103 protein-coding genes and 4 pseudogenes are annotated in these 96,779 nt (G+C 70.9%); 70 read left to right on the top strand and 37 right to left on the bottom strand.

The genetic code is table 11. The features are described 5' to 3' along the window. A partial coding sequence (locus ACFQO7_RS24255; protein WP_376808508.1) for a helix-turn-helix domain-containing protein occupies nucleotides 1–598 on the bottom strand: 598 nt, incomplete at its 3' end. A gap of 177 nt (nucleotides 599–775) precedes the next feature. Between ACFQO7_RS24255 and ACFQO7_RS24250 the strand changes: the two genes are divergently transcribed. Both ACFQO7_RS24250 and ACFQO7_RS24245 read left to right on the top strand, forming a co-directional pair. Beyond that, on the top strand, nucleotides 776–1,360 hold the full coding sequence (locus ACFQO7_RS24250; protein ID WP_376808507.1) for a sugar O-acetyltransferase: 585 nt from the start codon (nucleotides 776–778) through the stop codon (nucleotides 1,358–1,360). A 10-nt stretch (nucleotides 1,361–1,370) separates the two neighbouring features. Continuing rightward, nucleotides 1,371–2,429 carry a hypothetical protein gene (locus tag ACFQO7_RS24245; protein WP_376808506.1) on the top strand — a complete coding sequence of 353 codons (1,059 nt, stop codon included), beginning with the start codon at nucleotides 1,371–1,373 and terminating at the stop codon, nucleotides 2,427–2,429. 43 nt (nucleotides 2,430–2,472) lie between these two features. On the opposite strand, the gene ACFQO7_RS24240 is transcribed toward ACFQO7_RS24245, so the two are convergent. Together ACFQO7_RS24240 and ACFQO7_RS24235 are read right to left on the bottom strand one after the other, a co-directional pair. Continuing rightward, nucleotides 2,473–3,192: a hypothetical protein gene (locus ACFQO7_RS24240; RefSeq protein ID WP_376808505.1), complete on the bottom strand. Its 720-nt coding sequence runs from the start codon at nucleotides 3,190–3,192 to the stop codon at nucleotides 2,473–2,475. An 81-nt stretch (nucleotides 3,193–3,273) separates the two neighbouring features. Further along, the gene (locus ACFQO7_RS24235; RefSeq protein WP_376808504.1) at nucleotides 3,274–3,897 is read right to left on the bottom strand and encodes a GOLPH3/VPS74 family protein; all 624 of its coding nucleotides are present in this window, start codon (nucleotides 3,895–3,897) and stop codon (nucleotides 3,274–3,276) included. Between the two features lie 184 nt (nucleotides 3,898–4,081). Between ACFQO7_RS24235 and ACFQO7_RS24230 the strand changes: the two genes are divergently transcribed. From ACFQO7_RS24230 to ACFQO7_RS24200, 7 genes are read left to right on the top strand one after another with little or no spacing between them, the layout of a single operon-like run. Next, on the top strand, nucleotides 4,082–5,026 hold the full coding sequence (locus ACFQO7_RS24230) for a 3-oxoacyl-[acyl-carrier-protein] synthase III C-terminal domain-containing protein (protein ID WP_376808503.1): 945 nt from the start codon (nucleotides 4,082–4,084) through the stop codon (nucleotides 5,024–5,026). Further along, nucleotides 5,023–5,904 (top strand): diiron oxygenase, encoded by an 882-nt coding sequence (locus ACFQO7_RS24225; RefSeq protein ID WP_376808502.1) that lies wholly within the window; start codon nucleotides 5,023–5,025, stop codon nucleotides 5,902–5,904. Before ACFQO7_RS24230 ends, ACFQO7_RS24225 begins: the two co-directional genes overlap by 4 nt. Continuing rightward, nucleotides 5,894–6,136 carry a hypothetical protein gene (locus ACFQO7_RS24220; protein WP_376808501.1) on the top strand — a complete coding sequence of 81 codons (243 nt, stop codon included), beginning with the start codon at nucleotides 5,894–5,896 and terminating at the stop codon, nucleotides 6,134–6,136. Before ACFQO7_RS24225 ends, ACFQO7_RS24220 begins: the two co-directional genes overlap by 11 nt. Continuing rightward, nucleotides 6,133–7,014, top strand: coding sequence for a class-II aminoacyl-tRNA synthetase family protein (locus ACFQO7_RS24215; protein ID WP_376808500.1), 882 nt, complete (start codon nucleotides 6,133–6,135; stop codon nucleotides 7,012–7,014). The genes ACFQO7_RS24220 and ACFQO7_RS24215 overlap by 4 nt, the downstream gene beginning before the upstream one ends. Next, nucleotides 7,011–8,054, top strand: coding sequence for an SDR family oxidoreductase (locus ACFQO7_RS24210; protein ID WP_376808499.1), 1,044 nt, complete (start codon nucleotides 7,011–7,013; stop codon nucleotides 8,052–8,054). The genes ACFQO7_RS24215 and ACFQO7_RS24210 overlap by 4 nt, the downstream gene beginning before the upstream one ends. Further along, entirely contained in the window at nucleotides 8,038–9,168 is a 1,131-nt protein-coding gene (locus ACFQO7_RS24205; RefSeq protein ID WP_376808498.1) for a DUF3419 family protein, read from the top strand. The genes ACFQO7_RS24210 and ACFQO7_RS24205 overlap by 17 nt, the downstream gene beginning before the upstream one ends. Beyond that, nucleotides 9,165–10,205: a GNAT family N-acetyltransferase gene (locus ACFQO7_RS24200; protein WP_376808497.1), complete on the top strand. Its 1,041-nt coding sequence runs from the start codon at nucleotides 9,165–9,167 to the stop codon at nucleotides 10,203–10,205. The genes ACFQO7_RS24205 and ACFQO7_RS24200 overlap by 4 nt, the downstream gene beginning before the upstream one ends. Nucleotides 10,206–10,214: 9 nt before the next feature. Here the strand turns inward: ACFQO7_RS24200 and ACFQO7_RS24195 are convergent, their stop codons facing one another. After that, entirely contained in the window at nucleotides 10,215–10,775 is a 561-nt protein-coding gene (locus tag ACFQO7_RS24195) for a dihydrofolate reductase family protein (protein WP_376808496.1), read from the bottom strand. Between the two features lie 115 nt (nucleotides 10,776–10,890). On the opposite strand from ACFQO7_RS24195, the gene ACFQO7_RS24190 reads away from it, so the two are divergent. Both ACFQO7_RS24190 and ACFQO7_RS24185 read left to right on the top strand, forming a co-directional pair. Then, the gene (locus ACFQO7_RS24190; protein ID WP_376808495.1) at nucleotides 10,891–11,676 is read left to right on the top strand and encodes a methyltransferase domain-containing protein; all 786 of its coding nucleotides are present in this window, start codon (nucleotides 10,891–10,893) and stop codon (nucleotides 11,674–11,676) included. 654 nt (nucleotides 11,677–12,330) lie between these two features. Further along, the gene (locus tag ACFQO7_RS24185) at nucleotides 12,331–15,765 is read left to right on the top strand and encodes a discoidin domain-containing protein (RefSeq protein ID WP_376808494.1); all 3,435 of its coding nucleotides are present in this window, start codon (nucleotides 12,331–12,333) and stop codon (nucleotides 15,763–15,765) included. 55 nt (nucleotides 15,766–15,820) lie between these two features. On the opposite strand, the gene ACFQO7_RS24180 is transcribed toward ACFQO7_RS24185, so the two are convergent. Further along, nucleotides 15,821–18,628, bottom strand: coding sequence for a helix-turn-helix transcriptional regulator (locus tag ACFQO7_RS24180; RefSeq protein WP_376808493.1), 2,808 nt, complete (start codon nucleotides 18,626–18,628; stop codon nucleotides 15,821–15,823). A gap of 411 nt (nucleotides 18,629–19,039) precedes the next feature. On the opposite strand from ACFQO7_RS24180, the gene ACFQO7_RS24175 reads away from it, so the two are divergent. The 5 genes from ACFQO7_RS24175 (at nucleotide 19,040) to map (ending at nucleotide 23,712) form a co-directional block, all read left to right on the top strand. Continuing rightward, nucleotides 19,040–20,254: an epoxide hydrolase family protein gene (locus tag ACFQO7_RS24175; RefSeq protein ID WP_376808492.1), complete on the top strand. Its 1,215-nt coding sequence runs from the start codon at nucleotides 19,040–19,042 to the stop codon at nucleotides 20,252–20,254. Between the two features lie 95 nt (nucleotides 20,255–20,349). Beyond that, on the top strand, nucleotides 20,350–21,564 hold the full coding sequence (locus tag ACFQO7_RS24170; RefSeq protein ID WP_376808491.1) for an epoxide hydrolase family protein: 1,215 nt from the start codon (nucleotides 20,350–20,352) through the stop codon (nucleotides 21,562–21,564). Nucleotides 21,565–21,742: 178 nt separating this feature from the next. Beyond that, a complete protein-coding gene (locus tag ACFQO7_RS24165) occupies nucleotides 21,743–22,372 on the top strand; it encodes a hypothetical protein (protein WP_376808490.1) in 630 nt (209 codons plus the stop codon). Nucleotides 22,373–22,375: 3 nt separating this feature from the next. After that, a complete protein-coding gene (locus ACFQO7_RS24160) occupies nucleotides 22,376–22,855 on the top strand; it encodes a hypothetical protein (RefSeq protein ID WP_376808489.1) in 480 nt (159 codons plus the stop codon). A gap of 77 nt (nucleotides 22,856–22,932) precedes the next feature. After that, nucleotides 22,933–23,712, top strand: coding sequence for a type I methionyl aminopeptidase (map, locus tag ACFQO7_RS24155; RefSeq protein ID WP_376808488.1), 780 nt, complete (start codon nucleotides 22,933–22,935; stop codon nucleotides 23,710–23,712). Between the two features lie 214 nt (nucleotides 23,713–23,926). Here map and ACFQO7_RS24150 read toward each other — a convergent pair whose 3' ends face one another. Then, nucleotides 23,927–24,622, bottom strand: a complete 696-nt coding sequence (locus ACFQO7_RS24150) for an ArsR/SmtB family transcription factor (protein ID WP_376808487.1) — start codon at nucleotides 24,620–24,622, stop codon at nucleotides 23,927–23,929. Nucleotides 24,623–24,687: 65 nt separating this feature from the next. Here ACFQO7_RS24150 and ACFQO7_RS24145 point away from each other — a divergent pair, with 65 nt between their 5' ends. From ACFQO7_RS24145 to ACFQO7_RS24135, 3 genes are all read left to right on the top strand, one after another. Then, nucleotides 24,688–25,626 carry a cytochrome P450 family protein gene (locus ACFQO7_RS24145; RefSeq protein WP_376808486.1) on the top strand — a complete coding sequence of 313 codons (939 nt, stop codon included), beginning with the start codon at nucleotides 24,688–24,690 and terminating at the stop codon, nucleotides 25,624–25,626. Continuing rightward, a complete protein-coding gene (locus ACFQO7_RS24140; RefSeq protein ID WP_376808485.1) occupies nucleotides 25,623–26,432 on the top strand; it encodes an isocitrate lyase/PEP mutase family protein in 810 nt (269 codons plus the stop codon). The genes ACFQO7_RS24145 and ACFQO7_RS24140 overlap by 4 nt, the downstream gene beginning before the upstream one ends. Nucleotides 26,433–26,551: 119 nt before the next feature. After that, nucleotides 26,552–27,052, top strand: a complete 501-nt coding sequence (locus ACFQO7_RS24135) for a COG4315 family predicted lipoprotein (protein WP_376808484.1) — start codon at nucleotides 26,552–26,554, stop codon at nucleotides 27,050–27,052. Nucleotides 27,053–27,082: 30 nt separating this feature from the next. Here the strand turns inward: ACFQO7_RS24135 and ACFQO7_RS24130 are convergent, their stop codons facing one another. Continuing rightward, the gene (locus ACFQO7_RS24130) at nucleotides 27,083–28,075 is read right to left on the bottom strand and encodes an ArsR/SmtB family transcription factor (RefSeq protein ID WP_376808513.1); all 993 of its coding nucleotides are present in this window, start codon (nucleotides 28,073–28,075) and stop codon (nucleotides 27,083–27,085) included. A gap of 62 nt (nucleotides 28,076–28,137) precedes the next feature. On the opposite strand from ACFQO7_RS24130, the gene ACFQO7_RS24125 reads away from it, so the two are divergent. From ACFQO7_RS24125 to ACFQO7_RS24115, 3 genes are all read left to right on the top strand, one after another. Beyond that, complete coding sequence (locus ACFQO7_RS24125) at nucleotides 28,138–28,263, top strand: hypothetical protein (protein WP_376808483.1); 126 nt, start codon at nucleotides 28,138–28,140, stop codon at nucleotides 28,261–28,263. 148 nt (nucleotides 28,264–28,411) lie between these two features. Then, nucleotides 28,412–29,050, top strand: a complete 639-nt coding sequence (locus ACFQO7_RS24120; RefSeq protein ID WP_360528077.1) for a GNAT family N-acetyltransferase — start codon at nucleotides 28,412–28,414, stop codon at nucleotides 29,048–29,050. Further along, entirely contained in the window at nucleotides 29,047–30,261 is a 1,215-nt protein-coding gene (locus tag ACFQO7_RS24115) for a ThiF family adenylyltransferase (protein ID WP_376808482.1), read from the top strand. Before ACFQO7_RS24120 ends, ACFQO7_RS24115 begins: the two co-directional genes overlap by 4 nt. On the opposite strand, the gene ACFQO7_RS24110 is transcribed toward ACFQO7_RS24115, so the two are convergent. Further along, nucleotides 30,205–30,477, bottom strand: a complete 273-nt coding sequence (locus tag ACFQO7_RS24110) for a GNAT family N-acetyltransferase (protein ID WP_376808481.1) — start codon at nucleotides 30,475–30,477, stop codon at nucleotides 30,205–30,207. The genes ACFQO7_RS24115 and ACFQO7_RS24110 overlap by 57 nt on opposite strands. A gap of 236 nt (nucleotides 30,478–30,713) precedes the next feature. Between ACFQO7_RS24110 and ACFQO7_RS24105 the strand changes: the two genes are divergently transcribed. Further along, nucleotides 30,714–32,063 (top strand): efflux RND transporter periplasmic adaptor subunit, encoded by a 1,350-nt coding sequence (locus tag ACFQO7_RS24105; protein WP_376808480.1) that lies wholly within the window; start codon nucleotides 30,714–30,716, stop codon nucleotides 32,061–32,063. 68 nt (nucleotides 32,064–32,131) lie between these two features. Here the strand turns inward: ACFQO7_RS24105 and ACFQO7_RS24100 are convergent, their stop codons facing one another. Further along, nucleotides 32,132–32,683 (bottom strand): hypothetical protein, encoded by a 552-nt coding sequence (locus tag ACFQO7_RS24100; RefSeq protein WP_376808479.1) that lies wholly within the window; start codon nucleotides 32,681–32,683, stop codon nucleotides 32,132–32,134. 110 nt (nucleotides 32,684–32,793) lie between these two features. Here ACFQO7_RS24100 and ACFQO7_RS24095 point away from each other — a divergent pair, with 110 nt between their 5' ends. After that, complete coding sequence (locus ACFQO7_RS24095; RefSeq protein ID WP_376808478.1) at nucleotides 32,794–33,468, top strand: cytidylate kinase family protein; 675 nt, start codon at nucleotides 32,794–32,796, stop codon at nucleotides 33,466–33,468. Nucleotides 33,469–33,484: 16 nt separating this feature from the next. On the opposite strand, the gene ACFQO7_RS24090 is transcribed toward ACFQO7_RS24095, so the two are convergent. After that, nucleotides 33,485–33,952 (bottom strand): hypothetical protein, encoded by a 468-nt coding sequence (locus tag ACFQO7_RS24090; RefSeq protein ID WP_376808477.1) that lies wholly within the window; start codon nucleotides 33,950–33,952, stop codon nucleotides 33,485–33,487. Between the two features lie 101 nt (nucleotides 33,953–34,053). Here ACFQO7_RS24090 and ACFQO7_RS24085 point away from each other — a divergent pair. Then, nucleotides 34,054–34,434 (top strand): annotated as a pseudogene (locus ACFQO7_RS24085) (response regulator transcription factor); the annotation flags it as partial. 14 nt (nucleotides 34,435–34,448) lie between these two features. On the opposite strand, the gene ACFQO7_RS24080 reads toward ACFQO7_RS24085, so the two are convergent. The 3 genes and pseudogenes from ACFQO7_RS24080 to ACFQO7_RS24070 all read right to left on the bottom strand — a co-directional run. Further along, nucleotides 34,449–34,796 (bottom strand): hypothetical protein, encoded by a 348-nt coding sequence (locus tag ACFQO7_RS24080; protein WP_376808476.1) that lies wholly within the window; start codon nucleotides 34,794–34,796, stop codon nucleotides 34,449–34,451. 26 nt (nucleotides 34,797–34,822) lie between these two features. After that, the gene (gene coaD / locus ACFQO7_RS24075) at nucleotides 34,823–35,260 is read right to left on the bottom strand and encodes a pantetheine-phosphate adenylyltransferase (protein WP_376808475.1); all 438 of its coding nucleotides are present in this window, start codon (nucleotides 35,258–35,260) and stop codon (nucleotides 34,823–34,825) included. 30 nt (nucleotides 35,261–35,290) lie between these two features. Next, nucleotides 35,291–35,395 (bottom strand): annotated as a pseudogene (locus ACFQO7_RS24070) (SRPBCC family protein); the annotation flags it as partial. Nucleotides 35,396–35,569: 174 nt separating this feature from the next. Here ACFQO7_RS24070 and ACFQO7_RS24065 point away from each other — a divergent pair. Next, nucleotides 35,570–36,457: an aminoglycoside phosphotransferase family protein gene (locus tag ACFQO7_RS24065; RefSeq protein WP_376808474.1), complete on the top strand. Its 888-nt coding sequence runs from the start codon at nucleotides 35,570–35,572 to the stop codon at nucleotides 36,455–36,457. Nucleotides 36,458–36,558: 101 nt separating this feature from the next. Here ACFQO7_RS24065 and ACFQO7_RS24060 read toward each other — a convergent pair whose 3' ends face one another. Together ACFQO7_RS24060 and ACFQO7_RS24055 are read right to left on the bottom strand one after the other, a co-directional pair. Next, nucleotides 36,559–36,909 (bottom strand): DUF1062 domain-containing protein, encoded by a 351-nt coding sequence (locus ACFQO7_RS24060; RefSeq protein ID WP_376808473.1) that lies wholly within the window; start codon nucleotides 36,907–36,909, stop codon nucleotides 36,559–36,561. A 185-nt stretch (nucleotides 36,910–37,094) separates the two neighbouring features. Next, a complete protein-coding gene (locus ACFQO7_RS24055; protein WP_376808472.1) occupies nucleotides 37,095–38,303 on the bottom strand; it encodes a vanadium-dependent haloperoxidase in 1,209 nt (402 codons plus the stop codon). 271 nt (nucleotides 38,304–38,574) lie between these two features. Between ACFQO7_RS24055 and ACFQO7_RS24050 the strand changes: the two genes are divergently transcribed. Beyond that, nucleotides 38,575–40,128: an alpha-galactosidase gene (locus tag ACFQO7_RS24050; protein ID WP_376808471.1), complete on the top strand. Its 1,554-nt coding sequence runs from the start codon at nucleotides 38,575–38,577 to the stop codon at nucleotides 40,126–40,128. A 91-nt stretch (nucleotides 40,129–40,219) separates the two neighbouring features. Here the strand turns inward: ACFQO7_RS24050 and ACFQO7_RS24045 are convergent, their stop codons facing one another. Beyond that, entirely contained in the window at nucleotides 40,220–40,525 is a 306-nt protein-coding gene (locus ACFQO7_RS24045) for a thiamine-binding protein (protein ID WP_376808470.1), read from the bottom strand. A 99-nt stretch (nucleotides 40,526–40,624) separates the two neighbouring features. Between ACFQO7_RS24045 and ACFQO7_RS37795 the strand changes: the two are divergent. Then, nucleotides 40,625–40,870: pseudogene (locus ACFQO7_RS37795) on the top strand (helix-turn-helix domain-containing protein); the annotation flags it as partial. Nucleotides 40,871–41,004: 134 nt separating this feature from the next. On the opposite strand, the gene ACFQO7_RS24035 reads toward ACFQO7_RS37795, so the two are convergent. Then, nucleotides 41,005–41,628, bottom strand: coding sequence for an ATP-dependent Clp protease proteolytic subunit (locus tag ACFQO7_RS24035; RefSeq protein ID WP_360528116.1), 624 nt, complete (start codon nucleotides 41,626–41,628; stop codon nucleotides 41,005–41,007). 4 nt (nucleotides 41,629–41,632) lie between these two features. Then, nucleotides 41,633–42,229, bottom strand: a complete 597-nt coding sequence (locus tag ACFQO7_RS24030; protein WP_376808469.1) for a ClpP family protease — start codon at nucleotides 42,227–42,229, stop codon at nucleotides 41,633–41,635. A gap of 367 nt (nucleotides 42,230–42,596) precedes the next feature. Here ACFQO7_RS24030 and ACFQO7_RS24025 point away from each other — a divergent pair, with 367 nt between their 5' ends. From ACFQO7_RS24025 to ACFQO7_RS24010, 4 genes are all read left to right on the top strand, one after another. Further along, on the top strand, nucleotides 42,597–43,031 hold the full coding sequence (locus ACFQO7_RS24025) for a HEAT repeat domain-containing protein (protein WP_376808468.1): 435 nt from the start codon (nucleotides 42,597–42,599) through the stop codon (nucleotides 43,029–43,031). A 124-nt stretch (nucleotides 43,032–43,155) separates the two neighbouring features. After that, nucleotides 43,156–44,259, top strand: a complete 1,104-nt coding sequence (locus tag ACFQO7_RS24020) for a hypothetical protein (protein WP_376808467.1) — start codon at nucleotides 43,156–43,158, stop codon at nucleotides 44,257–44,259. Then, complete coding sequence (locus tag ACFQO7_RS24015; RefSeq protein ID WP_376808466.1) at nucleotides 44,256–44,570, top strand: hypothetical protein; 315 nt, start codon at nucleotides 44,256–44,258, stop codon at nucleotides 44,568–44,570. The genes ACFQO7_RS24020 and ACFQO7_RS24015 overlap by 4 nt, the downstream gene beginning before the upstream one ends. Beyond that, nucleotides 44,567–45,073: a hypothetical protein gene (locus ACFQO7_RS24010; RefSeq protein ID WP_376808465.1), complete on the top strand. Its 507-nt coding sequence runs from the start codon at nucleotides 44,567–44,569 to the stop codon at nucleotides 45,071–45,073. The genes ACFQO7_RS24015 and ACFQO7_RS24010 overlap by 4 nt, the downstream gene beginning before the upstream one ends. Before the next feature lie 148 nt (nucleotides 45,074–45,221). Here the strand turns inward: ACFQO7_RS24010 and ACFQO7_RS24005 are convergent, their stop codons facing one another. Then, nucleotides 45,222–47,354, bottom strand: coding sequence for an MMPL family transporter (locus tag ACFQO7_RS24005; protein ID WP_376808464.1), 2,133 nt, complete (start codon nucleotides 47,352–47,354; stop codon nucleotides 45,222–45,224). A gap of 90 nt (nucleotides 47,355–47,444) precedes the next feature. Here ACFQO7_RS24005 and ACFQO7_RS24000 point away from each other — a divergent pair, with 90 nt between their 5' ends. The 3 genes from ACFQO7_RS24000 (at nucleotide 47,445) to ACFQO7_RS23990 (ending at nucleotide 48,925) form a co-directional block, all read left to right on the top strand. Next, nucleotides 47,445–47,948, top strand: a complete 504-nt coding sequence (locus tag ACFQO7_RS24000; protein WP_376808463.1) for a MarR family winged helix-turn-helix transcriptional regulator — start codon at nucleotides 47,445–47,447, stop codon at nucleotides 47,946–47,948. 93 nt (nucleotides 47,949–48,041) lie between these two features. After that, nucleotides 48,042–48,422: a hypothetical protein gene (locus ACFQO7_RS23995; RefSeq protein WP_376808462.1), complete on the top strand. Its 381-nt coding sequence runs from the start codon at nucleotides 48,042–48,044 to the stop codon at nucleotides 48,420–48,422. Then, nucleotides 48,419–48,925 (top strand): DUF427 domain-containing protein, encoded by a 507-nt coding sequence (locus ACFQO7_RS23990; RefSeq protein WP_376808461.1) that lies wholly within the window; start codon nucleotides 48,419–48,421, stop codon nucleotides 48,923–48,925. Before ACFQO7_RS23995 ends, ACFQO7_RS23990 begins: the two co-directional genes overlap by 4 nt. A gap of 217 nt (nucleotides 48,926–49,142) precedes the next feature. Here the strand turns inward: ACFQO7_RS23990 and ACFQO7_RS23985 are convergent, their stop codons facing one another. Both ACFQO7_RS23985 and ACFQO7_RS23980 read right to left on the bottom strand, forming a co-directional pair. Beyond that, entirely contained in the window at nucleotides 49,143–49,940 is a 798-nt protein-coding gene (locus tag ACFQO7_RS23985) for an anti-sigma factor (RefSeq protein WP_376808460.1), read from the bottom strand. After that, the gene (locus tag ACFQO7_RS23980; protein WP_376808459.1) at nucleotides 49,897–50,496 is read right to left on the bottom strand and encodes an RNA polymerase sigma factor; all 600 of its coding nucleotides are present in this window, start codon (nucleotides 50,494–50,496) and stop codon (nucleotides 49,897–49,899) included. The genes ACFQO7_RS23985 and ACFQO7_RS23980 overlap by 44 nt, the downstream gene beginning before the upstream one ends. A 229-nt stretch (nucleotides 50,497–50,725) precedes the next feature. On the opposite strand from ACFQO7_RS23980, the gene ACFQO7_RS23975 reads away from it, so the two are divergent. Together ACFQO7_RS23975 and ACFQO7_RS23970 are read left to right on the top strand one after the other, a co-directional pair. Then, complete coding sequence (locus tag ACFQO7_RS23975) at nucleotides 50,726–51,556, top strand: DUF4397 domain-containing protein (RefSeq protein ID WP_376808458.1); 831 nt, start codon at nucleotides 50,726–50,728, stop codon at nucleotides 51,554–51,556. Nucleotides 51,557–51,648: 92 nt separating this feature from the next. Next, entirely contained in the window at nucleotides 51,649–52,251 is a 603-nt protein-coding gene (locus tag ACFQO7_RS23970; RefSeq protein ID WP_376808512.1) for a class F sortase, read from the top strand. Between the two features lie 21 nt (nucleotides 52,252–52,272). On the opposite strand, the gene ACFQO7_RS23965 is transcribed toward ACFQO7_RS23970, so the two are convergent. The 4 genes from ACFQO7_RS23965 to ACFQO7_RS23950 form a co-directional block, all read right to left on the bottom strand. Continuing rightward, the gene (locus ACFQO7_RS23965; RefSeq protein WP_376808457.1) at nucleotides 52,273–52,455 is read right to left on the bottom strand and encodes a hypothetical protein; all 183 of its coding nucleotides are present in this window, start codon (nucleotides 52,453–52,455) and stop codon (nucleotides 52,273–52,275) included. A gap of 43 nt (nucleotides 52,456–52,498) precedes the next feature. After that, entirely contained in the window at nucleotides 52,499–52,888 is a 390-nt protein-coding gene (locus ACFQO7_RS23960) for a hypothetical protein (RefSeq protein ID WP_376808456.1), read from the bottom strand. Then, entirely contained in the window at nucleotides 52,860–53,078 is a 219-nt protein-coding gene (locus ACFQO7_RS23955; protein ID WP_376808455.1) for a hypothetical protein, read from the bottom strand. The genes ACFQO7_RS23960 and ACFQO7_RS23955 overlap by 29 nt, the downstream gene beginning before the upstream one ends. A 120-nt stretch (nucleotides 53,079–53,198) precedes the next feature. Continuing rightward, nucleotides 53,199–53,855, bottom strand: a complete 657-nt coding sequence (locus tag ACFQO7_RS23950) for an acetylxylan esterase (RefSeq protein WP_376808454.1) — start codon at nucleotides 53,853–53,855, stop codon at nucleotides 53,199–53,201. Between ACFQO7_RS23950 and ACFQO7_RS23945 the strand changes: the two genes are divergently transcribed. Continuing rightward, nucleotides 53,792–54,037: a hypothetical protein gene (locus ACFQO7_RS23945; protein WP_376808514.1), complete on the top strand. Its 246-nt coding sequence runs from the start codon at nucleotides 53,792–53,794 to the stop codon at nucleotides 54,035–54,037. The genes ACFQO7_RS23950 and ACFQO7_RS23945 overlap by 64 nt on opposite strands. Here ACFQO7_RS23945 and ACFQO7_RS23940 read toward each other — a convergent pair. Next, complete coding sequence (locus ACFQO7_RS23940; protein WP_376808511.1) at nucleotides 54,007–54,081, bottom strand: TetR family transcriptional regulator; 75 nt, start codon at nucleotides 54,079–54,081, stop codon at nucleotides 54,007–54,009. The genes ACFQO7_RS23945 and ACFQO7_RS23940 overlap by 31 nt on opposite strands. 50 nt (nucleotides 54,082–54,131) lie before the next feature. Here ACFQO7_RS23940 and ACFQO7_RS23935 point away from each other — a divergent pair. Continuing rightward, nucleotides 54,132–54,281, top strand: a pseudogene (locus tag ACFQO7_RS23935) (NAD(P)-dependent alcohol dehydrogenase); the annotation flags it as partial. 162 nt (nucleotides 54,282–54,443) lie between these two features. On the opposite strand, the gene ACFQO7_RS23930 reads toward ACFQO7_RS23935, so the two are convergent. Then, nucleotides 54,444–55,643 (bottom strand): cyanophycinase, encoded by a 1,200-nt coding sequence (locus ACFQO7_RS23930; RefSeq protein ID WP_376808453.1) that lies wholly within the window; start codon nucleotides 55,641–55,643, stop codon nucleotides 54,444–54,446. Nucleotides 55,644–55,904: 261 nt separating this feature from the next. On the opposite strand from ACFQO7_RS23930, the gene ACFQO7_RS23925 reads away from it, so the two are divergent. The 6 genes from ACFQO7_RS23925 (at nucleotide 55,905) to ACFQO7_RS23900 (ending at nucleotide 62,137) form a co-directional block, all read left to right on the top strand. Then, entirely contained in the window at nucleotides 55,905–57,323 is a 1,419-nt protein-coding gene (locus ACFQO7_RS23925) for a pre-peptidase C-terminal domain-containing protein (RefSeq protein WP_376808452.1), read from the top strand. Nucleotides 57,324–57,399: 76 nt separating this feature from the next. Beyond that, entirely contained in the window at nucleotides 57,400–58,260 is an 861-nt protein-coding gene (locus tag ACFQO7_RS23920) for a MurR/RpiR family transcriptional regulator (RefSeq protein WP_376808451.1), read from the top strand. An 86-nt stretch (nucleotides 58,261–58,346) separates the two neighbouring features. Then, nucleotides 58,347–59,297 carry an ABC transporter substrate-binding protein gene (locus tag ACFQO7_RS23915; protein ID WP_376808450.1) on the top strand — a complete coding sequence of 317 codons (951 nt, stop codon included), beginning with the start codon at nucleotides 58,347–58,349 and terminating at the stop codon, nucleotides 59,295–59,297. Between the two features lie 67 nt (nucleotides 59,298–59,364). After that, nucleotides 59,365–60,234: an amino acid ABC transporter permease gene (locus ACFQO7_RS23910; protein ID WP_376808449.1), complete on the top strand. Its 870-nt coding sequence runs from the start codon at nucleotides 59,365–59,367 to the stop codon at nucleotides 60,232–60,234. A 5-nt stretch (nucleotides 60,235–60,239) separates the two neighbouring features. Next, on the top strand, nucleotides 60,240–60,992 hold the full coding sequence (locus tag ACFQO7_RS23905; protein WP_376808510.1) for an amino acid ABC transporter ATP-binding protein: 753 nt from the start codon (nucleotides 60,240–60,242) through the stop codon (nucleotides 60,990–60,992). Further along, nucleotides 60,989–62,137 (top strand): M20/M25/M40 family metallo-hydrolase, encoded by a 1,149-nt coding sequence (locus ACFQO7_RS23900; RefSeq protein WP_376808448.1) that lies wholly within the window; start codon nucleotides 60,989–60,991, stop codon nucleotides 62,135–62,137. The genes ACFQO7_RS23905 and ACFQO7_RS23900 overlap by 4 nt, the downstream gene beginning before the upstream one ends. A 62-nt stretch (nucleotides 62,138–62,199) precedes the next feature. Here the strand turns inward: ACFQO7_RS23900 and ACFQO7_RS23895 are convergent, their stop codons facing one another. Continuing rightward, on the bottom strand, nucleotides 62,200–62,784 hold the full coding sequence (locus ACFQO7_RS23895; protein ID WP_376808447.1) for an NIPSNAP family protein: 585 nt from the start codon (nucleotides 62,782–62,784) through the stop codon (nucleotides 62,200–62,202). Continuing rightward, nucleotides 62,781–63,224: an Rrf2 family transcriptional regulator gene (locus tag ACFQO7_RS23890; protein ID WP_376808446.1), complete on the bottom strand. Its 444-nt coding sequence runs from the start codon at nucleotides 63,222–63,224 to the stop codon at nucleotides 62,781–62,783. The genes ACFQO7_RS23895 and ACFQO7_RS23890 overlap by 4 nt, the downstream gene beginning before the upstream one ends. A 188-nt stretch (nucleotides 63,225–63,412) precedes the next feature. On the opposite strand from ACFQO7_RS23890, the gene ACFQO7_RS23885 reads away from it, so the two are divergent. Further along, a complete protein-coding gene (locus ACFQO7_RS23885) occupies nucleotides 63,413–64,903 on the top strand; it encodes a methyltransferase domain-containing protein (RefSeq protein WP_376808445.1) in 1,491 nt (496 codons plus the stop codon). Then, a complete protein-coding gene (locus ACFQO7_RS23880; RefSeq protein WP_376808444.1) occupies nucleotides 64,900–66,645 on the top strand; it encodes an AfsR/SARP family transcriptional regulator in 1,746 nt (581 codons plus the stop codon). Before ACFQO7_RS23885 ends, ACFQO7_RS23880 begins: the two co-directional genes overlap by 4 nt. A 49-nt stretch (nucleotides 66,646–66,694) precedes the next feature. Here ACFQO7_RS23880 and ACFQO7_RS23875 read toward each other — a convergent pair whose 3' ends face one another. The 6 genes from ACFQO7_RS23875 to ACFQO7_RS23850 form a co-directional block, all read right to left on the bottom strand. Beyond that, nucleotides 66,695–67,201, bottom strand: coding sequence for an FBP domain-containing protein (locus ACFQO7_RS23875; RefSeq protein ID WP_376808443.1), 507 nt, complete (start codon nucleotides 67,199–67,201; stop codon nucleotides 66,695–66,697). A gap of 66 nt (nucleotides 67,202–67,267) precedes the next feature. After that, complete coding sequence (locus ACFQO7_RS23870) at nucleotides 67,268–69,139, bottom strand: hypothetical protein (RefSeq protein WP_376808442.1); 1,872 nt, start codon at nucleotides 69,137–69,139, stop codon at nucleotides 67,268–67,270. Further along, a complete protein-coding gene (locus ACFQO7_RS23865) occupies nucleotides 69,124–69,882 on the bottom strand; it encodes an ABC transporter ATP-binding protein (protein WP_376808441.1) in 759 nt (252 codons plus the stop codon). Before ACFQO7_RS23865 ends, ACFQO7_RS23870 begins: the two co-directional genes overlap by 16 nt. 234 nt (nucleotides 69,883–70,116) lie before the next feature. Then, nucleotides 70,117–70,491: a hypothetical protein gene (locus tag ACFQO7_RS23860; RefSeq protein ID WP_376808440.1), complete on the bottom strand. Its 375-nt coding sequence runs from the start codon at nucleotides 70,489–70,491 to the stop codon at nucleotides 70,117–70,119. After that, nucleotides 70,484–70,912 carry a YbaB/EbfC family nucleoid-associated protein gene (locus ACFQO7_RS23855; protein WP_376808439.1) on the bottom strand — a complete coding sequence of 143 codons (429 nt, stop codon included), beginning with the start codon at nucleotides 70,910–70,912 and terminating at the stop codon, nucleotides 70,484–70,486. The genes ACFQO7_RS23860 and ACFQO7_RS23855 overlap by 8 nt, the downstream gene beginning before the upstream one ends. A 5-nt stretch (nucleotides 70,913–70,917) precedes the next feature. Continuing rightward, nucleotides 70,918–72,177, bottom strand: a complete 1,260-nt coding sequence (locus tag ACFQO7_RS23850; protein ID WP_376808438.1) for an SUKH-3 domain-containing protein — start codon at nucleotides 72,175–72,177, stop codon at nucleotides 70,918–70,920. Between the two features lie 227 nt (nucleotides 72,178–72,404). Between ACFQO7_RS23850 and ACFQO7_RS23845 the strand changes: the two genes are divergently transcribed. The 6 genes from ACFQO7_RS23845 (at nucleotide 72,405) to ACFQO7_RS23820 (ending at nucleotide 78,404) form a co-directional block, all read left to right on the top strand. Continuing rightward, entirely contained in the window at nucleotides 72,405–76,316 is a 3,912-nt protein-coding gene (locus ACFQO7_RS23845; protein WP_376808437.1) for a WXG100-like domain-containing protein, read from the top strand. Next, the gene (locus tag ACFQO7_RS23840; protein ID WP_376808436.1) at nucleotides 76,313–76,807 is read left to right on the top strand and encodes a DUF6301 family protein; all 495 of its coding nucleotides are present in this window, start codon (nucleotides 76,313–76,315) and stop codon (nucleotides 76,805–76,807) included. The genes ACFQO7_RS23845 and ACFQO7_RS23840 overlap by 4 nt, the downstream gene beginning before the upstream one ends. Beyond that, the gene (locus ACFQO7_RS23835; protein ID WP_376808435.1) at nucleotides 76,804–77,211 is read left to right on the top strand and encodes a TY-Chap domain-containing protein; all 408 of its coding nucleotides are present in this window, start codon (nucleotides 76,804–76,806) and stop codon (nucleotides 77,209–77,211) included. The genes ACFQO7_RS23840 and ACFQO7_RS23835 overlap by 4 nt, the downstream gene beginning before the upstream one ends. Before the next feature lie 185 nt (nucleotides 77,212–77,396). Then, nucleotides 77,397–77,723, top strand: a complete 327-nt coding sequence (locus ACFQO7_RS23830) for a PadR family transcriptional regulator (protein WP_376808434.1) — start codon at nucleotides 77,397–77,399, stop codon at nucleotides 77,721–77,723. Further along, nucleotides 77,720–78,076, top strand: a complete 357-nt coding sequence (locus tag ACFQO7_RS23825; RefSeq protein ID WP_376808433.1) for a DUF1048 domain-containing protein — start codon at nucleotides 77,720–77,722, stop codon at nucleotides 78,074–78,076. Before ACFQO7_RS23830 ends, ACFQO7_RS23825 begins: the two co-directional genes overlap by 4 nt. Nucleotide 78,077: 1 nt before the next feature. Further along, on the top strand, nucleotides 78,078–78,404 hold the full coding sequence (locus ACFQO7_RS23820; RefSeq protein WP_376808432.1) for a DUF1048 domain-containing protein: 327 nt from the start codon (nucleotides 78,078–78,080) through the stop codon (nucleotides 78,402–78,404). Nucleotides 78,405–78,435: 31 nt separating this feature from the next. On the opposite strand, the gene ACFQO7_RS23815 is transcribed toward ACFQO7_RS23820, so the two are convergent. Further along, complete coding sequence (locus tag ACFQO7_RS23815) at nucleotides 78,436–78,666, bottom strand: hypothetical protein (RefSeq protein ID WP_376808431.1); 231 nt, start codon at nucleotides 78,664–78,666, stop codon at nucleotides 78,436–78,438. Nucleotides 78,667–78,794: 128 nt separating this feature from the next. On the opposite strand from ACFQO7_RS23815, the gene ACFQO7_RS23810 reads away from it, so the two are divergent. The 6 genes from ACFQO7_RS23810 (at nucleotide 78,795) to ACFQO7_RS23785 (ending at nucleotide 82,892) form a co-directional block, all read left to right on the top strand. After that, nucleotides 78,795–79,124 (top strand): PadR family transcriptional regulator, encoded by a 330-nt coding sequence (locus tag ACFQO7_RS23810; RefSeq protein WP_360540461.1) that lies wholly within the window; start codon nucleotides 78,795–78,797, stop codon nucleotides 79,122–79,124. 12 nt (nucleotides 79,125–79,136) lie between these two features. After that, on the top strand, nucleotides 79,137–79,997 hold the full coding sequence (locus ACFQO7_RS23805) for a pentapeptide repeat-containing protein (RefSeq protein ID WP_376808430.1): 861 nt from the start codon (nucleotides 79,137–79,139) through the stop codon (nucleotides 79,995–79,997). Nucleotides 79,998–80,012: 15 nt separating this feature from the next. Next, nucleotides 80,013–80,780, top strand: a complete 768-nt coding sequence (locus ACFQO7_RS23800) for an ABC transporter ATP-binding protein (protein WP_376808429.1) — start codon at nucleotides 80,013–80,015, stop codon at nucleotides 80,778–80,780. A gap of 29 nt (nucleotides 80,781–80,809) precedes the next feature. Next, entirely contained in the window at nucleotides 80,810–81,538 is a 729-nt protein-coding gene (locus ACFQO7_RS23795; protein WP_376808509.1) for an ABC transporter permease, read from the top strand. Nucleotides 81,539–81,605: 67 nt separating this feature from the next. Beyond that, nucleotides 81,606–82,400: an alpha/beta fold hydrolase gene (locus tag ACFQO7_RS23790; RefSeq protein ID WP_376808428.1), complete on the top strand. Its 795-nt coding sequence runs from the start codon at nucleotides 81,606–81,608 to the stop codon at nucleotides 82,398–82,400. A 69-nt stretch (nucleotides 82,401–82,469) separates the two neighbouring features. Continuing rightward, entirely contained in the window at nucleotides 82,470–82,892 is a 423-nt protein-coding gene (locus tag ACFQO7_RS23785; RefSeq protein ID WP_376808427.1) for a hypothetical protein, read from the top strand. An 11-nt stretch (nucleotides 82,893–82,903) separates the two neighbouring features. Here ACFQO7_RS23785 and ACFQO7_RS23780 read toward each other — a convergent pair whose 3' ends face one another. Next, the gene (locus ACFQO7_RS23780) at nucleotides 82,904–84,838 is read right to left on the bottom strand and encodes a potassium transporter Kup (RefSeq protein WP_376808426.1); all 1,935 of its coding nucleotides are present in this window, start codon (nucleotides 84,836–84,838) and stop codon (nucleotides 82,904–82,906) included. 174 nt (nucleotides 84,839–85,012) lie between these two features. Between ACFQO7_RS23780 and ACFQO7_RS23775 the strand changes: the two genes are divergently transcribed. The 11 genes from ACFQO7_RS23775 to ACFQO7_RS23725 all read left to right on the top strand — a co-directional run bounded on the left by ACFQO7_RS23775 (nucleotide 85,013) and on the right by ACFQO7_RS23725 (nucleotide 96,457). Beyond that, nucleotides 85,013–85,171, top strand: coding sequence for a hypothetical protein (locus ACFQO7_RS23775; protein WP_376808425.1), 159 nt, complete (start codon nucleotides 85,013–85,015; stop codon nucleotides 85,169–85,171). Nucleotides 85,172–85,505: 334 nt separating this feature from the next. After that, nucleotides 85,506–86,030: a hypothetical protein gene (locus ACFQO7_RS23770; protein ID WP_376808424.1), complete on the top strand. Its 525-nt coding sequence runs from the start codon at nucleotides 85,506–85,508 to the stop codon at nucleotides 86,028–86,030. A gap of 926 nt (nucleotides 86,031–86,956) precedes the next feature. Beyond that, on the top strand, nucleotides 86,957–87,139 hold the full coding sequence (gene kdpF / locus ACFQO7_RS23765; protein ID WP_376808423.1) for a K(+)-transporting ATPase subunit F: 183 nt from the start codon (nucleotides 86,957–86,959) through the stop codon (nucleotides 87,137–87,139). A 22-nt stretch (nucleotides 87,140–87,161) separates the two neighbouring features. After that, nucleotides 87,162–88,832, top strand: a complete 1,671-nt coding sequence (kdpA, locus tag ACFQO7_RS23760) for a potassium-transporting ATPase subunit KdpA (RefSeq protein ID WP_376808422.1) — start codon at nucleotides 87,162–87,164, stop codon at nucleotides 88,830–88,832. 33 nt (nucleotides 88,833–88,865) lie between these two features. Next, on the top strand, nucleotides 88,866–91,025 hold the full coding sequence (gene kdpB / locus ACFQO7_RS23755) for a potassium-transporting ATPase subunit KdpB (protein ID WP_376808421.1): 2,160 nt from the start codon (nucleotides 88,866–88,868) through the stop codon (nucleotides 91,023–91,025). Between the two features lies 1 nt (nucleotide 91,026). Next, nucleotides 91,027–91,908: a potassium-transporting ATPase subunit C gene (locus ACFQO7_RS23750; protein ID WP_376808420.1), complete on the top strand. Its 882-nt coding sequence runs from the start codon at nucleotides 91,027–91,029 to the stop codon at nucleotides 91,906–91,908. An 81-nt stretch (nucleotides 91,909–91,989) separates the two neighbouring features. After that, nucleotides 91,990–94,566 (top strand): sensor histidine kinase, encoded by a 2,577-nt coding sequence (locus tag ACFQO7_RS23745; protein WP_376808419.1) that lies wholly within the window; start codon nucleotides 91,990–91,992, stop codon nucleotides 94,564–94,566. Continuing rightward, the gene (locus tag ACFQO7_RS23740) at nucleotides 94,563–95,267 is read left to right on the top strand and encodes a response regulator (RefSeq protein WP_376808418.1); all 705 of its coding nucleotides are present in this window, start codon (nucleotides 94,563–94,565) and stop codon (nucleotides 95,265–95,267) included. The genes ACFQO7_RS23745 and ACFQO7_RS23740 overlap by 4 nt, the downstream gene beginning before the upstream one ends. A gap of 61 nt (nucleotides 95,268–95,328) precedes the next feature. Further along, entirely contained in the window at nucleotides 95,329–95,466 is a 138-nt protein-coding gene (locus ACFQO7_RS23735) for a hypothetical protein (RefSeq protein ID WP_376808417.1), read from the top strand. A 132-nt stretch (nucleotides 95,467–95,598) separates the two neighbouring features. After that, nucleotides 95,599–95,754 carry a hypothetical protein gene (locus tag ACFQO7_RS23730; protein ID WP_376808416.1) on the top strand — a complete coding sequence of 52 codons (156 nt, stop codon included), beginning with the start codon at nucleotides 95,599–95,601 and terminating at the stop codon, nucleotides 95,752–95,754. Between the two features lie 145 nt (nucleotides 95,755–95,899). Beyond that, nucleotides 95,900–96,457, top strand: a complete 558-nt coding sequence (locus ACFQO7_RS23725) for a hypothetical protein (protein ID WP_376808415.1) — start codon at nucleotides 95,900–95,902, stop codon at nucleotides 96,455–96,457. Nucleotides 96,458–96,779: the final 322 nt, after the last annotated feature.

Genomic DNA, 96,779 nt, shown 5'->3' with positions numbered 1-96,779 from the left:
ACAGCACCTTCGCCCTGCCTTTGGCCAGCATCCGCCGCAGCCGACGGGTGTCCTCGAGCACGGCCATCGTGCCGATACCGGGCAGGGTCACCGTCCGCGGCCCATGATCGCCGACCCGGATACCCACCCGGCCCGTGGCAGAGGTCCTGCTGCGGAGCCGAAAAGACAGCGGTGCGCGCTTCTTCGACTTGAACCTGGGGAACCCGACCCGGCGACCTCTGCGGTCGCCGGTGCGCGATGCCTTGTACGCGGCCAGCCCGCGGCCCAGATCGACCGCGGCCTCCTCGAACACCTGCTGGCACACCTCAGCCCGCCACGCCAGCCCCGTGGTCTGCACCGTGGTGGTGCCATCGGCGGCGGCCACCAGCACCCGGCCCGCCGCAGCCGAAGCCTTCCACGCGTTGAACGCGTTGATCAGGTCGAAACCCGACCACGGCACCTTGCCGACCGCCCCACGGCGCTTGCGATCCAGGGCCTGCTTGACCAGCCGAAGGCACTGGTTGAACCCGAACCGGGCCGCACCCGCATGCCGACGCAGCACCAACTCCTGCTCGACCGTCGGGTCCAGACAGAACCGGAACGTGGTGAAACGGGCCACGGCAGCACACCCTGCCACACCCCACCGACAAACACTGATGACCAAGAAAGACCGAACACAGCCGGACCGGAAACGCCCGACGACCAACACCGCCGATCACTTATGAAACACGCGGTAGTGCCGGGCCCGATCCGCGGTGGTCCCGTGCTCACGCCCGGACCGCCGGTCAGGTCGGCCGTGCCAGAATCGCTTGTGCGCAACGAGCAACGCCTGCCGACGAGGACGCCCGAATCGCGGGCCTTCGCCGAGCGCGTACAGCTGGTCATGGGTCTGACCGCGCGCCTGAACCTGCTGCCGTTCGACGACCTGGACGCGCGCAGGGCGGTGCTCACCGAGATCTTCGGCGGGCCCGTGCCGGACTCGCTGTCGATCCTGCCGCCGTTCTACTGCGACTACGGGCTCGGGGCGTCGTTCGGGGAACGCGTCTTCATCAACCAGGGCTGCTACTTCCTCGATTTCGGGGGCATCAGCATCGGCGACCGTGTCCTGATCGGTCCGGGGGTCACGCTGAGCACGGCCGGGCACCCGGTCGAGGTCGACGAGCGCTTCGACTACATCACGCACGCGCCGATCGTCATCGAGGACGACGTGTGGATCGGGGCCGCGGCCACGATCACGCCCGGGGTGACGATCGGGTACGGCTCGGTCGTCGGCGCGGGCGCGGTCGTCGCGAAGGACGTGCCGCCGCTGAGCGTCGTGACCGCGACGAGCATCGTCGAGCGCAAACGTCTGCGGACACCGTCGGCGGGCCCGCCCCGGTAGCATTCGCGCCGTGCGAACCCTGGTGCAGTACACCGACGCCCTGTCCACAGCGGCCGAGACGCTGGATCTCAAGGCGTACGACGAAGCGCTGAACGGCATCATCAACGTCGGGGCGTCCGCGCCGCGGGAGCAGGTCGACGCCGCGCTGGAACGCATCCGGCCGCTGGTCGAGACGGTGCCGTTGAGCCTCGGGGCGATGCTCGCCCGGGTCGCGGCCAACCTGTGCCTGCACGGCAGCGACGTCACCGTGCTGCTGCCGGTGTTCGTCGAACGGGCCTGCCAGGCGATGGACAACACGTTCGTGTTCAACATGTCCTGGGACCAGCTCATCGGCCGGCCGGTGCCGAGGCCCGCGCGCGAGCACGAGGCCGTCCCGGACATGCAGCGCTTCGTCGAGGTGGCGTGCCGCCGCGGCGTGGCCAAGGAACAGGCGATCGAGCTGGCCGAGGCCTGGGCGTTCGTGGGCGCCTGGGTGCAGCCGGTGCTGTTCCTGGCGCAGTACCGGCCGGTCCGGGCGGCGCTCCCGCAGCGCGAGCGCCTCACCGAGCTGGTCGGGATAGCCCGGCGCTTCGTCGAGCAGGCGCACTTCCTGCACGGGTTACTGCACGTGCTCGACGACGAGCCGGTGATCGTGCTGCACCGGGAGACCGGGCGTGGTTTCCGGCTGCGGCTGACCGGTGTCGGCGACCACCGGCAGCTGCACACCCTGCTGGCCGGGCTGCTGATCGGGCCGGAGTCACCGGGTCGGCTGCCCGGTCGGCGGCCCTCCGACAGTGAACTCCTCGCGGCTTCCTTCGGCGAGACGATCGAGCTGGACGAACCCGTGACGGGCACGATCATCCTGAACGACGCCGCCGGCGAGTGGGTGTGGAACGGCATTCCCGCCGACATCGCCGCCGTGGACGGGGTGCGGGTGGTAGTCATCGATCCGCCGACCGTGGAACGCAGCTGGAAGACCGCCCGCGTCTACCCGTACCTGGAACCCGGGATCGAGTTCGAGGGCGAGCTGCCCGCACCGGAAGCCGCTGCCTGGCTGAGCCGCTGCGCTCTGCCCGCGCGGGTCGGCTGAGGGTGAAGGCACCGGCCGCCGGGCGAGCCGGCGGCCGGTGTGCTCATGCCGGCAGTTGGGCGAGCTGGAGCTCGACAGCCGACTTGACGTCGTTTGCCAGGGCCTCGGTCGACTTCTGGTCCAGACCATAGATGTTGATGACGACAGCCACACTCCCGCGCCCGAAGTACATGGAGCAATGCACCTTCTTGTCCGCGCCGTTGATGAAGCAGGCGGCTGTGGCGCGGTGGGCGATCGACTTCATGTCGAGGTCCCGGATCGCGGTCTTGGTGTGGGTGACTTTGTCCTCACGGTATGACTTGCAATTCGCCAGTAGGGATTCGGCCTTGGCGACGACGTCCTCGGCCTTCTCCTTCGGCAGCACGAGAACTTCCTGACCGACGACCCAGAAGTTCTCGGCGGACGGATCCGCGGCGAGGATCCAGGACCGGACGTGGGTCAGGGCATCGTCCGCATCGGCCTTGGAAGAGGCGGGACGCTCGCCGCAGGCGGTCACGATCCCGGCGGGAAAGCCCTTCCACCAGTGGTCGTCGACCGCGCGTTCTTGCCGGCCGGGCTGCTTCACCACCGAGAGCAGGAGCTCATCGGTGATCATGGCCGTTTCCATGAGCTGGTAGGGGCTTAAGGAAGGCGTGGGCGACGGGGCGGCGGCCGTGGGGGAGGCCGACGGCGCCGAGGATCCGGCTGGTGCGTCCGGTGCGGCCGCACTGCAGCCGCCTGCGAACATGACGGCGGCGACGGCCAGTGGTACGAGGCGTTTCAAGGTTCTTGCTCCTGTGATCACTAAGGGGATGCCGCACCTTATCCGTTGCGCAGTCCCTGGAGGGTCCCAGGCCGAACCTGTTCAGCCTGCCGACGACTCGGTGGCGGCGTGGTGGTCGCGGATCACCTTGCGCAGCGCGGGCAGCGCGGGGCCTGCCTGCCGGGTGAGGGACTCCAGGCGCTTGGCGTGCTGGCACACCTGGGCACGGCTGATGGCGATGCGGATCTCACCGGTCGCGGCCAGCGCGGTCAGTGCCGCGTCGACCGGGTCGGCGGTGCCCCCGTGGAGGGCGTGACTGACGGTGGAGCGCAGCCGGGCCACCGTGCGGTGCTCGTGGAGCTTGACCCTGGTGGCGGGGAAGATGCCGAGGATGCGGTAGCGCTCGGTGGTGATGACGCGGTCGTCGGCCAGCCGCTGCTGGACGGCACGGAACATGGGAGTCTGGCCGCGGTGCACCCACCAGGACCACTTCTTCGGCTTGGCCGCGGATGCGATCTCGTGCAGCACCTCGGCCAGTATCGGGTCGGTGACCTTGGTGTTCGTCGCACGCGGCTTTCCGTCGGCATCGGACAGTGCGCCGAGTTGGCACAGTTCGGTGAGCGCGGCGGCGCGCAGCACGTAACCGAGGTAGCCGTTGCAGGTCAGCTTGCCTTTGTCGGTGTTGTAAGCCAGTAGGTAGACCTGTGAGGTGAGGGGCATTTCCATGGCCAGCACTCCATCTGACGTGGTTACGGTGGTCGGCCGCCATGACGGTATCATAGTGATATCACTTTCCGGATGCCGTCGTCATGGGGTGTCCCGCGACTCAGGCGCATCGGGTGATCGACCTAGCGGGATCTGAGTACGTGCGCTCATGCGCGGCCGACCTGGCGCTACCAGCATGGGATCCATGGACGGGCTCTATATCGGATCCTTCGCCCACGCACTCGGTGCGCGGAAACGACATCTACGTGAGTCGGCCGAGGCAGGACTGCTCCGGTCGGCTCCGGAGGACCTGGAAGCGGCCGGTTTCCGGTGGCACCACACCTGCGAACCGGACGACACCGCGTACGACCTGGCCCGTGCGGCGGTCGCGCAGATCGCGGCGGGCGGCGGCCTGGCCGACGTCGACGCGATCGTCTACGCCACCTGCCTGCCCGGCGACACCGGCATCGGGCCGGTCCGCGACGTCAAGGAGCTGATGGACTTCCCGGCCGGCCGCCTGCAGGCCGAGTTCGGCCTGTCCCGGGCGATCGTGGTCGGGCTGCACCAGCAGGCCTGCACCGGTGCGCTCGGGGCGCTGCGAGTGGCGGGCGCGCTGCTGACGACCGAACCGACCTGGCGGCGGGTGCTGTGCGTGACCGCCGACCGGTTCCCCGCCGGGGCGTGGTACGAGCAGGCGTACAACCTCATCTCGGACGGAGCCGCGGCCTGCGTGGTCGGGCGGGAGCCGGACGTGTGCCGCCTGCTGACCGTGCACCAGATCACCAACGGCGGCCTGGGCCGGGCCGGCGACGACGAGACCGTCGGCACCTACTTCGCCTACACCCACCGGCTGGTCCGGGAGGCCGCCGCGCGGGTCGGGCTGGCCCCGGCCGACCTGGACTGGGTCGTCACCCAGAACACCAACGACAAGGCCTGGCAGATCCTCGCCCGGCTGCTCGGCATCGACCACGCCCGGGTCTGGGCGCCGACCCTGCCCGACGTCGGCCACGTCATCTCGGCCGACCCGTTCGTCAACCTGTCGGCGCTGCTCGACTCGGGCCGGGCCTGGCCGGGGCAGCGGATCGCCCTGCCGATGGCCGGCTTCGGGCTCAACTGGCAGTGCGCGGTGCTGGAGGTGGTCGGGCGATGAGCGCCCTGGCGACCGCGCTGGCGCAGGTGTCGGAGACCGCGGACCGGCTCAGCCGGCTGTCGGCCCGGACGCACCAGAACCCGTACACCCTGGTCGACTGGCCTGCGACGGTGGATCCCGAACGCGACTGGTTCGGCACGCCGGAGTACGTGAGCCTGCACGGCACACCCGTGTGGGACGCGCTGGACGACACGGCCCGCCGCCGGGTCGCGTTCCACGAGGCGGCCGGCTTCTTCAGCCTCAACATCCACGGCGAGAAGGCGCTGATCCAGGGCCTGGCCGCGCGGCTCTACCGCAGCGACCTGGCCGGCTCCGCCGGCTACCTGCACCACTTCCTGGACGAGGAGAACAAGCACAGCGTCTACTTCGGCGGCTTCTGCACCCGATACGCGCGGGTCCACCGCAGCCGACAGGCCCCGTTCGGCACCGACCGGCCGCGCGACGTCGACGACCTGCTGTTCTTCGCCAAGACGCTGATCTTCGAGGAGATCGTGGACCACTACAACCGGGTCCAGGCCCGCGACGGGCGGCTGCATCCGCTGGCCCGGTTCATCAACGACCAGCACCACCGCGAGGAGGCCCGGCACCTGGTGTTCGGCCGCCGGCTGGTGACGGCGCTGTGGCAGGCGGGGCAGTGGGATGCGCGGACCGTCGCCGAGATCCGCGACGACCTCGGCCGGTTCGTGACCGCGACCTGGCGCGGGTACTACCACCCGGACGTGTACGCCGACGCCGGGCTCGACGACCCGTGGGAGCTGGCCGAGACGGCCTGGTCCGCGCCCGCCCAGCGGGCCCACCGGCGGCGGGTGTCGACCGACTGCCTGCGCTTCCTGGCGACCGCGGGCCTGCTCACCGAGGAGCCGGCCGATGCGTTCTGAGACCGAGATCCGCGCGGAACTGCGGACGTTCGTTCGACGGCACGCGGGCCAGGTCGCCGTCACCGACGACATGCCGCTGTTCACGCTGCGTGTGCTGCGCTCGGTGCACCTGCCCGAGCTGATCATCCTGCTGGAGCGGCTGCGCGGCGCGCCCATCGACGTGGAGCAGCTGCGGATGGGCGACTTCGACGGCATCGACGCCATGATGGCGAGATTCGGGGGCAGACCGTGAACACCCTTACCGACCTGACCGGGCTCGGGCTGCGCTGGGACCCCAGCGGCCAGGCCGGGCTCACCGGGCCGCTGCTCGCGCTCGCCGACGACTGCGACCGCGCCTTCCAGCGCCTCGCGAGCCGGTGGCGCTGCCGCGAGGAGGCGTACCCGGCGACGCTGCCCGCCACGGCCCTGCACGGGCACCTGCGGTCGTTCCCGCACCAGGTCACCTTCGCGACCGCGCTCGACTCCACCGACGACAACCTCGCCGCGTTCGCCGACGGCCCGGTGCTGGACCGGGACGGCGCGGTCGCACTGACCCGCACGGCCCCGGTGACCGCGGTGCTCACCCCGGCGGCCTGCCACCACGTCTATTCCGCGCACCAGGGCGAGCAACTGCTTACGGCCGTGCACGTCACCACCCGCAACACCTGCTTCCGGCGTGAGTCGAGCTACGAGCCGCTGCGCCGGCAGTGGACCTTCGCCATGCGGGAGATCGTCTGCCTGGGCACGGCCGAGGAGACAGCGTCTTTCCTGGCCGAGGCCCGCGCGGCCGTGGACCGCTTCGCCGTGCTGATCGACCTGCCGGTGGACTGGACATCGGCGACGGACCCGTTCTTCCGCCCCGAACGGCACCCCGGCCACCTGCTGCAGCGCATCCAGCCGGTCAAACACGAGGCGACGTACGGCGGTTCGCTGGCCCTCGCCTCGGCCAACCTGCACCACGACCACTTCGGGTCGGCGTGCGCCATCACCCGCGACGGGGCCCCGGCCACCACCGCCTGCCTCGCCTTCGGGGTCGAGCGATGGCTGTATGCCCTGGTCGACCGGCACGGCACCGAGCCGGGCGGCTGGCCGGACCTGCTCGCCGCGGCCGGGCAGGCGGCGGCCCGATGACCACGCTGATCACCGGAGCCGACGGCTACCTGGGCCGACGCATCGTGGCCGCGCTCGGCGGCGAGGACCTGATCCTGGCGGTGCGGTGCGCCGACCAGGCCGAACTCGAGCGCAAACGCGCGCGGCTGGCCCGGGTCACCGACGCCCCGGTCGTGTCGGTCGACCTGCGCGACGCCGACCCGTTCGCGCTCGTGGACCCCCGGTCCGTCACGCGGATCGTGCACGCCGCCGCCGTCATCCGCTTCGACGTCAGCCGGGACACCGCCGACGGGGTCAACGCGTCCGGGACGGCCCGCGTACGCGAGTTCGCGCAGCGCTGCGACCGGCTCGACCGGCTGATGCTGCTGTCCACCCTGTACAGCGCGGGTAGGCGGCGGGGTGAGGTCCACGAGACCCGCCACGACGACGCCGGGTTCGTCAACCACTACGAGTGGTCGAAGTGGGCGGCCGAGGAGTGCCTGCTCGACCCGCCGGGCCTGCCGGTGACGGTGGTACGCCTGCCGACGGTGATCGCCGAGGACGCCGGCGGCGAGGTCGCGCAGTACAACGCGTTCCACCACACGATGCGGCTCTACCACTCCGGGCTGCTGACGCTGCTGCCCGGCGACCCCGCGACGCCGCTGAGCCTGGCCACGGCCGAGTTCACCGTCGCCGGCGTGACGGCCCTGCTCACCGCGCCACCGGGCATCTACCAGCTCTGCGGCGGCCCGGTCTCCCTCGGCACCGCGATCGACACCGCCTTCGGGGTGTTCGAGCAGGACCCGGGCTTCCGCCGGCGCATGCTGCCCCGCCCGATCCCGTGCGACCGGGCGAGTTTCCACGACATGGCTCAGGCCGCCCTGCGGTTGCGCGGCGGCTCGCTGCAACCCGCACTCAGTTCGGTAGCACCCTTCGCCGAACAGCTCTACCTGCCCAAACACTTCCGGACCGACCGCCTGCGGGCGGCGTGGCCCGGCTACCAGGCCCAGGACGCCACGGCCGTGGTCGAGGCGGCGTGCGCCGACCTGATCGAGAGGAGCTTCCGTGTCGCAGCACACTGACCTGCCACAGCAGACACAGCCGCACGTACGGCGCACCGAACTGCCCGGCGCCGTCGACGACCGGCTGTATTTCGCCCAGGTCCGGGAGGACCCGCGACTGGAGATCGCCGCCTTCGCCGGGCGGTGGAACGGGCCGATCGCCGTGGTCAGCTCGGCCGGCTGCACGGCCCTGTCGCTGCTGGCCGCCGGTGCCGCCGAGGTCGTCGGCGTCGACCTCAACCGCACCCAGAACCACCTCGTGGAACTGAAAGCGGCCGCGGTCGCGGCACTGGAACCCGGCCCGGCGCTCGGCCTGCTCGGCGGCGCGCCCATGGCCGCGGCCGCCCGGCGCCAGGCGTACGCCCAGGTCCGGGGCGTGCTCACGCCAGGGGCACGCGACCACTGGGACACCCACCCGCAGGCGATCGACGCCGGAGTGCTGCAGGCCGGGGTCACCGAACGGCTGATGCGCCTGATCGCCCGGTCCCTGCGTGTCATCCACCCCCGCCGGCGGATCGAAACGCTGCTCGCCCTGCGGACCCTCGACGAGCAGCGGGAGTTCTACCGCCGTGAGTGGGACACCGCCGGTTGGCGGCTGCTGTTCCAGACGCTGTGCAACCGGCTGGTGCTGCGGCGCACCTACGACGAGCGGTTCTTCGCCCACGTCGAGGACCCCAGCTACGCCCGGCACTTCCGCCAGGTCGCCGAGCACACGCTGACCGACCTCGACATCGGCGGCAACTACTTCCTGCACCACCTGCTCACCGGCCGCTACCCGGCGAACTGCCTGCCGCCGTACCTGAGCGCGAAGGTGCCGGTCGACGGCCTCAGCCTGGTCGACGGCGCGTTCACCGACTACCTGCGCACGCAGGCGGATGCCAGCATGACGGGCTTCGCCCTGTCCAACATCTGCGAGTGGCTGAGCCCTGACCAGATCGACGAGCTGTTCGCCGAGATCGTCCGCACCGCCCGGCCGGGCGCCCGGCTGGTCTTCCGCAACTTCGCCGGCTGGACCGAGGTGCCGCCGCGCTGGCGTGACGCCGTACGGGAGGACCGGGCGCGGGGCGAGCAGCTGATGCGCACCGACCGCAGCCTGTGCCAGCGGCGCTTCGCGCTCTGCGAGGTGATGCCGTGAAGGTCCGCGACGCCCGGCCGGGGGACAACGCGGCGCTGGTCGACCTGGCGAGCCGCTGCGCGATGGACGGCGACCTGTCGCTGTGTGTCGACCGGCGGCCCGACTTCTTCGCGCTCAACGGGATCGGCGGCGACGGCTGGCGGGTCGGGGTCGTGGACGGCGACGACGGTCCGATCGCGTGCGTGGCGGCCGCCCGGCGGCCCGCCTTCGTCGACGGCCGCCCGGCCCTGCTCGGTTACGTCGGCGATCTCAAGGTGCATCCCGCTCACCGGCGGCGCGGGGCCGCCCGCGTCCTGGCGCAGTGGGCGCAGGCGGCGGCCCGGGAGCTGGCCGGCCCGGACGCGCCGCTGATCGGCACGGTCCTGTCCGGCAACGACGCCGTCGAGATGCTGCGCCGGCGGGTCGAACCCGGGGTGCGCCGGCGGGCCACCATCAGGTCGCACAGCATCGACCTGCTGACCCGCCGCCGCATCCCGCCGAGCGAGCTGACCGTCGCGGTGGCCGAACCGGCGGACGAGCCCGACATGGTCGAGCTGTGGCGGCGGCTGGCGGCTTCCCGCCAGTTCGCGCCGGTCTGCGACTCCTTCCCGATGGCGCGGCCGGGACTGGAGTACCTGCTGGCCCGGCGGCCGGGTGGCGAGCTCGCCGGGTTCGTCGGCCTGTGGGACCAGCACGGCATCAAGCAGATGCGGGTCACCGGATACTCGCCCCGGATGGCGGCGGTGCGGGTCGCGTTCAACGTCGCGGCCCCGCTGCTGCGCGCGCCCCGCCTGCCGCGTACGGGTGGGGAACTGAGCTACCGCACCGTGGCCAACCCGTGCGCGCCGGACGCGGCGACGCTGGGCTTCCTGCTCAGGCACGCCTGCAACCGGCTGCACGGGCTGCACTCCTTCCTCACCGTCGGCCTGGACGTCCGCGATCCGCTGAGCCGGGCGCTGACCGGCCTGCGGGCCCAGCCCACCGACGTCGAACTGCTGGTGCTGGGCGGGCCGGCCGACCGGGGCACGCCGGTGCACTTCGAGATCGCCACGGTGTAGGCCGTCGGGTCAGCGCCGGCGGCGGTAACGCAGTTCGACGATGCCGCCGGCGCTGGCGGTGCTGGAGATCAGTTCGAGCCCGTAGGACCGGGGTGTGCCGTCGAACAGACGGGTGCCCTCACCCGCGAGGTAGGGATACAGCGACACCCACAGCTCGTCGACGAGGTCGAGTTCCAGCAGGGAGCGCCAGAGGCGTACGCCGCCCCAGACCACCACGTAGCCGTCGCCGTCCCGGAGCTTGTCCACCTCGGCTGCCGTGTCGCCGGAGGCGATGGTGGTGTTGGTCCAGTCGGCCGTCTGCAGCGTCCGCGAGAAGACGATCTTGCGGCCGTCGGTCAGGATGGGGGAGAACGGGTGGTCGGTGGCCGTGGTCATGCCGGCCTTGATGCCCTCGTAGGCGCTGCGGCCCATGACGTGCGCGTACGCCCCCCGGAGGAAGTCCAGGTGGGCCGGGTCGTCGGGCCGGCTGTTCTCCGGTATGCCGAAGCAGAAGTCCCAGAAGTCGGTGCCCTCGTCGGCGAGCAGGCCGTCGAGGGAGTAGTTGAAAACCGTCGCTATCAGCTTGCGCATCTCACCGCTCCTTGATCTCCGAAACGAACGCGGTCCAGTTTTCGTTATGGGGCCGACATTCTGCCCGCCACACCGAATCTCGCCGGCATCTCCACCGATCGTTCACCGTTCACCGGTGCGCTTGTGGTTCGGTGAGCGGATGAATCAGACGGCAGCGCCGGATCGGATCGCGTACATGGATGCGGCCGCAGGCACGGTGGTGGGCTTGGACTACAAGCGGCGTCTGGTCGCCTCGCTTGACGTACTGCCAGGACAGACTGTGGTGGACATCGGATGCGGTCCGGGGACGGATCTCGCCCGGCTTGCTGACGCCGTGGGCGAGGCAGGTTCGGTCGTCGGCGTGGACCAGGACCCTCGGATGCTGGACGAGGCACGTCGCCGTCTGGCTCACCGGCCGAACGTGGAACTGCTGCTGGGTGACGTCCACGAGCTGCCCTTACCCGACGGCAGCATCGATCGCGCGAAGGTGGACCGGGTCCTGCAGCACGTGGCCGATCCGGCAAAGGCGGTGCGGGAGGTTCGCCGGGCACTGCGGCCGGGCGGGCTGTTCGGCATGGCCGAGCCGGACTGGGACACCCTGGCCGTCGCCGACGAGGATCTCGACACCAGTCGGCGATTCGCGCGCTTCGTCGCAGGACAGGTACGCAATCCGACGCTCGGCCGAGAGCTGGTCCGGCTGTGCCTGCAGGCCGGCTACCGGATCAGGTCGGTCGAACCGGTGGCGGCGTTGTTCCGCGACTTCGACACGGCGGATCAGATCCTCGGCCTGCGCCGCAACGCCGCCCGCGCGGCGCAGGCGGGCGTGCTGAGCGAGGCCGATGCCGAACCGTGGTTGCAGCGGTTGGCCCACGGTCCCGTGCTGGCGGGCTTCACGTTCTATGTCGTGATCGCCGACTCGTGAGGCTCCGGTGTGCGGCTACCGGCGGCCCGCCCAGATCCGGGCCAGTTCGACCGTCTCGAACGGCTCCTGGCCGTCGGGCAGTCTCTGCCCGGGTCGACGGTGGCTTTGCGCAGGGTGAGCGTGTCGGCGTCCAGCCGTGCGCACCAGGTGGCCGGGTAGTGGAGGTCGTTCTCGGACAGAGGGTCTCCCTGAGTCTGCTGGCACATCGACCGGGCACGAGACGTCCGCAGTAGACCGGTCCGGTCGTATGCGCGGCGCGACCTCGACGGCGCGGCGTGTCGGCACAAGCAAGCCATTGACAAACATGAGTCGCGAGTGGCGCAATGGCCCGAGGTCAAGGGGTGATTCTCCGCCCGGTTCGAGCGCGAGCGTGGCTCGCCGTCACCGGGCTCGTCGAGCTGCTCCCACAACTTTTGCCACGATCGCCAAAAGTTCGGACCAAACTTCGAATACATCTGTACATCTCAAAAAAAGAATTTTATGGTGTCCATGCCAGGCATCGGCGTGCCAGGTCGCTTCAGGACAGACCGCGCAACCGTCCAATGTCCTGGCACGCCGTCGTGAGTGGGGTGCCGCGTCAGCGGACGTCGCGCACCCAGTCCCGCTCACACTGGAGGAAAAGTGTTCCATCCGTCCCGATGGGCGCGCCTGACTATGGCGGGCGCCCTCACCACAGCGGTCATCGCCGCGGCCGGGTGGTTGCCCGCCACCGCGGCCGCCGCCGCCCCGCCCCCGCAGACACCCGGCATCACGCTGCGCACCTTCGACCTGCAGGTCGCGCTCAGCGCGCTCTGCAACCTCAAGCCGGCGCAGACCCCCAACGTCGACAAGCTCATGTCGACGATCGACTGGACCACGTCCGCCCAGTTCGGGTATGAGGACAACTTCTACACCCAAGCCCTGGGCTACGTGAACATCCCCACCGCGGGTAGCTACACCTTCCGGCTGATCAGCGACGACGGGTCCCGGCTGCTGATCGATGACAACGTGGTCATCAACCACGACGGCCTGCACGGCGCGACGGCCAAGGACGGCGCGGTCACCCTGACGACCGGCTACCACGCGCTGCGCATCGACTTCTTCGAGGCCGGCGGCGGCCAGCAGCTGACACTGCAGTGGCAGACGCCCGGTTCGACGTCGTTCGTGACCGTGCCGAACTCGGTGCTGAGCACCGACGCCGGGGTCGTGCGGGTCACCGCGCCCGGCAAGAAGGAGTGCGAGGGCGCCGGCGACTCGCCGGGCGACGGCCTGCCGCTGACCAGCGTGCACCCGAACTTCAACCTCGCCAACCTGCGCCCGAGCGGGTTCGAGCCGCGGGTGACCGGCATGGACTGGCTCGCCGACGGCCGCCTGGTCATCTGCACCTGGGGTGGCACCAACGACTCCGGCACCTCGCAGGCAGGTGAGGTCTGGATCCTGGGCAACACGAGCGGCAACGCCAACCCGAGCACGGTCACCACCAAGCGGGTCGGCAGCAACCTCAAGGAGCCGATGGGCCTGAAGGTCGTCGACGGGGTCATCTACGTGTCCGAGAAGATGCGGCTGACCAGGCTCGTCGATACCAACGGCGACGAGGTCGCCGACCAGTACCAGCAGGTCGCGACCTGGCCGTACGGTGGCACGTTCCACGAGTTCGCGTTCGGTCTGATGTACGAGGCCCCGTTCTTCTACCTCAACCTGTCGGTCGGCATCGACTACGGCGGCAACACCACCAACCCGCAGGTGGTGGGCAACCGTGGCACCACGATCAAGATCAACAAGGACACCGGCGCGTGGACGTACGTCGCCGGCGGCCTGCGGACCCCGCACGGCATCGGCTGGGGTCCGGAGAACGGCCTGTTCGTCACCGACAACCAGGGCGGCTGGCAGCCGGCCTCCAAGCTGGTGCACATCAAGCAGGGCCGGTTCTTCAACCACTACCTCAACCCGGCCGGCCCGTTCGACAGCGCCCCGGTCACCCCGCCGGTGATCTGGCTGCCGCAGAACGAGATCGGCAACTCGCCGAGCACCCCGAAGTACATGACCAGCGGCCTGTACGCCGGGCAGTTCGTCATCGGTGACGTGACCTACGGCGGCCTGCAGCGCGCCGCGGTCGAGAAGATCAACGGCGAGTACCAGGGCGCCCTGTTCCGCATGACGCAGGGCCTGGAAGCCGGCATCTCCGAGGTCAACGTCGGTCCCGACGGCGCGATCTACGTCGGCGGCATCGGCGGCGGCGGCAACTGGGGCCAGTCCGGCAAGCTCAACTTCGGCCTGCAGAAGCTGATCCCGAACGGCAACAACGCCTTCGACATGCTCAACATGAAGGCGCTGTCCAACGGCTTCGAGATCGAGTACACCCAGCCGCTGTCGGCGGCGACCGCCACCAGCCTGGCCACCAAGTACCGGGTCAAGCAGTGGCGCTACGTCCCGACCGCCGCCTACGGCGGCCCGAAGATCGACGAGGAGACGCTGTCGGTGTCCTCGGCGACCCTGTCCGCCGACGGCAAGAAGGTCACCCTGGTGATCAACGGCCTGAAGGCCGGCCGGGTCGTGCACATCCGCTCGCCGCGGCCGTTCGGCTCCTCCAACGGTCAGTCGCTGTGGAACACCGAGGTCTGGTACACCCTCAACAACATCCCCGGTGCGGCCCCGTCCAGCAACCTGGCCCTGAACAAGCCGGCCACGGCCGACAGCTCCTGCGCCACCTCCGAGGGCCCGGCCCAGGCGTTCAACGGCACCGTCAACGGCGGCAACGCCGACAAGTGGTGCTCGCTCGGCACCAGCAAGTGGCTGCAGGTCGACCTGGGCTCGGCGCAGAGCGTCAACCGGTTCGTCGTCCAGCACGCGGGCGCTGGTGGAGAGGATGCGGGCTGGAACACCCGTGACTTCAACATCCAGACGTCCACCAACGGCACGACCTGGACCACGGCCGCGACCGTCACCGCGAACACGGCCAACACCACCACCCACAACATCACCGCCACATCCGCCAGGTACGTCAGGCTGAACATCACCGCGGGCGGCACCACCGGCAACGGCGCGGCCCGTATCTACGAGCTGGAGGTCTACGGCGGCACCGCGCCGCCGACGGGCAACCTCGCCCTCAACAAGACGGCGACCGCCGACAGCTCCTGCGGCACCACCGAAGGCCCCGCCAAGGCGGTCAACGGCAGTGTCTCGGGCGGCAACGCCGACAAGTGGTGCTCGCTCGGCGCGACCAAGTGGCTGCAGGTCGACCTCGGCTCGGCGCAGACCGTGGCCCAGTTCGTCGTCAGGCACGCCGGGGCGGGCGGGGAGAACACCGCCTGGAACACCCGTGACTTCAATATCCAGACGTCCACCAACGGCACGACCTGGACCACGGCCGCGACCGTCACGGCCAACACGGCCAGCGTCACGACGCACAACATCACCGCCACCTCGGCCCGCTACATCAGGCTGAACATCACGACGCCGGCCAGCGACGGCAACGGCGCCGCGCGCATCTACGAGTTCGAGGCGTACGGCAGCACGACCCAGCCGACCCGCATCGTGCTGTTCGACGGCACCAACATGGACAACTTCCAGCACTCCAACGGCACCCCGGTGACCTGGCCACTGGGCAACGGCGGCGTCGAGGTCCTCGGCGGCGACATCAAGTCCAAGCAGGCGTTCGGTGACTTCAAGCTGCACGCCGAGTTCTGGCTGCCGCTGCTGCCGGGCGACGTCACCGGCCAGCAACGGGCCAACAGCGGCATCTACCTGCAGGACCGGTACGAACTGCAGGTGCTGGACTCGTACGGCGACACCACCCTCGCCAACAACGAGTGCGGCGCGATCTACGAGAAGATCGCACCGTCGGTCAACGCGGCCACCGCGCCGCAGACGTGGCAGACCTACGACGTGACGTTCCGGGCGGCCCGTTACAACGGGACCACCAAGACCGAGAACGCCCGCGTCACGGTCGTCTGGAACGGCGTCACGGTCATCAACAACGCCGAGATCAACGGCCCGACCGGCAACGGCGCGGCGGAGACCTCGGCCCCCGGTCCGCTGCGGTTCCAGGACCACGGTGACCCGGGAGCCAACCTGTTCTACCGCAACATCTGGGTGGAGCCTGTGGCCTGATCCTCCACAGAAAAAGAGGGGGCCGGTCCGGATGAGGCAGTCCGGGCCGGCCCCCTCACCTTGTGCTCGTCGACCGGATGCCGTCCGCGGGCGGCGCGCTGATCGCGGTGCGCAGGTCCTTGCGCGAGGTGATGCCGAGTTTGGTGAACACCTTGCCCAGGTGCCACTCGACGGTGCGCGGGCTGATGAACAGCCGGCCGGCGATCTCGACATTGGTGCGTCCTTCGCGGGCGAGCTGGGCGATCTGCGCCTCCTGGCCGGTAAGTTCGGCGAGGGCGGAGACGGACCTCCTGCGCACGGTCTCGCCGGTGGCGAGCAGCTCCTTGCGGGCGCGTTCGGCGAAACCGTCGGCGCCGGCCCGGGTGAGCGTGTCGTAGGCGGTGCGCAGCTGCTCGCGGGCCTGTGCGCGGCGGCCCTGCCGGCGCAGCCATTCGCCGTACAGCAGGCGGGCGCGGCCCTGGTGGACGGTGATCCGGCAGCGGTCCAGGTGCTTGATCGCCCGGCGGTAGAGCGCTTCGGCGTCGGGGCCGTCGGACAGCAGAGCCCGTGAGCGGGCCTCCATGCCTTTGGCCCATTCGGTCGCTCCCGCCTGGGTGCGTTCGGCGAGCTTGTCGAGCGCGGCGGTGGCGGTTTGCGGGTGGCCGCTGTGGGCGGCGGCCTCGATCAGCTCCACGAGCACCCACCCGAACAGTCCGAGGTCTTCGTACTGGCAGGCCCGTGTCGCGTCGGCCAGGGCGTCGTCGTATCGGGCCAAACCGTTGTCGAGGACGGCGGCGGCGTAGTCGGCGATGGCGAGCGCGCGTCCTTCGCCCCGGGCGGCTGCTTCGCCGCGTACCGCTTGCAGGAGCCGGCGGGCGTGGGTCTCGTTGGCCCGCCAGGCGCTGAGGACCAGGGCCGGGTAGGCCATGGGGGCGGCCCCGGTGGCGGTCGAGATGGCGGTGGCCTCGTCGGCGAGGGCGCTCGCGGTGGCGAGGTCACCGGTGTGGACGCGGTAGCAGGCTTCGTAGCTGAGTGCCATCGGCAGGAGCGCGAGGGCGCCGGCGTCCCGGGCGAGGTTCACGGCGCCGGTGGCCAGTTCGTGCCAGGCGTCGTCGTCCCAGAGTTCGGGTGCCAGCGGCTCCGGGGTGACCGGGCAGGCCAGCCACATCCAGCGCAGGTCCGCGCTGGTGGTCGCGGAGCGCTGGTCGTCCTGGATGGCCCGCAGTGCCCGGCGTAGCGGGCCGGCCCCGGCGCGATGGCCGTCGGTGATCAGGGTGGCGACGGCGTCGAGCAGGGTGTCGAGCGTCCGGGGCGGGCTCGGTGCGGGCGTGGCCCGGACGGCTCGGGCGATGTCCGGGCGGCCGGGTCCGGTGTTGAGCCGGCCCGCGTAGAGGTCCGCGCCGAGGGATTCCAGCAGGGTGTCGCGGGCGAGGGCGGCGTCCAGCGGTGCCAGCCGCCGGGCGGCGTCCAGGAGCAGACGGGGTGCGTCGGTGCCGCGTTCCTGGATGAAGTGCAGACGGGCGCGCAGCCGTTCGAGTTGAGCGAGGTTCGGCTCGTCCAGCGGGCCGTCGGTGGCGGTGGCGAGCATGGCATGGGCGTGGGCGAGGCCGCCCGCGTCGATGCTCGTCTGGGCGGCGGCCAGTGCTCGGGTGGCGCGCCGTGCAGGGTCGGGTGTCAGTTGCGCGCTGCGGTGCATGAACGCGGCGGCCGCGGCGGCTCCGCCTCTGCGGTACGCCCGGCGTGCGCAGTCTTCCAATGCGGCGGCCAGTGCCTCGTCGGGCCGGGTGGCGGCTTGGCCGGCGTGCCATGCGCGGCGGTCGGGGTCTCGGTGCGGGTCGGTGGCCTCGGCCAGTGCGCGGTGAGCGGCTCGGCGTTCGGGGGCCGACGTCTTCTGGTAGATCGCCGAACGGGCCAGCGGGTGCGGGAACCGCACCATGGTGTCGAAGGTGATCAGGCCTGCGGTTTCGGCCGGCGCGGCCGCATCCTCCGGAAGGTTTTGCAGCTCGGCGGCCTTCCACAGCAGGTCGGTGTCTCCGGTCGGGTCGGCCGCGGCAGTGAGCAGCAGGCGTCTGGTGTCGGCAGGGAGCTGCCGGTAGCGCAGGTGGAACGCGTCTTCCAGGTCCTCGGCCACGGGACGGCGGCCGGCCAGCCACAGTCCGCCCGCCAGTTCGGCGGGTGGGACGAGGCGGGGGAGCAGGAGCAGGGCCATCGGGTTGCCGTGTGCCTCGGCGACGATGCGGTCGCGTACGCGGGGGTCGAACGGGACGTGCGCGGCCGCGGTCAGCAGGTCCTGGGCGTCGGTGTCGTTGAGGCCGGGCACGGTCAGGCCGGGCAGGTCGGCCAGTTCGCCGCGCTCGCCGGGGGAGCGCTGAGTGAGGATCATCGCGATGGGTTCGGCCGCCAGCCGCCGGGCGACGAAGGCCATGGCCTGCAGGGACTGTTCGTCCAGCCAGTGGACGTCGTCGAGCAGGCAGGCCAGCGGCCTCTCCTCGGCGGCCAGGGCGAGCAGGCTGAGCGCCGCCAGGCCGACGAGGAAGGGGTTCGGCGCCGGGCCTTCGTGCAGGCCGAGCGCGGCCGACAGCGCGTCCCGTTGCGGGGCGGGCAGCAGCGGCAGCCTGCCGAGCAGCGGTGCGCAGACCTGGTGGAGGCCGGCGTAGGGCAGTGCCATCTCCGTCTCGACACCCATGGTGCCGGTGAGGCCGAAGCCGGTGGCGTGCTCTTCGGCGTAGTTCAGCAGGGCGGTCTTGCCGATGCCCGCCTCGCCGCGCAATACGAGCACCGCGCTGGTGCCCGCTCTCGCCGCGGCGAGCGCCCGGTCGAGCTCGGCCAGTTCGCGGCCGCGCCCGCGCAGGGCTGACCGGGTAACGGCGGCGGATGCGCCCATAGGTCGAATTTTCCCAGCTCGAAGGGCTGGCGGCGACCGAGCGACCGGCGATGGTCCGTGACTCGGTGCTCCTGGGTGGTTGATGCCTGATCGCGAAGTTCGCCGTGCGGTGGTGCCCGGCGGTCCGGGGGCGGACCCGGGGGTGCACCGGGGGTCGGCACGGGGGCAGAGCACCTGGCCTGCGGCGATCGTGGACAAGTCCGGTGCGGGCAGACCGGCCGGAACCGCGGGCGGGCCGGGTGCCCGGACGTAAAATCAGCACAGATGGGGGCAATCAATGCCTGACTAGGGCACGTCCACGCGGAGCCGCCGGATCCGGAGTTCCGCCGTGAGAAAGCAAGCGGCACGGCCGCCTTCCCGGTGACGACGAAACGTCGTCCCACCATCCCATCGAGTAGCAAGGAAGCTCTCATGTCTGTCACCAACGACAGTTCGGCGATCCGGCCGTTCACGGTCGAGGTCTCCGAGGCCGATCTCAAGGACATGCGCGCGCGTATCGCCCACACGCGCTGGCCCGAGAAGGAGACCGTCTCCGACCAGTCGCAGGGCCCGACGCTGGCCACCATGCAGGCGCTGGCGCAGTACTGGGCGCACGACTACGACTGGTTCCGGTGCCAGGACAGGTTGAACTCGTACCCGAACTTCATCACCGAGATCGACGGGCTCGACATCCACTTCATCCACGTGCGGTCCAAGCACGAGAACGCCCTGCCGATCATCGTGTGCCACGGGTGGCCGGGTTCGGTCGTCGAGCAGCTGAAGCTCATCGAGCCGCTCACCGACCCCACCGCGCACGGCGGCGCCGCCGAGGACGCCTTCCACGTCATCATCCCGTCGATGCCGGGCTACGGATACTCGGGCAAGCCGGCCGAGGGCGGCTGGGGCCCCGACCGCATCGCCCGCGCCTACGGCGAGCTGATGAAGCGCCTGGGCTATGACCGGTACGTCGCCCAGGGCGGCGACTGGGGCGCGATCGTCGTGGACCTGATGGGCGCGCAGGAGGTTCCCGGTCTGGTCGGTCTGCACACCAACATGGCCGGTGTGGTGCCCGCCGACATCGACAACCTGTTCCAGCGCAACGTCATCGGCGCGGCCAACGCGCTGGAGAACCTGCCGGCCGGGCTGTCGGAGGAGGAGCGGGCCGTCTGCGAGCAGCTCGACTTCACCTGGAAGCACGTCGCGTACGCGCTGCAGATGGCTTCGCGGCCGCAGACCCTCACCGGGCTCGCGGACTCGCCGGTCTTCCTGGCGGCGTGGCTGCTCGACCACGATCCGCGCAGCCTGGCGCTGATCTCGCGGACGTTCGACGGCGTCGCCGAGGGCCTGACCCGCGATGACGTGCTGGACAACGTCACGCACTTCTGGCTGACGAACACGGGTGTCTCGTCCGGGCGGCTCTACGCCGAGAACAGGTTCTCGTTCTTCGGCGTCAAGGGCGTGAAGCTGCCCGTCGCGGTGAGCGTGTTCCCCGACGAGCTGTACCAGGCGCCCAGGAGCTGGGCGGAGCAGGCCTACCCGAACCTCGTCCACTACAACCGGCTGCCCAAGGGCGGGCACTTCGCCGCCTGGGAGCAGCCGGAGTACATGGTCGACGAGATCCGCACCGGCCTGCGGTCGCTGCGCTGAGCAGCCGGGGCGACCGGGTGGCCGCACGCCGCGCCGCCCGGTCGCCCCGGGTCTGCCTTCACCGCCCGAACCTGGACAGCAAGGAACACCCCGCCGTGACAGCCGACACCGACACGACCGCGATCCGGCCCTTCCGGGTCGAGTTCCCCGACGCCGACCTGGCGGATCTTCGCGCGCGGATCCTGCACACGCGCTGGCCCGAGCGGGAGACCGTCGCCGACCGTTCGCAAGGCCCCCAGCTGGCCACGATGCGAGAACTCGCCCGCTACTGGGCCGAGGAGTACGACTGGCGGCGCTACGAGCAGCGGCTGAACTCGTACCCCAACTTCGTCACCGAGATCGACGGGCTCGACGTCCACTTCCTCCACGTGCGCTCCGCGCACCCCGACGCCCTGCCGATCGTCATCTCGCACGGCTGGCCGTACTCGGTGGCCGCGCTCTTGAAGATCATCGAGCCGCTGACCGATCCCACCGCCCACGGCGGCACCGCCGAAGACGCCTTCCACGTCGTCATCCCGTCGCTTCCGGGCTACGGGTTCTCCGGCAAACCGACCGAACCGGGCTGGGGACCGGACCGGATCGGCCGCACCTGGGCCAAGCTCATGAAGCGGCTCGGCTACGACCGATACGTCGCCCAGGGCGGCGACTGGGGTGCGATCATCACCGATCTGATGGCCGCGCAGGAGGTCGAGGGCCTGGTCGGCATCCACACCAACATGGCCTGCGTCGTGCCCGACGACATCGACAACCTGTTCCAGCAGAACGTCATCGGCGCCGCCGACGCGCTGGCGAACCTGCCGGCCGGGCTGTCCGAGGAGGAGCGGGCCGCGTGCGAGCAGCTCGACTTCACCTGGAAGCACGTGACGTACGCGCTGCAGCAGGGCTCGCGGCCGCAGACGCTGACCGGGCTGGCCGACTCGCCGGTGTTCCTGGCGGCGTGGATGACCGACCTGGAGGCCAAAAGCCTGGCGCTGATCTCGCGGGCGTTCGACGGCTCGGCGGAGAGCCTCTCGCGCGACGACGTGCTCGACAACATCACGCTGTACTGGCTGACGAACACCGGCGTCTCCTCGGCACGGCTGTACGCGGAGAACAGGTTCTCGTTCTTCGCCGCCAAGGGCGTCAAGCTCCCGGTCGCGGTGAGCGTCTTCGCCGACGAGCTCTACCTGCCGCCGCTCAGCTGGGCACAGCGTGGCTACCCGAACCTCATCCACTACCGCCGGCTGCCCGCGGGCGGCCACTATCCGGCCTGGGAGCAGCCGGCGGCGTTCGTCGAGGAGGTCCGCACCGGTCTGCGGTCGCTGCGGTAGGCCGCCACCCCTGTTCGGCGCGATCTACGAGAAGATCGCACCGTCGGCCAACGCGGCCAATGCGGCCACCGCGCCGCAGACGTGGCAGACCTACGACGTGACGTTCCGGGCGGCCCGGTACAACGGGACCGCCGAGACCGCTCGCGGCTACCATGACGGATCCTGCCGAAGGAGAGACATGATCGCCCCCGTACCGACCGACCTGCCCGCGTCGGTGCCGTCACGGATCTACCAGGAGGAACCTCGGCCACGATCTGTCGTTCTCCGTGTCTTCCTGGCACTCGTCGTTCTAGGCCTGGGCATCGCGGTCGTCGGATTCATCCGAGAACTCGCCGACGCTCCGGCTGCCGGGCCGACCGGACCGGCCGTGACGGTGCGCTCGCCGGAGACGCTCGGCGGCCGAGCCAAGACCACCGACGTTGAGTGGGCCCAGGAAGGTGCCCGTGCCGCGTTGGCCGACGGTGCGAAAGCAGCCTTTTACGAGACGTACGGCACGGCGCTGGACGAGAACGCGGTGATGGTGTTCGTCGCTGCCGGGCCCATCGGTTCCCCGGAACGCGCCGTGGCCAATCTGCTCCTGTCGGTGCGGAAGCAGAGGTACACGGTGATGGACTTCAGCGAGATCGATCCAGGCCCGCTCGGGGGTGTCGCCCAGTGCGGCAGGGTGTCGGGCGAAGGCGGGAGGACGGCCATGTGCGTGTGGGCCGACCACGGCAGCAACGGCATCATCGAGTGGTACTTCTCCTCACTTGACGAAGCCCGAACCGAGTTCGTCAGCGTGCGCGCAGAACTCGAATTTCTGGCATAGCCCATGGCGAGACGGAGTTGGTGGGAAGGCGCGCGCTGGTACGCGTTCACGGCCGTGATCCTTGCCGTTCTGCTGGGATCGGAAACGGCTCGGCTGTGGCGGGCATGGCAGGTGCACGGAACCGTGCTTGCCGGGCCGCTTCTGGCCGCGATGGTTCTGGCGCTGGTCACGGGGGCGATGCTGTGGTGGCTGGGCTGGATCTTCGTGTCGGAGCGCGTGTCCCCGACGTGGAACCTCGTGCTGTTCGTCGGCGGCGGGCTGTGGGCCGTCGGCATGCTGGTGCTGTTCGTCGGGACTCACCAGATGCGCGGTGTGCGGCTCGTCTATGAAGCGTTCGAGCGGCCCGACACGGCGTCGCAGGTCACCGCCGTGGCTTATCAGGCGTTCGTCTGGGCGGGGATGCTGGTGGCGATGTCGGTGTTCGCCCGCTCCTGGTATCGGGCTGGGGGCTTCGGGGCGGACACTCCGCAGCCGATGCCGTAGGCGTCCCTTCGCCGCAACCGGCCCACGTGGTATAAAAATGCCGGTATAGAAATACCACGGTTAAGGAGGCTGCTGTCGTGATCGAGCTGAAGTCCGCCGACGAGATCGGCCGCATGGCGGTGACCGGCCAGTTCGTCGGAGAGCTGCTGGCTGAGCTGAGCGGGATCGCCGCGGTCGGTGTCAACCTGCTGGACCTCGAACATCACGCCCGCCGCCGGATCGCCGAGCGCGGCGCGGTGTCCTGCTACTGGGACTACGCGCCTTCGTTCGGTCGCGGCCCGTTCCGCAACGTGCTGTGCCTGTCGGTCAACGACGCGGTGTTGCACGGCCTGCCGCACGACTACGTGCTGCGCGACGGCGATCTGCTCAGCATCGACATGGCCGTCGGCATCGACGGCTGGGTCGCCGACTCCGCGCTGTCGTTCGTCGTCGGCACCCCCGACCCGGCCGACCTGAAACTCATCGAGGCCACCGAGGTCGCGCTGGCGGCCGCCATCACCGCCGCCCAGCCAGGCGGCCGCCTCGGCGACGTCTCCCACGCGATCGGCGAGGTCGCCCACTCCTACGGCTACCACGTCAACGGCGAGTTCGGCGGCCACGGCATCGGCCGCACCATGCACGAGTCCCCGCACGTCGCCAACAGCGGCCGCGCCGGCCGCGGCGTGAAACTCGTCCCCGGCCTCACCATCGCGATCGAGCCCTGGCTCTGCCAGTCCACCGACCGGGTCAAGTACGACGCCGACGGGTGGACGATCCGCTCCGCCGACGGCTCGCGCACCGCGCACTCCGAACACACGGTCGCCATCACGGCTTCCGGGCCCCAGGTGTTGACCCGTCGCCCCGCCATGGCTGACTGACCGGGCCACGGGCACGCTGCCCGCGGCCCGGCCACGTCGCTCAGCGCAGGGTCGCCGCGCCCGCGGCGGCATCGGCGACAAGGACGGGGTGGACGCGCTGGAACACGCGCGCCGCAGGGGCTTCGGTGAACTGGTCGCCATCCTGTCGCGCTGAGCCCCAGCAAAGGGTCAGCCGAGTCCGGCCAGTCCAGGCAGAGCCGGGGCCGAGGCACGCTCAGCCGGCGTCGATGCCGAACAGCTGATGAAGAGCGTCGGCACCGGACGGGGTGATCCGGAGGGCGCGGCCGGTGCCGACGGGTTCAAGCCAGCCCGTGTCCATCGCGTGCGTGCGTAACGCCGCCCCGAGCACACCCGCGAGGTGCGGGCGGCGTTCGGTCCAGTCGAGGCAGCTACGGACCAGCGGACGCGAGCCGCGCCGTTTCTGGTCCAGGTCGATCCCGAGGCCGGCCAGCCAGGCACGGCCCGGCTCGGTCACAGCCAGGCCTGCCTCCTGGGTGACTACACCGCGTGCCAGCAGGGCGTCCGCCAGGGCGACGCCGAGGCGGCCGGCGAGATGGTCGTAGCAGGTCCGGGCGTTCGCCTCGGCGCTACGCCGGACGCTGTCCCGCAGGTTGCGCGGCGCGGGCGCGGCAGCCGACTTCGCCGCGAACGTGGCCAGATCCTCGATCAGCGCGGCGGTCTCGGGGCCGGCCAGCCTCAGGTAGCGATGTCGGCCCTGGCGTTCCTCGACCAGCAGCCCTCCGTCGACGAGCCGGGACAGGTGCTCGCTCGCGGTCGACGCCACGACGCCCACGTGGCGGGCCAGTTCGCCCGCCGTCCAGGCGCGGCCGTCCAGCAGCGCGAGGCACATCGCCGCCCTGGTGGGGTCGGCCAGCAGCCCGGCCAACCGGGCCAGCGGTAACGCGGGCATGGGGCCATCTTGCCCCAGCCACGGTTCGGCGCGCGCCGAAGTGTTCCGCACCTAACGTCGGCCACATGACGATCTACGCCCCGACCGCCGTCACCGCGTACGCCGATGCCCGCGCCGTGCTCGAAGAACCGCGGCTGGTCCCCGAACCCGCCGTCGTGGCGGACGCGCCCGGCGGCTCTCTAGCCTGGCTGCGCGCCACCGTCGCCCGCTTCACCGGCGACGCGCGCGTACACGCCCGCCGGCGTGCCCACGCGATGACGGCGCTTGCCGACCTCGACCCGCGCGAACTACGCCAGGCGGCGGCCGGTTCGGCGGTCGGCTCGGACGACCGGCACACGGTCGTACGCGTCCTGGCCGAGGCGCTGGGCATGCCCGGCCCGGACGAGGTGGCCGAAGCGGTCGTAGCGATCTCCGCCGGATATTTCGGCGGCGAGCTCACGCCCGCCCAGGCGAAAGCCGCCGACAAGGCCGTCGCGTCGCTGCTCGTCTGGACCGCCCAGGCCGGTGGCGAGGCGGACTCGGAGGCCGCCGCGCAACGGATCGGGGTGCTGGTGCAGGCATGCGACGCGACCGCCCGACTGGTCGAGAATGCCCGCCGAAGCGCACCGGACGGGCCTCCGCCAGGTGGCGCGGACGCTCTCCTCGCAGCGGTGCTGCGGCATGACCCGCCGGTCACGACGCTGCGCCGACGCGCGCCGGCCGACATCCGCGTGGGCGGGCTGGACCTCCGGGCCGGGCAGGTGGCGCTGATCGACGTCGTCGCCGCTGCGCCGGGGACGCCCGCCGACCGGTCCGATCCGGACAGCGGGGAGCAAGACGAGCAGGCGCATTTGGCCTTCGGCGCAGGGCCGCACCGGTGTCCGGGCCAGGCCCAGGCGCTGGCGCTGGCCGCCGGACTGCTGGCACGCGACGAGTTGGCCGCGAACGTCGCCAGCGCGCTCGATTACCACGCCGAGGCCGTCGGCCGCTTCGGTGCCTCCGACGACCCCGAGGAGCAGGCATGAGCACCGTCGGCCCATCCGCCGCCAGCGCCTTCCGCGAGCTGCACCACCGCACCGGCGCGCCGTTGCTGCTGCCGAACGCCTGGGACCACGCCTCCGTGGCCGCGCTGGCCGTGGCCGGCTTCGTCGCCGTCGGCACCACCAGCCTCGGTGTCGCGGCCGCGGCCGGGCTGCCCGACGGGACCGGCCGGACGCGTGCTGAGACGCTGCGGCTGGCACACCGGATCGGCGGCGGGTCCTTTTTGCTCACCGTCGACGTCGAGGGCGGCTTCAGCGACGACCCGGCCGAGGTCGCCGACCTCGTGGCAGAACTCGCCGAGGCGGGTGCGGTCGGCGTCAACCTGGAGGACGGCCGCGCCGACGGCAGCCTCACCCCGCCGCGCCTGCACGCGGCGAAGATCACCGCGGTCAAGTCGGCCGTACCCTGGCTCTTCGTCAACGCCCGCACCGACACCCACTGGCTGGGCGGAGGACGTGAAGGGGAGACCGCCTCCCGCCTGGCGGCGTACCAGGACGCGGGCGCAGACGGTGTCTTCGTGCCCGGTCTGACCGATCCGGCCTCCGTCGCGGCGGCCGTGGGCGCGACCACGTTGCCGCTCAACGCCCTGGCCACCCCGGACGGGCCCTCGCTCGCCGGCCTCGCTGACCTCGGAGTGCGCCGAGTCAGCCTCGGTTCGCTGCTGTTCCGGCTGGCCCTTGGCACGGCCGTGGACGCGGCCGTTCACCTTCGTGCGAACGGCGTTCTTCCGCAACTGCCCTCGATTCCGGGCTATGCCGTGGTACAGGCCCTGGCCTTCCCGGAGAGCTGAGGAGACCACGTGCATCGGCTTCGCGGCCCAGCGGCGATAGCACCGAACCCGCCCGAGCCCAGGCCCGGCCGACTTAGGATTGCGCAGGTCAGGACCGGCCTCACGGGAAGGGATTTGACATGGGCTCCACGAAGTCGACCGGGCCGCGCCGAGCGGTCATCGCACTGGCGTTCCTCGCCGCGGCGCTCATCGCCCCGGCGGCGGCCCGCGCCGAGAGCGGCGTCACCGGTCACGGGATGACCGGGCTCGCCGCTGAACAGGTCACCGTTCAGACGAAACAAGGCCCGATGGGCGCCTACCTCACCGATGGCCAAGGCAGGTCGCTGTATCTGTTCGCGGCGGACACCGCGGGGACCTCCACGTGCGAGGGCACCTGCGCGGCTGCCTGGCCGCCGCTGGTCACCACTGGTGCGCCCCAGGCGGGTTCGGGCGTCAGCGCGGACAAACTCAAGACAGTGGCCCGCCCCGACGGCAGCATGCAGGTCGTCTACGACAACCACCCGCTGTACTACTTCGTCAAGGACGCCAAGGCGGGCGACACCAACGGCCAGGGCCTGGACGCTTTCGGCGCCCTGTGGTGGCTGGTCGCCCCGGCCGGCTCCGCGATCACCTCCCGCTGATCCACTCGCGCCCGAGGCCGTACTGCGGCTTCAGCCGCCGAGGGCATCGCCCAAGGCCGTGCGCTGGTAGCGGACGGACTGGCCGGTGCGTATCCCGGTCACCAGTCCCGCCTCCCGCAGCACGGCCAGGTGACCGCCGATCGTGCCGAGGCTGAGACCGAGCTGGCGGACGAGCTGCGTGGTGGTCGCCGGCACGGCCAGCGCCCGCAGCACGTCGGCCCGGTGCGGTCCGACCAGCCGGTCCAGGGCCTGCGGCGCGGCCGCGCCCGACGGCGGGCCGAACAGGTCGGCGATGCCACGGGCTGGGTAGACCAGTGCGTACGGCCAGGGCGGCTCGACATAGCTGATCAGTGTGCCGAAGACGGTGGGCATCAGCAGCAGCCCTTTGCCTCCGAGCCGGTATCGCTCCCGCTGGGAGCGGGGGCCGGTGCGCACCTCGATGGTCCCGGTGGGGCCGTCGGAGTGCCAGCTCACCCGGGGGTCGAGGTCGGACAGCGCGGCCGCCCAGCCGTACATGGCGAGGTGCCCGGCGCGGCGTACGAGGTCGCGTTCGAGCACCGTACGCAGGCGCGGCCAGTCGGGTTCGACGAGGGCGTGCCAGCCGGCCTCGATGGCTTCGGCCAGCCGGTCGAGCACGTCGGGGCCGTCGAGGATGCGCTGGACGTACAACGGCGGGGTGCGTAGTCCGGCGAGGTTGCGGGCGAGTTCGACGCGCACGCGCCCCGGCGGCGTGGCCCGGACGACGGCCAGTTCGGCGGCGAAGTCGTCACCGGTCCCGGTCGGCGGTGGGTGGATGAAGTCCGCGTTGTAGGCGCCGCGCCGGAACAGGGCCGTCAGCGCCCCGACGGCGGGCACCGCCCGGCGCAGTTGCTCGTACCGCGGGCCGATCCGGTCGGCCCACGGCCGCAACGGGCCTGCCTGCTGGACCCCGGCCGCCACCCGCAGCGCCTGCACCGCCTCGCCCAGCGGCGAGATCGCGTACCGAGTGCGCGCCACGTCGGCCGGGCTCACCTCGATGGCCAGCATGTTTCGCCTCCACGCGAAAGCTTACCCGGGTACGCCCCGTCGGCCGGAAGCTCACCGGCATGACGATCACCGACACCACCGCACCGGCCACCTACCGGGAGGTCTTCGCGGTACGCCAGTTCCGGGTGCTGTTCACCGGCTACGCGCTGTTCCTGGCCGGGCGGGCCGTCACGCAGGCGCGTTGACTGCGCGGCCGGGTCGTGGCGTCGACGTGGCTCGATGGCCCTATCCGGGCGGCTGAGGCGGGTCCTCCGCCGTATCCCATAGGCTCCGAAAAGATCGGCGGACATCGAAGTCGCGGCCATGAAATCATCAGACCACGAGGGGTGCCGCGTGCCCTTTCCGGTGACCATCGACGGCGGCGACATCGTCCTGCGGGAGCTGTGCGAGCAGGACCTGCCGCCCCTGACCCGGCTCTACACCGATCCCGAGCTGACCCAGTTCATGGGCTTCGACAAGCTCGCGGCCGACGAGGTGCCCGACGCCCTGCGAGCGCACCTGGCCGCGGCCCGCCGCACGCCGCGCACCCAGTACACCCTGGCCATCACGGTCGACGGCGCACCCGACCTGGTCGGGGTGGTCCGGCTGCTGGTGGAGGAGTACGGCCGCAACGCGATGCTCGGCGGCCTCATCGTGATTCCCGAATCGCCGGGCGTGGGCCGCGGCGTGACCGCGTCTCGCCTGCTCATGGCGTACGGGTTCGGCCCGCTCGCCCTGCACCGCATCTGGGGCGGCAGGCGCACCGACTACCTGCGCATGCACGAGCGGATGACCCGGCTCGGCCTGGTCCAGGAGGGGTTCATGCGGGAGCTGTTCCACACCCACGGCGTCTGGCACGACGTGGTCAGCTACTCCGTGCTCGCCCACGAGTGGAAGCCGGACGGGCCTGAGGTGTCCATCATGGAGTCGACCGCCCCGGCTGCTTTGTCGGCCTCCGGCCCGGCCGGCCTCGTGTGGAAGGAGGACCGGTGAGCATCCCGGAACTGCTGGCCGACCGGGAACGCGACGGCGACGTGCTCGCCTGGCGTCCCGAACTGTTCCGGCCGGGTGGCGAGGACGACCGTCAGCGGTTCGAGCGACTGCTGGTCTCCGGACGGGTGCGCGAGGTCTGCGACACGTTCGCCGAGCAGGTGACCGACCTGGTCGCCACGTTGCATCCGCCGCTGAAGGGTGATCGTGACCAGCTCGCGCGGCTGTCGGCCGAACACCTGGGCGGCGTCGAGCCGTGGCGGGCCGGCACGTGGGTGTTCTATCCCTGGTCGGGGCGGCTGGTGCACCTGCTGGACCGCGACGACTTCCGGCTGCTGCGCACCGACCGCAACCGGGGCAAGATAAGCCGGGAGCAGCAGCGCAGCCTCGCCGGACGGCGCATCGGCGTGATCGGGCTGTCGGTCGGCAACAGCGCGGCGCTGACCCTCGCCACCGAGGGGATCGCGACCGCGTTCACCCTGGCGGACTTCGACACCCTGGCCCTGTCCAATCTCAACCGGTTGCGCGCCGGGGTGCACGAGCTCGGCGTCAACAAGACCGTCATCGCGGCCCGCCAGCTGTTCGAGCTCGACCCGTATCTCGACGTGGACGTCTATCCCGACGGCCTGCACGACAACAACATCAAGCAGTTCTTCCTCGGCGGCAGTGGCCCGATCGATCTGCTGGTCGAGGAGTGCGACGAGCCGCGTATCAAGCTCGCCGCCCGCGAGTGGGCGCGTACCTGCCGCATCCCGGTCCTGATGGACACCAACGACCGGGGCATGCTCGACATCGAGCGCTTCGACCTGGAGCCCGACCGGCCGCTGCTGCACGGCGTTCTCGGCGCGATCGGTTCGGCGGACCTGGCCGATCTCAGCCGCGCGGAGGTGATCGACAGTGTGCTCAAGATGATCGGCGAGATCAGCCCGAAGCTGGCCGCGTCGATCCCGCGCATCGGCGTCGACTTGAGCAGCTGGCCGCAGCTGGCCTCTGGGGTGAGCCTCGGGGGAGCTCTCGTCGCGGATGTCGCCCGGCGTGTGCTGCTGGGCGAGTTGCGCGAGTCGGGCCGCTTCTACGTGGACCTGGACCTGCTGATCCGCGACGGTGCCGGCATCGACTCCCGGGCCGACCGTCTCGGCGCGGAGGGGCCCGGTGTCTCAGTCCTCGGGGACGAACGCCGCCGCGACCTCGGACCGCACCGGCCAGCCGAGTGACTGGTACAGGCGCCGTCCATCGTCGGTGGCCACGAGCAGCCCGGTGGTCATCCCGTGGCGCGCGGCGTGGTCGCTCAGCGTCCGCATGACGGTGGTGCCCAGGCCGCGGCGCTGGTGCGCCGGTGCGGTCTCCACCTGGTCGATGATCGACTCGCCGGCGGGTGCCAGACGTCCGGAAGCCGCCGTGGCGCCTGCGCGGTCGACGACGGTCGCCACGACGACCCCACCGGCGGTCGCGACCTGACCAGATCCGGCAGGGCGGTGAGTGTGCGGTCGACGGGTGACGGAGTGGTACTTCCGGTGTACGAGGCCGCGTCGCGTTTTTCCATCACGGTCTACCTTATTGCAAAGTACTGGCAATAAGGTGGATCTTCCTGGCGACGCCGCATACATGAAACATCGCAAGGTATCCGATAAGAACTAATGGTGCATATCGGCTCTATGATGCAATCATGATCCGCCCGACCCCCGCTCGCCGTGCTGTCCTAGGCCTGACCGCTGCGGCTCTGCCGCTCTCGCTGACCGCCGGCGCCGTGCGAGAGCCCGAACCGTCGATCGTGCTCGACGATGTGCGCAGGGTCGATGTGTCGGACACGATCGACGTTCCGGCGCAGGTCAACGCCCGCAACGCCGCGACCCTGCGCGCCCCGGCCAGCGGCGTGCTCGCCGACCTCGCCGTCGAGCCGGGCCAGCTGGTCGAAGCCGGCGACATCCTCGGTGTCATCGCCTCACCCATCGCCCAGCAACGCCTGGCCCGCGCCTGCACCGCAGCCAGCCGGGTCAAGAACATCAAGAAGATCGACCCCGCCAGCCTCGACGACCTCATCGACGACCGACGCGATGCCGGCAACGAGCAGTACAACGCCGCCCGCGACAACGCCAAACTCATCCCCTTCCCGCAGCTGCGCCAGCAGACCATCGACCAGATCAACGAACAGCAGAACACCTTCAACGACACCATCGACGACCTCGAAGACTTCACCGACGACGTCGACGACAACCTGGAGAAGATCGACGAGATCCTCGTCGGCCTCAACGCCGTCACCCGGCTGCTGACCCAGTCCGCCTGCGACGCCGCCCGCACCACCGTCGCAGGCCTCACCCTGCGCGCACCCATCTCCGGCACCGTGCAACTCGGCGGCCCCGAAAGCAACTCCGTCATCGCCTCACTGCTGGCCGACCGCCTGCCGCAAGGCCCCCTGGCCACCCTGCTACCCGGCCTGACCGGCATCGACATCGGCACCGGCGGCGCCGGCGACCCCGGCGTCGACGCGACCCCGCAGCAGGGCGACCCGGTCACCGCCGGCAAAGCCGTCGTCACCATCGTCGACATGAGCGAACTGTCCGTCGTCGGCCAGATCGACGAGACCGATGTGTTGTCGGTGAAGCCGGGCGACCAGGCTGACGTATCCCTGGAAGCGACGCCGGGCACCCGATACCACGCGACGGTGACCTCGATCGACGTGCTGCCCACCGCGGCGGCCCGCGGCGGCGTCTCCTACCGCACCGTGTTCACGCTGCACGGCCCACTGGACCCGGCACCGCTGCCCGGCATGACCGGCACCGCCCGCCTGCCGCTGGGCGACACCGCCGCGGCGCTGTCGGTGCCCGCGGTCGCGCTGTTCGAGGAGGCCGGCAAGACGTTCATCTGGCTGGTGCGCGCGGGCAAGGCGGTCAAGCAGCTCGTCGAGGCCGGGGCCGTCGGCAACGACCGCCGGGAGATCCTGCAGGGCCTCGCCGAGGGCGACCGGATCGTCGTCGCCGGGCTGGAGCAGGTCACCGAGGGGATGACGGTCGAGTGACACCCCCGCCCGGCCGGCGGGGGAAGGTCAGGGGGCGGGTGCGTTCGCGAGCTGGGTCAGCGAGGTCTTCATGGCCTGCACGAACCGGTCCCGCTCCGCGGCACTGATCCGGTCGAGGGACAGGTACGGAGGACCCACCGCTGGTCCGGGTGCGGTGCGTACAGGGCGTACTGGAATGTGCGGCCGACGAAGTAGAAGGACACCTCGTAGCGGAAGTCGATGCGCGGCTGCACCAGCAGGTCGGTGTAGTCGAGCCGGTCGAGGTCGGCGCGTGGCACGAAGTTCAGCCCGACGGAGTCCGCCCCGAACTTCGGCTTGGCCACGTACGTCTCGGTGTCGGGCAGGCGGCCGAGGTCGGCGAACCGGTCGACGGTCGGGATCACCGGGTGGCCGGCCGCGAACAGGTCGAGCAGGTACTGCTTGCCTGCCATGTCGCCTTTGCCGGTGAGCTCGGTGAACACCCGGACTCCGGCGTCGGCGGCCGCGGTCCGGAACGCGTCGTGTTCGGCGCGGTAGTACAGGACCGGGCCGCTGTTGCGTACGGCGACCACGTCGAAGCCGTCCATCAGGGCGCGGGCGTCCAGCGGATGGCAGACCGCCAGGTCGAAGTCTTCCCGCACGATCCCGCCGCGATGCCGGCGGGGCGGGCGGTGCCACCGGTGAACTTTGGAATTACGGTCTTATGGTCGGCTCGGCACGGCGGCCTTCGTGAGATCAGGACGGGCAGGACATGAACCACGGCACCCGCGACGACGTGCTCGACTGCCTGGCAGAGGCAGTCGGGGCCGTCATGGCCGCACACCCGACGCGGGTCGCCATCGATGGGCCGCCCGCCGCCGGCAAGACCACGCTCGCCGACGAGCTGGCCGACGTCTTGCGCAAGCGGGGCCGCGAGGTCATCCGCGCGACGATCGACGACTTCGTCTTCCCCCGGGCACGGCGCTATCCGCGGGGCGAGTACTCGGCCGAAGGCTGCTACCTCGACACCCATGACCACGACGCGCTTAACCGGGTTCTACTCGATCCGCTCGGCCCAGGCGGAGATCGACGCTTCCAGCACGCGGTCTACGACCGCACCGCAGACACCGTGCTGTCCCCGCCGGCCAAGCGGGCTCCCGCCGACGCCGTGCTCGTCTTCGACGGCGTCTTCCTCCTGCGCCCGGAACTCGTCGATCGGTGGGACCTGCGCGTGTTCGTGTCGACCGAGCTCGGCAGAACCGTGGACCGTGCCGTGATCAGAGAACGCGGGGTGTCGTCTCGCGCCGAAGTCGAACGGCGCTGGCGTGAGCGATACATCCCCTCCCAGCAGCTGTACTTCGCCGCGGTCCGCCCGACTGATCGGGCCGACATCATCGTGCACAACGACGAGCCCCAGCACCCGGTCTGGGAGACCCGGGGACGCTGATAGCCCGGTCGGGGAGTCAGTCGTCGTCGGGGATGACCTCAGCGGTCGGTTCGTCGCCGGCGCACGTGACGACGACGCGCATCTCGGTCTTGCCCTTCTTGAACTTGATGCGGGCCCGGTCGGCCGGGCCCGGTTCCGGGTCGTCGGCGCGGTAGCCGGGAGCCGGGCTCCACGAGGCGAGTGTCACCGTGCCGCCCGCGCACGAGGCGTGCACGACACCACCGGGGGTGGTCAGGGACCGGATCGTCGACGGCGGGGTGGTCGGCGCGACAGCGGAGACGGCGGGGGCCGGTGACGCCTGCGGGCTGCCGGACGGCTCCTCGGCGAGCAGCCGGTCGACATCGGCGGAGCTGAGCACCGGGTGCTGGCCCGACCCGCCGAGCAGGCCGGCACCGATGGCGTCCACGCCCGCCACCGCGACCGCGGCGGTGACCGCCGCCGCCACCAGCCAACCGGCCGCCATCACCAGGGTGCTTCTGCGCATGGGACCCACTATGCCCGCGCGATGGTTAACGCGCGGCTAAGGGGCGGCTATGGTCCGGCCCGCAATGGGGTGGCCGAGGCCTGCTCGGATACCGTCAGGCCATGGCCAAGGTGGTGATCGTGGAAGACGATCTGACGATTCGTACGACCGCGATCCGGGCGCTCACCGAACGCGGGCACGCCGTGGCTTCGGCGGCCACCGCCATGGACGGCTTGCGCACCGTCGTCGCGGAGCGGCCCGACGTCGTGCTGTTGGACCTGGGCCTGCCCGACCTCGACGGCAGGGAGGTGCTGCGCATGCTGCGCGCGATCGACACCGTGCCCATCATCGTGGTGACCGCCCGCAGCGACGAGGCCGAGATCGTCCGGGCGTTGGACGCCGGAGCCGATGACTACGTGGTCAAACCGTTCGGCGCGGCACAGCTCGACGCCCGAATCCGCGCCGTGCTGCGGCGCACCGAGCAGCGCGGCGCGCCCGGCGCGCCGTCGGAGCCCGTTCAGCTCCAGTCGTAGGTGCCACCCAGTAGATCGGTCAGCACGAGTCCAGGGTCGTCGGCCTCCGCGTCGAAGCGGTCGAATGTCGGGTCATACAAGGACAGGAACACGAGCCGCCATGGCACCCGATATCGATAGGTGAAGGGCACGGCGTCAGGCTGCTCGACGACGAGTTGTCGCCTACGCAGGCTGCCACGGTGGCGGACTGTCGTGTCCGGGCCTATCACCGTCTGGCGATCACCGATGCGGAGTGTCCTCCGTTCACCGACCTGGCGCAGCTCGGCAAGCTGCCCGCCGAGCTGGTCGGCCCAGACGATCGTCTCCGGAGTCCCCGTGCCTCCGTCTCCCAACAGACCACTCCCTTCGAGGTGAATGTTCAGGTTCGCAGTGCGCGCACTGCGGTGGACGACATCTTCGCCAGCTCCGGACGGGTGGGCACGAACACTGTGGTGACTCCCAGCGCCTCATTCGTCGCTGCTAGTTCGTGCTCGCGCTGGTAGTCGGTGGAGTTCCTGACGCCGCGGACGATGACACCGCATCCATGGTGTCGGCAGTACTCGACGGTCAACCCGTGCCAGCCGGCCACCGTGACGTTTGCCCAGTCCGCAGGTAGCAGGCGGTGAATCTCCGTCACCCGGGCAGCAGTCGACTGGGACGGCTGTTTGTCGGCGTTGACGGCGGCCAGGATGGTGACGTGGCCGAACATGCGGCGTGACCGGTCTACGACGTCGAAGTGGCCCGGTGTGAAGGGATCGAAGGTCCCGGGGTACACCGCTCTGGTCGAGTCGAGACCGCCGGCAGACGCGTGAGCCATCGCGCCAGACTAACGACCGCCATCCGCAAGCAGCACCATGCCCCGCAGCCACATCGGCAGGTGCGCCGGGTCGGCGAGCAGCTGGGCGACCCGCTCCCGCGGCAGGGCGATCTCGATCGAGACGGTGTAGTTCATGGCGGAGCGCTCCGGGTTCGGCTGGTGAACGGCCGTCACCCTAGCAGCCTCGCCTGACACTGAGCGTGTTCCGACCTCGTTTCTGCTGGTGAGCGGGTGCCGGCAACCGACATGAGGTACGGCGTCGTGCGAACTTGATTGACGGGGTGATCGAGCGGGTTCTACGGTCGCGCGATGCGCCCCGGAGAGATCGTCGTCACCGCCGAGCAGGTTCGCGCGCTGCTCGACGAGCAGTTCCCCGAATGGTCGGACCTGCCGATCGTCGCGCAGCCGTTGAACGGCACCGACAACGCGCTGTTCCGGTTGGGTGATTCCCTGACGGCACGCCTGCCCCGCGCGGAGTGGGCGGTAGGCCAGGTGGCGACCGACACGGCGTGGCTGCCGCGGTTGGCGCCGCACCTGCCCGCGCCGGTGCCGGTGCCGATCGCGACCGGCTGGCCGGGCGGGGACTACCCGTGGCCATGGACGGTCGTCCCCTGGCTGGACGGGCGCAATCCGCAAGCCGGGCAGAACCACGTCGACCTGGCCGTCGACCTCGCGGGATTCGTGCGGTCAATGATCGCGATCGAGCCGATGGGCGGGCCGCTCAAGGAGGGCATCCAGCGCGGCGTGCCGCTGGCGCGGCGGGACGAGGTGACCCGCTGGTCGATCGGGGTGCTGGGGGACCGGATCGACGGGCGGGCGGTGGCCGCGGCGTGGGACGAGGCGCTCGCGGTGGACGAGTGGCCCGGACCAGCGGTATGGCTGCACGGCGATCTCCTGGAAGGCAACCTCCTGGTCGACGACCGGGGCAGGCTCAGCGGGGTGATCGACTTCGGCGGTCTCGGCCGGGGCGATCCGGCGGTCGAGGTGCGGCCGGCCTGGAGCCTGTTCGACGCCCGTGCGCGGGCCGCCTATCGGGAGGCGCTCGGGTTCGACGAGGCGACCTGGGTACGCGGGTGGGCGTGGCCGCTGTCGGGTTCGCTCTACTGGCTGGCGGACCTGTGGGACTCGATCAGCGCGCAGGATCGCGCGGACACGATCCGCCATATCGACTACATCGTGAGTAACCGCCACGGCTGATCGCGCCGTGTCCACGCGATCATGGTCGGCCACGCCCGGGGGCGTGGCCGGCTCGGCCGCGAAGATTGCGGCCAGGCTGGCCACGCCGATGACCTATCGGTTCACAGCGCTCCGATTCGCCGCTGCCGGGATGCCATACGTCGCCCCGGTCCTGGGCGTCGCGCGTGCGGCGTCGCCCGACCAGGCCCGGCGGCGGCGCGGCTGTCGGATTGCGGGTGTCGTGCGGCCGGTCCGGCGTTTCGGGTCGTGTGCAGCCAGAACGTGATCCGCTCCAGGACCGTGGGCGTCGCCGTGCCTTCGCGGGCCTTGCACATGGCGAGCAGCCAGGCGTCGAGCAGGCGGTGGTCGACGTCGAGGTGGAACGTGCCGTCGGTCCGCGAGGACGCGCAGGTGTGGCGACGGCGTGCGGGGAGCGGGAGGTGCGTGGGCACGACTGCCCGGTTTTCGAGCATGGTGGTACACCGTTTTCCGTGAGAAGTCCGCAGCAGGAAGGTGCGCGGCGCACGGGTGCGACGCGCGACAGGTTCAGCGCTCGGTGGGTCTCACAGGGTGTACAACGGCCGGTCCTTGGCTCGACGAGGTGGCTGGGCAGGAGGTTAGCGGCGCGCGGTGGCTCCGGTCCACCGGTTTCGGGCGGCTACGGGTGCCTGATCGGTTTGAAGAAGTCTCCTGCGGCCATGTACGCGAACACGGACAGTCCGATCCGTACGCCCTGGTTGTCGGCGGAGCGGAAGTGGACGCCGCCCCAGATGCGCGCTTCGACGACCTCGGCCAAGGCCTTCGAGAAGCTCGGGAAGTGCCGTGTCGCGTCGGCGGCGGGGCTGTACGCGCTGAAGGAGATGTCGTCGCGCTGGTAGAAGTACGCCAGGGTCGCCATCGACGCGGACGTGAAGCAGGTGTGGCCCGAGGTGTACTCGGGGAACGGCGGTGTGACGAGCAGCGGCATCCAGTTCGGGTCGCCCGCGGTCGCCCGGTTGCCGTCGGTGTCGCCGAGCTGGACCGCTGTCACCGGCCGCCAGAAGTTCCAGTGCTCCTTTTCGGCGTAGCAGGCGATGAGGGCGTCGGCTTCGGTCATGTCGACCATGGCGAACATGCGTGCGGCCTGCAGCGTGTTCAGTCCTCGGCTGGTCGCGACCTGGCGTTTGATCTCCCACTCGGTGAGCCGCCGGTCGTGCCACCAGATCGCGGCCGACGTCTGGTCGGCGGTGCGTGCCTGGCTGTCGACCCCGCCGAGTCGTTTGATCTCGTTGTAGTCGCGGGTGTAGGCGCTGCTGGTGAGTGCGGGTGGTCCCGAGGTGCGGAACATGGACGCGCTGGGGAGCAGGAACGGTGTGACGTGTCCCGTCCACGCGCCGGCCGAGGCGAACGTCGGTGGCGTCGGGCGCCACTGGCCGGGCCGGGTGCCTGCCTGCCAGGTCTGCGACCCGAACGCGCCGTCGTCACGACGTGCCGCGATCATCGCAGCCGCCGCCTGGGCCCCCACCGCCACACCGCGCTGCTTGGGGGAACCGTCGGGTATCGCGGCCAGCGCGGCGTCGTACTGGGCCTGGAGCCGTGCCAGCTGAGCTGGGAACAACGAGACCAGCATCTGGAACGCGGCGGTCGCGACGGCGGCTTCGGTCGACTCGGTCCCGGAGGCGGCTGGTGCGCTGAGATAGGGCCGGTACGGCGTGCCCGCGATCGCGTTGACGGCGTCGTAGACGGCCCCGTGCACCATCGCGAAGCTGCGCGCCTGCTCGTTCGGCTGCTGCTGCGCGACGTCCCAGATGGCCTGCTGGGCGTTGGCGTCCCAGACGACGACCGGGTTGGCGGCGGCGGCTTGGGCGATCGGCGATCTGATCACCACCGTGGACGTGATCACAAGTGCGGCGGAAACGACGACACGCAGGACCGTACGCCTTGCCATGAAGTTCCCCGTTCTGGACGTAGCTTGCCAGGCAGCACCAATCGAACCATTCCCATCAATTGAGTGCAATGCCAAAGGCGGGCATGGTCGACTTCTGCGATGTGATCGCTGACATTTACGCAGTCCGATAGGCTCTCGCCGCGCGAACCCCTCGTGGAGGGTCTGATGAGCCGCCCTGGCGTGGGACAACGGCGTCGCGTCCACCCCGCCGATGGGCTGGAACAGCTACGACGCGTTCAACTGGAGCGTCACCGAGGCCGACGTCCGGGCCAACGCCGACTACATGCGCGACAACCTGTGCCGGCACGGCTGGCAGTACATCGTGATCGACTGGGCGTGGTACTACCCGGGTCGGCACAACAACAGCCCCAACCAGGACGCGAGCCTGCAACCCCGCCTGCGCATGGACGCCAACGGTCGGCTGCTGCCCGACACCACACGATTCCCGTCCGCGACAGGCGCCAACGGCTTCAAACCACTCGCCGACTACGTGCACGCCCAAGGCCTCAAGTTCGGCGTGCACCTCATGCGGGGCATACCCCGCCAAGCCGTCGCGGACAACGTGCCGATCCTCGGCACGAGCTGCCGTGCCAACCAGATCGACAACAGCACCACCGCGGCCTGGCTCAACCTGATGTGGGGCCTCGACATGTCCAACACCTGCGCGCAGGCCTACCTGGACTCGGTGTTCCAGTTGCTGGCCGGCTGGGGCGTCGACTTCGTCAAGGTCGACGACATCGCCGCGCCGACCTACCGCCAGGCCGAGGTCGACGGATACCGGCTGGCGATCCAGCGCAGCGGCCGCCCGATGGTGCTGAGCCTGTCGCCCGGCCCGACACCGGTCGCGAGCGGCCCGCACGTGCAGGCCAACGCGCACATGTGGCGCATCGTCAACGATCTGTGGGACAACTGGTCCGCGCTCGACGCGCTGTTCGACCCGCTGCGCGCCTGGACGCCGTACCGCGCCACGGGAGCCTGGCCCGACCCGGACATGATCCCGATCGGGCGGTTGTCGAAGTACGGGCCGGTCGGCTCACCGCGCTACTCCGGCCTGACCGCCGACGAGCAGCGGACCCTGATGACCCTGTGGGTCATCAACCGGGCGCCGCTGATGTGGGGAGGCAACCTGGTCGAGAACCGGGCCGCCGAACTCGCGCTCATGACCAACGCCGCGGTGCTCGCCGTCGACCAGAACAGCACAGACAACCGCCAGATCACCGCGGGCTCCCGGCAGGTCTGGGCCGCCGACGTGCCCGGCACCAACCACCGCTACCTGGCCCTGTTCAACCGTGAAGGCGCGACGGCCACCGTGACGGCCAACCTCGCCGAACTCGGCGTCGGGTCGGCCACCGTCACCGACCTCTGGTCCGGCGCGAACCTGGGCACGGCCACCGGCACCTTCACCCGCTCGCTGTTCGCCCACGGCTCCGGCCTCTACCGCATCGCGACGCAGACCACCACCCCGACGCCGCCGCCGACCCCCACCTACACGCTGACCGCACGGCACAGCGGCAAGCTGCTCGACGTCTACAACGCCGCCCTCACCGACGGCGCGAACGCCGTCCAGTGGGCCGCCAACGGGCAGTCCAACCAGCGGTGGCAGTTCCGCGACGCCGGTGGCGGCTACTACCAGGTCGTCAGCCTCAACAGCGGCAAGTGCCTCGACGTGTACGGGGGTGCGAGCGCCACGGCCGACGGGGTGCGCGTGGTGCAGTGGACCTGCGGCTCCGGCACCAACCAGCACTGGCAACGCAGCCAGGTCTGACGTCTTGCCTGGCGGCCTGCACCGCGACCTGCCGTGTGGCTCAGCCGAGCCGCACGGCGGGTTCAGGCCCGCCCGACCGCGACCCGGCCGGTCAGTCCGCGGCGAGGTGGCGTTCGACGGTGGCGACCTTGGTGTGCAGCGCGCCGCTGACGCCGTCGCGCCAGTCCAGTTTCAGGACGAGGCCCACGCGTGGCGACTTCGCCTTGACGGCCTCGGTGGCGGCCTTGACCACGGCCATCACCTCGTCCCAGGACTCGCCCTCGACGGTGGTGAACATGGCGTCGGTGCGGTTGGGCAGGCCGGAGGCGCGGACCACCCGGACCGCCTCGGCGACCAGTGCGCCGACGTCCTCCCCGGCGCCGACCGGTGAGACGGAGAACGCGACCAGAACCGACATGATCACGAGGCTACCAGGATCCGCGCCGCACTCCGGCCGGGTCTCTGCCGGTAGCGAACTGGGCTGTCGGGCAGCCGCGCGCCTGGCTATAAAGGAGCCATGTCGAATCCGGCGGAGCGGGCACACGCCCAGGCGGCTCCGCGTCGGGTGCTGTTGCGCTCGGCGCTGGGCGAATCACTGCGGCGCCTGCGCCTCGAACAGGGGCGTACGCTGGCCGAGGTCGCGCTGGCGGCGCGGATCTCGATGCCGTACCTGTCCGAGGTCGAGCGCGGGCTCAAGGAGGTCTCCTCCGAGGTGCTCGCGGCGTTGTGCGCAGCGCTGGGCGTCGACCTGTCGGAGCTGCTCGTCGCCGTCGCCTTCCACATCTCGGCGAGCAACACCGCGACCACGGTGCTTCCGGTCCGGCGGATGACCGCGGGACAGTTCGACGTGGCGGCGCCGCCGACCCGGCGAGCCGGCGACGCCTACGCCCTGGCCGCCTAACCTTCCGGCGTCGTCTTCACGGTGGAGATGACCTGATCGGCCAGGCCGTACGCGACGGCTTCGGCGGCGCTGAACGTCTTGTGCCGGTCGAGGTCGTGCCGGATCTTCTGGGTGGGGTGACCGGTGTGCCGGCTGAGGATGTCGTCCATCTCGGCCCGCACGCGGGACACGTCGCGGGCCCGGATCGCCAGGTCCGGCAGCGTGCCCTGCGCCACGTCGAACGAGCCCTCCTCGGTCGACGGCTGATGCAGCACGACCTTGGCATGGCGCAGCACCGAGCGCTTGCCGGCCGTCCCCGCCGCCAGCAGCACCGCCGCTGCGGAGGACGCCTGCCCGATGCACAGCGTGGCGACGTCCGGCCGCACGTACTGCATCGTGTCGTAGATCGCGGTCAGCGCGCTGTAGGAACCGCCCCGCGAGTTGATGTAGAACTCGATGTCCTGGTCGGGGCTCTCCGACTGCAGATGCAGCAGCTGCGCGATGATCACGTTGGCGACGTCGTCGGTGATCTCCGTGCCCAGGAAGATGATCCGCTCCGACAGCAGCCGGGAGTAGATGTCGAAGGCGCGCTCGCCGCGCGAGGTCCGTTCGACGACCGTGGGGATCGTGTACTGGCCCATCGCCCTACACCCCCATCCGCTGCTTGACCACGCGCGGGCGGATGTCGTCGAGGCGTTCGACGATGTGATCGACCATCCCGTAGTCGAGCGCCTCCTGCGCGCTGAACCAGCGGTCGCGCTGCCCGTCCTCGACGATGTCGGCCACCGGTCGGCCGGTGTGCTCGGCGGTCAGCGCGCTCATCAGGTTGCTGATCCGGTCCAGCTGCCCGGCGTAGATCTCCACGTCGGCGGCGGTGCCGCCCAGGCCGGCCGACCCCTGGTGCATGAGGATCTGCGCGCTGGGCAGCGCGAACCGCTTGCCCTGCGTGCCGGCGCACAGCAGGAACTGCGCCATGCTCCCGGCCAGTCCCATCGCCACGGTGATCACGTCGTTGGGGATGAGCCGCATCATGTCGTACACGGCCAGCCCCGCGAGCACGGACCCGCCCCGCGAGTTCAGGTACAGCGCGACGTCGCGGCGCGGGTCTTCGGCGGACAGCGCCAGCAGCTGGGCGCATATCCGGTTGGCGATCTCGTCCTCGACGTCGGATCCGAGCACGATGATGCGCTCGTGCAGCAGTCTCTTGCTGAGTTCGTCGTCCAGTGTGGCGGTGACACCCATGTGCGCACTCCTGTTCCTCGGGCTGTTCGTTCTCCACGATCAGGCCTGGGGGTGCGGGGTGCCAAGGCGATCTGCTGACAGCGACTTAGCCCAGAGCAGAGGCGGTCGGGCAGGTCGGCGTTGCGCAAAGGATCGTCCGGTCGCCGCCCCGGGCCGCGAGATGATCGCCGTACCGCGGCGGTCGAACGGCTCACCGCACGCAACCTGCCCGCGAACGGCAAGGTGCTGTTCTACCTGGGCCAGGACAGCACGACGCTGGCGGATTCGCCACCGACGTGCTGGACGCCGACCCGGGCTTCCCCCGCCCGGCGGGCGTGACTCTCTACACCAACCTCGTCGGCGCGCCGATGGTGACACCGCGGGGGCGTTGGCCGTCTACGACCGGTTCCTCACGGGGGACGTGTACGAGCAGCGCGCCGCCGTGGACGGTCTCGGCCGGTTGGGGCCTCAGGCAGCCTCGTATGCCGGGCAGCTCCGCAAGCTCCTGCGTCGCAAGGACCCTCACGGCTGGCTACGGCTGGGTGCGGCACGGGCTCTGTGGCAGGTCGCGGGCGAGACCTCGACCGTCACGCCGGTGCTCGAAGGTGTCTGGGACGCCAACCCGCACACCCGTACCGCGATCGCGCAGGTGTGGTCGGACATGGGCCTGGCCGCCGCCTCGGCCAGGCCGCTGATCGAAGCCGAACTGAGCCGAGTGCGCAGGCACAACGCCGTCGACGGCGGCTACAGCTCGGCCCAGGTCGTCGACGACGAACGCCTCCTCCGTGCCTGCCGGGCAGCGCTGACGGCGGTGGCGGGCTGACATCGACCTGCGCGGGATCGGGCACGCGCGACCGTTGACGATCGCAGCTGCGCCGCGGCATGCGATCGACACCCTTGGTGGCCTTCTGTACGCTCACGGTCGTCCATGCCTGGGGGAGGCCGTCGTGACGTTCGCTGTCGACATGAAGGCGCTGTACGAGGTGCCCGAGATGCTGGACCGGCTCGCCGAGGACGCCCGCCGGTGCAGCGACTACGCCAAGCAGGCGTTCGACTTCGCTTGGGGCCCGGGTGTCCTCAACCGCGTACGCGGTGATCACGCACAGGCACGGGCGGACGTGGTGTCCTTCTACGCGGCCGTCGCCGGGCGAGCAGGCGGGCTGGCGCGCTCGGTGCGCGAGTCGCTGGTGATGTACCACGAGACGGATCTGGCGACCGCGGCCGGGCTGGACGCGCAACTGCCCACGATGGCCTACGACCACACCGCCGGCCGGTACCCGGCGCTGCGGCTCGAGGTCGTGCAGGCGTACCAGCCGGAGTTGCTGGAACCGGCCGATCGCCTCACGCCGGTGCCCGACTACCTGCCGCAGTGGCCGCACGAACCCGAGTGGAGCGACCTCGTCAGCCCCGCCGGCATCTGCCGGGACGTGGTCATGGGCGCGAACTGGATCGCCGTCCAGCTCGGCGTGGCCGACCGCGTCTACGATCCGCTCGACATGATCTCGAACTACCTGGTCGGCAACTGGTCGGGCATGCGGGCGTGCAGCGACGCGCTGGAGAACCTGCGCAGGGCGACGGCCGACCTGGCGGCCAACACGCAGTGGGCCGAGATCCGCGTCAACGCGTGCTGGCAGGGCAACGCCGCCGACGCGGCCTGGCTGCAGCTGCGCGCCCTCGGCAGGGCGCTGGAGCTCGCCGATCAGCCGCTGGGCGTGTGCCGCGACGCGTACCGCGACGTCTGCGAAGAGGTCAAGGAACTCGAGGAGATCTGCGAACTGCTGCTGCTGGACGTCATCGACGCCGCCACCTTCGCCGTGCTGGGCGTCGCGACCGCGGAGACCGGCGTCGGCCCGGTGGTGTTCGGCGCGCTGGCGATCGCCGACGTCATCCAGGCCATGAAACGCATGAACGACCTGATCAGCACGATGCAGAAGGTCGAGGTCATCGTCGACAGGTACGGCTCGACCGTCAAGATCACAGGCGTGCTGCCGGAGCGGATGACCGAACGGATACCCGCCGTGCCAGCAGCAGTTCAAGGAGCGAACCGATGACCGCCGACGACCGCCCGCACGACGTCGAAGCCCGCCGGGAGATCGTCGCCCGCTACCTGGCGACCCGTGTCGCCGAGCAGGTGAGCGACCCGCGGCACCGCAGACGGGTCACGGCAGAGGCGCTGACCCGCAGCACGGATCCGACGGCCCGCGAGATCGGACGCCAGCTCCAAGACGGCACGGTGACCGCACGGGAGCTGGCCGCCTCGTCGGCGTACGCTCCATTCCTGCTGGCGAACCTGGAACGGGCGAAGAGGTTCGACTACGGCAGAGCCATCCGCACGGCGATCGAACAGGACGGCTCGCGATGACCGACGGTGCCGGTGGCCTGCTGCCGGAACGGCTCATCGCCGACAGGCTGAGCAGGCGGGCGAGTCGCCTGTTCGTCATGTTCGTGGTCGTGTTCATCGCCTCGTGCGCGCTGACGGCTATCGCCCGGCGGACCGGGACAGACCTGGCCGCGGGCACGCCGTACGCGTGGAGCGGGGGAACGGTCTTCCTGCACAGCGAGGCGTCCGGCACGACCTGTGAGCTGACCGACGGCGCGACGAAGACGTCCGTCGACATGTCCCGCGACACGGGGGCGTGGGCGGGTGTCTCCGGGCTCGACCTGACGGCAGCGGCGGAGGCGAGCATCGTATGCGAACAGCCGGTCGTCGTGACCGGCGGCGCGGCGAGGATCATCACCTACCCGGCCCGGTTCGCGTGGGTGCTGGTAGTGGTCGCCTGCCTGCTGTTCCTTGCCTTCCTCGGGACGGTCGGACGCCTGGCGGTGGAACGCCTGCGCGGCGGGTGGCAGCGGACGGGCATCTGATCGGACCTGCCGTCGGGTGGTGTTCCCGATCTCGGTGCGGGCGTGGCCGCGCTCGTGCACGATGGCGCCGAGCTGCCGGTCACCGTGGCGAGGCGCGTGCCGGCGGCTGCTGCCGGAGAGGGCGTCGGCCCCCTCCGGCAGCGGTCGGTCAGCGTCCGCTGGCGGCGGGATCGCGCTTCCACTGGAGATCGGCGTCGTGTGCCGGGCGCGGCGCGTTGATCTCCGCCGGGCGCGGCGCTGGGCGTGACGGCCACCAGAACCGCTCGCCGAGCAGCAGCGCCAGGGCCGGCACGACCAGGGTGCGCACCAGCAGCGTGTCTAGCAGTACGCCGATGCCGACGATGACGCCCAGCTGCGTCAGCACGATGACCGGCAGCACGCCCAGCACCGTGAAGACCGCCGCCAGCAGCACTCCGGCGGAGGTGATGACGCCACCGGTGGCAGACAGGGCCCGCAGCGTGCCCGCCCGGGTGTCCCCGCGTGCGGCGGTCTCCTCCCGGGCCCGGCTGACCAGGAAGATGTTGTAGTCGACGCCGAGGGCGACCAGGAACAGGAATGCCAGCAGCGGCACGCTGGCGGCGAGCGCGGGGATGTCCAGGGCGGCGAAGACCAGGCTGGCCGCGCCGAGGCTGGCGGCGTAGCTGAGCACGACCGTGGCCAGCAGCACCAGCGGCCCCACGATCGAGCGCAGCAGTGCGATCAGGACGATCAGGACCACGGCCAGGACCAGCGGGGCGACCACGGCGTTGTCGCGGGCGTTGGCGTCACGCTGATCCAGGTCGGCGGCCGGCTGCCCGCCCACCAGGGCGTCGGTTCCGGCTCCTGCCGACAGGCCCTCCCGCAGCGCGGTGACGGCGCGGTCCGCACCGGCGGTGCCGGATTCGTCGGCCAGTTGCACCGGCAGCAGTGTCAGCGTGCCGTCGGTGGATGCTTCCGGACGGCCGACGGCGGCGACCCCGGCCGTGCGGGCGGCGATGTCGGCGGCCTGCTGTGCGTTCGGAGTGGAGACGATGACCTGCAACGGCTGCGACGAACCGGCGGCGAAGTGGGCGGCCAGGGTCTGCTGGGCCTGGACCGACTCCACCTCGGTGCGGAACTGCTCGGTCTGCGACAGTCCGATCGTGGTCGTGAGCAGTCCGGCGGCGAGCGCGGCGAGCACGACGGCCGCGGCGGCCAGGACGCCGACGGGGCGGCGGCCGACGAGCCTTGCCACCCGGGCCCAGATTCCGGTCTCGCTGGTCTCGGCGCTGCCGGCGACGGGCACCAGCGGCCAGAACGCGCCGCGGGGCAGCAGCGCCAGGGCGGCGGGCAGCACCACGAGTCCGAACACCAGGGCCACGGCCACGCCTGCCGCGGCAGCGATGCCGAGGGTCCGGTTGCTGGTCAGCACGGCGGTGACCAGGGTCAGCAGGGCCAGGATGACGGTCGCGGCGCTGCCGACGATCGCCGGGCCTGCCGCCTGCACCGCGGCTGCCAGCGCGGCGCGCCGGTCGGTGGTGCGGCGCAGCTCCTCGCGGTAGCGGGAGATGAGCAGCAGGGCGTAGTCGGTGCCGGCGCCGAAGACCAGCACCGAGACGATGCCGGCGATGGAGGCGTCGGTGGGTTCGCCGATCAGGTGCCCGATCCAGGGCAGCAGCTTGGCGACCAGCTGGTCGCCGAGTCCGATCACGGTCAGCGGGACGATCCAGAGGATCGGGCTGCGGTAGGTGATCAGCAGCAGCAGCGCGACCACGATCGCCGTGGCGACCAGCAGCGTGACGTCGGCGCCGGCGAACGCGGCGGAGATGTCACGGCCGAAGGCCGCACCGCCGGTGACCTGTGCGCTGATCCCGTCGGGTAGACCGGTGCCGTCGCGCAGCAGGGCGCGCAGGCCGTCGACGGTGCTGTCGCGCGCTTCGTCGGACAGGTCGGCCTGCAGCGGCACGACCTGGAGCGCGGCCTGGCCGTCGGCGGCGTACGCGAGGGGCGGCAGCGTGCCGACGTGCTCGCGGCCCGTCACGGCCGTTCGCAGGGCTGCCAGGGCCTGGCGGTCGGGCTCGCTGAGCGCCGCGCCCGGGCGTTCGAACACGATGATGGCGGATTCGGCCCGGCCGCTGGCGAAGCGGTCCATCAGCTCGGTGACCCGGGTCGACTGCTTGCCCTCGGGCAGGCCGTCGGTGGGTCCGGCGGCGGGCTGGGCGGGGCTGGTGAGGAACACCAGCGTGGCGACGGCCGCGGTGGCGAGCAGGATGACGGCTGCGCCGACCCGGCCGGCGATCCACATGGCGATACGCGCACCCATGATCTGGGCTCCTGTTCGGGAGGTCCTCGTTGAGGATGCAAAGGTTTGATAGTCGAATGGTTCGACGATCGAAATGCTATAGTGCTCGCCATGCGAGAGCAAACGGGGCCCCCTGAACGGGCCGCCGCGCTCGACGAGGTCGCCAGAGCGCTGCAGGTCAGCGCCGTGGAGAGCGACGTGTTCGTCGACGTGTTCGCCCGAGCCCACCACCTGGGCCGCAGCGACCTCAACGCGATCATGTGGATCGCCGCGAGCGCCGAGCAGGGCCGGCCGCTCACCGCCGGCGAACTCGCCGGCCGGCTGGGCCTGGGCGCCTCGGCGACCACCTCGCTGATCGACCGGTTGGAAGGCGCCGGGCACGTCGAGCGCATCCGAGACCCGCGTGACCGCCGCCGGCTCACCCTGTCGATGAACGACACCGCGCTCGCGATGGCGCGGGAGTTCTTCCAGCCCCTCGGCATGCGGATGGCCGAAGCCCTCGCCGACCTGCCGACCGAGGATCTGCTGGTGGCCGCCGAAGTGATTCGCAGGATGACCGGCGCGATCGTCGCCTCGCGGGAGGCCGCCCGCGCCGACCGCCCCGAGCCGCGCTGAGTCCGACCGCCGGCTACCAATTTTCGACGCGCAAATCGACGCAATCGGTCGGGAGGGGTCGCGCTGCCCACCGGCGGCGGTGACGATGAGAACGTGGCCGGCGATCACGGCCGCAGGCACTCGCAGCCGGAGGAAGTCATGGGCATCGACGAGAAGATCAGCAACCTGTCCCGGCGGTGCGCGGGACGCTCGATAGAACTGGTCGGCAAGATCACCCACAATGCGCGCTGGCAGCTCACGGGCTACACCACCTGGTTGTCGGCCTGCGACGACGCCATCCGCGAGAAGGCCAAGGACGAGGCCAAAGCGATGGCCGCGGTGTCCGCGTACTGGTCGGCATACCCGTCGACGCCGGAGACCAGCCCCGCGCCGGCCGTGCTCGAACGCGTCTTCCCCGCCGATCCGCCCGCCACCGCCCAGCTCGGCACCCGGCTCGACAACGTGCGGATGCCCGGCGGACCGGTGCCGCGATGACGACTGCACACGCCGGGCGCGGCGTCGACGGACCCCGCCCGGCAGTCGAGAACGTGTGGGACTACCCGCGGCCACCGCGCTGGGAGCGCAGCGGACGCCGGATCACCGCCACGCACCGAGGGCAGGTCGTCTTCGACACCCGGCAGGCCGTCAGAGTGCTGGAGACCTCGCACCCGCCGGTCTACTACGTCCCCCGCGACGCGGTGCTGCTCCCGCTGCGGCCGTCCGGGCGCACCACCTACTGCGAGTTCAAAGGCGCCGCCGGCTATTGGGACCTGGTCGTCGGCGACGTCGTCGTGCCGCAGGCAGCCTGGTCGTACGAGACGCCGACAGCCGGCTACGAGCAACTGGCCGGACTGCTCGCGTTCTATCCGTCGAAACTCGACACCTGCCTCGTCGACGGCGAACCTGTCATGCCGCAGGCAGGCGACTTCTACGGCGGCTGGATCACCCGTGACCTCGCGGGCCCGTTCAAAGGCGGGCCGGGCACGGCCGGCTGGTGACGCCCGTCGACTCGTTCACCTGTTCAGCTCGGCACCATGGTCAGCACAACGTGATCATCGTGCACTTCTCCGACCATGGCGAATGCCGATCGGTCGACGTCGCTGGCAAGGAGATTCTCGCAGCCCGAGCACTGTTCACCACGCCCGGTCGGCGGCTCTGTAGGACGCCACCGCATGAGCTGGTCGTGCAGCTCCCACGCGAGCTTGCCGCGTGGGCTCAGGTGAGCAATCCGCGCAGCAGGCTGTCACCGGAGTGGGCGGTGTTGTTGTCGAAGTGCTCGGCGGACACGTCGACCAGCCGGTACGCCGCCAGGTCGGCGTTGGCCGGCAGGCTGAACTCGCCGTCGGCGCCGGGGCCGAGGGTGCCGACGGAGAACATCTTCATCGTGTCCGGGTCGATCAGCCATACCTCGTAGTAGCCGTCGACCGCGGGCAGCCCGGCCACGTGCAGGCGCAGGCGGTGCCCGGCGACGACGTCGGCGCTGCCGGTCGCCGAGGCGGGTGTGTCGCCGTAGGCCGTCAGCGCCGCTGCTGCGAGCACTGTCGGCGCTGGGGGCTGCGGCGGCCTGTCCCACCAGACGCCCGCGACGGCACCGGCGGCGACGGCGGCGATGACGCCGGCGGCCAGGACGAGCTTGGCCAAGCCGCGCCGCCGTCGGGCCGGACCCGCGGCGGCGGGAGGGCGATTGTCGCTGGGGCGGACCGGGCCGCGCGGCACGGAGCCGGCGTCAGGTGATGCGGCAGCGTCAGACGTCCGGCGGGGCGGGGCGGCAGCGGTGCCGGTGCCGGCCTCGGCCAGGCCGGCCTGCGCGGCTATGGCACTCCACAAGCGAGGCGGCGGTGGCGGCAGGGCGCGCAGCGGTCGTGTGTGGGCGACCACGCCGGCCAGGCGCCGCAGTTCGGCTACCTCGTCGCGGCAGGTGTCGCAGGAGGTCAGGTGTGCGGCTGCGGTCGTCTGCTCCGACGGCTCGTCAAAGGCGAGCAGAGTCAGCTGCTCGGTGTCCAGATGGCGCATCGTCCACCTCCCATCGCCGTTTGATCGCCGCCATGCCGCGACGGATGTGGCTTTTCACCGTGCCGAGGGCAAGCCCGGTCGTCTCGGATATCTGCTGGTGGGTGAGGTCGTCGTAGAAAGCCAGTTCGAGCACCCTGCGCTGGTCGTCGGGAAGTCTCGCCAGCTCGTCGGCGACCACCAGCTGCTCGACGACCTCGTCGGCGGACGCGGCCGGCGGCGGCTCGGGCTGCCGCCGGATCGCGTCCTCGACTCGTTCAGCCCGCTGCTGCACCCGGACCAGGTCGATGACCTTGCGGCGGGTGATGGCCAGCAGCCAGCCCAGCAGGCTGCCGCGGGCCGGGTCGAAGCTGTCGCGTGCCAGCCATGCCGACACGAACACCGCCTGGGTGATGTCCTCGGCGTCGGCGCGGCTGCGCAGCAGCCGCGTGGCCAGGTGCAGCACCGCGGACCCGTACTGGTCGTAGGCCTCCCGCAGCGCGGACTCGTCCCCGGCGGCGAACCGGACCGCCACGTCGTCAGCGACGACGGCGGCAGCCTGTTCGCGCTGCGCAGTCACTGGACAGGCCGCCTTCCATCGGGTCGCCAAGACTGTACCCGCCACGGCCACCACGCCTCTCCCGGCCTGTCGCGCACACCCCTACAACGCCTGATACGACCGGTGGCGCCCCGCTGGATGCATCCGGTCGTGAATGTCACCGGCCGCATCCACCGTCGGCGCGGGCGTCGTAGCCCTCGATGACGGCGAGTTCAGCCGTCCGAAGCAGACGACGATTCAAGGAGAAGCGATGCGCAGCCTGAACATCCGCCGCATCCTGGCGCTTGGCGCGGTGGCCGCCGCCGTGACCGCGACCGCCGGCCTCGCCACCGCGACACCGGCGTACGCGGCCACGTCGAAGGTGTCGGTCGTGCACGGCATCCCCGCCACCCCGGTCGACGTGTACGTCAACGGCAAGGTGACGTTGAAGGACTTCAAGCCCGGCGACGTCGCGGGCCCGCTGGACCTGCCCGAAGGCAGCTACGACCTCGACCTGACCAAGCCCGGCGAGCCGATCGACAAGGCGATCCTGTCCGTCGACGGCGCGAAGGTCCCGGGCGGGGCGAACATCAGCATCGTCGCCCACCTCGACGACGCCGGCAGCCCGAAGATCACCCCGTTCGTCAACGACGTCAGCAAGGTCGGCGCGGGCAAGGCGCGCCTGATCGTGCGGCACACCGCCGCGGCGCCGGCCGTCGACGTGCGGGCCGGCGGCACGCCGGTGTTCAAGAACCTGACCAACCCCGACGAGGCCAAGGCCGACCTGCCCGCCGGCACGGTCAGCGCCGACGTGGTGCTCGCCGGCACCACCACCGTGGCGATCCCGGCCACCGACGTCACGCTCAAGGAGGGCACCGCGACGATCGTGTACGCGACCGGCTCGGCCGAGGGCAAGAACCTGGGCGTCGTCGCCCAGGTGATCACCGGTCTGCACTCGGCTCCCGGTGGCGTTCCCAGCGGCGACGGCGGCCTGGCCGACGAGTCCGGCATGAGCACGTGGTGGCTGGCGGCGGCCGCTGCGGCGTTGCTGCTGGCCGTCGGCGGCGGCGTCCGGATCGCGACCCGGCGTACCACGCGATGACCATGCACAGTCCCTACGGCGCGCCCCGCGACACCCGCGGGGCGCGCCGCCCCGGCATCACCCGCCGGCAGGCCTTGCACCTGTTCGGCGGCATGTCGCTGCTGGCCGCCGCGGGCTGCCGCGCCGATGCCGACGACCCCGCTCCGGCAGTCGACGACCTGCTCGGCGACTCACCGTCACCGACCGCGCTGACACCGGACGTGGCGGTCCCCGTGCAACCGGGAGTGCTGCCCACGGGCGGGCCGACGATCGCACCGGCCAGGCTGGCCATCCCCGCCATGTCGCTGAACGCCCGGGTCGAGCCGGTCGGCATCGACGCCCGGACCGGTGACTTCGCAGTCCCGCCCAGCGTCGACCGGGTCGGCTGGTATCGGTATGGACCAGGGCTGGAGGCGACGGCCGGGTCGATCGTGATCGCCGGACACGTCGACAGCGCGACTCAGGGCAAAGGGGCCTTCTTCGGGCTGCGGGATCTCGACGAGGCTGACTCGATGACAGTCTGGGATGCCCGCGGCGACTCCGCGGCCTTCCAGGTCGTGGCGGTGGAGCAGTACCGCAAGACCGGGATCCCGCTAGACAGATACTTCGCCCGTGACGGCGCGCCGCGCCTGACCCTGATCACCTGCGGCGGCCCGTTTGACAGGGCTGCCCGCCACTACCGGGACAACATCGTCGTCACTGCGCGAAAGGTCTGAGGACCGACGAACGCGCCGCATTCAAGCCGGCTCGCGTACGCGCCCCGGATCGCCGCCGGGGTCCTCGTCGCCCGGCATCGGCTCGACCGGTGCCGCGGGCAGCACCTCCGATGTGTCCGGCAGCAGCACGCCGGGATCGTCGGGCACGGGTTCGGACGGATCGATCGGCGGATACTGCTCGGGATCGAGATTCGGCCGGCTCATGTACCCGGGTATTACCGGATCGCGGCGGTGCTAATCGGCCGGGTCACCAACGGGACGAGCGGCGGGCGAGCACGCGCAGGGCGGCAGCCCGCGGCAGCAGACGCAACCCGGCCGTGCTCCACCAGCGGTGCACCCGACCGTCGTGCCAGTAGATCCGCAGCAGCCAGGTTCCGTCGGCGCGGCGGACCTCGACGCGTCCGAGTGCTCTGAGAAGCGGCGCTGCCGCGGCGCGCGACATCGCGAGCTGCGGCAGCTGTGCCAGGGCGAGCGCCGGATCGGCGAAACTCACGATGAGCGGGTGACCCGGCTCAGCGTCGAGGCGACCGGTGGTGTGCCGGTCTCCGGCGTGGACCGTGACGTCGACTCCGCCGGAGATCCGGATCGGGCTGCCCGGCCGGCGACCGCTAGCGGCGTGCCGCGTCGTCGTGGTCACTGGTGCTGATTTCGAGCGTGCCGTTGAGGACCCAGGTGGCTCGCGGCGAGTCGGGTCCGGTCCGGCGAGGGACGTGCACCTCCATGTCGCGGAAGTTGTAGGAGATGGCCGCGTGCCTCCTGGTGAGGAAGTCCCACATCTCCTTGCCGAAGTCGGCGATCTGCACGTCGTCATGCACTGTCGCGGTCATGGCCGCCGTCCTTTCCTGGCGAGCGCACTGCTCGGATGGTCGTCTCCGTTCGAGCATCCCCGGTGGGCGGTGAGCGCGGGCGCAGGTCCTGGATTCTGCGTCGATTCATGCGGCGATTCGTCAGCCGGCGGTGGGGCCGGGCAGCCGCACCGGGAGCTGTGGGCGCGGCTGCCCGAAGGCATCGCGTAGCCACCTGAGCTGTTTCTGCTCGTGTGCACGGTGCCCGCCCTCGTGGCCGCCGTAGCGGTACACCTCCAGCGTCTTGGCCCCGCGGTAGGTCAGGAAGGCGGCGTCGACACCGGCCGGTGGGCAGACCGGATCCATCAGCCCGACGGAGAACAGTGCGGGCGCGTCGGCCCGCGCTGCGAAGCCGCAACCATCCATATACGACAACGTCCGTAGGGCGGCGTGTTCATCACCGGGATGCATGGCGAGGTAGCGGATGATCTCAAGGTAGGGGCCCTCGGTGGCGGACTGCAGCGCGTGGCCGATCCCGGCGAGGAACGGCACGTCGACCAGCGCGGCGGCCAGACCCGGTAGCAGCCCGGCCGCGGCCAGCGCCAGCGCGCCGCCCTGGCTGGACCCGGCGACGGCGACGCGCCCGGCGTCGACGACGTTGCGTCGCCGCCACCGTCGGCGTCTGTAACCGGGTGCGTTGCGAGGTGGCGAGCTGCTGCCGGCGGGTGCGTTCGACGAAAGGTCAGGAGGTGCCCGTGGACAGCTTGACGACGGATCGGCGCTCTGCGGAGACGACGGACCAGCTCGCCGCGCGGTCATCGGCGCTGCGGTTGACGTGGGCTTCCCCGCTGTACCGTGGCGCCGCCGTGGCGATGCTCCTGTCCGGGCTCGGGTTCTCGGCCGCCGCGCCGCAGATCGCGTCCTTGCTGGTCCACGATCTCGGCGGGTCGCTGACGGCGGCGGGCCTGTTCTACTGCTCGCGGGTGGGGAAGTGCCGGTAGAGGGTCGCCATGCCGACCTCGGCGCGGCGGGCGATCGCCGCCATGGGCACGTCGAACCCGGCCGTGGCGAACGCCTCGCGCGGAGAGCGGCCGGATGGTCGCGATCTCGTTCGACCTCGATCGGGTGGTCGCGTCACTGGGATACGTGGCCGCCTCGGCGGTGCACGGTTCCCGGCGGGTGCGGTTCTTCAGCGGCAATCCGCGCCGCGCCGATCTGGACCGGCTCGCGGCGCTGGCGCAGGGTGCGGTGCGCCCGGTCGTGGACCGGGTCTTCCCGCTGGCCGACATTGCGGGCGCACACCGGGGGAGGACGGCGGCGTACGCGGCAAGATCGTCGTCTCGATCTGACGCCGATGGTGCCGGTGGCGGGTCCGGCGCGCGGTGGCGAGCCGGACCCGTTCCCCCGTCAGGCCTGCCCGATGTGGACGGCGAGGCCCTGGAACGCGGCGGCGGTGTGGCCGTCGGCGGTGTAGGCGGCGAACCCGGGGCGCTTGGCCAGCGTCACCGTGAACCGCGGGTCCTGCTGGCGGGTGTGACCGACGGCGCTGCGGTCGCGGGAGCCGGCCAGTTCCAGGGCGAGCGCGGTCGCGACGTCGTCGCCGAAGATGTCGTCGCTGTCGGCGACGGTCTGCGGGCCGCCGGGGCGCAGCTCGCGCAGCGTGTTCGGGACGCGGATGCGCCAGTCGGCGGGGGAGTAGGTGAAGCCCGCGGTCAGGTGGCTCCAGCGCACGCCGTCGCGCAGGTCGAGCAGGTTGACGCCGCCCGTGCCCAGCACGTGGCCGCGCTCGTCGCGGCTGCCCGGGTCGGTGACCAGCAGCGCGGTGTTCGGGTCGAGGCCGTAGACCCGGTCGTGGCCGGTGTCTTTCGCGAGCTGGACGGCGCGGCCGAGGCGGGCGTACGCGGAGAAGTGGGTGTCGATCAGCCCGGAGCGCAGGAACCCGAACCCGCCCGCGGGCCAGTAGCCGCTGGTGTTCGGGTCGTCGAAGTAGCCGGGCGACGCGCCGTCGCGCAGGGCCTCGTAGCTCTCGCCGCCGGTGACCATGTCGACGCCCTGCTGGATCTGGGCTCCGGCGCTGCTGCCGGCGATGAGGGCGCCGGCGGCGTGGCGGCGGCGGATCGCGGCGAGCACGAGGGTGTCGGTGTGGGCGTCGCCGTGCAGCAGGGTGGTGATGTATCGGAACTGGTCACCGCCGCCGAAGAAGAATCCGGTGCAGCCGGCGGCCAGCGCGGCGACGGCGGGGTCGTCGGCGGCGGTGACGCGGTCGAGGTCGACGGGGATCCAGACGGCGTCGCCGGCGCCGTGGGAGCGCAGCAGGTCGGCGTAGTACCGGCCGTTGGTCTCGCTGTTGACCGCGTCGGGGGATCCGGCGTCGGGATCCTGGCTGGGCGGGATGGAGGCGGCGGTGAGCACGCCGATGCGCGCGTCCGCACCGCCCGCCCGGCGGACGATCTCGCCGTAGATCTCGGTGTTGTCGTCGGCCAGCGAGCCGCCGACGAGGACGAGCGGGCCGCGGCACGCCTTGGCGGCGGCGGGCGTGGCGGGGCCGAACGCGGTGAGGGCGGCTGCGCCGAGGGCTCCGGCTAGGACAGTGCGTCTGCGGGTCATGAAGTGCCTCCCGGGGGATGGGAGGCTCCGCCCGCCGCCGCGTGGTGGGAACTTGGGGTTTCCAACGGCGGGCGGAGCCGGACTGGGTGTCGGCGCGAGGCGGCGACGCGACAGCACGTTACAAGAGCCTGTACTCAGAGTCTAGATGTAATGCATGTTACGAGTTCGTAAGTAATAGGAACTACACATGTACAAGAATTAGCCTAATCTGTACTGTGCGTTACATCACCAGCGTGGTGGGTTCCGTCGAGGAGAGGATCTATGCCCCCCATCTCCCGCCTGGCCGCCGCGACTGCCGTCGCCGTGCTGGCAGGTACCCTGATCGGCACCCCGGCGCACGCCGCCGTGACCCGGGTCCGCCAGGGCAGCGCCACCGACGTCAGCCGCACCGCCTGGTCCGGCCCGGCGTACACGATGAACGGCTCCGGCGCGGTCGTCACCGCGACCATGACCAAGGCGGTCGACGCCATCCGCGGCGGTAGCGGCAGCATCGACGTCGCCGTCGTGGCCGGATCCGCGCCCACCTCCGGCAGCAAGACCCCCGAATGCGACACCATCGTGGGGCTGGCCAACGTCAACTCCTGCACCACGCTGACCCTGACCAGCGCCAACGACGGCAACAACACCCAGGTCAACACCGACATCCGCAACGCCGAGTTCGTCTACTTCGCCGGCGGCGACCAGTGCCGCTACGCGAACTGGAAGGGCACCGCGCTACGGGCCTCGGTGCAGTCGGTGGTCGCCAAGGGCGGCGGGGTCGGCGGCGGTAGCGCCGGACACCACATCAACAGCGACGTCGTCTACGACGCGTGCACCGGCAGCGTGCTGTCGTCGGAGGCCCTCGCGGACCCGTACGACAGCTACATCAGCTTCACCACCGGCATGTTCGAGTGGCAGCACTACGCCAACACGATCAACGACTCGCACTTCGTCGCCCGCGACCGGATGGGCCGGCTGATGGCGTTCGTGGCCCGATCCATCAAGGACGGGCTGGTCAGCGGCGGCTCCGCCTGGGGCGTCGGGGTCGAGGAGGGCGCGTCGCTGTTCATCGACGCCGCGGGCAAGGCGACGCTGAGCGGCCCGAGCGCGTACGTCGTGCTCGGCGACCACCAGCCCGAGCGGGCCACGGCCGGGCAGTCCCTCAGCTTCTCCAACTTCAAGATCTGGAAGCTCACCAGCGGCCAGACCTATGACTTCGCCAACCGTCCGACCTGCGGCTACTACCTTCGCAGCGTCACCAACGGCGTCGCCGAGTCCAACCTGTACAACGGCACCCCGGTCACCTCCTGCCCGCCGCCCGGCGGCGGGGGCGGGTCCGGCTACGCCGAGGTCGAGCCGAACGACTCCCGCTCGGCCGCCAACAGCATCGCGTCGCTGACCTATCCCGCCACCGTCACCGGCAACATGGGCAGCAGCTCCGACCGCGACTACTTCGCCACCACCCTGGCCTCCGGCCAGGCCATCACCGTGAACTGCGCGATCCCGTCGGCCTACGACGCCGACCTGTACCTGCTCAACTCCTCCGGCGGCACCCTGGTCCGCTCGGTCAACGACGGCGCCGGAGCCGACGAGTCGCTGACCTACACCCGCACCGCCTCGGGCAGCGCCACCGTCTACGTAGAGCTGGAGGCCTACTCCGGCTCTGGCTCGGCGGCGTACTCCTGCACCGTGGCCAAGTGACCGGCGTCCCCGCCCGGCGCGCGCCGGGCGGGGACCTCTGCCCGGGCGTGGCTACGCTGTGCGGCGGAGGTGGCAGATGACCGCAGTCGAGCACGGCGTCGCCGGGATGATCCATGCCCGGCTGGGCGAGTGCAGCCCGGCCGAGCGCCGAGTGGCCCGGGTGCTGCTCGCGGCGTACCCGGCAGCGGCGTTGGAGACGGTGGCGGTGCTGGCCGAGCGGGCCGGGGTGAGCGGGCCGACGGTGCTGCGCTTCGTCAACCGGCTCGGGTTTCGCGGACATCCGGAGTTCCAGAAGGCGGTGCGCGACGAGCTCGCCGAACGTGACACCTCCCCGCTGGCCGCCTACACCGCAGAGCCGCCGACCGCGCCCGGAGGGGCGCTGGAACGTGCGCGGCGGGTGCTGCCCCAGGCCGTCGAGGCCACCCTGGCCGAGCTGCCCGAATCCGAGGTCGAGGCGGCCGTGCGGCTGCTGGCCGACCCGCAGCTGCGCGTTACCGGCCATGGCGGACGCTTCTCCGCGCTGCTCGCCCACTACCTCGTGATGCACCTGGTGCAGGTCCGCGGCAACAGCCGGCTGCTGCCCGCGGGGCAGGTCGAGCGGGCCGGCCTGCTGGCGGACCTGGGCCGTCGGGACCTGCTGGTGCTGTTCGACTACCGCCGCTACGAGCAGCCCACGCTGCGGCTGGCGCAGGCGGCCAAGGAGCACGATGCGAAGATCATCCTGTTCACCGATCGGTGGCTGTCGCCGGTAGCGGGCGTCGCCGACGTGGTGCTGCCCAGCCGAGTGGACTCGCCCTCGGCGTACGACAGTTTCGTGCCCACGGTCGCGGTGCTGGAGACCCTGATCGACGGGGTGATCGCCAGGCTGGGTCCGGCTGCGGGGGAGCGGCTCACCTCCATCGAGACGGCGGCGCAGCGGTACGGCCTACTCGAATGATCTTGTTACATCAAAACGTAACTTCACAATTTCTGTAACGCCTATTACAGTCCCCGGTACTGAGTTTCAGTAACCGGGAGGACTTCATGCGTTCGCGCCGTTTCGCCCTGTCCACCGCCGCGCTCGCGGCCGTCGCGCTCGCCGCGGCCGCCTGCGGCACCACCGACACCCCGACCACCGGCAGCTCCGCGGCAGCCGCGACCGTCACCGTCGCGATCACCGGCGTCGGCGACGTCACCACCGACGCCAAGGTCGCTGCCAAACTGCCCGCCGACTTCCGCGGCAAGGGTGCCATCACCATCGCCACCAACGCCCCCTACGAGCCGTTCATCGACTTCAAGGCCGAGGGCAACACCACCGAGTTCAAGGGCCTGGACTACGACCTGCTCACCGCCGCCGCCGCGCGGCTGGGCCTGACGGCGCAGTGGAGCCAGCAGCCGTTCGACGGCCTCGTGCCCGGCCTGCAGGCCGGCAAGTACGACGCCATCGCCGGTGGCATCACCGACAAGAAGGAACGCCAGCAGGTCGCCACCTTCGTCGACTACTCCGCCTCGGGCACCGGTTTCCTCGTCGCCAAGGGCAACCCGATGTCCATCAACGACGTGAACGGGCTGTGCGGGCGCACCGTCGCCGTGCAGAAGGCCAGCAACCAGGCCAAGCACCTGGCCGAATACAGCAAGACCGGCTGCGCCGGCAAGGCGATCACCGTCAAGGAGTACCCGGAGAACCCGCAGGCCGTGCAGGCCCTGCTCGCCGGGACCGTCGACGCCGTCGCCGCTACCAAGGTCAACCTCGTCGACACCGAGCAGCAGCTCAAGGACAAGGTCCAGCTCGCCGCCGACGCCCAGAACCCCAACGGCTGGCTGGCCAGCCCCAACGGCTTCGGCTTCCTCAAGTCCCGCGCCGACCTCGCCCAGGCGTTCCAGGCCGCCGTGCAGTCCCTCATCGACGACGGCACCTACGGCAAGATCCTCGCCCAGTACGAGCAGAAGGAGATCGGCCTGGTCACCGCGACCATCGACCAGGCCATCGACTGACCGCCCGCCCACGGGTGGCGAGCACTCATCGCCCGCCACCCGCGCACTCACCGAGGGAACCCCACCCATGACAACCGACACCCCACCGCGGATCAAGGCCGTGCCGGTACGCCACCACGGCCGCTGGATCGCCGCCGCCGTCGTGCTGCTGCTGGCCTACCAGGTCGGCTCGGCCCTGCTCCGCAGCCCCAACCTCGAACCGCACACCATCGGCGAATACCTGTTCAAAGACTTCGTCCTCGAAGGTGTGCGCACCACCCTGCTGCTCACCGTGATCGCCATGCTGCTGGGCACCGCGGGCGGCGTGCTGCTCGCCGTCATGCGTCTGTCGGCCAACCCGGTGCTGCGCGTGTCGGCCGCGGCGTTCGTCTGGTTCTTCCGCGGCACCCCGCTGCTGGTCCAGATCGTCTTCTTCGGCTTCCTCGGCGCCCTGCTGCCCCGGCTGACCATCACGATCCCGTTCACCGGCATCGCGGTCTTCGACCAGCCGACCAACGCCGTCATGGTGGGCATCGTGCCCGCGGTCCTCGCGCTGTCGCTCAACGAGATGGCGTACGCCGCCGAGATCGTGCGCGCCGGCATCCTGTCGGTCGACAAGGGACAGACCGAGGCCGCCCACGCCCTGGGCATGAAACCCGGACTCACCATGCGCCGCATCGTCCTGCCGCAGGCCATGCGCGTGATCGCCCCGCCGATGGGCAACGAGGTCATCACGATGCTCAAGTCCACCGCCCTGGTGTCGGTCATCGCCGGCCGTGACCTGATGACCGCCGTGCAGACCGTGTACGCGCAGAACTACAAGGTCATCCCGCTGCTGGCCGTCGCCGCGATCTGGTACCTGGCCCTGGTCAGCGTCCTGTCGGTGGTGCAGTGGTTCGTCGAACGGCGCTTCGGCCGCGGCCACCGCGCCACCAGTGGGGGAGGGATGTTCCGGTGACCGCGATGATCAAGGCCGAGGGCGTGCGCAAGAGTTTCGGGCAGCTGGAGGTCCTGTCCGGCATCGACCTGCAGGTCGACTCCGGACAGGTGTGCTGCCTGCTCGGCCCGTCCGGGTCCGGCAAGTCCACCTTCCTGCGCTGCGTCAACCACCTGGAGGCCGTCACCGCCGGGCGGCTGTGGGTCGACGGCGACCTCGTCGGCTACCGCCAGCGCGGCGACCGCCTGCACGAACTGCGCGAGTCCGAAGTCGCGCAACGCCGCCGCGACATCGGCATGGTGTTCCAGCGCTTCAACCTCTTCCCGCACCTGACCGCCCTGGGCAACGTCATGGAGGCCCCGGTCCACGTGCTGCGCGAACCGAAAGCCGCAGCCCGGCAGCGGGCACTGGACCTGCTCGACCGGGTCGGCCTGGCCGACAAGGCCGACGCCTACCCGGCCATGCTGTCCGGCGGGCAGCAGCAGCGCGTGGCCATCGCCCGCGCCCTGGCGATGCGGCCCAAACTGATGCTGTTCGACGAGCCCACCTCCGCGCTGGACCCGGAACTCGTCGGCGAGGTCCTCGACGTCATGCGCGGACTCGCCGCCGACGGCATGACCATGCTGGTGGTCACCCACGAGATGGGCTTCGCCCGCGAGGTCGCCGACACGGTCGTGTTCATGGACGGCGGCGTCGTCGTCGAAGCCGGCACCCCCGAGCAGGTCCTCGGCGACCCGCGCCACGACCGCACCCGCGCGTTCCTGGCGAAGGTCCTGTGAACGCCGCCGCTTTGCGCGCCGCCGCCCAGGCCCGCTACCCGGCGTTCCTGGCGAGGCTCGCCGAACTCGTCGAGATCGACTGCGGGTCGCGGCAGGTCGCCGGCCTGCGCCAGGCCGCCGCCCGGTTCAGCGGGTACGCCGCCGACGCCGGGCTCGAGGTCACGGTGGTGCCGATCCATGACGACACCGCCGTGCCGCTCGGCGACGCCGTGGTGACCCGGCTGTCCGGCCGAGGGACCAGGCGCATCCTGCTCGCCGCGCACCTCGACACCGTGTTCCCGCCCGGCACCGCCGCCGCCCGGCCGCTGACCGTCGACGGCGCCACCGGACGCGCGTACGGTCCCGGCGTCTGCGACGACAAGGGCGGCCTGCTGGCGGGGCTCGCCGCGATCGAGACTCTCCTCGCGCTGGGTGCCGACGGTTTCGGCGAGCTGGTGCTGGTCGCCACCCCCGACGAGGAGATCGGCTCCATCGGCAGCCGGCCGCTGCTGGCCGGGCTCGCTGAGCAGGCGGACGCGATCCTGTGCCTGGAATGCGCCCGCGACAACGGCGATCTCGTCTCGGCCCGCAAAGGTGTCGCCGACGTCGAGATCGACCTGCACGGCCGGGCCGCCCACGCCGGCATCGAACCCGAGCGCGGCGCCAACGCCGCGCTGGCCGCCGCGCACCTGACCGTGGCGCTGCAACGCCTCACGGGTGTCAACGTCGGCGTGCTCCAGGCCGGCACCCGGCCCAACGTGGTGGCCGACCGGGCCCGCCTGGTCGTCGACGTGCGCGCGGCCGAACCGGCCGCCTACGAGGCGGCGCTGGCCGACATCACCCGGCTGGCCGGCAGTCCGCTAGTCGACGGGGTCACCGCCACCGTGCGGGTTGTCGCGCCGACCCCGCCGTGGTCCGGCGGACCCGGCACGGCGGCGCTGCTGCGCGCCGCCGAGCAGGTCGGCGGCGAGCTGGGCCTGACCGTCACCCACGCCGCCACCGGCGGCTGCGCCGACGCGAACCTGCTGGCCGAGTCGGGTGTGGCCGTGCTCGACGGGCTCGGGCCGGTCGGCGGCGGTGACCACGGCCCGGACGAGTGGCTCGACCTCGACTCGGTCGTTCCGCGGGTCGCGCTGCTGGCGGGCCTCATCGACCGGATCAGCTGACCAGGATCTGCCCCGCGTTCCGGACGCGGGGCAGGCCGGTCTCACGTGCCCCACGGCCGGGTTCAGTAGAGGCTGGAGCGGTCGGTGGGGCGCAGGCGGAAGGTCTCGGTCTTCACCACCTCCGCCGGGATGTCTGCCTGCAGCGGGGACCGGGCGAGCCAGACCAGCGCGTGCTCACCCTCGCGGACCGGCAGCCGGGGAAAGTCGTTCGCGGCGTACTCGGTCCGCAGCACTGCCAGCGCGTCGGTCGCGAGCTGGTCCAGGTCCGGGAAGGGGCCGGCCCAGTACCAGATGGTCGCGTACAGGATCGAATCGTGATCGGCGGCGTCCCGGTCGAACACCGGCACCGGCTTGACCTCGCGGAGCAGTAGGACGTCGTCGGAGTCGAGCATCGTCGCGTTCGCCGTCGGTCCGTGCTCCGCCCACACGGGGCCGGAGTAGAAGGCCGACAGGCCGGTCCGGCGCGATGCCATGTCGGTGAATCCGCGCAGCCACACGAACTGATCGGGCCGGTCGAGGTCGCGGAACTGGCCCAGCACCGCCATCCCCAGGTCCTCCTGGGGGTGCACGAACTCGCGGTCGAACAGGTCGATCAGCTCGTCGCGGCGTCCCGCACGCAGTGTGTACCGGCGCAACTCCACGATCATGACAGGATCCTTTCCAGAACGTCGGCGACGGTCGAGCGGGCCAGCGCGGCCCGGAACGTGTCGGTCGCTTCGTCGTACAGGTCAGTGAGCACCGGCCGGATGCCGCGTCCGACCGGGCACTCCAGGTTCGGCTCGGAGTGGTGCAGTGCGAGCAGCGGCTCTGGCGAGACGGCGAGCCACACGTCCAGCAGCGTGATCTGCGCTGCCGGCCGGCCGAGGGAGAAGCCGGCGCCGTTGCCGCGGCGGGCGCTCACCAGGCCGGCTCGCTGCAGGTCGCCGAGGCTGCGGCGGATGACGACCGCGTTCGTGTTGACACTGGCGGCCACCTCCTCCGAGGTGAGCACCTCGCGTCCACGCCGCCTGGCCAGCTCCATCCAGGCCAGCGCGTGGGCCGCGATCGTCACTCTGCTGTTGGCCGCCACCGGAGCAGTCTCGCTCACTGACGCCGTAGAAGCAACAGAGTTTGTTACGTCTGGTCTCCGGGTGCCGCGGCGCGATCCGTGATGCGGTGTAGCCCGCCCTGACCACCGCCGCCGCGAGATGGGCGTTCGCGTCACACGGCGCGTCACACGGTGCCGGCCGATCGTGGAACCTGCTGATGGAGTACCGGGCGAGGTGGAGTGTGCCGATGCGAGCCGACATGCAGGCAGATCCGAGTGCGCAGGCCGAGCCGGCGGCCGGCGAGCAGGTCGTCCACCATGGCGCAGGCGTCGGCAGCACGCCGCAATGGAAGCTGCCCGACGAGGGCTGGGGCCGTAAGAGCGCCGACGCCGCGACCCTGCACGAGCCGCAGAACATCCGCGAGTACGTCACGATGCACCAGCACCTCAAGGTCGGCGGTGGTACACGCCTGCTGGACGTCGCCTGCGGCGCAGGGCTGGCGGTCGAGCTCGCGACCGCGCGGGGTGCGACGGCGGCCGGCATCGACGCGTCCGCGCGGCTGGTCGCCGTCGCCCGCGACCGCAGCAGTGGGGCCGACCTCAGGGTGGGCGACATGCGGGACCTTCCCTGGGCCGATGGTGCCTTCGACGTGGTGACCAGCTTCCGCGGGATCTGGGGCACCACACCGGAGGTCCTCGCCGAGGTGCGTCGGGTGTTGCGGCCCGGCGGCCTGCTGGGCATGACGGTCTGGGGCCACGTCAAGGCCTCGCCCGGGGCCTGGGCGCTGCGCCCGTTCCTGTGGGCGGACGCGTCCCGGCTCGCCCATCAGGCCGCGATGAACAGCCTGGGCAAACCCGGTGTCGGCGAGCAGTTGCTGACCGGCCAAGGGTTCGAGGCCGTCCGGCGGGTGGCCGTGCCGTTCGTCTGGGAGTTCGCCGATCCCGAGTCCTATGCGCGGGCCATGGCCTGCACCGGGCCGGGATACGAGGCGATCCAGACCATAGGCGAGCAGCGTTTCCTCGATGATGCGGCTGAGTTGGCCGCGCAGCACGTCCGCGAAGGGCTGCCGCTGCGAGCGGAGATCAACCTCGTCGGTTTCATCGCCCGGAACCCGGCGACGCCCGGTGCCGTTTCGTCGTTTCTGGCCGAGCCGGTGGAACTGAGCGCCGGGGCGAGCGCCGCCTACGCCGACGACGAGGCCGAGTTAGGGTACGTCATGACCGCCACGCGGCTGTGGGCTCACGACATCGAGGCGATGGAGTCGCTGTTCACCACCCTCGGCCGGGTCACCAGGACAGCCGGTCTGAGCGTGCGCGACCGGGGCATCCTGGTCACCGCGGCCACGTCGACGCTGGGCGACTCCTACTGCTCGCTGGCGTGGGGAGCCAAACTGGCCGCGGCGGCGTCCGACCAGGTCAGCGCCGGGGTCCTCACCGGTGACGACAGCCTCCTGGACGAGCGGGAACGGGCGTTGGCGCAGTGGGCCCGGCGGGTCGCCGCCGACCCGAACGCCACGACCGACGCGGACGTGCGACCGCTGCGCGAGGTCGGCTACGGCGAGGCGCAGATCCTGGCGATCACCGCATATGTCGCGCTGCGGGTCGCGTTCTCCACCGTCAACGACGCGCTGGGCGCCGTCCCCGACCGGCAGCTGCGGACCAGCACCCCGCAGGCAGTGCTCGATGCCGTGACGTTCGGCCGCGCACCCGCACCCGCGGCGGGACCGGACAGCCCATGACGACCCTGGTGCGGCTGCTCGGCCCGCCGCAGATCGTGCGGGACGGTGCGCCGGTCGGCGGCCCCCGCGGCCACAAGGCCTGGGGACTGCTGGCCTTCCTGGCCCTGGCCGAGCGGCCGCCGAGCAGGCAGCGCCTGGTGTCGATGCTCTTCGAGCATGCCGAAGACCCGCGCGGTGCACTGCGCTGGAACCTCGCCGAGATGCGCAGGGCGCTCGGTGGCCGGGTGACGGTCGGCGGTGACCCGCTGACCCTCGCCACCGATCACGACGTGTCCATCGACGTCATGGGTCTGGTCGCCCCCGGCCAGGCCGACGTGTTGCACGGGGAGCTGCTGGAGGGCCTCAGCTTCGACGACTCGCCGGCCTTCGACACCTGGCTCAGCGTGGAAAGGCAGCGGCTCGTCGCGGACTGCCGCGCCCTGGCCCACCGCCGGTCCGTCGAGCTGCTGACCGCCGGGCAGCCGCAGGCGGCGGCAGTGATCGCGGCGCAGGCACTGGAGAACGACCGCCTCAACGCCGACCTGCACGCGGTCCTCGTCTCCAGCCTGACCCGCTCCGGCGACCACGAGGCGGCACGCGCGCACCTGGCCCGATGCGCCGACCTGTACCGCCGGGAACTCGGCGTCGGGCTGCCCGCGACCGTCGCCGCCGCGGCCGCGTGGGCTCCGGCCGAACCGGCGGCCAGCGCAGCCGCTGTCCGGTCGCTGCTCGACCTCGCGGACTCGTCGCTGTCCGCGGGCTCCGTGGCGACCGGGCTCAGCCAGCTGCGCCGTGCCGTGGCGGGGGTGGCCGACACCGACCAGCACCTGTCCGGCCGGGCCCGCCTCGCCCTGGCGTCCGCGCTCATCCACTCCGACGGCGGCCGGGGCGGCGACGTCACCATGCTGCTGCACCAGGCACTCGTGCACGCCCACCGCGGCGGCGACCCGGCGGTCGGGGCCGCCGCATGCCGGGAACTGGCGTTCCTGGCCGTGCAGGCAGGACACCGGTCCGAGGTCGAGCACTGGCTCGGCCAGGCCGAGGCCTGGCACCCGACCGAGGCCGAAGCCGCGCGGATTCTCGGCGTACGCGGCATGAGCCTCAGCGACGCCGGCGCGTACGACGAAGCCCTGGCCGTGCTCGGCGCGTCCACCGACGCGGCCCGCCGTAGCGGCAACCGGCGGCAGCTCGCCTGGTCGCAGGCGATGACCGGCCGGGTCCGGCTGCTGCGGGGCGAATACGCCCAGGCCGCCCACGTGCTCGATGAGGCGCTGGGCCACATCCGCGCCGAGCGCTGGACCGCGTTCACTCCGTTCCCGCAGGCGCTGCGCGCCGAGGCGGCTGTCGGCCTGGGCGACGCCGCGACGGCACGTGAGCTGCTCGACTACGCCTGGGTCCAGACCGTCGAGTCCGGCGACCAGTGCTGGGTCGCGGTCGTCTCCCACGCCCAGGCCACCCTCGCGCTGCACGACGGACGCGACGCGCTGGCCTGGTGCCGTACCGGCCTCGCGGCGGCGCCCTGGTACCTGTGGCCGCGAGCGCGCCTGATCGACCTGACCGCCCGGCTCACCCTCGGCACCCGGGAAGGCGCCGAGCTGCTCGACGAGCTGGAACGCGTCGCCGGCGCGGCGACGATGCGTGAGCTCACCGTGCGGGCGCTGATCCACCGCAGTCGTGGCGGCGGCGGGCAGCACCTGGCCCGTGCCCGCGCGATGGCAGCCGACGTCGCCAACCCGGCCCTGGCCGCCGAGCTCGCCGTCTGATCCCGACGTGCGGTCTGCGGCTGGACCGTTGGTGCCGTCTGCGGCCCGGTCACGGTGTTCGGTCGGTGTCGAGTACGCGGGTGACGAACGCGGTCACCTTCTGCCGCAGGCGGGTGACACGCTCCTGCGGGGTGATGGTCTCCTGCGGTTGCGGCAGGAACGGTTTGCGCAGGTTGCGGATGTACAGCGAGCAGGCCAGGTCGGTGCACGCGTACGTCCCGGCCGTGTTGCCCGTCCGCCCTGCGGCGCCGGCCAGCCGGGCCGAGAACAGGGCGATCGAGGCGGCGTCGTGCAGTGTGTGGCAGAACTCGCACATGCTCGACCGCATCAGGGTCCGGGGCGGCACGGTCGCACTCAGCGCCAGCCCCACGACGGTGGAGCCCATCGGTGTCACCAGGTATGCGCGACCGGGCGCTTTGGCGTCGCGCCAGCCGAGGAAGTCCAGTTCCGTCCAGGCGAGGTGCTCCGGCGGCGCGGGCAGCGTCAGCCGTTGGGCCTCGCCTTTCGAGGTGTTGGCCAGGCTGTTGCGGATCTCGGCTGCGGTCAGCGCTTGCATGATCATCCTGTCTATTCGGTGGGCCGGCGCGGCCCGTCTGCTGTCGTCAAGCCCTGCATGCGGGGTTCACGGCTCCGGCACGCCTCGGTCCCGTGCCGCCGCGCGTTCCCATCGCCGTGACAACCCGGCTCCCAGCCACAGCAGGGCCACACCGAGCACGGCCATCGCCGCCGCGACCGGTACCCGGTACGGGTCGCCGAGGTGCAGGGCCAGGAACCACAGTTTGGTGTCGCTGCCCTGCCAGATCAGGTACAGCGGCACCAGTCCCTGCGGGAACAGCGGGATCCAGCACACGACCATCAACAGGGTGACCAGCGCCGCCTGGCGCGGCGGCAGCTTGACCCGGCCGGTGCGGGCACCCGCCCTCGGGCCGGCCGCACCGCCGCCGGACATGCGTCCGAGCAGTTCGGGGCCGTGTTCACCCAGCCGCCGGTAGGCCGCCCGGCCCAGCCACCACGCGCACGCGGCACCCGTGACCAGCCCGACGGCGACCGCCGCCCAGCTCAACAGCGGGCTGCCCCAGCGGTCGCCGAGCAGCGCGACACCTGCGGCGGGGACCGCGGTCACCGGGACGACCACCAGCATCGCCAGGACCTGGCCGAAGATGTTGCCCGCGTCGAGCGGGTTGCCGCCACGCCGGGCCGGTTCCGGGCCGGGCACGAGGAACACCACCGAGGCGTACGCGATCAGACCGGCCCCGCCGCCGAGCAGCGCCGCCAGCAGTCCCAGCGCCCACGGCCACGTCCATGCGCCGCCGCCGAGCACGGTCCCCGCCACGGTCAGCGCGAGCGCGACCGGCGCGACCTGGATCAGCCAGGCCAGTTGCCGTCCGCGTACGTCGGCGCGGACCGTGCCGGGGTCGACCAGGGTCAGCCACAGGGCGGTGCCGTCGAGGCCGTACAGGTTCGCCGACGTCGCCGCGGCCAGCACCACGACGACGACACCGGCCCACGGCAGCAACCCGGTCCAGCCGATCGCCAGCGGCCACAGGGTGTAGACGAGCCCGAACCAGATCGCGAACCACCGCAGGTGCAGCCGCATCAGGTCACGCGACCACGTGCGCAGTTCCTTGGCGGCGACGCCGCCGACCGGCCCGGCCGCGTCCAGCCGGTCCAGGAGCGGAGTGCGGCCGCGGCGCGGACCGCGGTGCGCCGGCCGGGTCGTGGTGCGCCGCAGCAGCAGGCGCGACCAGATCAGCACCGCCGCGGCCGGCAGGGCGACCAGGCCTGCGCCGGCGGCGGCCGCGAGCGGCCAGTCGCCGCGCGCGACCGCGTCGAGGCACACCAGTGCCCAGCCGGACGGCAGCACCCGCAGCAGGGTCGAGAACCCGGCGGGCAGGCCCTGGTCGACGAGCCCGAACTGCACCGCCGCCCACAGCAGCACCCACGACTGGTTCAGGGTCGCGTTCACCCCGGCGTTGACCAGCGCGGACAGTACAGCGCTGAGGCGGGAGCGCACGGCCAGCGCCATGGCCGCGAGCATCAACCGCGACAGCGCCACGACCATGGCGAGCTGCAAGGGCACCAGCACCAGCGCGACGGTGAACGCGGCCAGGCCCAGACCCGCCGCGTACACCACCAGGGCGCTGAACGCGACCAGGCTGATCAGCGGACCGACCCCGACGAACGACACGGCCAGGAACCCGACGGCGACCCGCAGCGGCGGCAGCGGGATCAGGGCGAGCTGCTCCGGCCGGATCGAGTCGTCGCCGCCGCCGGTGTAGACCGGGCCGAGCAGCCAGCCGAACAGCCACACCGCCAGGGCCGCCGCGAACAGGTCGGCCCGCAGCACCGGGCCTGCCTCGGCGCCGGCGAGCATGAGCGTGGCCACGGCCAGGGCGAGGCCGGCCACGGTGCCGAGGAGCAGGCCCCCGGCGCGGGCGCCGCTGGTCGAGTTCGCCAGCACCCGCAGCTTCATCAGGATCAGGACACCAACCACGACGGGCTCCGCGTGAGATCGAGATCGGCGCCGACCAGCTCCACCAGCCGCTCCTCCAGCGTCGCGCCGGCTCGGACCCGGTCGAGCGGCCCGGCCGCGGCGATCCGGCCCCGGTGCACGACGGCGACGTGGTCGCACAGCTGCTCGACGGTGGCCATGACGTGGCTGGACAGCACGACCGTGCCGCCGATGGCGATGAACTGGCGCAGCATCGCGCGGATCGTCAGCGCGGACACCGGGTCGACGGCCTCGAACGGCTCGTCGAGCACCAGCAGCGACGGGCCGTGCAGCAGAGCCGCCGCCAGGCCGATCTTCTTGCGCATGCCGGTCGAATAGTCGATGACCAGCGTGCGGTCCGCACCCGCGAGATCGAGGATGGCCAGCAGCTCATCGGCGCGGCCGGCCGCCACCCGCGGGGCGAGTCCGCGCAACCTGCCGAGGTAGGTCAGCAGCTCGCGGCCGGTGAGGCGCTCGGGCAGGGCCAGGCCGTCGGGCAGGACGCCGAGCCGGGAGCGGGCGGCGACGGGGTCGGCCCACACGTCGAGGCCCTCGACACGCACCGTGCCGCTGTCGGGGCGCAGCAGGCCGACGGCCATGGACAGGGTGGTGGTCTTCCCCGCACCGTTCGGCCCGACCAGGCCGAAGAACGAACCGGCGGGCACCCGCAGGCTGACGTCGTCGACGGCTGTCCGGTCCCCGAACCGTTTGCACAGGTTCACGATCTCCAACACGGGTGTCTGCACGTGCTCCCTCTCTGCGCCCGACTGCCGTACCCGGGCAGTCGACGGCCGTGGCCGTCACCGGTCACCTGGACCTACTGCCTGCCGGGGGTGATCGGTTGTGGCGGCGTCCATATTGGTCATCGTGGGACGGCCGCACGCGGTTTCCGCACCGCGGGCGGTGCGAGATCACGGTGAAAGCACGGATCACCGCGGAGTCCGCCGTCGGTCCGATGTGGTCGTACGCGCGTCATGCCCTCACAGGCGGCTGGTGTTGGTCCCCGGCTGACGCACCGACTCGACGTCGACGGAGCTGACGACGTCGGCGTTGACGATGGTGGCGACCGCGTTCTGGACGTTGACGCCGAGGTTCTCGATCGCCTGCGCGACCGTGGCCCAGGCCTTGAGGACCTCGTCCTCGTTGATCCGGTAGCCCTTGTTTTCGGCGCCGTCGCCGACCTCGACCTGCTTGCCGATCTTGTCCATGCTCCACGGCGGGCCGGCCGACAGCTGGCGGATCATCCTTCCGATGTCCCGGTGCAGGTCGGCGAGGTCCTCCCCGGCGAACACGATGCGCTTGCCGGCCTGCGTCGTGGCGTCGGTGTCGATCCGGATCGCGCGCTCTTCAGCCATCGTGGCCCGCCTCGGTCGGTTTGCCCAGCGTCTCGTCGGTGCGGCTGAGCAGCGAGCCGAAGTCGCCGGTGCGCACGAACTCCGCCGCGCCGGTGCCCGCGGGCATGAACTCGCCCAGCAGCTGCTGCATCTTCTCGGCGGCCTCGGCGGCCGCGGTCCGGGTGAGTCCCAGGATCAGCGAGGACAGCTCGCGGGCCGGATACCTGCGGTAGGCGTCGTCGTGGATGACCAGTTCGATCAGCTGGCCCTGCGGGCCGACCTTCACCGTCACCAGCCGGTTGGGGGAGGCCGCGGTGGCGTTCACGTCCTTGAGCCTGGCCTGCAGTGTGCCCAGGCCGCCGCGCAGCTTCGTGTAGCGCTCGTAGACCTCGTCGAAGCGGGCCATCAGGTCACCGTTGGCGTTTCTGTCGGCGTAGCGCATGGCGGTCAGAGTCCTCCCAGTCCGGTCAGCTCCATCGTGCCGTCGTCGCGCACGCGGTCGGGTGAGTGTCCCAGCGTCAGCGCGGTGACGGCGACGTCGAAACCGTGGCCGTAGCACCATTCTCCGCCCTGGTCCGCGGCGAACACGCGGCCGTCGGCGTCGACGGCGAGCACCGCGCCGTCGTCGTCGAGCCCGACGGGGAACACCGCGCGGGCCAGGCGGCGGCCCAGGTCGGTGAGCACGTCCCGGACCCCGGCCAGGCCGTCGTGGCCGATGCGGTACGGGGTGACCCAGTGCTGGGCGCCGCGGCCGCGCACGGTCATCAGCAGCGACGGGCCGTACTCGGCGAAGATCTGGCGGGCCGGTTCCAGCGGGGGCAGGCCGGTCTGGTCGGCGATCTGCTCGACGACCGCCTCGGCGAGGCTGAGGCGGTCGGCCGGGTCGGGGAAGGCCCCCCAGCCGGCCTCGTTGAGCGCCGCGGTGACCATCGCCGGGAACCGGGTGCCGGCCAGCTCGTTGCGGGGGTGCGGCGTGACGGGGTCGGTGAGCTGCAGCAGCGCGGCGTCGAGCAGGCCGAAGTCGATCCAGGCGCGTAGGCAGCCCGCGCACGGTGTCGCGGCGGCCGGCTGCGGGGTAGCCCCGTCGCGCAGGTGGTTCAGCCGCACGCGGGCGCGGCCGAGTTCGTCGCGGGCCTGTTCGAGGCTGGTCGGGGCGAGTCCGGCGGCGGCACGGGCGGCGTCGGCACGCAGCAGCCAGTCCGACAGCACGATCAGCTCGGCGTGCCGGGACTGGCCGCGGGTCTTCATCCCGCCGGGTTGCGCGCTCAGCCACGCCGCGACCAGGGGGTGGTGCACCGGCTCGGCGTCGACTTTGGAGCCGACGGCGGTCACGGTGCGGCCGTCGGGGAAGGTCAGCACGGCGCTGACGTTCAGCGAGTCGTCCAGGCCGCCGGCGCGGCCGAGCCGCTGCACGGCGCCGACGGCGCGACGCGCGGCGACCCGGGTGGGGTCGCGACGCCACTGGTCGTGGGCCTGCTCGGCGGCGATGGAGCCGAAGACGGCCTCAGCGCCGGTGGCCCGCTCGATCAGTGTCTTCGCGCCGGAGCCGGGTGCGGCCGTCTGGCCGGCGGCCGGGGTGGCCCAGACCACGAAGACGTCGGGGAACTCCTGCACCCAGCCGCGCCACAGCGGACCGGAGGGGTCGCTGCTCGACCGCGCCAGGCCGGTGGCGACCTGTTCGGCATCGCTGCGGGTGAACACACTCACCAGGCGAGGCTACCGTGGCCGCACGGGCCGCACCGTCCCAGGATGTGCCACGCATATGGGGCTTATGTGGAGCGATACCCGCGCATTTCGCACTGTGATCCGTACCGCACGGAACGAGGTCTGCGTGGTGACCGCCGGTGCGATAGTTTGCAGGCTCGGCTGCCGTGTCGAAGTCCGGTCAGGAGGGTGGAGCCGTGTCTGTACTGCCTTCCCCGATCCCGAATCCGATGGAGTTGCTGCATGTGCCCTCGGAGGTGCGGCCGCTGCTGGAGTGGGTCATCGGCGCCGACTGGCCGGACGGCAACGAGGAGATCATCTGGGATCTCGCCGACGAGTGGTTCAAGGCCGCCGACCGGGCGTCCGGGCCGTTGCAGGACGCGGCCGCCTATGTGACCGACGCCGTGTCGGCGGCGGGCGGCACCCAGACCCAGCTCGGCGAGGCGGTCAAGCTGAGCTGGGACAAGCTCGGCGCGACCGCTGAGTCGGCGCTGCCCCAGCTGATCTCGATCCTCGACGTGATGGGCCAGGTGGTCGAGGCCGCGGGGCAGGACATCCAGGCCGCGAAGATCGAGTTCTGGATCGAGCTGGTCCTGTTCGTCATCGAGGTCATCGCGCTGATCGTGGCGGCGTTCTGCACCTTCGGCGCGGCCTCGGCAGGCATCCCGGTGCTGCAGATGGCCACCCAGTACACCATCCGGCAGATCATCAAGAAGCTGCTCAAGGAGCTCGCCGAGAAGGGCATGAAGGAGCTCACCAAGGCCGCCCTCAAGAAGATGATCAAAGAGGGCGCCAAGGAGGCGCTGGAGGAACTGGTCACCGAGACCGCCATCCAGGGCGCGCAGATCGCCGACGGGCACCGCGACGGCTTCGACGGCATGGCCATCGGCATGTCCGGGGTCGCGGGCTTCGCGGGCGGATTCGCGGCCGCGGGGGTGAACCTCAAACTCGGACCGGGCGGCGGCTTCGTCCGCAACATGCGCAACGACGTGCTCGCCGAAGTGGCCGGCGATGTGGCGGGCAACCTCGCCACCGGCAATCTCCCCGGCCTGGACGACGTCGGCATGGCGGCCACGTCCGGCGCGCGCTCCAGCATGCTCGGGCAGGGCGCCAGCGGCCTGGACAACCTCACCGCGAACATCAACTCGCAGGTCCAGAACCTCAACCAGCTGGCCGGCGGCAGCCAGACCCTGCCGAGCGGGTTGACCGGCGATCCGTCGACCACGGGCGGTCGGCCGCCCGGCAACCAGGTCGACACCGGCGGCGCACCCCCCGGCCCGCAGTCGACCGCCACGACCGGCACGAATACCGGCAGCACCCACCATCCGTCGACCGTGTCGTCATACGGTGGCGCCCCCTCGCAAGGACCGTCGCTGAGCGGTATCGCGCCACCGGCCGTCGCGGGGGTCGGCATCGACGCCACCGCGGCGGGACCGCTGCGCGTCGACGCCGCCACCGCCGTCGACGCCGCACCACCGCCCGGCCAGCAGGCCGCGCAACAGGCCGCGACCGCCCAGCAGGCCGCCACGCAGCAGGCCGCCGCGAACGTGCAGGCGGCCAACCAGTCCGCACCAGGCCAGCAGACGGCCGCGTCGCCAGGGTCCAACAGCGGCACCTCGGCCAACCCCGCGACGACGACCCGCGCACCGGCACCGGCCTCGCTCGCCGGTGTGCCGACGCAGACCACCGGCGGGCTGACCACGACGGCCGGCACATCGGTCTCCGCATCGGCCTCCCTCCCGTCGCCGGGAACCTCGACCAGCCCCGGCATCACCGCGAACGCCTCCACCAGCACGGCGGCGAACCCGGGCGGGCTCACCGCAGCCTCGACCGACACCCGGCCGGGCTCCCCGGGCACGACACCGGTCACGGCCACCACGACGCCTGCGCCGACCAGCACTCCGGTGACGACCAGCCCGGTGACCAGCACGCCGGCCACCGGCAGTACGCCCCCCGGGACCGCGACACCCCCGCCGGCAACCCCCGCCGCCGGAACCCCGGTCACCGCCGGTCCTGCTCCGAGCGGCCGCGCCGGCACCGACCCCACGGCTGCGGTGCCCGCGACCGACGGAACGCAGCTGTCGGACAGGGACGCGGCCAGGCTCGATCGCGCCGCGAGGATCACCGCGGCCATGCAGTGGATGGCCACGCACCGCGACGCGCTGAGCCCGAGCAACCTCGGCGGCCGAGTGGTCGACCTGGCCCGGGTGCGCCTGCGCGCCGAGACCTCCGTCCAGTCGCTCTACAACGACCGGCGCGCCGACCCGAACGCCGACGTCGAAGTAGGCCCCGACCTGCGGCAGCGTCGCCGGATACTCACCGACGCCCTGCAGGCCACCCAGGACCGCGACACCCCCGCGCCCGGCGGCCTGGACCCGGCCGCGTCGCCCGCCGACGGCCCGCCCCCGGGAATCGAGGACAGCCGCCAGTACGGCGAGCCCGACGGTCACACCATGCCGACCGTCGCCCAGCAGCGCGACCTGGAGGCGTCGCTGCCCCGCAACCCCGACGGCTCCTTCCCGCCCCACGTGTCACCCGACACCGGCTGGGGCGCGGCGTTCGACCCCGTGTCTCCGCAGGACGACCCGACCCGCGCCACCGCCTGCGTCGACCGGGCACTGGCCTTCGCCTCGACCTACGCCGGCCTGCCCCGCGTCGCCGCCGGGCGCACCCCGACCCCCGACGGCAGCATCCCGCCCCCGGCCCCGGACGGGCACCTGCGCATCCAGCAGGTGCTGGGCACCGACTTCCAGCAGCTCACCTCGGACCTCGGCGCCATGGACCCCCGGCTCGCGGCGGCCGCGGTCGCCGCGGGCTTCGATCAGCTCGAACTCAGCCTGAGCCGACCCGGTTCCCAGGGCATCGTGTGCTTCCAGCGCGCCGACGGCACCGCGCACGTCATCAACGTCATCAACCACGACGGCGAGATCCGCTATTACGACGGCGGCACCCGGCTCGGCCGCCCGCCGTTCACCGACGGCGTCACCCGCATGGACGGCCTCGCCCTCGACCCGCAACTGCGCCCCCTCACCGTCGCCGACGCCCCGCCCGGCCACTGGGCACCCGCCCCGGACCACGGCGGAACCCCCGCGCCGAGCACCCCGGGCAGCACCTTGCCCACCGCGCCGGACGTGCCGCGCTACACCCGCGACGACCTCACCCCCACCGGACGGATGGACGGCCGGACCCAGCGCCGCGAGCTGATGCTCGGCGACGACGGGTTCGACCACTACCCGGGCGACCCGGTGGGCACCCGCCGCAACGAGAACGGCCAGCTGCTCGACGGGAACAACCAATACTGCACCGACGACAACAAGCTGCCCCCGGAAGGCGTGGTGGGCAGCGACCTGCCCAACGCCGTCGCCCTGCCGGTCGACACCACCACCGAGGCCGGGGCCGCGTTCGATGCGGGCGTCACCGCCCACCAGCAGACCAGCAGGGACAAGGAGACGATCTGGCGTACGCAGGTCGCGCCGCTGATCCCGCAGATCACCGCCGCCGGGTTCACCGTCGACCGCAACACGTTCGGGTCGGAGAACCAGAACACCCGGGACTTCCGGCTGGCGATGTCGATGGTGCTGTCCCCGGCCGAGATGGCGGCCCTGCAGAAGGCGCTCGACGACTACCACAACATCTGCCGGGACCTGGTACGCGCCAGCGAACGGCTCGGCCTGCTCGCCGGCGACTACGTCACCGAGCAGCTGTACCAGGGAAGCAGGCTGGTCACCGGCGGTGTGGACGAGCCCGGTCGGCTCGCCACGTTCGACCGTGTCCTGGTCAGCGCGGGCGACCCACCGATGGTGGTCCTCATCGAGGAGAAGGGCGCCGGCGCCGAGCTGGGCACCCGGTGGGTCCCGGACCCGGCCAACCCCGGCGGGCCGAGGATCAACGCGCAGCAGACGTCCCCGGAGTACGTGCGCGGCGTCCTGGCCATCGACGTCTACCTGCAGCCGGTGATGGAAGCCGACCCCGACCTCGCCCGGGCCATGCACGAGCTGCTCACCGCGGGCCGGCTGGAGTGCCTGGTGGTGCGCGGCCGGCCCGACGGCAGGATCATGATCCAGGTCGCCACGCTGGACCCGGACCGGCTGCGGGCCGACGGCATAAGATTGGTCGGCTACGAGCCCGAGGAGCAGCAGTGACCGACTTCAGGACCGCCGACCCCGCCGCCGTGCACACGACGCTGACCGTCGTACGCGACTGGCAGTGGGCCTGGTCGGCCGACGAGGTCCCGGCGCTGATGGCGCGACTGGGCTGGAGCACGGTCGAGTCGCTCCCCGACGGTCCGATCGTCGCCCGGGCGAGCTGGGACCTCGGAAGACTGCTGCAGATGATCAGCATCTCCCGCGGCCGGGTCCGCAGCCTCGACATCCGGTTCTCGGGCATCAACCACTGGCCGCCCGTCGACGCCGACGCGGCCCCGATCAACGACAGCTTCGTCGAGGTGATCGCGGCCGCCGAGGCGGTGTTCGGCCCGGCCGACGAGTCGTCCCCGGGCAAGACGCCGTCGCAGGTGTGGTGGCTGCCCGACTGCGTCGTGGGGATCACCCGTGCCAGCGCGGGGGTCGCCGCCGAGTGGACGGAGCGCACGTTCTTCGAAGAGCGGCGCGACCTCGACCGGAGCGCCCTGTGAGCGACTGGAGCGACTTCGCCGTCCGGCTGCGCCGTGATCTGGCCGACCTGGCCGACGAGGACATCGTGATCCTGCTGTACGGCGCCCGCGGTGTGCAGTTCGTGCAGACCCCGCGGCTGCTGCTGACCGAGGCGATCATGGGCTCGGTCCATGCGCCGCCGGTGGCGGAGCACGAGCATTCGGCACTGGTCGAGCTCGGGTGGATCCCGCCGGACGTGCCCCGCTACACGAACTGGCACCGCGAGCTGCCGTGGCCCGCGACCTCGGCGCAGTACGACGCCACGACGTCGAGATTGGTGCACACGTTGCGCGACGTGCTGGGCGTCGCGGACCCGTCGGACCTGGCGGTCAAGGCGTGGAACGACAAGACCCATGACGCTTTGAGCCTGTCCATCACGGCCTGAGCGAGAGCACCGGTTCCCGGCCGCTGCCAGGCGGCTGCTTCGCCATGCTCTTGGTCCACCGCGTCGAACGCTCGGATCAGGGGCGGCTTCGGTCGGTATTAAGTGTTGCTAGGTACCGGTAGCTAGTGCTACGTTGTAGCGGTAGCCAGTGGCACTGAGTACCTGGACGGCGAAGAAGGGGCGCTATGGAGAATCTGACGGAGATGCTGAAGGGCACCCTTGAGGGTTGCGTGCTCGAAATCATCCGGGCCGAGGAGACGTATGGATACGCCATCACTCGCCGGCTCAACGACCTGGGCTTCGCCGACGTCGTCGAGGGCACGGTCTACACCATCCTGCTCCGGCTGGAGAAGAACGGACTCGTCCAGGTGACGAAACGGCCGTCCGAGGTGGGCCCGCCGCGCAAGTTCTACTCGCTCAACGACGCCGGCCACGCCGAACTGGCGTCGTTCTGGGCGAAATGGCAGTACGTCTCATCACGTATCGACAGTCTTAAGGAGGGCGCGAGATGAGCTTCTGGGAAACCATCACCGGCAGCGATCTCACCAGGGAATGGAAGGCGTTCGAGGTCCGAGCGCAGGCCTTGCCGGCCGAGTACCGGTCGGCGTGGGAGCAGATCAAGAGCAACCTCTTTCCCTATGGCGATTTCACCGGTCGCAATCTGATGCCGATCCTCGACTCGGCTCTCGGGCTGCTCGAGGAGGCGGCGGCGGACGGGCAGGGCATCGGTGAGGTGCTCGGCGACGACATCCCGGGGTTCTGCGCGGCGCTGGCCGGCGGAGAGGGGTCGCGCACCTATCGCGACCGGTGGCGCGAGCAGTTGAACAGGAACGTCGCCCGCAAACTGGGCCGGCTAGGAGGCTGACGTGGGAATCCAGGACATCATCGAGGGCAAGAAGCAGTGGCGGGCCCACGTGGCGCGAGTCAAGGCGCTGCCGCCGGACTACCGGATCGTCTACAAGGAGATGCAGAAGTACCTGTTCAAGGTCGGACCGATCGACCTCGCCGACGGGGGTCTGCTTCCCGGAATCGTCGACTTCTTCGAAACCGGTGCCGCCGACGGCAAGGGAGTGCTGGAACTTATCGGCACCGACGTCGCCGCCTTCTGCGACGACCTGATCAAGGACTCGCGCACCTACGCGGACGCCTACCAGGAGTCCATCGGCGCGAAGCCCGGCACCGACGAGAAGTGACCGTCGGCCGGCGTGTGCCGCCGGTCCGTTCCTAGGCGTCGGCGTCGAGTTCGGCCAGGATGTCCGCGGCATCCTGGTTGCCTGCGGCCGCGAGGCGCCGCAGATCCGCGAAATCCTCCTGCTCTGCCGCCGACTCGACGAGCTGGTCGAGCGCATCGGCGCTGCCCCCGTCGGCCAGACGTCGTAGCAGGGCAAGGTCGCCGTTCTCCGCGGCCTGCTCGATCAACTGCGCGACGTCGTCCGGGCTGAGCGCGTCTTCCATGGTGCTGACTCCTCGGCGTTGCCAGATCTGAGGCACCTTCGTTACCTCGCCAAGCAACTTACCACGTGTATCCAAGTACCTTGACAGCCACAGTAGTGGGACCTACGTTGTACCCCAAGAGGTGAGATATGAGCGCGAACAAGGTCACGTCCGACCTGCTGCGGGGCAACACCGACACGATGATCTTGCGGCTGCTGATCGAGGCGGACCGCTACGGATACGAGATCGTCAAGCTGATCGCCGAACGCTCGCAGGGCGAATACGAACTGAAGGAAGCCACGATGTACTCCAGCGTCCGGCGGCTGGAAGCCGACGGTGACATCACGTGGTACTGGGGCGATGAATCCCAGGGCGGCCGCCGCAAGTACTTCAAGATCACCGAAAAGGGTCGCGCAACCTACGCGAACAACAAGACCACGTGGGAGTACGCCAAGCGTGTGCTCGACACGCTGCTGTAAGGGGAAACAGCCATGACCGACAAGATCAGCCAGTACCTCGACGGCGTCTTCGCGCCCTACGAGGGCACCAGGAGCGTCACCGAACTGAAGGCCGACCTCCTCGCCGACCTGCAGGAGCGCTACCGCGAGCTGCGTGCCGAAGGCAAGGACGAGGCGACCGCGTTCGAGCTCACCGTCGACAGCATCGGCGACATCGAGGAGACGGTGCAGGAGGTCACGAACCTGTCGCGGACCCTGGAGCGCCAGGTCGTGACCCGGTTCGACGCCAGCTCGCTGGAAGGCAGCGACTTCGCCGGCGTGTCGGCGCGGCAGGGCCGATTCGGGTCCAGCGCGCTGCGCGGCTCGGACTTCTCCAACGCCGACCTGGCCGGCAGCAGGTTCAAGAGCAGCGACATGAAGGACACCAACTTCGACGGCGCGAACCTGACCGACGCGGTGCTGACCACAGCCGAGCTGAAGGGCTCCACGTTCCGTCGGGCGCGCCTGGTGCGCACCGACTTCAGCATGTCGGGCCTGTTCGAGGTCCGGTTCGAAGACGCGGCACTCACCGACGTCGCGTTCCGCCAGACCGATCTCAAGCGCACCGTCTTCGAACGCTGCACCTTCACCGGCGTCGACTTCACCCAGTCGGACCTGCGCGGGCTCGTCTTCGACGGCGAGACTTTCACCGGCGTGAAGTTCGACCAGGCCGGGCTGGAGGGCATGTCCCTGCGCGGGGCGATCCTGCGCGACTGCTCCTTCCGCGGCGGCTGGAGCAAGAAGTACTACAAGGCCCTGCGCACCGTGAACTTCGACGGCGCCCGCATGGACAAGCTCACCTACGCCGCCCTCAAGGGCATGGGGTTCACCCCCGCCAACGTGATCGTCGAGTAAGGAGACACCACCCCCATGAGCACCTCACCCCCCGCCATCCACGTCAGTGGACTGCGCAAGTCATACGGAAAGCTCGAAGTCCTCAAAGGCGTGGACTTCACCGTCGCGGCCGGGAGCATCTTCGCGCTGCTCGGCTCCAACGGCGCCGGCAAGACCACCGCTGTGCGCATCCTGTCCACGCTGCTCAAGCCGGACGCGGGAACCGCGACCGTGGCGGGCTTCGACGTCGTGGCCCAGCCGCAGCGGGTCCGCGAGTCGATCAGCCTCACCGGCCAGTTCGCCGCGGTCGACCAGATCCTCACCGGCCGCGAGAACCTCATCATGGTCGCCAAGCTGCGCCAGGTGAAGAATCCGGGCCAGGTCGCCGACGACCTCCTGCGACGATTCGACCTCACCGACGCCGGCGGCCGCCGGGTCGCGACCTACTCCGGCGGTATGCGGCGTCGCCTGGACGTCGCGATGAGCCTCATCGGCAACCCGAAGGTCATCTTCCTCGACGAGCCGACCACCGGCCTGGACCCCGAGGCCCGCATCGAGGTCTGGAAGGAGATCCAGGGCCTGGCCGACAGCGGCACCACCGTCCTGCTCACCACGCAGTACCTGGAGGAGGCCGAGAAGCTCGCCGACCGGATCGCGATCCTGCACCAGGGCACCATCATCGTCTCCGGCACCCTCGCCGAACTGCGCAAGCTCCTGCCCGCGGCGAAAGCCGAACTCGTCGAACGCCAGCCCACCCTCGAAGAGGTCTTCCTCGCCGTCGTCGGATCCAAGGAGCAGTCGTGAGCACGCACGTCCTCAGCAACACCGGTGTCATGCTCGGCCGCTCGATCCGGCACGTCACCCGCAGCATGGACACCATCATCACCGTCACGATCATGCCGATCGCGTTCATGCTGCTGTTCCGGTACGTGTTCGGCGGCGCGATCCAGGCCGGGACGGGCAACTACACCAACTACCTGATGCCCGGCATCCTGCTCATCGCTATCGCCAGCGGCATCTCCTACACCGGATTCCGTCTGTTCAACGACATGCAGAGCGGTATCTTCGAGCGGTTCCACTCCATGCCGATCGCCCGGTCCGCCGTACTGTGGGGACACGTGCTGACCTCGGTGGTCTCCAACGCCATCTCCGCGGTCGTCATCGTCGCCGTCGGGCTGCTGATGGGTTTCCGGACCTCGGCCGGAGTCCTCGCCTGGCTGGCCGTGGCCGGGATCCTGGCGCTGTTCACGCTCTCGCTGACCTGGGTCGCGATGATCGCCGGACTGGCGGCGTCGTCGACCGACGGAGCCACCGCGTTCTCGTACCCGCTGATCTTCCTGCCCTTCCTCAGCTCCGCGTTCGTGCCCACCGCCACGATGCCGGGTCCGGTGCGAGCCTTCGCGGAGAACCAGCCGGTCACCTCGATCGTCAACGCGATCCGGGCGCTGTTCGACCAGCAGCCGGTCGGCAACGACATCTGGATCGCGCTCGGCTGGTGCGTCGGCATCCTCGTCGTCGCCTACGCGTTCGCGATGCGCGTCTACCGCCGCAAGATCGCCTGATCAGGCCGCCCGCCACCGCGCGGGCGGCCTTACCCCTTCAGCCGCCCCACCCCGGAAAGGCAGCCCCATGACCATCGAACACGCCGCCTGGACCGGCATGCTGCCGGTCGAGGACACCGAGCTGTATGTGACCGACACCGGCGGCGCCGGCCTGCCCGTCGTCTACCTCAACGGCGCGTACGCCGACCAGTCCCACTGGCGGCGCGTCATCGCCGACCTCGGCGTCGACTACCGGCACATCACCTACGACGAGCGCGCCCGCGGCAAGTCCAAGCGCTCGGCCGACTACTCCTTCGAGGCGTGCCTGCGCGACCTGGACGCCGTCCTGCAAGCCAGGGGCGTGGACCGGGCACTGCTGGTCGGCTGGTCCTACGGCGGCATCCTCACCTGGCACTGGACCGACCGCAATCCCGAGCGCGTCCTCGGGGCCGTGACCGTCGACGCCTTCCCCGTCGGCCTGACCGGCGAGGAAGGCCACGCCCGGATCCGCAAGCTGTTCCGGCGGATGCGGTGGCTGTTCCCGATCGCCGCCCGCCTCGGCCTGGCCGCCAGGATGACCGCCGACCAGCACGCCGACGTCAACATCGAGCTCAACGAGATCGCCGCGGCGAGCATCCCGGTCCTGGAACGGCTGACCCGCCCCGTGCGGTTCGTGCTGGCCACCGGAGACAGCCTCGGCAGCAAGGACGGGGAGATGGACGAGGGCCGAAAGGTCCTTGACCCGATCATCGCTCGCAACCCCAACATCACCGTCAGCACCAAGGTCGCCAGCAACCACAGCAAGATCCTGCGCAACGACTCCCCGGCCGTCGCCCAGACCGTCCGCACCCTTGTAGCCGGCAATGGCCACCGCGCCGGATGAGCGCCTACCGGAACGGTCCACGCGCCGCCACGGACCACGGTCCCCGTCCAGCAGGGCTAATCTGCCGATGTGGAAGCCGAGCCGGGAAAGAGTTATCCGTTCTTTGCGGGCAGGCCCCGTCTGGCAGCGGCCTTCGTCGTCCTCGTGCTCGCGGTGGTGGCCGGTGCACACCTGTTCGCCCACCATCTCGAGATGCAGCCACCTCGCAACGACCCGGTGACCCTCGAGCAGTTGCGGTTGCGGTTCGCGGACAAGGCGTGGGAGCCCGATCTCGCCGCCGCCCATTGGGACTCGCGGCAGCTGTCCCTGACGGTGTTCGTGGCCGGCGCAGACCGGCAGCAGGCGCTGGACATGTGCGCCGACATCACCGCCGTCGTGGTCGAGCACACCGGTGGGAGACGAAGGCTCACCATCTACACGACGCCCCCGCGCACGATGCTGGCCACGAACTTCCTGGTCAGTGAGGATCACTGCTACTGGCGGGGAGGCTGAGGGGCCGTCGGCTACACGTCGATGTGGCTGCCCATGATGATGGTCCGGTCGCGGGGCAGGCCGAAGTGGGCGGCGGCGTCGGCGGTGATGTAGGACGTGGCGATGAACAGCCGCTTGAGCCAGTCGGCCATCGTCGGTTCGGGACCCCGCCGTAGCTCGATCTTGGACAGGAAGTACCTCGCGTTGTCGAGGTCCAACGGCCCCTCGGTGGCGGCCGGGTCCAGGGTGCGCAGCGCGGCGGGCACGTCCGGGGTGTCCATGTATCCGAACCGGGCGGTCACGTGGGTGATGCCGTCATCGGCGTAGCCGAGGTCGTCGACGGTCACCCGCTCTTCGGCGGGCACGTACGGCACGGTGTCGGTCTCCAGGGACATGATGACCACGTGCTCGTGCCGGACGTGGTTGTGTTCGAGGTTGGCGCGCAGCGCCAGCGGGGCGGTCTGCTTGCCCCGGTTGAGGAAGATCGCCGTGCCCGGCACCGTCGCGGTCGTCGCGCGGCTCTCGCGCAGCTGCTCGACGAACTCGGGCAGGGTGCCCTCGGTGCGCTCGCGTTCGGCGGTGACGACCTGACGGCCCTTCTGCCAGGTGGTCATGATGGTGAACGCGGTGAGGCCGATGAGCAGCGGCAGCCACGCGCCGTGGACCAGCTTGGTCAGGTTGGCGGCGACGAACAGCAGGTCGACGCCGAGCAGCAGGGCCGCTCCGGTGCCCAGCAGCCACCAGGGGGTGCCCCACTTGAGCCGGGCGACGTAGAAGAACAGCAGCGTGGTGATGGTGATGGTGCCGGTGACGGCCATGCCGAAGGCGTACGCGAGCGCGGCGGAGGTCTGGAACGCGAACACCAGGGTGAGCACGGAGACCATGAGCAGCCAGTTGATCCACGGTACGTAGATCTGGCCCATGGTGGACTCGGAGGTGTGCGCGATGCGCAGCCGCGGCAGGTAACCCAGCTGCGCGGCCTGTGAGGCGACCGAGTACGCGCCGGTGATGACAGCCTGGGAGGCGATGACGGTGGCGGCGGTGGCCAGCACGACCAGTGGCAGCCGGGCCCAGCCGGGGGCGAGCAGGAAGAACGGGCTGCTGATGTTGGCGTTGTCTTCCAGGATCAACGCGCCCTGGCCGAGGTAGCTCAGCACGCAGGCGGGCAGCACGAGCCCGAGCCATCCGTAGGTGATCGCCATGCGGCCGAAGTGGCCCATGTCGGCGTAGAGGGCCTCGGCGCCGGTGACCGACAGGACGATCGCGGCGAGGGCGAAGAACGCGATGCCGAAGTGCTGGGACAGGAAGCTCAGCGCGTACGTGGGGGACAGGGCTTTGAGGATGTCGGGGTGGTGGGTGATGCCGGCGATCCCGAAGACGGCGATGACCAGGAACCAGGCGATCATGACGGGGCCGAAGACGCGGCCGACGGCGGCGGTGCCCCGGCGTTGCACCATGAACAGCGCCACGATGATCACGGCGGTGACCGGGATGATCGCAGGTTCCAGGTCGGGGTTGACGGTTTTCAGGCCTTCGATCGCGGACAGCACGGAGATCGCCGGGGTGATCATGCTGTCGCCGAAGAACAGCGCCGCGCCGAAGATGCCCAGCGCCGCGAGCACTGCCGCGATCTTGCCGCCGCGGCCGGAACTCCAGCGGCGCAGCAGCGTGATCAGGGCCATGATGCCGCCCTCGCCCTGGTTGTCTACGCGCATGGCCAGCAGGATGTAGGTGACCGTCACGATGATCATCACGGACCAGAAGATCAGGGAGACGACGCCGAACACGTTGTCGACGCTGACCGGCACCGGGTGCGGGTCGGCCGGGTTGAACACCGTCTGCATGGTGTAGATCGGGCTGGTGCCGATGTCGCCGAACACGACACCCAGCGCGCCGACGATGACGGCGAGCCGCACCACATCGTGTGCGCCGGTGCTGTGCCCCGGCCCTTGCTGGCGGCTTGTCACGGAATGTCTCCTGCGCATGGGTTTCCGGCTCTTCGGTGTCGTGCGGGACAATACCGGCCTGGTGGGGAGCGCCTGCGCACCACCGCTCGGCCTGGTGCGTCCCGACCGCCCCGAGAGGGCAGGACCGTGCCGGGAGGGCATCCGATTCGCCCGCCCGACCTGCGGACCGGCGACGTGATCGCGGTACCGGGCTGCGGCGCTCACCATTTCCCGCTGGCGTCCAACTACGACATGGTGGGCAGGCCACCGCTGGTCACGGTCAGGGACGGCCAGGCACGGGTGTTGGTGCGCGGGGAGACCCTGGAAGACGTGTTGCGCCGCGACGCGGCGTGACCGACGCGGCGTGACCGACGCGGCGGCAGGCAGACGGGGGTCATCGCCCGGTCTGCCTGCCGCCGACACGTTCTTCATGATGCAATCCCACGCCAGCCGTGTGCGGGCGCCGAGATGTTGCGGCGCTGTAAAGACTTCGACACTGCGCGCATGGATTGCGTCAAGATGCACACCCATCGCTGCTGTGATCGGTTTGACTGGTCGCATCGACCGGTTGCCTCGACCAGCGCTGGTCGCGCAGGCCGCAGGCAGGTCTGCTCCACGTGTCGCGGTGCGGGCGCCGGGACCAGCGACAGTCGATCCGGCGCGGGCAGATGCCAGGAACGAGGTACCGATGCGGCAGTCCGGCGGCGGACACGGCATGTGGCGGGGTGCGGCGCAGGGCCGACAGGCGGCCGTGACGCTGGTCGGTGCGGCGGCCGCCGCGGTGGCGGTCGCGGTGGGGCTGATCCCGGTGACGGGCGCGGCGGGGTGGGAACTGGCTGCGGCGTACGCGATCACCGCTGCGGTGGTGCTGTGCTACCTGGCGGTGCTGCTGTTGTGGCGGGCTGCCCAGGTCTGGCGGATCGACGTCCAGGTCGACCCGCACATGGTGCGGATCCGCAGCGCGCTGCTGCCGGTCGCCGCCACCACGCTGCCGGTCGACGTCGTGCGGTCGGTGCGGATCGTGCAGGTGCTCGCGCCGTGGCAGGGTGATCCCACGTGGTGGCTGCTGCCGGACCGGAGTGCCGCGCTGGTCGCGCGCGGCGGTCCCGGTCTGCAGCTCGAGCTCGAATCCGGTCGGCTCTTGTCGGTCAGCGTCGACAACCCGGAGCAGGCCGTCACCTACCTACGCCGCCTCGGAGTGGCGGCGGCTTGACCGGCGGGCCCACCGGACCCGAGCGAGATTGAGGTAGGCCAGGGAGCTCCTTGTCGGTACCGGATTCGCGCCTCGTCGAGGCGATTTGCGGTGATGCTCGGCTGCCGGCGGGCCTCTGCCTAGAGCGTATGGGCGCTGAGCGGCTGCAGCCGCCATGAAGGCGTGGTGATTCGGTGCGCGGGCGTACGGAAGCCGTCAAGATTCTGGCTGGGCTGGGCCTGGTCTGGGTTGACTGGCCGTCGCGGTCGGATCCGTCGGCCGCTGCAAGGAGAGCCAGATGCCAGTGATCGCGGGTCGCGGAGCCGATCGTCGCGAGCCGGCAGGGTCGCTGAGGCATGCCCCGCGCATCCGCTCCGGCGCGCCGGCACGCGCAGACCGGGGACGTCTGGCAGGGCGCAGCCCGAAGGCTGGCGCCGCTCGCTGATCATGCTGGAGATCGCGGTGGGGCTCTGCCTCGCCGCCGTGGCGCTGGTGGACGGGGTCGCCCCACGGGCGGGGGTGCTCGGCGGCGCGTACGCGATAACCGCCGCGGTGCTGGCTTTGTACACGGCGGCGATCCTGGCCGGCCGAGCGCTGGGCACCTGGCGGCTGGTGGTGAGAATCGACGCGCATCGGCTGCGGCTGCGGGGCCGCCGCCGGCGCTGCAGCTGCTGCTCGACACCGGGCGGGTCCTCACCGTCAGCGTCGACCACCCCGAGCAGGCGCTTGCGGCGCTCGGCGACCGGGCTGGGGCCGGCGCCGCGCACACCAGGACAGAGGTGCAGCTCACGTGCCCGTCAAGAGGCCGTCAATAAACCCGCCCGCGGCGTAGCGATGGCGTCAAGAGCCCTTACGCGGTGATCGCCACGGGGATTGGATTACCCCGTTCCGCTCCGGGGTCACCCCGTGAACGGACATGATACGGGCAAACTGCCACAAACACTCTCATGAAGGAGGCGCGCGATGGCCGATCTGGCCTACGTGCTGCTCACGGTGGGTCTGTTCGCAGTGCTCGCCCTCGTCGTACGAGGAGCGGAGCGACTGTGACTGCCAACCTGGTCGGCCTGCTGATCGCCTGCGCACTGGCGGTCTTCCTGGTCTTCGCCCTGCTGTTCCCTGAGAAGTTCTGACGATTCGGAGAGTTGTCCTCAGATGAGTACGACAGCCGCGGGAGTGATCTTCATCCTCTCGCTCATCGTGGCGCTGGCGGTGGCCTACCGCTACCTCGGTGACTACATGTTCCGTGTGGTCGCCGCGGAGCGCCACGGCCGCGTCGAGCGCGGTGTCTACAAGGTGCTCGGCGTCGACCCGAACGCGGAGCAGTCCTGGGGCGTGTACGCCCGCAGCGTCCTGGCGTTCTCGCTGATCTCGATCCTGTTCCTGTACGCCTTCCTGCGCCTGCAGGACCTGGTGTTCAAGGTCCCGGACTTCGCGACCTCGATCAACGACCGGGTCTGGCCGGACCTGGCCTGGAACACCGCGGTCAGCTTCGTGACGAACACGAACTGGCAGGCCTACTCGGGTGAGTCGACGATGACCCACCTGGCGCAGATGGCCGGTCTGGCGGTGCAGAACTTCGTCTCCGCGGCGGTGGGCATCGCGGTGGCCGTGGCCCTGGTCCGCGGCTTCGCCCGCCGTAAGAGCGAGCAGTTGGGCAACTTCTGGGTCGACCTGACCCGGATCACGCTGCGCATCCTGCTGCCCATCGCGGTGGTCGGAGCGGTGCTCCTGATCATCGGCGGTGTGGTGCAGAGTCTGGGTGACGGCACCATGCTGTCCACGCTGACCGGCGCGCAGCAGCACATCACCGGCGGCCCGGTGGCCTCCCAGGAGGCGATCAAGGAACTGGGCACCAACGGCGGCGGCTTCTACAACGTCAACTCGGCGCACCCGTTCGAGAACCCGACGACGTGGACGAACTGGCTGGAGATCTTCCTGCTGCTGTGCATCCCGTTCGCGCTGCCGCGGGTCTTCGGGCGGATGGTCGGCGACAACCGGCAGGGCTACGCGATCCTCGTCGTCATGGCGATCCTGGCCGTCGGCAGCATCGCGCTGACCAACGTCTTCGAGCTCAACGGCGCGGGGACGGTCCCGCAGGCGGTGGGCGCCGCGCTGGAAGGCAAGGACGTCCGGTTCGGCGTCTCGGACTCGGCGACGTTCGCCGCTGCGACGACGCTGACCTCGACCGGTGCGGTCAACTCGTTCCACGACTCGTACACCGCGCTCGGCGGCATGATGCCGATGATCAACATGATGCTCGGAGAGGTCGCTCCCGGCGGTGTAGGCGCGGGCCTGTACGGCATGCTCATCCTCGCGGTGATCACCGTGTTCGTCGCCGGGCTGATGGTCGGCCGCACGCCGGAGTACGTCGGCAAGAAGATCGGCGCTCGCGAGATCAAATTCGCATCGATGTACTTCTTGGTCACCCCTGCTCTGGTGCTGATCGGTGTCGCCGCGGCGATGGCCACCGGCAACTGGCAGACCCAGGCCAACGTCGGCCCGCACGGCTTCTCCGAGGTCGTGTACGCGTTCACCTCGGCGGCCAACAACAACGGCTCGGCGTTCGCCGGCATCACGGTCAACACGCCGTGGTGGGACACCGCGCTCGGCCTGGCGATGCTGCTCGGCCGGTTCCTGCCGATCATCTTCGTGCTCGGCCTGGCCGGGTCGCTGGCCCGGCAGAAGCCGGTGCCGGCCTCGGCGGGCACGCTGCCCACGCACAAGCCGCTGTTCATCGGCATGGTCGTCGGCGTCGTGGTGATCCTGATCGCTCTGACCTTCCTGCCCGCGCTCGCGCTCGGCCCGCTGGCCGAGGGCCTGTGACCCGGCCTGCGAAGAAATAGACAAGGACAAGAAATGACTGTCACATCAGTGGCAACCCCGAAGGCCCGGGTGGAACCGGGCCGGGTCGGCGGCGGGCTGCTCGACCCGAAGCAGCTGTGGATGTCGCTGCCCGACGCGGTGCGCAAGCTCAACCCGGCGACGCTGTGGCGCAACCCGGTCATGCTGATCGTCGAGGTCGGCGCCGTGTTCACCACGTTCCTGGCGATCACGCAGCCGTCCTGGTTCTCGTGGGCGATCACGATCTGGCTGTGGCTGACCGTGATCTTCGCCAACCTCGCCGAGGCCGTGGCCGAAGGCCGGGGCAAGGCTCAGGCCGCGACGCTGCGCAACGCCAAGAAGGACACCATGGCCCGCCGGCTCGTCGGTTGGTCCGAGGGCGCGGCGGCGAAGCAGTACCGTGAAGAGCCGGTGTCGGCCAGCGCTCTCGCGCAGGGTGACATCGTGGTCGTCGAGGCCGGACAGGTCATCCCCGGTGACGGCGACGTCATCGAGGGCATCGCCAGCGTCGACGAATCGGCGATCACCGGCGAGTCCGCCCCGGTCATCCGCGAATCCGGCGGAGACCGCAGCGCGGTGACCGGCGGCACGAAGGTGCTGTCCGACCGGATCGTCGTGAAGATCACGCAGAAGCCGGGGGAGAGCTTCATCGACCGGATGATCTCCCTCGTCGAGGGCGCGAACCGGCAGAAGACGCCGAACGAGATCGCGCTCAACATCCTGCTCGCCGCGCTGACGATCATCTTCCTGCTGGCCGTGGTCACGCTGCAGCCGATGGCGATCTACGCCAAGAACTGGCAGGGCGCCGCGCTGGACACCGCGTCGTTCGGCCCGGACGGCATCAGCGGCATCGTGCTCGTCTCGCTGCTGGTCTGCCTCATCCCGACCACCATCGGGGCGCTGCTGTCGGCGATCGGCATCGCCGGCATGGACCGCCTGGTGCAGCGCAATGTACTGGCCATGAGCGGTCGGGCCGTCGAGGCGGCGGGCGACGTCAACACCCTGCTGCTGGACAAGACCGGCACGATCACCCTGGGCAACCGCCAGGCGTGGCAGTTCCTGCCCGCGGCAGGCGTCTCCGAGGAGGCCCTGGCGGATGCGGCGCAGCTGTCCAGCCTCGCCGACGAGACTCCCGAGGGCCGCTCGATCGTGGTGCTCGCCAAGGAGCAGTACGGCCTGCGCGCCCGCAAAGAGGGCATGATGCCGCACGCCACCTTCATCCCGTTCACCGCCCAGACCCGCATGTCGGGCGTGGACATCACGGAGGACGGCAAGACCCGGCAGGTGCGCAAGGGCGCGTCGTCCGCGGTCATGAAGTGGGTGCGCGACAACGGCGGACACCCGTCCGACGACGTCGGCCCGGCCGTGGACGCCATCTCCGGCCAGGGCGGCACGCCGCTGGTGGTCGCCGAGCTGGTCCCCGGGCAGCCGGCGCGGGCACTCGGGGTCATCCACCTCAAGGACGTCGTCAAGTCGGGCATGCGCGAGCGGTTCGACGAGATGCGCCGGATGGGCATCCGCACCGTGATGATCACGGGTGACAACCCGCTGACCGCCAAGGCGATCGCCGACGAGGCCGGGGTGGACGACTTCCTGGCCGAGGCGACCCCGGAGGACAAGCTCGCCCTGATCCGCAAGGAGCAGGAGGGCGGCCGGCTGGTCGCGATGACCGGCGACGGCACCAACGACGCCCCGGCGCTGGCCCAGGCCGACGTCGGCGTGGCGATGAACACCGGCACGTCGGCCGCGAAAGAGGCCGGCAACATGGTCGACCTCGACAGCGACCCGACCAAGCTGATCGAGATCGTCGAGATCGGCAAGCAGCTGCTCATCACCCGCGGGGCGCTGACCACGTTCTCGATCGCCAACGACATTGCCAAGTACTTCGCGATCATCCCCGCGATGTTCGCGGTGGTGTACCCGAGCCTGGACGCGCTCAACATCATGCGGCTGTCCAGCCCGGAGTCGGCGATCCTGTCCGCGGTCATCTTCAACGCCCTCGTGATCATCGCCCTGATCCCGCTGGCTCTGCGCGGCGTGCGCTACACGCCGAGCAGCGCGAGCAAGCTGCTGACCCGCAACCTGTGGATCTACGGCCTCGGTGGCATCATCGCACCCTTCATCGGAATCAAGATCATCGACATGATCATCTCGCTCATCCCAGGGATCGGCTGACATGCGTACTCCCAGTTGGATCTCCCAGCACTTCGCCGCACTGCGGGCCGTGCTGTTGTTCACCATCCTGCTCGGCCTGGCCTACCCGCTGGTCATCACCGGCCTCGCCCAGATCCCGGGCCTGAAGGACAGGGCCGACGGCTCCATCGTCGAGGTCAACGGGCAGCCCGTGGGCAGCTCGCTGATCGGGCAGTCGTTCACCGACGCCGACGGCAACCCGGTCAGGAAGTACTTCCAGAGCCGCCCGTCGGCGTCGGGGTACAACCCCGATGCCACCGCCGCTTCGAACCTGGGCCCGGAGAGCATCGAGGACACCCTCGGCGACCCGGCCCTGGACCCGAACTCCGAAGACGGCGACGGCAGCAAGCAGGCCCTGCTCACCCAGGTCTGCTCCCGCTTCAAAGCGGTCGGCGAGCTGGAGGGCGTGGACGGCTCCCGGCCGTTCTGCACCACCGACGGAGTCGGCGCAGTCCTGCGCGTGTTCTACACCGACGGCCTGTCCGGCAAGGTCACCCGCGCCGTCAGCGTCAACCAGGCCTGCCCCGCCACCCCGTTCATCGCCACCTACCAGGGCGTGACCGTGGAGTGCGGAAAGTTCGGCGAGGACTACAGCAAGGGCGTGCTCGTCCCCGTGCGGGGCAGCGCGCCCGAGAAGTCGGCCATCCCGGCCGACGCCGTCACCGCCAGCGGCAGCAGCCTCGACCCGCACATCAGCGTCGAGTACGCCAAGCTGCAGGCCAAGCGCGTCGCTGCCGAACGCGGCGTCAACATCGACAAGGTCAACACCCTGATCGACGAGCACACCGACGGCCGCGCCCTCGGCTTCCTGGGCGAACCCGCCGTCAACGTCCTCGAGCTGAACCTGGCCCTGGACCGCATGTAACGAAAGGAAGGGCACCTTCACATCGCCATGTGTTGTAGAAGGTGCCCTTCCTCACCCCCGCCCCGTCGAAGACAGGTAGTCATGTCCCGAGGCCAGTTGAGGATCTATCTCGGCGCCGCACCAGGCGTCGGCAAGACCTACGCCATGCTCGAAGAGGCGCAACGCCGCCGCGACCGCGGGACCGACGTCGTGGTCGGGTTCGTGGAGACGCACGGACGCAAGCACACCCTGGAGATGATCGGCGACCTCGAACTGGTCGACCGGCGCACCATCGAATACCGCGGCGCGACCTTCACCGAGATGGACGTCGACGCGATCCTCGCCCGCAGCCCCGAGGTCGTCCTGGTCGACGAGCTGGCCCACACCAACGTGCCCGGCTGCCGCAACGCCAAACGCTGGCAGGACATCAACGAACTGCTCGACGCCGGCATCCACGTGCTGTCCACCCTCAACATCCAGCACCTGGAATCGCTCAACGACGTCGTGCAGACCATCACCGGCGTGCCGCAACGCGAGACCGTGCCCGACGAGGTCGTGCGCCGTGCCGAGCAGGTCGAGCTCATCGACATGACCCCCGAGGCGCTGCGCCGGCGCATGGCGCACGGCAACGTGTACCGCCCAGAGAAGATCGACGCCGCGCTGGGCAACTACTTCCGGGTCGGCAACCTCACCGCCCTGCGTGAGCTGGCCCTGCTCTGGCTGGCCGACAAGGTCGACGAGCAGCTCGACAGGTACCGCAACCAGCACAAGATCGACACCATGTGGGAAGCCCGGGAACGGGTCGTGGTCGCGCTCACCGGCGGCCCCGAGGGCGACACTCTCATCCGCCGCGCGGCCCGTATCGCCGATCGTGCGCGGGGCGCGGACCTGCTCGCCGTGCACGTGGCAAGGAACGACGGCCTCTCCGGAGCAGACCCGGCACTGCTGGCCAAGCAACGCATCCTGATCGAGAGCCTGGGCGGCACCTACCACCAGGTCGTCGGCACGGACGTGCCCGGCGCGTTGCTGGACTTCGCCCGCGGCGTCAACGCCACCCAACTCGTGCTCGGCGCCAGCCGCCGCGGCCGCTTCGCGCAGATCTTCTCCCGCGGCGTCGGGGTGACCACCACCGCCGAGTCCGGCGCGATCGACGTACACCTGGTCACCCACGCCGAAGCCCGCCGCGGCCGGCTCGCCCAGCCGACGGCCGCCAGCGCGCTGTCCACCCGGCGCCTGCTGGCCGGATACGGCCTGGCCGTGCTCGGCCTGCCGCTGCTGGCCCTGGTGCTGTACCAGTTCGGCAATCTCAACCTCGGCACAGACATTCTGCTGTTCCTCGCCGCCGTCGTCGCCGTGGCACTGGTCGGCGGCATGTGGCCGGCGATCCTCGCCGCGATCGGCGGATCGGCGCTGCTCAACTACTTCTTCGTCCCCCCGATAAGGCGGTGGACCATCACCGACCAGGAGAACCTCCTGGCCCTGGTCGTATTCGTCGTCGTGGCGATCGCCGTCAGCGCCACCGTCGACAAAGCCGCCCGCCGCACCCGCGAAGCCGCCCAGGCCGGCGCGGAAGCCTCGACCCTGGCCACGGTCGCCGGCGGCGTGCTGCGCGGCGACCGGCCGCTGGCCGCGCTGTTGCAACGCCTGCAGGAGACCTTCGGCCTCGAATCGGTCACCCTGCTCGAAGCACGCGACGACGCCCCGCACAGCCCCGACCGCCGCCAGGAGATCTCCATGTGGCGAGTTGTGGCCACAGTCGGTGGGCTGCCGTGCTTCGCACCAGGCGAAGCCGACACCGACGTGCCCGTCAGCGAGAACCTCACCCTCGTCCTACGCGGCCGGCCACTGGCTGCAGCAGACCGTCGCATCCTGGAAGCATTCGCCTCCCAAGCCGCGCTCGCCCTGCGCCAGGAACGCCTGGCCGAACAGGCCGCCACCGCGCTGCCGCTGGCCGAAGCCGACCGCATGCGCACCGCGCTGCTCGCCGCCGTCAGCCACGACCTGCGCACCCCCCTCGCCTCGGCGAAAGCCGCGGTCGACAGCCTGGCCAGCGACGAGGTCGACTTCGATGACACCGATCGCGCCGAGCTGCTGGCCACCGCCGCCGAGTCGTTGAACCGGCTCAACCGTCTGGTGGAGAACCTGCTCGACATGAGCCGCCTGCAGGCTGGAGTCCTCGGCGTGTCCCGGCGTGCGATGGGCTTCGAGGAGGTGGTGCCACACGCACTCGACGAACTCGGCACCACGGGACGGGACGTGCGCATGCGCATCCCCGCTGACCTGCCCGCCGTCGACGCCGACCCCGGGCTGCTGGAACGGGTGCTGGTCAACGTCATCGGCAACGCGCTGCGCTACAGCCCGCCGGACCAACCGCCCCTGGTCAAGGCCAGCGCGCACGCCGGACGCGTCGAGCTGCGGATCGTCGACCACGGCCCGGGCATCCCCGAGACCGATTGGGACCGGGTGTTCCTGCCGTTCCAGCGCGCGGGCGACCGCAGCAACGACACCGGAGTCGGCCTCGGCCTGGCCTTGGCCCGCGGGCTGAGCGAAGCCATGGACGGCACTCTGACACCGGAGACGACCCCAGGGGGCGGACTGACAATGGTCCTGTCGCTACCCGTGGCACACCCGCCAGAAAGCATTCCCGAGACCGCGCCGGCCGGAAAGACAGCATCATGACCAAGGTCCTCATCGTCGACGACGAACCGCAGATCGTCCGCGCACTGCGGATCAACCTGCGCGCCCGCGGCTACGACATCGAGATCGCCGGTGACGGCGCGACCGCGCTCCGAGTGGCCAGCGCCTACCACCCCGACGTCCTCGTACTCGACCTCGGCCTGCCCGACATGGACGGCGTCGACGTCATCCGCGGCCTGCGCGGCTGGACGGCGGCCCCGATCATCGTGCTCTCCGGCCGCACCGGCAGCGAGGACAAGGTTCAAGCCCTCGACGCCGGCGCCGACGACTACATCACCAAACCGTTCGGCGTCGACGAACTGCTCGCCCGCATCCGAGCCGTCACCCGCCGCCACTCCGCCACACCCGACGCGCGCAGTGTCGTGCAGATCGGCCGCTACCGCGTCGATGTCGCCAACCACCAGGTCAGCGACACCACCGGAGGCGGCGACCTGCGCCTGACACCCACCGAATGGCAGCTGCTCGGCGCGCTTGTGCGCAACCCCGGCAAGCTGGTCACCCACCGGCAGCTCCTGCACGACATCTGGGGCCCCCAGTACGCCACCGAGACCAACTACCTGCGCCAGTACATGGCCCAGCTGCGCCGCAAACTCGAACAGGACCCGGCCCACCCGCGCCAGCTGCTGACCGAGCCGGGCATGGGCTACCGGTTCGTACGGTTGCCCGACAGCAGCACTTCATGACCGGAGCCGGGTTCCGCCGTTTCCGGCGTCACGCCGCCTCGGCTGTCGATATGGTCGATTCGTGAGCCGATGGCCCGGCCGTGATCGTCTGGCGTGGGCAGCGGCCGTGCTGGGGCCGGTAGCCGTCTCGCTGATCTGCGTGCCGTTCCGGGCGAGGCTGGCCAACACCCACGTCGCGCTGCTGTCGGCGTCGCTGTGACGGAGCTGGCGATGTGGGGCCGCCGGCAGCAGGAGCACGCCGCCCGCGAAGCGGGTTATCTCGCCGGGCTGCGGGCCGCAGCGACGGCCGGCGCGACCGGTGGGTCGGCGACCAGCCTCGTGCGCGACGTGCGTGACCAGCTCGTCGAAGTACTCGACCTGGCCGACTGCCGGTTCGAACGTGGTGTGGGGCGGTCTGGGAGACCCGCCGCGGCTGCTGCGCGACGGCAGCGTCGTCTGGCATGGCAGGCCCTGGGACGCGGACCAGGTCGGAGCAGTACTGGGCTGAGCGAGCCGTGCCGGTGACCGGCATCAACACGGCGTCAAGAATGCGCCCGCCGCTGTAGGGAACTCGTCAAAGCCACTTCCCGGCAGACACGGCACGGGCCACGGTGATCCGGACACGATCGTTCGAAGGTGCGGTGACAGATGGCATGAGCATCCTGGCGACGCTGGCGTCCGTAGGGGGCACCGTACTGGCGGTGCTGCTGGCGGCCCGCATCCATGCCTTCATTCCCAGCCGCGACCTGGTGGAACTCGACGCAGCCGCCCGGGACGTCGTCACCTCGGCCACCACCGCCAAGGGCACACTGCGGGTCATCGCCACCGCCCCCCACCCGCAGGCGCTCCCGCCCGTGCCGCGAGGTGGCCGGAATGTGGCCGACGGGCAGGCGGTGTTCCTGGAGTTCGCCGGCCCTGCTCCCCGGCGGGGCGTCATCGAGGTGCAGGGCCGCGACGAGCACGGGTTCGCCGTGCTCGCCGTGCGAGGTGCCGCACCTGGCAAGGCCTTGGCTGCGGTCCTGCTGCACCTGCGCGACGCGTACGCCATCGTGCCTCGCGCGGACTTCGCCTGGCCCAGCGGCTCACACCGCCGCAGCCTGATCAGATTTCTGCTCCTCGGGTCCGGGCACCTGGCCGCGGTGACCGTGGCCGTGCTGCGCAACGCCGAACCCGATCCGGCTCGGCGTCCGCGCATCCACGTCGGCCCCTAGCCGCACACGTCGGCGTCGGCTGACCGCCAGGGACGGCTCACGTCCGGCCTGGCGCGTGGTCCCCGCTCGGGTCGGCCGAGTCTTGACGAAATTTTGACGCTCAGAGCACCCGGCGAAGCCCTATCGTGTCCGAGGCTCATTACAGGACTCGGCGAGGGCATCGGAAGGTCATGGGCAACGCGGCACAGCAAGAGGCGATCGAATACGCCATCCCCGCATCCGTCGGAGCCCCGGGGCCCGCCCCGAAGCCGCAGGGCCGGTTCACCGGCTGGCTGCTGCAGCACCGGGTGCAGCCGGTCGGGCCGGAGGCCGACGAGAGCCA

This window comes from Catellatospora aurea (assembly GCF_042663325.1).
Classification (GTDB): domain Bacteria; phylum Actinomycetota; class Actinomycetes; order Mycobacteriales; family Micromonosporaceae; genus Catellatospora; species Catellatospora aurea.
The sequence above is the reverse complement of the archived record's forward strand: the minus strand, read 5'-3'. Positions and strand labels throughout refer to the sequence as shown.

Excerpts from the sequence above, each read along its gene's own strand:
- ACFQO7_RS24235 (WP_376808504.1), bottom strand. The coding sequence starts at position 3,897 with ATGGAAATGCCCCTCACCTCACAGGTCTACCTACTGGCTTACAACACC.
- ACFQO7_RS24230 (WP_376808503.1), top strand. The coding sequence starts at position 4,082 with ATGGACGGGCTCTATATCGGATCCTTCGCCCACGCACTCGGTGCGCGG.
- ACFQO7_RS24225 (WP_376808502.1), top strand. The coding sequence starts at position 5,023 with ATGAGCGCCCTGGCGACCGCGCTGGCGCAGGTGTCGGAGACCGCGGAC.
- ACFQO7_RS24220 (WP_376808501.1), top strand. The coding sequence starts at position 5,894 with ATGCGTTCTGAGACCGAGATCCGCGCGGAACTGCGGACGTTCGTTCGA.
- ACFQO7_RS24210 (WP_376808499.1), top strand. The coding sequence starts at position 7,011 with ATGACCACGCTGATCACCGGAGCCGACGGCTACCTGGGCCGACGCATC.
- ACFQO7_RS24195 (WP_376808496.1), bottom strand. The coding sequence starts at position 10,775 with ATGCGCAAGCTGATAGCGACGGTTTTCAACTACTCCCTCGACGGCCTG.
- ACFQO7_RS24185 (WP_376808494.1), top strand. The coding sequence starts at position 12,331 with ATGGCGGGCGCCCTCACCACAGCGGTCATCGCCGCGGCCGGGTGGTTG.
- ACFQO7_RS24180 (WP_376808493.1), bottom strand. The coding sequence starts at position 18,628 with ATGGGCGCATCCGCCGCCGTTACCCGGTCAGCCCTGCGCGGGCGCGGC.
- ACFQO7_RS24175 (WP_376808492.1), top strand. The coding sequence starts at position 19,040 with ATGTCTGTCACCAACGACAGTTCGGCGATCCGGCCGTTCACGGTCGAG.
- ACFQO7_RS24165 (WP_376808490.1), top strand. The coding sequence starts at position 21,743 with ATGATCGCCCCCGTACCGACCGACCTGCCCGCGTCGGTGCCGTCACGG.
- ACFQO7_RS24160 (WP_376808489.1), top strand. The coding sequence starts at position 22,376 with ATGGCGAGACGGAGTTGGTGGGAAGGCGCGCGCTGGTACGCGTTCACG.
- ACFQO7_RS24150 (WP_376808487.1), bottom strand. The coding sequence starts at position 24,622 with ATGCCCGCGTTACCGCTGGCCCGGTTGGCCGGGCTGCTGGCCGACCCC.
- ACFQO7_RS24145 (WP_376808486.1), top strand. The coding sequence starts at position 24,688 with ATGACGATCTACGCCCCGACCGCCGTCACCGCGTACGCCGATGCCCGC.
- ACFQO7_RS24140 (WP_376808485.1), top strand. The coding sequence starts at position 25,623 with ATGAGCACCGTCGGCCCATCCGCCGCCAGCGCCTTCCGCGAGCTGCAC.
- ACFQO7_RS24135 (WP_376808484.1), top strand. The coding sequence starts at position 26,552 with ATGGGCTCCACGAAGTCGACCGGGCCGCGCCGAGCGGTCATCGCACTG.
- ACFQO7_RS24125 (WP_376808483.1), top strand. The coding sequence starts at position 28,138 with ATGACGATCACCGACACCACCGCACCGGCCACCTACCGGGAGGTCTTC.
- ACFQO7_RS24105 (WP_376808480.1), top strand. The coding sequence starts at position 30,714 with ATGATCCGCCCGACCCCCGCTCGCCGTGCTGTCCTAGGCCTGACCGCT.
- ACFQO7_RS24095 (WP_376808478.1), top strand. The coding sequence starts at position 32,794 with ATGAACCACGGCACCCGCGACGACGTGCTCGACTGCCTGGCAGAGGCA.
- ACFQO7_RS24090 (WP_376808477.1), bottom strand. The coding sequence starts at position 33,952 with ATGCGCAGAAGCACCCTGGTGATGGCGGCCGGTTGGCTGGTGGCGGCG.
- coaD (WP_376808475.1), bottom strand. The coding sequence starts at position 35,260 with ATGGCTCACGCGTCTGCCGGCGGTCTCGACTCGACCAGAGCGGTGTAC.
- ACFQO7_RS24065 (WP_376808474.1), top strand. The coding sequence starts at position 35,570 with ATGCGCCCCGGAGAGATCGTCGTCACCGCCGAGCAGGTTCGCGCGCTG.
- ACFQO7_RS24060 (WP_376808473.1), bottom strand. The coding sequence starts at position 36,909 with ATGCTCGAAAACCGGGCAGTCGTGCCCACGCACCTCCCGCTCCCCGCA.
- ACFQO7_RS24050 (WP_376808471.1), top strand. The coding sequence starts at position 38,575 with ATGGGCTGGAACAGCTACGACGCGTTCAACTGGAGCGTCACCGAGGCC.
- ACFQO7_RS24045 (WP_376808470.1), bottom strand. The coding sequence starts at position 40,525 with ATGTCGGTTCTGGTCGCGTTCTCCGTCTCACCGGTCGGCGCCGGGGAG.
- ACFQO7_RS24035 (WP_360528116.1), bottom strand. The coding sequence starts at position 41,628 with ATGGGCCAGTACACGATCCCCACGGTCGTCGAACGGACCTCGCGCGGC.
- ACFQO7_RS24030 (WP_376808469.1), bottom strand. The coding sequence starts at position 42,229 with ATGGGTGTCACCGCCACACTGGACGACGAACTCAGCAAGAGACTGCTG.
- ACFQO7_RS24015 (WP_376808466.1), top strand. The coding sequence starts at position 44,256 with ATGACCGCCGACGACCGCCCGCACGACGTCGAAGCCCGCCGGGAGATC.
- ACFQO7_RS24010 (WP_376808465.1), top strand. The coding sequence starts at position 44,567 with ATGACCGACGGTGCCGGTGGCCTGCTGCCGGAACGGCTCATCGCCGAC.
- ACFQO7_RS24005 (WP_376808464.1), bottom strand. The coding sequence starts at position 47,354 with ATGGGTGCGCGTATCGCCATGTGGATCGCCGGCCGGGTCGGCGCAGCC.
- ACFQO7_RS24000 (WP_376808463.1), top strand. The coding sequence starts at position 47,445 with ATGCGAGAGCAAACGGGGCCCCCTGAACGGGCCGCCGCGCTCGACGAG.
- ACFQO7_RS23990 (WP_376808461.1), top strand. The coding sequence starts at position 48,419 with ATGACGACTGCACACGCCGGGCGCGGCGTCGACGGACCCCGCCCGGCA.
- ACFQO7_RS23985 (WP_376808460.1), bottom strand. The coding sequence starts at position 49,940 with ATGCGCCATCTGGACACCGAGCAGCTGACTCTGCTCGCCTTTGACGAG.
- ACFQO7_RS23975 (WP_376808458.1), top strand. The coding sequence starts at position 50,726 with ATGCGCAGCCTGAACATCCGCCGCATCCTGGCGCTTGGCGCGGTGGCC.
- ACFQO7_RS23970 (WP_376808512.1), top strand. The coding sequence starts at position 51,649 with ATGTCGCTGCTGGCCGCCGCGGGCTGCCGCGCCGATGCCGACGACCCC.
- ACFQO7_RS23965 (WP_376808457.1), bottom strand. The coding sequence starts at position 52,455 with ATGAGCCGGCCGAATCTCGATCCCGAGCAGTATCCGCCGATCGATCCG.
- ACFQO7_RS23955 (WP_376808455.1), bottom strand. The coding sequence starts at position 53,078 with ATGACCGCGACAGTGCATGACGACGTGCAGATCGCCGACTTCGGCAAG.
- ACFQO7_RS23950 (WP_376808454.1), bottom strand. The coding sequence starts at position 53,855 with ATGACCGCGCGGCGAGCTGGTCCGTCGTCTCCGCAGAGCGCCGATCCG.
- ACFQO7_RS23930 (WP_376808453.1), bottom strand. The coding sequence starts at position 55,643 with ATGACCCGCAGACGCACTGTCCTAGCCGGAGCCCTCGGCGCAGCCGCC.
- ACFQO7_RS23925 (WP_376808452.1), top strand. The coding sequence starts at position 55,905 with ATGCCCCCCATCTCCCGCCTGGCCGCCGCGACTGCCGTCGCCGTGCTG.
- ACFQO7_RS23920 (WP_376808451.1), top strand. The coding sequence starts at position 57,400 with ATGACCGCAGTCGAGCACGGCGTCGCCGGGATGATCCATGCCCGGCTG.
- ACFQO7_RS23915 (WP_376808450.1), top strand. The coding sequence starts at position 58,347 with ATGCGTTCGCGCCGTTTCGCCCTGTCCACCGCCGCGCTCGCGGCCGTC.
- ACFQO7_RS23910 (WP_376808449.1), top strand. The coding sequence starts at position 59,365 with ATGACAACCGACACCCCACCGCGGATCAAGGCCGTGCCGGTACGCCAC.
- ACFQO7_RS23905 (WP_376808510.1), top strand. The coding sequence starts at position 60,240 with ATGATCAAGGCCGAGGGCGTGCGCAAGAGTTTCGGGCAGCTGGAGGTC.
- ACFQO7_RS23895 (WP_376808447.1), bottom strand. The coding sequence starts at position 62,784 with ATGATCGTGGAGTTGCGCCGGTACACACTGCGTGCGGGACGCCGCGAC.
- ACFQO7_RS23885 (WP_376808445.1), top strand. The coding sequence starts at position 63,413 with ATGCGAGCCGACATGCAGGCAGATCCGAGTGCGCAGGCCGAGCCGGCG.
- ACFQO7_RS23880 (WP_376808444.1), top strand. The coding sequence starts at position 64,900 with ATGACGACCCTGGTGCGGCTGCTCGGCCCGCCGCAGATCGTGCGGGAC.
- ACFQO7_RS23875 (WP_376808443.1), bottom strand. The coding sequence starts at position 67,201 with ATGCAAGCGCTGACCGCAGCCGAGATCCGCAACAGCCTGGCCAACACC.
- ACFQO7_RS23860 (WP_376808440.1), bottom strand. The coding sequence starts at position 70,491 with ATGGCTGAAGAGCGCGCGATCCGGATCGACACCGACGCCACGACGCAG.
- ACFQO7_RS23855 (WP_376808439.1), bottom strand. The coding sequence starts at position 70,912 with ATGCGCTACGCCGACAGAAACGCCAACGGTGACCTGATGGCCCGCTTC.
- ACFQO7_RS23845 (WP_376808437.1), top strand. The coding sequence starts at position 72,405 with ATGGAGTTGCTGCATGTGCCCTCGGAGGTGCGGCCGCTGCTGGAGTGG.
- ACFQO7_RS23830 (WP_376808434.1), top strand. The coding sequence starts at position 77,397 with ATGGAGAATCTGACGGAGATGCTGAAGGGCACCCTTGAGGGTTGCGTG.
- ACFQO7_RS23825 (WP_376808433.1), top strand. The coding sequence starts at position 77,720 with ATGAGCTTCTGGGAAACCATCACCGGCAGCGATCTCACCAGGGAATGG.
- ACFQO7_RS23815 (WP_376808431.1), bottom strand. The coding sequence starts at position 78,666 with ATGGAAGACGCGCTCAGCCCGGACGACGTCGCGCAGTTGATCGAGCAG.
- ACFQO7_RS23810 (WP_360540461.1), top strand. The coding sequence starts at position 78,795 with ATGAGCGCGAACAAGGTCACGTCCGACCTGCTGCGGGGCAACACCGAC.
- ACFQO7_RS23805 (WP_376808430.1), top strand. The coding sequence starts at position 79,137 with ATGACCGACAAGATCAGCCAGTACCTCGACGGCGTCTTCGCGCCCTAC.
- ACFQO7_RS23800 (WP_376808429.1), top strand. The coding sequence starts at position 80,013 with ATGAGCACCTCACCCCCCGCCATCCACGTCAGTGGACTGCGCAAGTCA.
- ACFQO7_RS23795 (WP_376808509.1), top strand. The coding sequence starts at position 80,810 with ATGCTCGGCCGCTCGATCCGGCACGTCACCCGCAGCATGGACACCATC.
- ACFQO7_RS23790 (WP_376808428.1), top strand. The coding sequence starts at position 81,606 with ATGACCATCGAACACGCCGCCTGGACCGGCATGCTGCCGGTCGAGGAC.
- ACFQO7_RS23770 (WP_376808424.1), top strand. The coding sequence starts at position 85,506 with ATGCGGCAGTCCGGCGGCGGACACGGCATGTGGCGGGGTGCGGCGCAG.
- kdpF (WP_376808423.1), top strand. The coding sequence starts at position 86,957 with ATGAAGGAGGCGCGCGATGGCCGATCTGGCCTACGTGCTGCTCACGGT.
- kdpA (WP_376808422.1), top strand. The coding sequence starts at position 87,162 with ATGAGTACGACAGCCGCGGGAGTGATCTTCATCCTCTCGCTCATCGTG.
- kdpB (WP_376808421.1), top strand. The coding sequence starts at position 88,866 with ATGACTGTCACATCAGTGGCAACCCCGAAGGCCCGGGTGGAACCGGGC.
- ACFQO7_RS23750 (WP_376808420.1), top strand. The coding sequence starts at position 91,027 with ATGCGTACTCCCAGTTGGATCTCCCAGCACTTCGCCGCACTGCGGGCC.
- ACFQO7_RS23745 (WP_376808419.1), top strand. The coding sequence starts at position 91,990 with ATGTCCCGAGGCCAGTTGAGGATCTATCTCGGCGCCGCACCAGGCGTC.
- ACFQO7_RS23740 (WP_376808418.1), top strand. The coding sequence starts at position 94,563 with ATGACCAAGGTCCTCATCGTCGACGACGAACCGCAGATCGTCCGCGCA.
- ACFQO7_RS23725 (WP_376808415.1), top strand. The coding sequence starts at position 95,900 with ATGAGCATCCTGGCGACGCTGGCGTCCGTAGGGGGCACCGTACTGGCG.